Origin of the sequence: Pedobacter sp. (genome assembly GCF_965279535.1) — a bacterium.
In the GTDB taxonomy this organism is placed as follows: Bacteria; Bacteroidota; Bacteroidia; order Sphingobacteriales; family Sphingobacteriaceae; genus Pedobacter.
Map to the genome: position 1 here is coordinate 1,614,801 of NZ_OZ257244.1, position 115,343 is coordinate 1,730,143.

A 115,343-nucleotide genomic window follows, 5' to 3' on the forward strand; every position below is an offset into this window, starting at 1 on the left:
ATAGATCTTTCTGGTAACCAGTTCATGCTCTTCCAGCTCCTTCAACTGGATATTCAAAACCCGCCTTGATACATCAGGTATCTTACGCTGTAGTTCACTCGGGCGTTTGTGTCCTTCATGGATAAACCATAAAATGCGGAGCTTCCACTTCCCGTAAAGCACCTCACCTACCAGGTCGAGCCCGCAATTCAGGTATGGTATGATCTTTCTTGTATACATCAACACAAATATAGTGCGATGGTTGCCAATGCACAATAGGGATAAATTTCTCCCTATTTGAATCGTAAGCCCGTACTTGTTGGTGCCTGATGTACTACCGAGATTTGTACAAAACAAATACAAAATGGAAAAACAATTTAATTATGGTAACGAGCTGACCGGCAAGGTAGCGCTGGTGACAGGCGGCACCAGGGGGGCAGGAAAAGCCATTGCCGAACGGCTGCATGCAGCTGGAGCAAAGGTGGTGATTACGGCAAGGAATCAACCTGAGCAAAATGAGTTTAACCTTTACTTTATCGCCTCCGATCTGAGTACCCCAGCAGGCATTGAAATATTGGTTAGCCAAGTGATGGAAAAATTTGGAAAGCTGGATATTCTGATCAACAACTTTGGGGGCTCTGAAACGCCTGGTGGCGGCTTTGCTGCGCTCAGTGCGTCAGACTGGGAATCTTCCATCCACACGAACCTGCTGGTTCCGGTTAGCCTGGACAGGGGTTTCCTACCGCAAATGCTTGATAGAAAAAGCGGGGTAATCATCCATATCGCCTCCATTCAGGGCAAACTACCACTGCACGAAGCCACGTTGCCTTATGCCGCAGCAAAAGCTGGCCTGATCAACTACAGTAAGGGGCTATCGAAAGAAGTGGCTTCCCAAGGTGTACGCGTACTTACCGTATCACCAGGCTGGATAATGACCGAAGCATCTGTACGGTTGACCGAACGGATTTCTAAAAGCGCCAACATCACCATAGAGGAGGCAGAAAAAAGCGTGATGAACGCTTTGGGCGGCATACCGATTGGAAGGCCTGCACAACCGCAAGAAGTTGCAGAACTGGTTGGCTTCCTGGTCTCACCAAGGGCTGCCTATCTCACCGGAACAGAGTTTATTATCGATGGCGGAACCATTCCGACTATTTAATCACCTAATATATTGTATCATGAATTTACCTCGAGTAATCACCAGTTTAATAAAAGCGCAAAATGCTCATGACACCCTGGCTTATGCAGAATGTTTTGCAGACACCGCTATTGTTCACGATGAGGGCAAAACCCATCACGGCAAAGTGGAAATCCGGGCTTGGAACCAGCACTCGAACCACGAATATCATACCGTTATGAAGCCATTGGACTACGAACAAACCGAGAGCGGAGATTTACTTACTGCAGAAGTAGCAGGGAATTTTCCGGGTAGCCCGGCTACTTTAAAGTTCCATTTAACACTGGATAATGATTTGATCAGTTCGCTGAAAATCACAGGATAATTTTCGTGATTGTTTCCCCTGCACCATTTCCCTCATAACCATATGGAGAATAAAGAAATGGAATTAAATATCCTAAAAATGCAGGGAAACCTTCGCATTGATGTGAGTGAAACTGATAGCGATGGGTTTGTAAAGGGGCTGTTTCGCATATAGAGCGCGATCGAACTTCGATGTATAAATGATCATAAAAAACCCTGGAATGCCTTTTTCGGCGTTCCAGGGTTTCGTCAAGAAAACTGGTGTTTATTTCAAAAACACTTTTCTTACCGGCTTCTTTTTTACACTAAACACACCTTCCATCCCGCTCTTTCACATTAATTTTCTGGCTTACAAAGCACTTCCAGACTTCCGCCTTTTAATGATTTCCCAGTGACCTTTAACTGCGCTGGTCCACCTTTTTTATCTGCCTGCAGCAGCACCACAAGCTTGCCACTAAACAATTTCATGGTTGGCTTAACAAACGATTCCAGTGAGGTGGCATCGCCATTGCATACAGCTTTAAACTTTCCTGCGCCTTTTACTTCAAAATTGAGTTGGTTATTTGCTGTCGGACAAACATTTCCATTTTTATCGACTACCGATACCGTTACATAAGACAGATCCTTACCATCGGCAGTAATTTCCTTACGGTCTGCGGTTAGCACAATCTGATCAGGTTTCCCCGCAGTAAGCACCTGCTCTTCAGCCACTGGCTTTCCATTACTATCCAAAGCGACCACCTTCAAAGTTCCGGGTTCATATTTTACATCCATCCACATCAGCCTGTAACGATTCTGGGCAGATGATTGATCTTTTTTTCTGATGCCCAAACTCTTACCGTTCAAAAACAGCTCAGCACTTCCATAACTGGTGTATACAAAAACCGGAGTGGTTTGCCCTTCTCTTCCTTCCCAGTTCCAATGCGGAAGAATGTGTAGTGTAGGTTTGTCTTTATTCCAGCGGCTTCTGTACAAGTAATAGCGGTCTTTCGGTAAGCCTGCCAAATCAGAAATTCCAAAATAAGAACTCCTTGATGGCCAGCTGGTATCGTAGGGTGTTGGTTCGCCCAAATAGTCGAAGCCTGTCCAAACAAACTCCCCAATTACCCATGGTTTATCATCCTGCATCACAAAATCATCATCCGGAAGGTTAGACCAGCTGCAATACTCCAAATCATAAGAAGAAGACTGGAAATCGCTGTATTGCTTATCAAATCCCTTCACTACCGGGAATTTATAAATGCCGCGTGAACTAACCGTTGATGCGGTTTCTGAGCCCAGGATAAAGCCCTGAGGAAAGGCTTTAAAGGCATCTCCGTATAAATGTAACCGATAATTTAATCCGGGAACATCAAGCAGGGCACCAAAGCCCGATTGCATGGTTGCTTTAACCTGATCCATACCTACGGTTACCGGGCGGGTTGGATCTTCACGGTGGAAAATTTCCTGGAGCCATTTGGCTCTTTTTACACCTTCGGCCCCAAACTGATCGGGCACTTCATTCCCTGAGCTCCACATCACAATACAAGGGTGGTTTTTAGTTGCACGAACCAGGTTAACAATATCTTTTTCTGCATCGGTATTAAAGTACAAGTGATAACCATTTTCTACCTTGGCTTTTGCCCATTCATCAAAACTTTCGGCCAGGAACATAAAGCCCATTTCGTCGCACAGTTGCAGTTGTTCTGGTGAGGGCATATTGTGCGAACTTCGGATGGCATCGCAACCCATTTCCTTTAAAATAGTCAATTGTCTTTTTAGCGCTGCGATATTAATAGCCGCTCCCAATGGGCCAAGATCATGGTGTAAGCAAACGCCCTTAAATTTCCTCACCTCGCCATTAAGGCTGAAACCCTTACCTGCAAGATAGCTGATGGATCGGACTCCAAACCTGGTTTTAACGACATCCCTTAATACATTACCCTCGTACACACTGGAAACGGAAGTATAGAGGTAAGGACTTTCAGGGCTCCAGAGATTTGGATGGCTAAGCTTAATATTTTGATCGGCCTCATTGCCGAAGATGGTTTTAGCTGTATCTATGGCTACCTGTTTTCCCGATCCATCTAAAATCTGTGTGACCAAACGAACATTTTCACCACTGATTTTGGTTTTGATATTCAGCTTGGCAAATTCTTTGTTCACTACAGGTGTAGTTACCGTAATCCCCCACTGGTCGATACTGTTTTCTTCTTTTATAATGAGATGTACATTTCGGTACAAACCTGCGCCGGGATACCAACGCGAAGATTTCGCCATATTCCTGAGCTGAATAGCCAATTGATTCTGGCCGGGTTTAACCTCATGGCTTAAATCGATATAAAAATAATTATAGCCGTAGTTCCATTGTCCCACCAGTTTTCCATTCAGGTAAACCCGGGGTTCACTCATTGCGCCGTCTATTTGAAGCAAAACTTTCTGGCCCGGCTTAAGTACGGGGATGTTAAGTTTTTTCCTGTACCATCCTTCGCCAATGTAAGGCAATGCGCCAGTTCTACCTGTTTTCTCACTGGGGCGGGTTTCTCCATTTTGTGTAATGGCAGTTACCTGTTTATCTATTTCTTTATCAAATGGTCCACTAATAGCCCAATCGTGAGGAACGCTAACGTTTTCCCAACGGGCATCATTAAACCCAGTTTGGGCAGCATTTGTAAAATTCCCCTTAGAAAATTTCCAGCCTTCATCCAGGAGTACTTCGGTTCGTTGTGCAACGGCATTTAAATAGGTGCAACCGGCAATTAACAAAGTGAGGAACGTTTTTCTTGATCGAAGCATATATTTTGATAATTATTTTAGATAACCAGATTCTATAAAGGGACTGCTACGTGTTTTTTAAGCTATTGTTACGAAAAGGAAGTTCTACTTCTCGGCATGGCTTAAATTTAAATTAATTTTATTGAGCCGATTAATAATATTGATAATAATTGATAAAGCAATTACCAAACGGATTGAAGCAAACATTTTTATTGAAAATTAGCGAAAAACTCCCCTTATAAATGTACCTTTGTTGCATTGAGAAGTAAAAACAATCTATATCGCAAGCCTTTCCTCATCCAAATATGGGCGGTTTTGCTGTTGATATTGTTTTCGAGCGTCCTTCTTTTCGAAAGTTTGCACCATCACGATCAGGATTGTGCTCCTACTGCAAATGGTACGGAAAAAGTGCATTCGGCCTCACAATTAAAGGTTGCCAAAATAAAATGTAGCTTTTGCGAGCTGCTTAAATACCAGTCACATCACTATATTTTACCTTCAAACAGCACATTTATTTTAGGAAATGATGTACCTAAAACCAGCCTTTCCTTTTTTAGCATTAAACATCCGCTAGCCTACATTCTGGCTGCCACCAACAAGGGTCCGCCCATTATTTCAGCTTAAATTCCAAAAGGAAACTTCTATATAGCGATTTATTAAAACGCTGTTTATTGCATGGACATGTCCACGCTTACATCTTTTTACTTTTTATTTTTTTTATGCTTCAAGCTATTTCACTATCCAAAAATTATGGATCGTATCAGGCGTTAAAGCAGTTAAACCTTACTGTAAATGCAGGAGAAGTTTACTGTTTGCTTGGCCAAAACGGTGCCGGAAAAACGACAACAATTAATCTCTTTCTGGGTTTTATATCCCCAAGCGAAGGAAAAATCCTCATCAATAACGAAGAAGTTTCTGCAGCTGATGACTTACGCAGACAGCATCTCGCTTATATCCCGGAGGTGGTTATGCTTTATGGAAACCTTACTGCCATTGAAAACTTAAACTACTTTTCCAGGTTGGCCGGTTTTAGCTACAGCGAAGACAAGCTAATCGATTTCCTTAATGCTTGTGGATTACAATCTTCCGCACACCACAAGCCTCTTGCTGGTTTTAGTAAGGGCATGCGCCAAAAGGTTGGGATCGCCATTGCAGTGGCCAAGGATGCCAAAATTATATTGATGGATGAACCCACAAGCGGACTAGACCCTAAGGCTACTGCAGAGTTTACCGAACTGGTGAAAAAACTGGCCGAAGCAGGCAGGTCTATCCTCATGGCTACGCACGATATCTTTAATGCCGTGAGTTTAGGTACCCATATTGGTATTATGAAGCAAGGAACATTAATCCACACGGTTAAAGCAAGTGAAATTTCTGCTACAGATCTTCAGGAGCTTTACTTACAAACCATTTAACTCGAGCACTAATGTATCATCTATATATATCCCGTATCGTAATGCGGGCCGGTTTTCTGTTTTTGCTGCTCTCCTTCTTCAGTGCTGTTGCCGTAGCACAGGTAAGTGTAAAGGGAAAGGTAACCGATAAAGCGGGTAATGCGATTCAAAAAGCAACCATCAGATTCAAAAATGGAAAGGATTTGCTTCACACCAGCAGTGACACTTCGGGAAAATTCACAATATTACTTTCCAAATCCGGCACTTACCACATTACCCTATCAGCAATCGGATTCGGCACTATTTCTGAATCTCATGTCATTCGCGAAAGCGGAGATCAGGCTTTAAATACCTTTGTGATGCCCGTTTCCAGCGAAGAACTTCAAACGGTAGAGATTGTGGGTACCAACGGAAAAAAGTACTATGGAAACTATTCTTTCTCGGCCACGAAAACAGCTTCATTAAACAAGGATATACCACAGGCTATTGCTTCCATATCTAAAGAATTAATTGCCGACAGGCAGGCAGCAGTATTAGCCGACGCCATAAAAAATGTCACCAGCGTATCTCAGAGTAGCTTTTATAACCAATTTGCCATCAGGGGGATCAATCAGAATGAAGAGGGTGTGATTATTAATGGTATGCGTACCCGTCAGTATTATTTTAACCAACCCTTAACCAGTAACCTGGAGCGTATTGAAGTAATAAAAGGCCCTGCAAGTGCAACCTTCTCGAGCGTCGATCCGGGAGGAAGCATCAACCTGGTTACTAAAAAGCCCCTTGCCCAAGACCGAAAGGAAATCAGCCTGTCTGGAGGGAGTTTCAGCACTGTGCGTGGTGCACTGGATTTTACAGGCCCACTGAACGCGGATAAAACCCTCCTTTACCGACTTAACCTGGGCTATGAAGACAGCAAAAGTTTCAGAGATCTGCAGTACAGAAAAGGATACATCATTGCACCTTCCTTTTCTTATATCCCAAATGAGCGCACTAGTCTAAACGTGGAAGCGATAATAAACAACAGCAACTCCAGATTAGATAGAGGCCAGGCCATATTTGGTGCAGTTGCAGGCCAAACAGACCTAAACAGCACCCCTATTAGTTTCAATATGGGGGCCAGCAACGACAGGTTTAATTCACAAGACCTGATGTTGATGGCTAATCTGGCGCATAAAATCACTCAAAACATATCTTTCAATGTTGCTTACATGAAACAAAACTGGACTGAAGACCTTCTGGAGCATCGTACCAACAACGCCTTTGCTGTAGACGAAAATAATCAGCCCATACGGACATTGGCCGGTATGATTGCCGTTCAGCGCCAACAGAAATTCAGTACCGATAACCTCAGTACCTATTTAAGCATTAATACCCGTACAAGTGTGCTGGAACATAAGATTGTGCTGGGTTACGACCGCATTTCAACCCAGAAACTTCGGGGAGGCGGGATAAACACTGCCCAGGGGTATCGTTTAAAAGATGGAACAGTGGTTGCCAGATATGATGCGACTAAAAAAGATCTCTACCAAATGACAACCGTTAATGGGGTAAGCGCCCCTGTACCTAATGTTGAGCATTTTAACCTTTCTAACCCTGTTTATACTTTAAAAAATCTAAATGATTACGTATTTACCAAAGTGGAGATATTACCTGCTTACAATCTGGTAAATGGAATATATCTGCAAGACCAGATCAAATACGACAAGGTTACACTTACCCTGGGTATCAGACAAGAGTGGTACGAAGATTATAGTAATTATAAGCTCGCTACTCAAAAGAAAATATACCAGCATAAACTTTTGCCAAGAATTGGAGTTACCTATGAAGTAACGGGCAATATTAATGTCTACGGCACTTATCTTCAAGGATATCAGCCACAGGGAAATACTTCAAGTCTGGTGATCGTTCCTCCACCCGCAGGTACAAATTTTAAACCTTTGGAGAGTAATCTGAAAGAAATAGGTGCTAAGTCTGAATGGCTTGATGGCAGCCTCATGGTGAATCTATCTTTATTTGAAATTAACCAGAAAAACCTTTTGATGAATGCCAACGATCCTTTGGATGTGAACCGTTTGATTGAACGTGGTTCGCAGCGCAGCAGAGGAATCGAGGTGGAATCATCGGGCTTTATCAGACCAAACTGGCAGTTTAATGTGGGGTATAGTTACGTTAAAGCCATAGTTACCAATGATTTTAATCCTGCGGTAATTGGTAGCAGGGTACAGAATACCCCCGAACACAGTGCCAGCTTATGGACACGTTACAACCTCGGGTCTAAAAAACTCAACGGATTTGGTATTGGTGCAGGCGCTCAGTTTAGCGGGAACAAACTCCCTTTGTACATCAGAGACTTTCTCCTGCCGGGTTATACCATATTAGATGCGGCCCTGTACTATGCACCATCATCGTCAAAAGTTCAGCTCTCTATGAATATCAACAATATCTTAAACAAAACCTATTGGGTTGGTGCACAGAATTACCTGCGTCTTTTTCCTGGTACGCCACGAAATGTAATGTTTAATGTAACCTATCGCATATGAAATCGGGAATTATTTTTACCATAGCAAAGCATACTTACAAAACGGCATTCGGCAACCGGGCAACATTCGCGTTAACACTACTGTTAGGTACTGCACTCTGTTTGGCCACCTATATTGGCTGGCAAAATTTTAAGGAACAAAACAACCAGCGTTTGCATTATAAGGAGTTGGTTAGGAAACAATGGCTGGCTAAACCAGATAAGCATCCTCACCGAATGGCACACTATGGATACCTTGCCTTCCGTGAAAAGCACGAGCTGAGCTTTTTTGACTTTGGCATTGAAAGTTTTGCCGGGGTTTCGATCTTTCTGGAGGCACACAAACAAAACACGGTTAATTTCAGTGAAGCAGGATTTTCCAATGGAATGCTTCGCTTCGGCGAAATCAGCATAGCTATGGTATTGCAGCTACTGGTACCCCTGCTGATCATCTTTCTGGGCTACGATTGTATATCTGCCGAAAGAGAATCGGGAACACTCAAAATTCTACTGTGCCAGAACGTGAGCTGGAAGAAACTATTATGGGGGAAAACATGGGGCATCATTGGTGTTGCACTCACCATTTTTATCCCCTTAATCCTGCTCACCATTCTGTTGTGGGCACAGCTTAGCGACTGGGAAATTGGAAGCGATGCTACTTTGCGTTTAATTACCCTTATCATCAGCTATTCGATTTATTTCTTTATCGTTTCGGCCATTACTGTGCTGGTATCTGCTTTTCAGCGCAGTTCCAAGATAGCCCTGACTGCTCTATTATCGGGATGGATACTTTTTACCATTCTCATCCCTCGTGTATCACAGGCTATTGGCACTAAAATTTACCCTTCACCATCCAAAATAGAATTTGCAGATGCAATATCCGATGATGTTAAAAAACAGGGCGACAGTCATGACCCCAATGATCTGCATTATGCTGCCATTAAAGATTCACTGCTCCACAAATATGGAGTAGATGATGTTAAGAAGCTTCCATTTAATTATGGGGGGTACATTATGGCTGAGGGTGAAAAGATCACCTCTATGATTTACAGCAAGCACCAACAGGCACTAAACAAAACCTTTGAGCAACAGAATAGCGTAATGGGCATGGCAGGACTATTAAACCCCTACCTGGCGCTGAAACAGATTTCTATGGCCTTAACCGCCTCTGATTTCAACACCTACATCAATTTCCAGAAGCAGGCCGAAAATTATCGATATGGACTGGCTCAGAAGATGAACAAACTACAGATTGATAAGATCAGTAATATCGCCCCCGGGGAAGATGAAAAACCCCTAGCCATTAATCGTGCTTACTGGGCAGAACAACCCGATTTCAACTACCAATTTGATAGTCTGGGCCAGGTAATACCAAAAGAGCTCATGTCTTTGCTATCTATTTTTATCTGGTTAATGGCCAGTATACTTCTACTTCAATATTCATCAAGGTGGATTAAAACTATATAACGAGATGAAAACAAGTACTTATAATTTAGAAATCAAACTGTTTTTAAGAAGCCGATCGGCATGGATCGGAATTGCAATATTACTTTTTACAGGTATTGCGGCATTATATTTTGGAAAATCCTTTATCGCTGATCAACAGGCCGTAATTGAAAAGGCAGCCTTACTACAACAAAAGAGCACCGATGAAAACGTAGCACATTTTGGTAAGGATATCGGCCTGTTTTTCTACCATAATAAATTTTCTACGGCTAATATACCCGGGCAATGGGCTGCCTTCGCCAACGGGCAACGGGATATTAACCCCTATCTGATTTCGGTAACGATGCTGGCCCTGGAGGGGCAACTTTACGATACTGAACTGACCAACCCTGTAAGCATGCTTTTGGGAAACATGGATGTTAGCTTTGTTTTCTTGTTTCTTTTCCCACTGGTGATTATTGCTTTTAGTTATAATCTGATATCAGAACAGCGGGAAAGTGGCATTTGGCCGCTGCTTAAATCACAGTCAGACCATCTCTTTCGGGTGATTTGGCGGAAGTTTCTAATCCGAATAGGAGCGATTTACGCTGTGGCGATCTTACTAATGGGCATATCTGTCTGGTACCTAAATCTACCCCTAGATCAAACCCTGGTGCTGGCATTTGCGTTGATTGTTCTTTATCTGGCCTTCTGGTTTGCAATATCAGTTTTCATTATCTCGTTAGGTAAGTCATCCAGTTACAATGCTTCGGCACTTGTGGCATTCTGGGTAGTACTGTGTATTATTGTTCCCGCTACCTTGAACTTATGGCTAAGCCAAAGGTTTTCAGTACCCGAGGCCTTACAAAACGTGATTAATCAAAGAGAGGGCTATCATGAGAAATGGGATATGCCTAAAGAGGTAACAATGAAACCATTTTTTGAACATTATCCAGAACTGAAAAAATATCCATTTCCGCATGATAAAACCTTTAGCTGGTTTTGGTATTATGGTATGCAGCAAATGGGCGATGACCAGGCCAAAGAGAGCAGATCGGCTATAGAAAGAAAGCTTATTGCCCGGCAACACTTTACCAACATGGCTGCTCTTTTTATTCCGACCATACAAACTCAATTGGGTATTAACGAAGTGGCTGGATCAGACCTGGATTCCCACCTGGATTTCCAACAGGCTGTACGGCAGCATCATGAACAAATCAGACTACGTTTTTACCCGAACATTTTTCTGGAAAAGCCTATCTCCTCAACAGGTGTAGAGAAAATACCGCTAAAAAGATTTGAAGCAGAAAAGCGTTACCCCTATGAAAGGCTGGTGTCTATCATTCTGGCAACCGTTATTCTGTTGGCTATATCAATCAGAAACCTATCCAATAAACGGCTGGCAAAGTGGAGCTTTTAATTGGCCATTCGTTTATTGGGCATTGGTTTGTTCAAACCAGGTTTAGCAGCCCACAGCGATACCATCAAGTCTGAACACCAGCCCCTACTCCTCCTGGTTTAGCAGGGGTAAGGGCTGGTTAATTTAAGTTTTGGCAATTGAGATTTATCATACGAAGGATTTGATATAAAACCATTTCCAATAATTTGGGGTTTTGCCTTGACAGACCGTGGTATCTAAACCCGATTTAGCGTGATGCCGATTTTCTATCGGCAGAAGCGCGAGCGGGACAGAACACCGCCTACTGGCTACTGCTGTACCTTTCCAAACTATAAAATTAGAGTTATACTAATATGGGGATACCTACTGTTTAAACAACACAATAATCCAGTTTGCCAAGGTTATACCAGCAATTATCAATTATTCCGCCAAGTAGCCCGGCAACAAGTTCATTAATGGGTATGCTTAGGAGTTTTCGACTTTGAACGTTGGATTTTCAATAAAGCCAATTACATTACCAAAGGGATCAAAAATACTTCCAACCCAAATCGGTCCACCAACATTTTTAGGCTCCTGGTGTATTTCGACCCCAAGCGTCTTGAATTTTGTAAAAGCTGCTTCAATATTCTCAACACCCCAGTAAGTAATGGAATGGTTGCCATTGCTATATCCTGAATCATCTGGATCTAAACCAAGTTCGTAGCCGCCTACATTGTATCCTACGTAAAAGGGTTCATCAAAGTAGGGTTCAATTCCAAAAACATCTTTGTACCACGCTTTAGCCGCAGCTAAATCATTTACATAATAAACGATTGTTCTTAATCCTTGTAGCATTGTTTAATTGTTTATTGTTTAACTGACTAATTGCTTAACTGTTTAATTGTTGAATTGACTAATTGTTGAATTGTAAACAGTTAAACGAAATATAAACTAATGCACCATTTTAAACACCAGTTCTTTCAAAAGTTCACCATCATCTACATTGCCGCTACTATCCAGTCCCTTGCTCTTTAAATCATATTCTCTAAGCAGGCTGATTACCTGAAAAACTTTACCTGTATTATAATTTCTGGCAGCCACTTCATAATCTTTTACAAAAAACGGGGGGATTCCAAGCGCCGAGGCGGCTTCTGCCTTATTTGGCAGGTAATGGTAGCGCAGCAATTTAGTGAAATAACCGCCCAGATTGGCTAAAACCATCACTGTTGGATTGGCTTTTGGATTGCTTGCAAAGTAGTTGATGATTCGGTTGCATTTCAAAACATCGCGAATGGCTAAAGCCTTTTGCAGCTCAAAAACATTATATTCTTTGCTGATACCGATATTCTTTTGAATATGATCAGTATTGATGGTTACTTCTTTGGGCACATTCAGCATGAGCTTTTCAGTCTCATTAGAGATTTTGGAAAGATCGGTGCCTAAATATTCAGCCATGAGTGCTGAAGCCTGTGGGTCTATTTTATATCCTTTATCTTTAACGAAATCATCAATCCAGGCCGCGATTTTATAATCGCGAATGGGATCAGACTGAAAAATTAAACCACTTTTACTGATGGCTTTGTATATTTTCTTGCGTTTATCGAAATTGGCATATTTAAAAGCCAGCACGAGAATGGTGCTTGGCAAAGGTTTTTCGAAATAATTGAGTACAAATTCTGCTTCCTTACTGCCCGCATCTTCTTTACCCCATTTTAGGTCTTGTGCCTCTTTTACAATCACCACCTGATAGTCTGACATCATCGGATAACGCTTTGCCGCGCCCAACACAGTTGACATATCAGTATCTTTACCGTAGAGCACCGTTTGATTGAATCCTTTTTCGGCATCACTTAACAGCTTATCTTCTATATAATCGGTTATTTCATCAATGTAGTAAGATTCCTCTCCATGTAAAAGGTACACGGGTTTAAATTTTCGGGCTTTAATGTCTTTGATGATTTCGGCAGCAGTCATTGCCTGTAAAATTACAATTTAGCTTTTAGGATTTAAGAAATTAGATGAATTGTTTATTCACAAATATTAACTTTGGCCTTCTGGTAATTTTTAATAATGGTAAGCCTCAAATCGATACAATGATTCAGGAAAACAACGAAATTTTGGATGTCGACTTATTAAATGCTCAATTGGTTACTATTCCAAATGGTGAAATTACCTTACGTGATGATCGGTTAAAGCACATTTGGACAGTTCAAATAAGGTCTTTTTTGCTCAGTAAGTATGCCATAACCCAGGAATTGTATGGTCAGGTGATGCAGACATCGCCAAGTACCTTTTCTGGCAGCACTCTACCTGTAGAAACTATTTCATGGAGGGATGCCATCAGTTTTTGCAATCAACTCTCCAGTATTTCAGATTTAAATCCTTGCTATATTTTTAACGTTGATACCGATGATTACCAATTCGATAACCTGGCCAATGGCTATCGCTTACCTACCGAAGCCGAATGGGAGTACGCTTGTAAAGCCGGCACTCAGGGCATTAGATATGCAGAATTAGATCATATTGCCTGGTATAAGAATAATGCCAACGGTACTACACACCCAGTGGGTTTAAAAGTTCCAAATGCCTTCGGCCTTTACGATATGCTGGGAAATGTTTGGGAATGGTGCTCGGATATTTATGATGAAACGGTATATGGCTCTTACCGTATTATTCGTGGTGGTGGCTGGTGCGATGAAGAGAGAGGCTGTATGGCTACTAATCGCCGCAGGAGTCATCCTAAATCTTTTAAAATTGATGATCTTGGCTTTAGAATAGCTAAAAACCTATAATTATTTAATTGCTAAAAATAGAAATAATAAAATGTTTACCCCCACCCCGTTAAATCTTCCGCCTTATCCTTTTAAACTTACCCAAAAAGATAATGTTTATTATATTTTCGATGAACTGAGGAAGAAACACCTGGTTTTAACACCGGAGGAATGGGTTCGTCAACATTTTATTCAAGACTTAATTGCCAGCAAGAAATTCCCCAAAACATTAATCCAGATAGAAGGTGGCCTGGTTCTAAATCAGCTTCAAAAGCGTAGCGACATACTGGTTTACAACACTATAGGCGAGAAACTGGTATTGGTGGAATGCAAGGCGCCCAAAGTAAAAATTACCCAGGCGGTTTTTGAACAGGCAGCACGATACAACTCGATTCATCAGGCGAAATGGATTGTGTTAACCAACGGTTTACAGCATGTTTACGCCAAGATGGATTTAGATAAGGGAAGCTTTACCTTCAGTCCGGAAATTCCCGAATACCTGTCTTTATAGCAAAAGTTAGGCTACATGAGGGGAAATGGTTAATAGAAGCAAAACTGTTGCCCCTTAAACCTGATTGCAGCGAACACGCAGTAAAGCGAAAAGCAGGACTACCTTTAAATGGGGCTCCTGCTTTTGCTTTTCTAATGGGTTTAATCATCGGCACACTACTACCGATTATAATTTGATATTTTACACCTCGTACCCCTTTTTCCAATATTGGTTATTCCCCGAGTAAATGGCTTCGTTGCACATGGCCACGCAAATTGCGGCCTGTGTACCGGTATTGATATTAGAGGCCGGGGTTTTGCCCGTTGTAATGGAGAGATAAAACTCTTCTAAAGCATAGTTAGTGCCATCTTTGGTGGGTTTATCCAGAATCGGAATCCCCCCGTCTTTATTGACCACTATTTTAGTTGCACCGGTTACCCCATCTACAATACCCAAATCTTTCCTGGTACTTTCTTCAGGATAGAATAATCCGGTATTGGTAAGCAGTGAAACCGAGCCCTTGGTGCCTTTAATTTTGAAAAGATAGCCATCATGTGCATTTCCGCAGGTTGCACCGAAATTACCGATCATTCCTTTCTCTTTATAGCGAAGAATGGCCTGAATGTTATCGTAGGTTTCACGCCCGTCTTTAAAAATATCAATCCCGCCACTTCCCATAATTTCATCGGGTTGTGTTTCAAATGCCCAGTTGATAAAATCTATCTGATGCGACAGCAGTTCTGCGGCTAAACCTCCTGAATACTCCTTGTACATCCGCCAGTTGATTTTTCTCTCGAGGTCGGGCGCCGGAACCGCCCTTCTCCAGGTTCCATTTCTATCCCAGCGACAATCTATTTGAGACACCTTACCTAAGTATCCACTCTGAATCATATCTTTTACCTTAAAATAGAGCGGAGAGTAACGGTACTGGTAACCCACCTGAAAAACCTGATTAGGGTATTGTTTGACCAGTTTTCTTAATTCCAGTGCCTGAGGAATATCGTAAGTCATGGTTTTTTCTACATACACATGCTTTCCTGCCAGCACAGCCTCTTTGGCAATCTTAAAGTGTTCGCTCAAGGGTGTAGCGATAAAAACCGCTGCTATGCTTTTATCATCTAAAACTTTGCGATAATCGTTTATCGCTTTGGCATTTGCCGGAACGTATTTTTCAGTTTCCTTTAATCGAAAATCGAGTACGTCACAGTACGCAGCTATCCTGTATTTAGCTGGCATAGATTTGAGCACAGAGAGCACTCCCTTTCCCCGATCTCCACAACCGATCATGGCTACAGGAATAATCTGATCGCGGTAAACATCGGCTAAAACAGCATCTCCGAATAATAGCCCCGATCCCAACAATGCTGAACTTTTAACAAATGAACGACGGTGCATTATAAAGTTTTCAATTTAATGGTTCTAAAACTAACTGCGTTACCATGATCCTGAATTAAGATATGGCCTTTGGGTGCTTCGCCAAAGTTTTTCCAGTCTTTATATTTACTGATGGCAACAATCTTTTTAAATTCTTCTGATCCCCTTACATATTCTACCACTTTAACTCCATTTAAGTAATGCTCAACTTTGTTGTTAGGGTAAACCACCACACGACCGTTGTTCCACGAGCCAATCGGGCGAAGGAATCTTGCTTCTTTTTTTGCCGTAATGAGGTCGTAAAGTGAGGCTAAGGTACGGTTTCCATCTCTTCCCAGTTTCGCATCCGGGTGAAGTACATCATCCAATACCTGATATTCTAAGCCAATTGCAGAGCCTGAATTATTTTCGCTCAGGGTTACAAAATATTTTATACCACTGTTTGCCCCTGGGGTAAGCTTAAATTCGAATGAGAGATCGAAAGCAGCATATTGTTCTTTAGTTACAATGTCGCCACCATTAGTAGACTCGGCACCGTTAGCAGGTTGTACGCTTAATACGCCATCGGCAATTTGCCAGCCCTTTGCAGGAAAAGCATTTTTATAAGCGCCTACCCAACCATTATTGCTCTTCCCATCGAACAGCAATTTGTAGCCATTAGATTTCTCATAATCTGAAAGGGTGTTGGGGGTAAGATTAACGGTATATATTCCTTTAGGGAATGCTTTAGATTTTAAACCTTCCGTTTGGATGGTAATATTTTTAAAGTAAACTTTTTTCCCATCATTTTCGAGGTTCGAACCAATTCCATGAACTTGTAAACCGATAAATCCAGATTGATCCAAAGTATCAATTACATAGGCTACAGGGCTTCCATTAACCCAGGTTTTGGTTTCATTGCCAATACACTCTATACGATAATGGTTAAATTCTTCTTTTTTGTATAATGGTTTGGCTGCTGTATTTAACTCCAAAGGATAAAGCCATAGTCTTCTCGCTTCATCGTAAATTCCGCCAGTCCAGGCTCTTGGCGTAGGGTCAATTTCCATCTGGCGGCCATACACCAAACCTCTTCCATTGTTGGCTTCAGGCTTGATGTGACTACGCGTTTGAACGCCTGTATTCGTAGTTGAACCTTCCAGTTTTACATCCAGTTCCAGTACAAAATCGCCATATTCTTTTTCGGTGATTAAGAAAGAGTTGGGTGTACCTTTTACCATGGTGCCCACAATCATTCCATCCTCTACTTTGTAAGAGGCGGCACCGGCAACAGATTTCCAGCCGGTTAGCGTTTTACCATCAAAAAGTGGTTTTGCCTTTTGAGCAGCGGCAGATAAACTAATTAAGCAGAGGGATAAAAGGGTGTATTTTTTGATATTGATTGACATTTGAATTTTGTTAACTGGTTCTAATTAATATTTAAAGATTTTGCCATTGGCCATTACTTCCTGCTTTCCTTCATCGAATACAGCTTTTGCGCCTGTGCGTACGGCTGCGTTGGTCATGATATTGGCTATAGAGTGTGAGTAACCGGCTTCTACTGGTGCGTTTGGTGTTTTTCTGCTGCGCACGCACTCCATCCAGTTACGCATGTGACCGGATGTTAATGAGTCGCCGCCCATACTGGCTCCGGTAGCGGTTTTAATTTCCGTTTTCGATAAATCAAAAGTTGGAAGCAGGTTAGCTTTCATACCCATTGCCGCAGCTTCTTTTTCTTTTAACCCGCCTTTTGGCGAAACCTTATTGGTGATGAGGTTTAGTTCACCTCCATTTGAATAGTATACCTCTCCTACATCTCCTACACTATTTTGCATGCGTGAGGTAAAAGTTACCTGGAATCCATCTTGCGAATCGGGCTGCCCGTAATCAAAAACGGCGACCATCGAATCCCAGTTTTTACGTCCATCTTTCCAGGTGTAGATGCCACCATTGGCGACCACACTGCGCGGGTATTTTAAATGGGTAAACCAGTGAACAGTATCAATCTGGTGCGACATCCATTGACCTGGCATTCCTGATGAGTAAGGCCAGAATAAGCGGTATTCTAAATATTTACGGGGGTCGAAACTATCGTTAGGGCGATTAAGTAAAAAACGTTTCCAATCAATATCTTCTTCTTTAAGTTTGGCAACCAGATCGGGCCTGCGCCACCTGCCGGGTTGGTTTACATTCCAAACCAGATCTACCGCGGTGATGGGGCCAAATTTACCGCTTTGAATAAATTCAGCAGCATTGGCATAATTCTCTCCACTCCTTCTCTGAGAGCCTATTTGCACGATCTTATTGCTCGCTTTTACAGCCTTTAAGGCTGCTTTAGCGTCGTCCATGGTTTCGGCAAAAGGTTTCTCTACATAGGCATCGCAATTGGCCTTAACGGCCTCTATGGTATGTAATGCATGCTGAAAATCGGCTGTACTGATAATCACTGCATCCAGATCCTTCATGGCATACAGCTCATCATTATTTCTACAAGCTTTGATATCATGTCCAAATTTCTCTTTCAAATGGGCAATCCCTAAATCTCTTCTGTATGTCCAAAGATCAGACAGCCCTACCATATCAAAATTGAGTTCCTTGTTGTGGTTCAGGAAACAAGGGAGTAAAGTTTCTCTGAAACGATCTGAAAAGCCGACTACGCCAACTCTTACCCGATCGTTTGCGCCCAAAATCCGGCCATAGCTTTTTGCACTCATACCCATGGTACCCGCATAGGTAGCTGCAGCAAAAATGGCAGATTGCTTAATAAATTTTCTTCTGGAATTCTCCATAGAATGATTGGTTTAAATGAGGTTAGATAATGTTTCGATTAATTATCATGATGACAGTTAATCGATTCCAAAATAGGATTTTAGTTTGAAGATTAAGAGGGGGTTGAGTAACAATTTCGTGCTTAGAAAGCATAGGCCTGCTAAGAGCATATCAGGTTTGCACCCCTGAAAGCATAACCCAAAAAAAGCCCTTTAGAAAAATTTTCTAAAGGGCTTAATATTTTAATCGAACTGGTGATTAACCTAACATGGCTAAGCTTTCTTCAATAATTTTGATTTTTGCTTCGGCATCTGCCTTTTTATTGCGTTCATTATCTACAATTTCAGGTTTGGCATTCTGCACAAAACGCTCATTATTCAACTTAGCATCAACAGATTTCAGGAAACCTTGCAGATAGACCAAATCGGCATTTAAACGTTCACGCTCTGCGTCAACATCTATGTTATCTGCTAAAGGAATGAAAAACTCATCCTTACCCGCCATAAACGCGGCTGCGCCAGCAATTTTATCATTAACCAATTCTGCTTCGCTGATATTAGCCAGTTTGAAAACAATGTTTAACCATTTTTCGTAGTCTAAATCAGAGTTTACTTTAATATTTAATGGCAATGCCTCTTTTGGAGAAATTTGCTTCTGATTACGAACATTTCTAATTTCGGCAACCACTGTTTTGATAATCTCTGCATCTTTAAGCAGGTTGGCATCAAAACTTCCGATTTTTGGATATTCTGCAACGATACAACAATCCATCTCTGTACGCTCACCAAACAATTCATCGTGCCACAACTCTTCTGTTAAGAAAGGCATATATGGATGCAGTAAGGTTAATATTTTCTGGAAATAGTTAACTGTAGCCTGGTAGCTTTCAGCATCAATTGGCTGTAGATAAACAGGCTTAACCATTTCTAAATACCAGGCACAGAAATCATCCCAAACCAGCTTATAAGTGGCCATTAAGGCTTCTGACAAGCGGTATTGTTTAAAGTTATCTTCAATTTCAACTAAAGCCTCATTGAAACGATTTTCAAACCAGGCAATCGCCTGTGTATTCGGGTTTTCTAGATTATGATCTACTTCCCAGCCTTTTACCAAACGGAAGGCATTCCAAACCTTGTTGGCAAAGTTTCGCCCTTGTTCGCAATAGCTTTCATCAAACATTAAGTCGTTACCGGCAGGTGAGCAAAGCAGCATCCCTACCCTAACACCATCCGCACCGTATTTCTCGATTAAACCAATCGGATCGGGTGAGTTACCTAATGATTTAGACATTTTTCTACCCAATTTATCGCGCACAATACCGGTAAGATAAACATTGGTGAATGGTTTTTTACCCATAAACTCATGTCCGGCCATAATCATACGGGCTACCCAGAAGAATAAAATTTCAGGAGCTGTTACCAGATCGTTGGTAGGATAATAGTAGTTGATGTCTTTATTATCAGGATTTTTGAAACCGTCGAAAACAGAAATCGGCCACAACCATGAAGAGAACCAGGTATCCATTACATCTTCATCTTGTCTTAAAAATGGTTCGAGTTGATGCTTAAACCCTGCCTTTTCTGTATCTGAACAGGTTTCATCCAAATGTTTTTTCTTCCAGAATTCTTCTAGTGCTTCTTCCTTAGTTTTCGCTACTACCCAATTTCCTTTATCATCGTACCAGGCTGGAATTCTCTGTCCCCACCATAACTGACGGCTGATGTTCCAATCGCGAACGTTCTCCATCCAGTGGCGGTAAGTATTTTCAAATTTATTCGGAATCAGGTTTACATCGCCATTTAAAACATCTGCTAATGCTGGCGCTGCCATTTCCTTCATCTTCACAAACCACTGCATAGAGAGCTTAGGCTCAATCGCAGCATCTGTCCGTTCAGAAAAGCCTACCTGAGATTTGTAATCTTCTACTTTCTCTAAATGACCTGCCTCTTCGAGCATTTTGGCGATTTTTTTACGGGCAACGAAACGATCTTCGCCTACAAGAATAACTGCCAGCTCATTCAAAGTTCCATCGTCATTTAAGATGTCTGTTACTGGCAAGTGGTGTTTTACACCTAACTCATAGTCGTTCAGGTCATGCGCCGGTGTTACCTTCAAACAACCTGTACCAAATTCCATATCTACATATTCATCCTGGATAACCGGAATTTCGTGATTTACCAAAGGCACAAAAACCTTTTTACCTTTGAGGTGTGTAAAACGCTCATCGTTAGGATTGATACAGATGGCTGCATCGGCCATAATCGTTTCCGGACGTGTGGTTGCAATGGTTATAAACTGATCTTCAGTGCCTGAGATCAGGTATTTGATGTAATAAAGTTTCTGGTTTACTTCTTTACGGATTACTTCTTCATCCGAAACAGCAGTTTTTCCAGCCGGATCCCAGTTTACCATTCGGATGCCACGATAAATCCATCCCTTTTTATACAAATGGATAAAAGAATCGATAACGGCCTCAGAAAGATCTTCTTCCATGGTGAAACGGGTACGGTCCCAATCGCAGCTTGCCCCCAATTTCTTCAATTGCTCAAGGATGATCCCGCCATACTTTTCTTTCCATTCCCAGGCATATTTCAAAAATTCTTCTCTTGAAAGATCTTTTTTGTTTATGCCTTGCTCTTTCAGCATCGCTACCACCTTAGCTTCTGTAGCAATAGAAGCATGATCGGTACCCGGTACCCAGCAAGCATTTTTGCCCTGCATCCGCGCTTTACGGATCAATACATCCTGAATGGTATTATTAAGCATATGCCCCATGTGCAGCACTCCTGTAACATTTGGTGGAGGAATGACGATAGTATAAGGCTCGCGCTCATCAGGTTCTGAATGAAAAAACTTCTTTGATAGCCAGTAGCTATACCATTTATCTTCTGTTTCTGCAGGATTGTACTTGGTGGATATACTCATGAAAAATTATTCAATATCAATTTGAGTGGCAAAAATACGTTTTTAAGGGCAAAATTTAAAGTGAAACTGTGTAGCGGAATTATTCAATAATTAATGATTGAATGACAAAATGAGAGAAGGAGTGGATGAGTGAATGAAAGAATGAGTGAATGATACTATCGCCAATCACATTCTATCATTCAAAATTCAATCATTCAATAATTAATGAGAGAAGGAGTGAATGAAAGAATGAGTGAATGATACTATCGCCAATCACATTCAATCATTCAAAATTCAATCATTCAATAATTAATGATAGACACCTAAAACTTCATCTTCTGAATCCTGACCGCATTTAATATGGCTAAAAGGGCAACACCAACATCTGCGAAAACTGCTTCCCACATGGTGGCAAGCCCTCCGGCACCTAAAATTAAAACCAATGCTTTAACAGCAAAAGCCAGTACAATATTCTGAATCACTACCTGCTTTGTGGCTTTACCAATTTTAATGGCTGTCGCAATTTTAGAAGGCTGGTCCGTTTGAATAACCACATCGGCAGTTTCGATGGCCGCATCACTTCCCATTGCCCCCATTGCAATGCCGATATCGCTAATGGCCAATACTGGTGTGTCATTTATACCATCGCCAACAAAGGCTACAACTTTTGACTGATCTTTCTTTATCGCTTCAAGTTTGGCCACTTTATCTTCCGGAAGCAAATCGCCATAATAAGTATCAATTCCCAGTTGCTGAGCTACTTTTTTAACAATAGAGGTCTTATCTCCACTGAGCATAACCACTTGTGTTACACCATTTTCATGAAGCGCTTTAATGGCCTGTGCGGAATCTTCTTTAACTTCATCTGCTATCAGCACATAACCTGCATATTGCTGATTTACAGCAACAACCACAATGCTTTCCGCTATGTCTTTCAAGCTTAGGTCGAACCCGATGTTAAATTTCTCCAAAAGCCTGATATTTCCGGCCAATACTTCCTTATGGTTTACAGCGCCTTTCAAGCCCATGCCAGCAACTTCGCTTATATTTTCGGCGGGCTGAATAGTTGTTTGATTTGCATACTCCACAATTGCTCTGGCAATAGGATGGGTTGATTTGTGTTCAAGGGCGACTAAATAATTTAAAAAATCCTTCTCATCAATACTACTGACTATCTTTTGAACTTTAAAAACGCCTTTGGTTAAGGTCCCCGTTTTATCCATTACAACGGTATTCAGTTTGGTTATCAGGTCTAAAAAATTAGAGCCTTTAAATAAAATACCATTGGCAGATGCAGCTCCGATTCCGCCAAAATATCCCAGGGGGATAGAAATAACCAATGCACAAGGGCAAGAAATAACCAAAAAAACCAGCGCCCGGTATAACCAGGTTTGAAAATCATAGCTCTCTCTTAAAATGAGGAATGGAATAATGATCAACGCCAGGGCCAAAAAGAATACAAGAGGCGTGTATACCTTAGCAAATTTCCGGATAAAGAGCTCTGTTTTAGCCTTTCGGGCAGTTGCATTTTGAACCATTTCCAAAATCCTGGAAAGGGCGCTGTCTGCAAACAATTTATTCACCTTTATTTCAATTACCTGATCGAGATTAAGCATTCCGGCCAATACAGCAGCTCCCTTTTTAATTGTTTTAGGCCTACTTTCACCAGTTAAAGCAGCGGTATTAAAGCTCCCCTTTTCAGATAACATTTCGCCATCTAAAGGCACCTTCTCACCTACTTTCACCTGAATCATTTCTCCGATCTCCACTTGCTCAGGATTTAAAGGTTCGTACTTTCCATTCCGAAATACATGCGCGATATCCGTTCTAACATCGAGCAGGGCCTTAATATTTCGTTTTGCCCTATTTACCGCGGCCATTTGAAATAATTCTCCGATGGTGTAAAACAGCATCACCGTTACCCCTTCAGGATACTCCCCTATGCAGAATGCCCCAATTGTAGCGATGGACATTAAAGAAAATTCAGTAAAAAAATCTCGTGCTTTAAATGTTTCCCAAACTTCCCGCAGCACCGGAATACCTACAGGAAGATAGGCTACTATATACCAATAAGGTCTAATCACCTGAAAAGCGGGTACTTTGAACCAATTATCGAAACCGATTCCCAATAACAGCATTACTAATGTAACCAATGCTGGTATATAGGCACTGAAAACCCCGGGATCTCCTCCATGATCATGGTCATGATCGCCATCATCATCATGACTGTGCACATGGGATTTGTGATTGGCTTGTACTTTACTGCTGCAGCAACTATCTTCGGAATGGTGGGAATGACTCATACTGTTTCTATTCAAAATATCGCCTCTTAACCTGATTATTAGGCATTTTATCAAAAATAAAGAAAATAAAATGCTTTATCCCGAATCATTCTTAATACTAAAAATTTTTACAGCAACACAATAAATTTTGTTAAAAAATGTTAATAGTGTATAAGATTTGAAAAATAATGAAATCGATCAAGACCCTATTTTCACCCGCTGAGTTCATCCGAAGGATCGGCCTCGCTAAAATCTATTATTGGTTCTACAAGTAATATTTCTAATATATTACCCAACTATTAACGAGTATTTCATAAATTTCGCTAAAACTAACTTATTAAGCGAATGAAATACCCAAATTTGAAAAGATATTTTGCTGCACTTGGCATTGTTGCAGCTGGCTTTTCTGCGAATGCGCAAGCACCCAAAAAATTTATCGACCCTGCTAACATGGATTTATCTGTTAAGCCCGGAGATGATTTTTATCAATATGCAAGTGGAAACTGGATCAAGAACAATCCTGTTCCGGCTAAAGAAACCCGCTGGGGAAGTTTCAACGAACTTCGTGATTTTAATATTAACGCGGTAAAAACACTCGTAGAAGATGCAGCAGCAGATAAATCGGCCCCTGCCGGATCAGTAAAGCGAAGAGTAGGTGATTTTTACACCGCCGCTATGGATAGCGCAACCATCGAAAAGTTAGGTTACACCCCTATTAAAGCTGATTTAGAGAAGATTAAACAAATTAAAGATCTTCAAGGTGTTTTAGATGAGGTGGCTCATTTGAGAACCAATGGTATCGCGAGCGCTATGTTTGGTGTCAGCGTAGGCCAGGATCGTAAAAATGTAACCAAATATATGGTTAATCTGAGCCAGGGCGGAACAACATTACCCGACCGTGATTATTATTTAAAAGATGACGACCGCAGCAAGAAGATCAGAGAAGCCTATAACACCTATATGGTAACGCTCTTTACGCTTACCGGGAATACAACAGAAGTAGCAAAACAAAAGGCTGCAGCCATCTTAAAGATCGAAACTGCCTTAGCCGAAGCACAAATGTCGCGCGTTGAAATGCGTAACCCACAGGCTACCTACAATAAATTTACGGTTGCAGACTTTAACAAATCTACTCCTAACATCAACTGGAGCGGATATTTACCTAAATTCAAAATTAACGGTCAAGATACCGTATTGGTTTCTTCACCTAAGTTTTTCACAAGCTTAGATGGTTTACTTAAATCAGTTTCTGTAAACGATTGGAAAACCTATCTGGAATGGAATGTTTTAAAAGGCTCTGCTTCTAGTTTAAGTTCTCCATTTGTAAAAGCGAGTTTCGCTTTTACGCAAGCACAAACTGGTCAAAAAGTACAAACACCACGTTGGCAACGCATGTCGCAATTAACTGATGGAACTATTGGCGAATTACTTGGGCAGTTATATGTAGCTAAATATTTCAAACCTGAAGCTATGGCACGTATGAATGAGCTTATTGCGAACCTTCGTAAAGCATTCGAAATCAGAATTAATGGCCTGGAGTGGATGAGTGCAGAAACCAAGCAAAAAGCGTTGGCCAAACTTCATGCCTTTACACCAAAAGTAGGCTATCCGGCAAAATGGAAAACTTACGATGGTTTAGTAATTAATAAAGGAACTTATTTCCAAAATCTTCGCAATGCTGGCGTTTGGGGATACAATGAAATGATAGATCAGCTTGGTAAACCATTGGATCGTACGCGTTTTGGCATGACTCCGCCTACAGTAAATGCGTACTACAGTCCAACACTTAACGAGATCGTTTTCCCGGCAGGTATATTACAATTCCCGTTCTTTGATCCGAATGCTGATGATGCTGTAAATTATGGCGGTATTGGTGCAGTAATTGGCCACGAAATGAGCCATGGTTTCGATGACAGTGGAAGCCAGTATGATGCTGCCGGAAACTTAAAAAACTGGTGGACCGCAGAAGACCGCAAAAAGTTTGAAGAAAAAACAAAAGCACTAGGTGAGCAGTTCGATGCTTATACGGTTGTTGACACCATTCATGTTATTGGTAAATTAACCATGGGTGAAAACATTGGTGATTTAGGCGGCTTAAATGCAGCATATACAGCTTTTAAAATGACTAAACAAGGACAGGGCAATGAGAAAATCGATGGTTTTACACCTGATCAAAGGTTCTTCTTAGCCTGGGCGCAGGTATGGAGAGGTAACATCCTTCCAGAAACTGCCGCACAGTTAATTAAAACAGATCCACACTCACCTGGGCCATACCGTACCATTGGTGCACCAGTGAACATGGATGCATGGTACCAGGCTTTTGATGTTAAACCTGGCGATAAACTGTACAAAAAACCAGAAGACAGGATCAGAATGTGGTAACACAAATTTCAAGATAATCATCCGAAGAGGAAAATCACTCCAGTACCTAAACGCCCCGAAAATTTCGGGGCGTTTTGTATTTAACAACCGTCATTGGTTTGAAATTAATTGGATTCCACTCCACAATTATTAATTATCATTCTATATTTGAAAAAATAAGCAGTTCTTCCATGAGAATCATCACTAAAACACTCGCCCTTATTGGCCTTGGCCTATTATCTGCAACCGGTTATGCACAGAACCAGATGCAGCCTGTAGAAGAGCTCATTAACAAAACAGATCCGGCCTGGCCACTGGTTAAGAAATGGATCGATTCTGCCAAAAATAAAGTTGAAGTTTTAGAATTAGATTCTGCTAAGGCGAAAGAGGCTTTATATAATGCACAGGTATCTACTTATTCTACATTAGGTTCTATCATTTACAATACGGGTGGAATTATGGTAGATAACGGATGGATCAGGATATTAGGATCAGGAAGCACTAAGCTTAATCGTTCTGTACCTGAATGGAACAAAGGAAAAACAATAAAAGAATACGGTGATAAGCCAGATTACCTTTTAATAGCAGACGATGCCGCTGGTGGCTTTTTTGCTATAAATTATGGGGCTTTTGGCGCTGATCTGAAGAATGTTTATTACCTCGCGCCCAATAGCTTAAACTGGGAGCCGCTCGGTGCAGGATACAGTGAGTTCATTTTGTTTTGCTTTGACAGCGATTTATCTAAATTCTACAAAGGTTTAAGATGGAGCTCCTGGGATCAGTTTATAGCCAATTTAGACGGCAACAAATCTTACAGTTTCAGACCTTATCTATGGGCCAAAGAAGGAACAGATATTGAAAAATGTACCCGGAAACTGGTTACTACAGAAGAATTATTCAAATTCAATATCAGCAAACAAAAAGAATTGCAAGCAGCTGCATCAGATAAAAAAAGTGAAAAACAATAAAGCCTTGCAACATAAAAAAACATGCAAAATATATCGTCTACCATAGAACAAATCAAAACCACCAGAACCTATCTGTTAGAACTCATTAAAGACCTCAGTATAGATCAACTAAACAAAGTTCCAACGGGTTTTAACAATAATATCATCTGGAATATTGCCCACCTTACTGCTGCGCAACAAGGTTTATGTTATTTCAGATCAGGTTTGGATTTTCCTGTTGACATTCAATACATTAAACCCTATAGCGTGGGCACCAAACCAGAAACTTTTGTAACTGCTGCAACATTTGCAACGATTAAAGAATTGATGTTTAGCAGCTTGGACCAACTTTTAGCTGATTACAATAAGCGAATTTTTAAAACTTATACGCCGGTAACCACACGGTATAATGTAGAAATTTCTAACATAGATGAAGCCATAAACTTTTTACCCTTTCATGAAGGTTTGCATCAGGGATACATTTTGGCACTTAAACGCCTGGTATAGCATCTAAATCAGGCAACTATGCGTATTTGGCCTGTGTTTTCTTAGATAATTTGCTTAAAACCATTGCCCTCGAATCAGCTACGCGCTGCCTGAGCTCTGTGTCATTAAAAACCTCTAAATTATCCACCAATATCCACTGACGTTTAGCCATGTGCCTGGCTTGCTGAATGCCATCACGGGCAGCCAGTTGATCGAATTCTTCAGGATTACACTTGATAGAAAAACTATTCCCTTCCTCTATCGCAATGATCACGTATATTTTTTCTTCAATCATAAAACACAAATGTTCCCACTTCATTCCTTCGGTTGTTCCTGGTAAACTGAGGCAGTATTCTCTAAATGATTCTATATCCATGATGAAATTATGATTAGACGAAGGTAAGGAAAAATAGTGTGGAGTTCATAGTTTGGAGCCTGGAGTCGGTTTTTGAAAAGTCGGAAGTCGGAAAGTCGGAGGTCCGAGGATATTGAGTCTAAACCGAAACTATTCAATCATCTGGAGAGGGTTTATAAAAAATAATCAGCGAACAAGTCAGGGGTCGGAAAGTCGGAGGTCCGAGGATATTGAGTTTGAACTTGTCCATTCACTCAAATGGAAGGCATTGTTAAAAAAGATTAATGAAAAACCTCGGAGGTCAGAAGACATCCAACCTAAATCCTCAAATGCTAAGCCCCAACCTATGAATGTCTTTAAAGTCTCAGTAAAAAAATGATCAAGCTCTAAAATTAATAGTAATTTCGCAAGCATATGAACATCATTACCCAAACTGCAGACGGCTCTAATACACTTTATAATGAAAGCATTGGAGAGCACTATCACAGTAAACACGGTGCTTTACAAGAAAGTAAACATGTTTTTATCGAGGCGGGTTTAAAGTTTGCCAGTGCAGATTGTTCAGAAATATCAGTTCTTGAAGTGGGATTTGGTACAGGGCTGAACTTTATATTAAGTTTAGAATATTGCGAAAATAACAACGTACAACTCAATTACACCAGTATAGAAGCTTTCCCTTTAGCTATTGACATCATTGAGCAAACCGGATACTCAGCCTATGTTCCGGCTAACATTTGGGGCAACTTCATCGATCATTATGAACAGGCCTTAACAATACCTCAAAACATTGGCAACCATTGCAAATTGGGAATCCCACATACTACGTTGGCCGCTTTTTCAAGCGATCAAAAATTTGATGTACTGTATTATGATGCCTTTTCCGTTCAACACCAGCCTGAAATGTGGAGCGATGAAATGATTGGTCATGCTTGTAGCTTTATAAAACCAGGTGGCACCTTTGTAACTTATGCCATTACCGGAAAGCTAAAGCGAGCAGTTAAGGCAAACGGATTTACCATAGAAAAACTCCCTGGCGCACCCGGTAAAAGAGAAATGCTTCGTGCAATAAAAGGTTAACTCTATTGTGCCTTCTAAGTGATACAACTGATATGTTCCTGAATATCTGATGTGGATTAATATTTGAATGAGACTTCAACTCTCGTAATCCAGCTTTCGCACTAAGAAGTTTTAAAGAATCTAAGCTTCGGTTTTAATAAAAACTAATAACAAACTGACAAAAATTCGACAGCTCCGGCAAACTGCTTTCCCCAAGTTTTGTTTGGTTAGTATTAATCATTCATATCATGGAAAAAAGAATTTTAGGCAAGTCAGACCTTAATATAGTACCTATTGTTTTCGGAGGCAATGTTTTTGGCTGGACGATAGATGAGCAAAAATCATTTGAAATATTAGATCATTTTGTAGCTAGTGGTTTTAATTGTATAGATACTGCAGATGTTTATTCGAGATGGAAACCAGGTAACCAGGGTGGTGAATCTGAAACCATCATTGGAAGCTGGTTGAAAAAACAGAGCAAAAGACATGATGTGATTATTGCAACCAAGGTGGGTTCAGATATGGGAAAAGGCAAATCACTCAGAAAAGATTACATCATTAATGAAGTAGAACACTCCTTATCCCGACTACAAACTGATTATATCGACCTGTATTTTTCCCATTATGATGATGAAAGTACACCTGTTGAAGAAGCCTTAAGTGCATACGATGAATTAATTAAAGCTGGAAAAGTACGCTGGATTGGGGCTTCCAATTTCTCTCCTGAACGTTTGAAAGAGTCTTTAATCTCCTCCAATGAGAATAATCTGCCGCGTTACCAGGTTTATCAACCGGGTTATAATTTATACGACAGGGCAGGTTTTGAAACCGATCATGAAAAAATTTGCCTCGAACATGATTTAGGCGTGGTTTCATATTATTCTTTGGCCAGTGGTTTTTTAACAGGAAAGTACAGAACTGAAGATGATTTGAATAAGAGCCAACGTGGTGCTGGTGTAAAAAAATACCTTAACGAAAGAGGTTTTAGAATTTTAGATGCACTGGACCAAATTGCAGATCAGCATCATACCGAACCTGCTGCAGTTGCCTTGGCCTGGTTAATCTATCATCCATCAATTACAGCACCTATTGCCAGTGTAACTGATTTAGCACAACTGAAGTCTTTTACTGATGCCCTAAACTTGCAGCTAAGCGCTCATGATATCTCGCTATTGGATAAAGCCAGTATCTATTAAAAATATGTAAATACCTCAAATCCTGTTATCTGTATAGCGATAACAGGATTTGCTAAAAAAATAATAAACAGGCTTCACTGATCATGAGCAATACGGCTCAACTACGATATTACTACAGTATTACTATGACGTATGCACGACTAGCATACGGCTCATCTATGGCTGATCCATGATTCAGCAACGAGATTACTGGAAATAAGGCTGATCTTTAAAAGCCCTAAGCTCTCAGTACAAGTTTTTCGAAATCCTGCTTGTCCTCGTGCTTTAAGAAAAGTGTCATGGGTTCATTGAGGTTCTGAAATCTGCGTTCAAACTCCCTTGATAATTTTTGAATATCAACATCCTTATTGAGGATAACTGTTAATGCTTCTGCATTGCCCCTAACCTCGATGATTTTATCAGGATAAAGTTCTTTAAGTTCATGTGGGAATTCCATATGTATCAAACGTTTAAAACAGTAGAAAGTTTTCAGACTTAAGATAATAAAAAAAGGTTACAACACTCGCTGTCGTAACCTTTTTATCTAAATTAACGCTCTCAATCTTATAGATTGTTGCAAGGCTCTCACCCCTTGCTTAGATCAAATATAGAATTAATATTTATTTAAAATATATTTAAAAAATAATAATTGATATAAATCATGCTTTTTTGTTAATCCTTAAATAAAGGATACATTTTTACTGAGCCAATATCTATTTAAAATATTCTGCTATATTTAGGTGCCGGTGAAACATTTAGCCAGGCATTTTGTATTTAACAGGATTAAAAATATATGAAAGAAAAACTCTCATTTCTCCCAAAATTGGCGCTTGTATTATTCTGTTTAATCAGCCTTACCTACATTGCTATTTTAGGTCAGTCGTTACTGGCCCCTTTACTTTTCTCTTTCCTAATGGCCTTGTTGCTATTACCGGTGGCCAATTTTTTAGAACAGCGGCTTAAATTTAAACGAAGCCTTTCAACCCTGGTATCTGTAATTTTAATGATTTTAGTAGTAGGTGGCATTATCTACTTCTTCGGCAACCAACTTAGCGACTTATGGGCCGATTGGCCTTTACTAAAAGAGAAAGCAAATGTTTCCTATCATGAGCTCCAGCATTGGATTTCGAGTACCTTTGGTGTGAACTCTCAAAAACAATTAGACTACCTGAATGACAGTACCGAGAAAGCCCTTGCAACAAGTGCAGCTATCGTAGCAACCACATTGGCTACTTTATCTTCTACATTGTTGTTTTTGGGTTTTACGCTTTTATTCACCTTCTTCCTCATCAATTACCGCCGCATTCTGTTTACTTTTTTAACCTCGGTATTTAGAGAAGAACATAAAGAGAAAGTGGCGGAGATTGTGAGCCAGATTCAGGTAATAATTAAAAAATATATCATTGGTCTTTTTCTGCAGATGTTGATTGTAACCATTCTCATGATTACTGTGTTGAGCATTGCTGGTGTGAAATATGCCGTGTTGCTAGGACTGGTGGCCGGAATTTTCAATGTTGTACCTTACTTAGGCATCTTCTTCGCCTTGTTGGTAAGCTGCTTAATAACATTTGCTACAGCAGGTGCAGCTAAAGTATTATTGGTACTGGTAATCTTTGTAGGCGTACATGCTGTTGACGGTAATGTACTCATGCCGCTGGTAGTGGGTTCTAAGGTTAAAATTAATGCTTTGGTTGCCTTTATTGGAATAGTTGTGGGTGAAATGATCTGGGGCATATCGGGCATGTTTTTATGTATCCCCTACTTAGCCATGCTTAAAATTATTTTCGACAGAATTGAAAACCTTAAGCCCTGGGGCATACTAATGGGAGAAGAACATAAGCCCGAAAAGAAAAAAAGGGTTTATCGGATTACCAAGAAAATCAAACTCGAAGAAAAGGATTAGCATGTCTGAAAAAAGAGCCCCCCATATTTTAAGTACTTCTGCCAATTTACTGGGGATATGTTTTATCGTACTCACCTCTTTAAAAAAATTTAACCTTGCTGATGGTTCATTGATTGATGAATTTGCAGTACTGGCCGTGATTATTTTTATGACAAGTTGTATTTTATCCTTTATTTCGATGAGACAGACTACGAAAACCAGCCAGCGACTGGAACAGGCAGCAGATTTTATTTTCCTGTCGGGATTAATTGTGTTGTTCCTGGCAACGCTGTTAATTGCCTTTAATTTGATAAAATAATTTATTGCATTTGATCCTATGAAACCGCTGTTTGTATTACTGATCACATTTGTATTGCTTGTTGGCTTTAACCGCTATCTTGAAGCAGAAGAGAATCACATCTTCGCAGGAAATATTGCAATGGGTGTTATGCTACTGTTTACTGCAATGGGGCATTTTAAGTTTAAAACTTCGATGGCGGCAATGGTTCCGTTGTTTATCCCCAAAAAAGTAGAAATTATTGTATTTACTGGTATTTTAGAAATCCTTTTAGCCATTGGCCTGGGTATTCCGGCTATCCGTTATCCGGTTGGAATTGTATTAATTCTATTTCTGCTGGCCATTTTACCTGCTAATATTTATGCGGCAAAACACCGCATCAATTATGAAGATTTATATAAACCGGGACCGGGATTAAAATATTTGTGGTTCAGGGTTCCCTTTCAATTTTTTTTAATAGCATGGGTTTGGTATTTTAGCCTCCGATAATTATTCACAAAAGAAGATTAAGCGATGCCTAACAATCCAATCCCAGCTACTGCCCACAATCCTGCCGATGCCTTTTTACGTCTGCTTAATGTTTTAGATACGCTTAGAACACAGTGCCCATGGGATAAAAAACAGACGATGGAAACCCTTCGTCACCTAACCATAGAAGAAACTTATGAGCTTTCTGACGCCATTTTAGATGGAGACATCCAGGAAGTAAAAAAGGAATTGGGTGATTTAATGATGCACCTGGTTTTTTATACAAAAATTGCCTCAGAGACCAATCAATTCAACATTGTAGATGTTTTAAACGGCGTATGTGATAAACTCGTTAATCGCCATCCACATATTTACGGTGATGTTGAAGTTCAGAATGAAGAGGATGTAAAGCGCAATTGGGAGCAGATTAAACTTAAAGAAGGCAATAAATCGGTATTAGCAGGCGTTCCTTCATCCCTTCCTGCACTGGTTAAGGCATCCAGGATACAGGAAAAAGCACGTGGTGTAGGTTTCGATTGGGAAGATAAAAAACAAGTATGGGAAAAAGTTGAAGAAGAACTACAGGAATTTAAAACCGAATTTAATGTTTCAGATAATACGGCAATCGATGTAGAAAAAGCAGAATCTGAATTTGGCGATGTACTGTTCTCACTTATTAACTACGCCCGCTTCATCAATATCAATCCGGAAAATGCTTTAGAAAAAACGAACAAAAAATTTATTAAACGCTTTCAGTACCTGGAAAGTAAAGCGCAAGAGAATGGGAAGGCCTTAGCCGATATGACTTTAGCCGAAATGGACATTTATTGGAACGAAGCGAAAAAACTTTAAATTCACACCATCACCTTTGGCCCCTACCCAGGTACCAAACTACAACGTACTATTTAATAAAACTTACCATCCACATAAAACCATTTCCCTTCTTCCTTTTTAAAATTCGATCTTTCATGCAATACTTCTGTATCTAAGGATCTACCCAGGTAATACGCTTTAAATTCAACCACATCTACGGCGGCAAAAATGATTTCTAATTTAAGCCAGGTTGTGTTTTGGGCACTGCTGAGGTATCCTTCTTTGGTTACATTTTTTCGGGTACTCTTATGGGTTGTTTCATACAGGTAATCGGCATCCTGAACCACAAAAGCTGCGTATCTCGAACGCATTAAAGCTTCTGCTGTTGGTGCTGGTTGCGCATTTTGATGATAAGGCTGGCAGCAGTTTAGGTAAACCAATCCGCTTCCGCAAGGACAAATAGTTCTATTCATATTATTCACAGGAAAGCAAAAATAGTATTTAATATTTCCTATGCTAAAATTTCCGTAAAATTGCAGTCCAAAATAATGAGATATTTCTTCCACATTGCCTATCAGGGCCAGCATTACAACGGCTGGCAAAAACAACCCGGAGCCATAAGCGTTCAAGCAGCCATTGAAAATGCCCTTTTCAAAATTTTTAAGTTTCCTGTTCCGATTATTGGTTGTGGAAGAACAGACGCGCATGTACATGCCAGTCAGTTTTTTTTTCATGCTGATTTAGAAACAGACTTTGATTTTGATCTGCGTTACAGACTGAACAAAGCCCTCCCACAAAACATTGCCATATTCGACATTATCAAAATGGAAGGTCTACCACATGCACGTTTTGATGCTGTCCAAAGAAAATACGATTACTTTATCCATACGTACAAAGATCCTTTTCTCAATCATCAAAGTTCCTTTTACCTGGAGCCTAAGCTCGATTTTGATAAAATGAAGGCTGCAGTTAACCTTCTACCCCAGTACAAAGATTACAGGGCTTTCTGTACGCAACCCAATAAATATGAACATACCATCTGCAATGTAATGGAGGCCGATTTGTTTGTTAATGCCGCCGGCGATCGCATAAGATTCCACATTGCCAGTAATCGTTTTTTAAGCAAAATGATTAGGATCTTAATGGGGAAAATTTTAAAAGTCGGAAAATCTGAGCTGAGTCTGGATGAATTTGAAAGTTATTTCATGAGTTTGGAAACTCCCGCAAGCCTAGATCCTGCCTATCCAACAGGCTTGTATTTATCTAAAGTAACCTACCCTTACCTTAACCTTCAGCCCCGAACAGAATTTTTATCTGCCATGCAGGGTACAGCATGGCAATCCATCTAAATTAAAATTAATAATCTTAATAGGTTAATTATACTTAATTTTGTAGCGTTTCTAAATTATCTCACGTTTAATTAGTATGAAAACAACTATTTTAACACTCTTAATCGCCATTACATTGTTTTTTGGCTGCGAAAAATCAAGTACGGTTACTATCATTGAGGATGGATCCTACTCAGGTACATTAACCATCAAGAATGACATCAACACTTATTCTGAAACCATTCCGGTAACACTTTCTTTAGAACAGGGTAAATTTCTGATTAGCCTCAGTTCAAATGCAAAGCCAACCGGAGGAAATGGGACATTCGCCATTAAAGATGGTGTTGCCACGTTCGACGATCGAAATGTGTGGACAGCAGATTTTGACTGGAGCAGGATATTAAACGGAGATTATGATTTGGAGTTTGGTACTGGCAAACTGGTTTTAACCAAACGCCTTACACCTACTCATGATGCTGGTCCGGCTACACACTACACGCAAATTTCTTATCAGTACGTACTAACAAGGGATAAATAGGTTTTGGTACTTATTTAAACCTGATTGCCCGTAATGGGGAAACCTTACTGATGAGTAAAGAAGGAATAATGAGTACCAATAAACAAACCACCGCTGTAATTACGTTAAGCAACAACACATCTATAAAGTGAAACTCAATTGGCGCGTATGCTAAAAAATACGATGACTGGTTAAGCTTGAAGATGTGTGTTGCCTGCTGAAGGAAGCCCAATCCCAAACCCAGAATATTGCCTAAAAGGAGCCCAATGCCTATTAAGTAAGCAGCATTGAAGAGAAATACCTTCATTATACTCCAGTTGCTCGCGCCGAAAGCTTTGAGCATCCCAATCATATTGGTTCTTTCCAAAATCATGATGAGGAGGGCCGTTACCATATTGATTACGCCAACAATTAGCATTAAAATCAGGATCACCTTAGTATTTACATCTAAGAGCCCCAGCCAGGTAAAAATATTGGGAAAGTTTTCTCTTATAGAAAAAGACCTTAAATTTCGGGGTAGCTGATCATAAATTTCATCTGCAACAGGTTTTAGCTGATTAAAATTCTTTATTCTGATCTCTATTCCACCAATTTCGTTCGGTTTCCAGTTATTTAAACGCTTAATGATATTCAGGTTTCCTAATACGAAGCCTTTGTCTATATCTTCAACCCCAATATCGTAAATCCCTACAATTTTAAACTTACGCGGGCGCAATTGATTCTGAACAAAATACATGATAAAATCATCGCCGGTTTTAAGCTTTAAACGCTTCGCAGTATAATTAGAAATCAATAGCTCTTGCATGGCCGCAGCACTATCTGCAAAATTGATAATCGTTCCGCTAATGATGTGTTTTTCAATATAATCCCATCGGTAGGTTTTATCGATCCCCTTAAAGTTAATGCCCTCAATCTCATTATTTGCTGATATGATGGCCGGTTTTGTTGCAAAAGGATAGAAAAAATCGATATGCTGATTTTTCTTGAGCTGGTTAATGGTTTCAGTATCCAGCGAAAATGGCGAATGTTCGAACGAGTTATTCAAGTCAAAACGAGTGATCTGAACATCGCCCAGGTAGCCGCGTACTTTATCCTGAATTTCGGTTTTAAATCCCTTAATGATAGCAATAGAGAGAATCATCACTGCAAGGCTTAACATTACACCTGCTATAGCAATGCGTACGATCAACTTGGAAAAGGTTCGTTCAGATTTAATGGCTATACGCCCGGCTATGAAATATTCGAAATTCAATTTGATAATTTTACTAACTTAGCAAAAATGCTTATTTCCTTTTATATTAAGGCATTTTTTGAAAATAATCCCAGCTGTTTACCAAATATAAAATATGGCGAAATTGTTTTCATCATAAATTGCAAAACATCAGTTAACTACAACAAAACTATGAAAAAGTACATCAGCCTTGCTTTAACCTGCTTAATTGCTGTGTCGGCTTGCGGACAGGGGCCAAAATCTTCAACAGACGAAACTGGAATAGTAAAAGCTACTGAAAGCAAAACAATTGATCAGGGAGAAAAACCATATGTTTATCAAAATGCTATTAAAACAGGTGCAGAACAAACCGAAAAGTACCTTCCACTTTTAAAAGGCAAACGCGTTGGCATGGTGGTTAACCCCACTTCAATTATTGGAAAAGAAACTACTGTAGATAGCCTGTTAAAGGTTGGTGTTAAAATTCAGAAAATATTTGGCCCGGAACATGGATTTAGAGGAAATGCAAGTGCAGGCGTACATGTTAACGATGATGTGGATGCCAAAACAGGAATAAAAGCAGTGTCGTTGTATGGTAAACACAGTACACCTACAGCGGAAGATCTGGCAGACATTGATATCATGATTTTTGATATTCAAGATGTAGGTGTTCGTTTCTACACCTATATCAATACGCTTCAACATGTTATGGAGGCTTGTGCTGTAAATAATAAAGAAGTTTTAATATTAGACCGTCCTAATCCGAACGGCTATTTAATTGATGGGCCTATCCTTGATCCACAATTTAAGTCGGGTATCGGCATTCAGCCCATTCCCATTGCACATGGCTTAACCGTAGGTGAATATGCACAAATGTTAAATGGTGAAGGTTGGTTAAAGGATAAAGTGAAGTGCAAAATCAATATCATCAAAGTGGCTAATTACAACCACGATATGGAGTATACGCTTCCTGTAAAGCCCTCTCCAAACTTGAATACACAACAATCCATCATGCTTTATCCGGCAACCTGTTTGTTTGAAGGAACCTACTTAAATCATGGTAGGGGTACCATGTTTCCTTTTACGGTTGTGGGTGCGCCTTACTTAAAGGGAAAGTTTGATTTTAGCTTCACCCCTAAAAGCATCAAAGGTATGTCGGAAACTCCCCTCTTCCAGGATCAGGTATGCTATGGTTTAGATTTAAGAAATTACGACATTGCAAAGCTCAGAAAAGCAAAGGCCATTAATCTAAGCTGGATAATTGAACTGTATAAAGCCTCGCCCAAAAAAGCCGACTTTTTCAACAGTAAACTGAGCAAAGAAATGGGTACTATCGAAAGACTGGTTGGTGTTGCAGATTTCAGACAACAAATTATTGAAGGGAAATCAGAAGCTGAAATCAGAGCAAGCTGGCAACCCGGTTTGAATGCATACAAAACGATGCGCAAGAAGTACTTACTTTATAAATAATGAGAGAATGAGTGAATGAGTGAATTATAGAATGAGAGAATGAGAGAAGGGTTGAATGATTGAATAATCAGGCATTTTAAACATTCTCTCATTCAAAACCCACTTATTCAATAATTAATGATAATCGTGCTCAGAAAACAAAACCCTGATTTCTGATGTTCTAATTGCGAATGGGCTTCAAATCAGTCATTCAAAATTCATTCATTTAATCATTCAGATATGAGCGGACCAAAAGTTAAGAGCGATAAACCAGGGAGTAATTACGAGAAGGAAATACCGGAAGGCAGGGAACCTGTTGATCATAAAACAGTAAGAAAGCCTAACGACAGCCTCCCGAATAAACCACCTAAAGCCAAAAATCCTGCCCAGCAAAGGGAGCAGGAAGAACAACCGGTGCATCCCATTAAAAAAGCGCCGAAAGAATAGCATTACAGCTTAAGTGCGAAGAAGAAAGTAGCGCCCTCTCCTTCTTCGCTTTCTACCCATATTCTACCGCCTTCATTTTTAATAATTTCTGCAGAAATATAAAGACCTAAGCCCAGGCCGGGATAAGTGTGTTGCAGTTTCCCGCTTACACGATAAAACTGATCAAACACCAGGTGCTGCAGGTGTTTGGAAATCCCTATCCCATAGTCTTTCACACTTAGGATCACTTCATTATCCGCTAAAACAGACTTGACTTCTATGTGTTCAGAGTCGGTAGAATACTTGATGGCATTGGTAAGAAAATTAACTATTACCTGCCCAATCCGCTCACGATCAGCAAATACTTTGGTATTTGCATTCAAATCCATCAAAATCTGATGTTTGGAGGTTGTATGCTGTATCTCTTCAACCATCTCTAAAACCAGGCCATCAAATTCAAAGTCGGAAGGATTAAAGGTCATTTTACCAGATTGGATTTTGGTTACATCTAATAAATCTCCTATTAACCCCGTAAGGCGGTTAATTTGAATATCCATACGTTTTACCATTTCGGCTTTGCGTTGGTCGCCTTCATTTCTGATCATCTTTTCGAGCACCTGCGCATAGGCTTTGATGCTGGTAACAGGTGTTTTAAGTTCATGACTGGCAATCCCCAGGAACTCATCCTTTTGCTGCTGTAGCTGCACTTGTTTAGTTACATCTATAGCGGCATGCAGCACCCCGTAGGTTTCGCCATGTACATTACGCAGTGGCTTATAGGTAAAACTGAACCAGCTTTTTTTCCATTCACCATCAACCATTAATACGGCTTCCTCCTGATCGGCATGATAGGCTGTTCCGGTTTTGATAACCCCCTGTAATAAAGGAATAAAGGGCTGACCCAGCAACTCTGGGATGGCTTCAGCAATGGGCTTTCCAATCACCGACTCGTCTTTCCCCCATAGCTTAAGCATTTCCTGATTGGCGAGTTTAATCACAATATCTTCTGTCTCGTAAAGTGCAGTTGGCATCGGATTATCTAAAACCAATCTTCTAAACCGTTCCTCGCTTTGTGTCACTTCATTCCGGTACCTTACCTGGTTCGTAACTTCATTGGCAACAACCATTATACCGCTTACCTGATGATTGTTGTCTCTTATAGGATCATAAACATAGTTAAAATAGCAATCTTCCAAAATACCTTTACGTTCCAGCCTGGCTAATGCTTCGTAGCCATAATGGGCAACTCCGGTTTCATAAACCCCTTTTAATAAATCTGGAAAAGGTTGGTCTTTGATCTCAGGCAAGCCTTCCAGCAGTTCTAGCCCGATAACGTCTTCTGTCTTCCCCCAAATCTTCAATATGGCAGCATTGGCCTGTTCAATGATAAAATTCGGGCCTCTTAAAACCCCAATGGCCACTGGTGCCTCTTTAATCATCTTCCTGAAAAGCGCCTCACTTTCTTTCACTTTCAGCCTTGCGTTAACCAGTTCAGTTACATCTGTTGCATTATTCAGGATAGCCCAAACTTTCCCATTGCTATCTTTTAGGGGTTTATAAATAAAATCAAAATAGTAAGTCTGCAAAACTCCCTTATTGGTTAAATGAACCTTATCTTCTTTAGCGATGTACGGAACACCAGTTTGGTAAACTTCATTTAGTAGCTGGAGAAAAGGTTGCTCCTTTAGTTCAGGGAGCGCATCTGCCAGTTTTTTTCCGATTACAGATTCATCTCTACCCCAGGCATTAAGTATGGCTTTATTAGCCACTCGGATTAACATTTCCGCTCCAACATATAATGCTATTGGCATTGGAGACTCTTCAATTAGTGTAGCAAATATGGTAGAATTCTCTTCTATGATTTGTGACATAAGGAATTAAAGGACAAATATAATTTAGCTTTGCGTTGATTTCAGAAAGGATAATAAAATTTTTTCTTCGTCCTGAAGACCAGCACCCGCACGGGAATTGGTTTTATTCATTTTCTTCAAGAATTTATCCAACTTATTTTCCTCATATGCATTCAACAATAAAGGATATACGTAAGAACTCTTACATACAGCTCTCGTATTGCCTAATTTTTTTGCTACACAATCTAAAACGTTTACAATCATCTTCTTTGTGTTTAATTCCTGGCCATCATCTGCCTGGCAAAGGGCAAATTGGCGGAGTGCTTCCAGCGTCCCACCCCAGGTTCTAAAATCTTTGGCCGTAAAATCATCGCCGGTAATCTCTTTGATATAATTATTGATTTTCCCAGAATCAATGCTTCGGTGATCGTTATCTTTGGTGTAGAATTGAAAGAGGTCCTGACCCGGAATATCACGGCATTTCTTTACCAATTTTGCAAGGCTACGATCATTTAGCTCTACTTTTTGTTTCACGCCTTTTTTACCCACAAAATCCATTTCAATTTTGCTGCCGTTTATTTTAACATGTTTATCCCGCAAAGTAGTAAGGCCAAAAGAGCCATACAGCTGTTTATAGTTTTCATTTCCTACACGAATCAGGGTTTTCTGTAATACATCTACACAAATGGCCAATACCTTTCGTTCATCAAAATCTTTTCGTCTGAGATCTTTTGCCAGTTGCTTTCTGGCTTCCGGGAGTGCTTTTCCAAACTCCAGCAATCTAAAATATTTATGATCTGACCGTCTGCTGGTCCATTTAGCATGATATTTATATTGTTTCCTGCCAGCGGCATCATTTCCGGTTACCTGCAGGTAAGCATTGGGTTTATTTGCAATCCACACGTTCTGCCAGGCTGGGGGGATAACCAGGGCTTTTATCCGCTCAAGGTGTTTTTCATCAGTAACCCGGTTACCGTTGCTATCTTCATAATAGAATTTCCCCGGTTTACCTTTACGATAAATTCCAGGCATGGAATCGGTTACATAAACCAATCCACTTGCTTTAACCACATCTTTACCTTGTACCATTTTTATCTATAAAGGATGACTTTATTTTTAGTTATTTTGCAAAACTATAGGGCTGCTATAACGTTAATTTACAGGCGTTGTCTCGAACAGAAATTAATTGTAGCCTATAATAACGATTAAAACAAAAACACACTTTTATGAAAATAGTTTTCATGGGTACGCCCGATTTTGCCGTTGCCAGTTTAGATGCCATTGTTAAAGCCAATTACGATGTTGTTGCAGTGGTAACTGCGCCTGATAAACCCGCAGGACGCGGTCAGAAATTAGCCGAAAGTGCCGTTAAAAAATATGCCCTTGCAAATCAGATCCCCGTACTTCAGCCCGAAAAACTAAAAAGTCCTGAATTTATTGAAGCCCTAAAATCTTATCAAGCCGACTTACAGGTAGTTGTAGCGTTCAGGATGCTACCAGAAGTGGTATGGAACATGCCACCAAAAGGCACCATTAATTTACATGGCTCTTTACTACCGCATTACAGAGGCGCTGCTCCTATCAATCATGCCATCATTAACGGCGAAAAAGAAAGTGGTGTTACTACCTTTTTTTTAAAGCACGAAATTGACACAGGTGATGTAATCATGGCAGAAAAAACAGCCATTGAGCACGATGATACTGCAGGAGATCTTCACGACAAGTTGATGAATATAGGCGCTGGGCTTATTGTTAAAACCTTAGATGCAATTGCCAGCGGAAGCGTAACCGAACAGCCACAACCCATGAGTGATGATTTAAAACACGCACCAAAGATTTTTAAAGAAGATTGCAAAATAGACTGGAACAAACCGGCAGAACAGATTTACAATTTAATCAGGGGTTTAAGTCCCTATCCTACCGCATTTACTTTTTTAAATGATAAAACACTAAAACTTTTTAAAGCAGAGGTTGAAGAGAAAGAACCGGGCATAGCAGCAGGAGGATTTTTAACAGATGGCAAAACTTATTTAAAGTTTGCGGCTAAAGATGGCTTCATAAAACTGCTGGATATCCAGTACGAAGGTAAAAAGAGAATGCTGATTGAAGATTTTTTAAGGGGAATGCGCTTATAAATTATAAGTGAGTTGAATAGTCGTTACAGACTATTCAACTTATCTGATAAATACTTAGAAACCTCATTAAAATATCGTTTACGACCATATCCCATTACCCACTGAATACCTTGCGTGGCGTTTGTGATAAATACCTCTTCTGCTTCTTTTAATATCTCGGGACTAATTTGTGCTTCAATTAACGGAATATCGTTCATCTTCGCCAGTTGCATTACCGCTGTACGCATCACTCCGCTAACACAACCTTCAGTTAAAGCGGGTGTATATACCTGTTTGTTATAAACTACAAAAACATTTGCACTGATGCTTTCACACAAAAAACCGTTTTGATTTAAAATCATGGCTTCATCCAGACGATTATGACTTTTAAACAAGCCGGCCATTACATACAGTAAGGCATTGGAAGTTTTATAATTAGATAACTTGTTAACAGGCTTGGTCATCTCATCAAAAACATCGATGATTAAACCTTTGCTGTTCAGTTCGTACTGGGTACTTTTTAATGGAATTCCTTCTAAAACATAGCCAGCCTTATTAATTTCGGGTGTGTAAACACCAGCGCCCTGGCGGTAAACAGATAGGCGGAAACGGACATGACCATTCCAGCGGTTACGCTTAACCAAATCAGCTGTTTTTTGGCGGATGAAATAATCATCCATCAAAGCATGGCCATCAATCTTAAGCGCCTTCATTCCGGCAACAAGCCTGTCTGCATGTAAATCGGCAAACTGAAGCTTGTGGTTAATCATCCGCATACTTTCAAAAAGACCATCGCCAAATTTGAAGCTACGGTTCGAAGCAGATAGTATCGGTGTATCTACCGCATGAAATTCATCATTAAATAAGAGGTAATGTTGAGACATATTTTATGATGTAGCGGTATAATTTTCCCATTTAGTTAATGCTGCTTTAAAATCTTCGGGCAAGGCAGCTTCGAAATGCATATATTGTTTAGTTGTGGGATGTATAAAACCTAATGTTTGCGCATGCAATGCTTGTCTTGGCAACAGGTCAAAGCAATTATCAACAAACTGTTTGTATTTGTTAAACGTTGTTCCTTTCAAAATCTTATCTCCACCATACATGGCATCATTAAAAAGCGGGTGACCAATGTGTTGCATATGCGCCCTGATTTGATGTGTACGGCCGGTTTCCAATTGACAGCTAATCAAAGTTACGTAGCCCAACCTTTTCAAAACAGTATAATGTGTTACTGACCATTTGCCTTTTTCTTCATCATCATAAATATCCATTACTCTTCGGTCTTTAACACTTCTACCGATATAACCAGTAACCGTGCCATCATTTTCCAGATCTCCCCAAACCAGGGCAATATATTTACGGGTAATGCTGTGATCGAAAAACTGCTTCGCTAAATGCGTAATGGATCTTTCATTTTTACTGATTAAAAGTAACCCCGAAGTATCTTTATCTATCCGGTGTACCAATCCTGGTCTGCCATCATTACCTGGAAGTTGCGGCAGTTGTTCAAAATGAAAAGCTAAAGCATTTACCAAAGTTCCGGTGTAATTGTTAAAGCCAGGATGCACAACCATTCCAGCAGCTTTATTTACCACTAAAAGATCATCGTCTTCATAGATAATATCAATAGGGATGTCTTCCGGATAAACTTCAGTATCTCTCGGTGGATGAGGCAAAACGATAGAAATCTCGTCATAAGGTTTTACTTTATAACTCGATTTAACTGTTTTCTGATTAACCAGTACATTGCCGGCGTCAATGGCATTTTGAATGCGGTTACGGGAGGCATTCTCTACACGGTGCATCAAGAATTTATCAATGCGAAGCAACGATTGCCCCTTATCAACAATGATCTTTAAATGTTCATATAAATCCTGCTCTTCTGATTCCTGTAATTCGACCGCATTTTCCATGCTGCAAAAATAAACTTTTACCAATAAGATTTGTTTAATTGATAAGCGAATTAAAAAAACAGCATTATCTTTATTTAATTTAATATCCCCTAAAATTAAAATATGAAGAAATTTTACGCTGCAAGGCCTTTATTAGGCTTATTATTTGTCTTTTCGGTTGGAACTGTAAAGGCACAACAAGATGTTGGTGACCTCTTTGTGTCGGGCCCTGCCGATGCCACCAAATTGGTAAATGCTTACTTCGATCCACTTTACAAAGGTTTAGGCGTTGGTTTATCTGACGGCTGGAATAATACAGCCAGATCCAAAGGCTTATTTAAATTTGATGTACGTGTTTCAGCTTCAGCCGCTTTTGTACCCCAATCGGCCAGGAGCTATGATGTAAATGCACTAGGGCTTAGCAATATCAAACCTGCTGCAGGTTCATCTTCTATTGGCCCTACCGCTTTCGGAGCCGACGAAGAAGGAGGAAGAATGCAGGTATATACGAGTTCAGGTGTGCCTACCGGTAAGTTTTTTAATCTGCCTCAGGGAGTTGGGTTCCATGTGGTGCCATCTGCACAAATACAGGCCACTTTGGGCCTGCCCAAAAATATCGACGTTTCCTTAAGGGCCATGCCTAAAATTAAACTGGGCAGCGATTTAGGAAGCTTATCCATGATTGGTTTTGGTGCCAAAGTAGAATTACTACCGCTTTTTATGGGCAATTCAGAGCGCCTGGTTCCGGTAGATATTGCTATTGCAGGTGGTTATACGCAGTACAAATACAACCTTCCTTTAAATATCGATAATACTGCAAACTCTGATCAGCGCATTGATGCCAAATTTAGCGGTGTAAACTTCGATGCAATTGTTTCCAAGAAGATTATGTTTTTCACACCATTTGCAAGTGTTGGTTATCAAACCAGCAAAACCGATTTAAAGGCTTTAGGAACCTACAGTTTTGCAACCAGCGCCACCACTTCTGCAACCTATACGGATCCGATTGCGGTAAAACAAACCGATGTTGATGGTTTGAGGGGAAGTATTGGCTTTCAACTTAAATTTGGATTCTTTAAATTTTATGGCTCGTATACCGCGGCCAAATACAGCATGGTTAATGCTGGTATTGGTTTAGGTATAGGCCAATAATAAAATCATTGATAAAAAACACCTGTATATTCCAGGTGTTTTTTATTTTTACAGGTGTTCGAAACCTTAAACAGCCCTGTTCAAAAAATAAACTTCGCCCCGTTTTCCAATCTTTGGGTAAAACGTGATGACCTGATAGACCCTTATATTTCTGGTAATAAATGGCGGAAACTTAAATATATATTGGCAGATGCCTCTTCTAAAGGTAAAACACACTTAGTAACCTTTGGCGGGGCCTTTTCTAACCACCTGGTTGCAACCGCAGCAGCAGCGGCGAGGATTAACCTTCAGTCAACTGCCTTTGTTCGAGGTGAAGAGGTAAAAAATGAAATGCTTATGCTCTGCCGTTTATTTGGCATGCGGCTCATTTTCACCGATAGGGAAAGCTATCGAAATAAACCTGCATTGTTTCAACAATATTTTGCCCATGATTTAAGTGCTTTCTTTATTGATGAAGGCGGAGCCTCTGAAGAAGCTACACTTGGCTGTGCCGAAATAATAACGGAGTTAACAAGTCAGTACGATCACATATTCTGCGCAGCTGGCACAGGAACCACTGCAGCGGGCTTATTAAAGGGAATTCAACAAAATGATCTGAACACCCGACTACACATAATTCCAGTATTAAAGGCTGGTGGTTTTATTCATGATGAAATAACCAAATACGTTCCGAACTCGTCCCATTTAACAATACATACCGACTATCACTTTGGCGGTTATGCCAAAACAACACCAGAGTTGATTCAGTTTATCCAAACTTTTACAGCGGGTACAGGGTTGTTAATCGATCCGGTTTATACCGCTAAGATGTTCTACGCAATAGCTGATCTTCAAAAGCAAAACCTAATCGATAAAACAGCTAAAATATTGGCCATACATACTGGTGGTTTATTGGGTATTTTAGGGATGAAGGAAAAATTCTCTTCACTCAACCATTAATGGTTTCTTGAATAAAACATATCGCAATTATGTTAATTTTGGTCCCATTATCATCCTCCAGTTATGCAACGCGATTACAGTTCTATTAGCCCATCGGCAAAAATGCTGCTCTTAACAAAGGGCCTGACCACCATTCCTTTTGTTGCTGATGCTGCAAAATTGATATGGGGTAACGATGCCTTGCTCAAAGCTGCCGAGAATTTAACCGATGAACTCTTCTTAAAAAGATTAATCCACTTTGAAAGCAGGTATTTATCCGTAGACAGCTTACTTTCTGCTTCTGGCTGTTTAAACATCCTCGAAATCTCTTCGGGTTTTTCGTTCAGGGGATTAAATATGTCCACCCATCACGCTAATATCTGCTATAAAGACACGGATTTATCAGAAATAATATCCATCAAAAAAGATTTAACCAATCAACTGATCCGCCAGGAACACTTAAATCTGAGGGGAAGGTTGCATACTGAAAGCCTGAATGCTTTAGATGAACATGCTTTTGCAGCCATGATCGAAAGCATGCCCGCAGGTAGACTGAGTATTGTTAATGAGGGCTTGCTCATGTATCTTAACCAGGATGAAAAAGCCCGGCTTTGCCAATCCATAAGAAAAGCATTACTCCTGAGAGGAGGCTATTGGATTACGGCAGATGTGTATATCAAGAAAGACCTCGAAGAAACCGCTGTCCCTGACGCCTTTAACCAATTTTTAAGTGCCCACCATGTTGAAGAGAATAAGTTCGATAGCTTCGAACAGGCAGAAGCATTCTTTAAAACACAAGGTTTAGCGCTTTCTACAAAGGCCACTTCTGTATGGCATCAGCTATCGGCTGTTAAATATGCGGAGCCTGCCCTATTGAGCAAATGGGTACAACAATCTGCCACGGTAGGCAAAATCAGAGAAACCTGGGCATTGAAGGCAATTTAGAATCAGTTTTGCGGTTTAAGCGGAAGCGTTAAAGGAATACTGACATTGAAAGTATTATATCCCCTTTCAACAAGGTTACCGCCCATTTTGGCGGGATCTAGCTCCGCCGCCGCTGCAAATAACGCTGTCGGTATACTCTTTTCATTTGTAACGATAAACGGGCGCTCTAAATTGTGGAGTAAAAGTTCTCGCCCCTTAGAAAATTTCAGGTTTCTCAAGGAGATTAACGGGTTTCTGGCTGGTTTCCAATCCAATCCATTTTCAGAGGTAATCAAGGCCAGTGCACCAAACTGGGGTACTAATTTCTTACTGTTAGAATAGTATTTCACGGCAGCATAAAATCTTTTACAATCGTGGTCATACCAGATGCAGGGATCTTCGCATGCCATCTCAGCAGTAGTAAAAACCTGCGACCTCATTCTAAATGGCCCCTCCGGCTTTTCGGCTGTAGCTATCCAATGGGTCATGTTGCCGACATTCTGCTTTCTCGATTTAAAAATCATATAATAACTTCCATCGGGGCCTTCGGTAACTGAGGGGTTCACGGCCACTTCAAAGGTTTGCTGGTGATCAGGCTCCATAATGGGGCTATCCGACCGGATGTATCTTTCATTTAAAAGATCATCAATTGAATTGGCTACCAGCACTCCTATCCTTTGACCGCTGTTGTATTTCATCCAATGCAGCCATTGTGGACTTGCCCCCTGCAACTGATAATCTTTATTGAAGGAATTGCTGATATAATAGAGATAGTATTTAGATCCAAACTTTCTAATCTGCGGGTTATGCATGGTAAATTGATCCCACCGGACGGAGCTCGAATCTCCTTTTAAAACATCTTTAAAATGTTTATAAGGACCATTCAGCTGATCGGATACCGCACATCCAATCTCCGAGTATTTAAGCCAGCCCTTAAAGCCATCAAAAATATATTCCATAGAATCCTTTTGCAAGGAGCGTTTACCGTGTGGCCATTTGGAGTAAAACAAATAATATTTACCATCCTCTCCTTTTATGGCGCTTCCACACCACACATAAGCATCTTCAAGCTGAAAAATATTCGTTGAATCTACTGTCCCCAGCATTTTATTAATGTTCAGGTTATCTGAGTTGTTTTGTGCCTTTACGTTCAATTGCGATATCATCATCACGCAAAAGGCGGGAATAATCAATTTATAGTTCATGCTTTAATATAAAATAAACAATACCCAGCTTACCATAAGGTAACAGGGCTATAGCTCGGGATGAAATATAAAAGGAATGATTTTTAGGGAAACAATTAAAAACTCACAATACTACTCGTGAGCAATTGCTTTACATAAATAGCAATAATCCAAGTTTTATTACCCATTTTCTAACATACACAGCTGCCCTTGAATTTTTTCTACTAGCCCTTGCCTGATGTTCTTTCAAAATTTTGTATATTGGTTACATTAAACAATGTCTTTACAAGCAGGCCACATTTCCTTGCTTTTGTGTATCAAACATATACTTTCATCTCCGGCAAGTCAAGGCCAAATCAAAGGTAAGTCAAGGCTAAGTCAAGGTCAAGTCAAGGGCTTATTGCTTTACACTCCATCACTAATGGCTACCTAACCCCATCAGGCGTAACCCTGTTAAGCACTATAAGTTGTACAACACGGCTTCTTAACATTGCTGTTGTATTTAATGGATGAATCGCTAAATTTGCCGTCCAAATCAATTCCCATACACATATGCCAAGTCAAGCAGAGAAGATAATAGCAGACAACGATTTTGTATCCATCTGGTTAGAAGAAAGTGGAAATCCTGCAATTGAGGAATTAACCCAATTAAACTTCGAATTGGCCAGAAAAACAATCACTGACTTAGCCGAGAAAGGTATTACTGAGCATGACCTGGCTCTAATATTGGATATTAACCCGGAAGAAATTAAACGCTGGTTAATAGGCAAGCACCCTTTTAGCATTAAAACCCTTAAGCAAATTTCGACTACCCTGGCTGATTATAAGGTTTAACAAAATTGCACTGGCAGTAAGTTAATACAAGGTTTTGAGGAGGAAATAAAAAGCATTAAGGCAAATTAAAATTCATACATCTTATTTGCCCTTAAATTGTCAATTATTTCCAGTACCGTCTCCTCTAAGGGGTGATTCTTACGCATTTCCCTTTCCTTTTCTTTTACCTTTTCAAACCCATCTTGCTCGAGAATTGAAGTCATATGGGCATAAAATTCGGTTAAAAATTGGTAAAGAGACAGGACATCTGCATCAAATCCCTCATTTTTAAAGTTAAACTGACAGGAATAATTGTAAGCTAAAATAACTTTTCCATCTCCAAATTCACTTTGCACTTCAACGGTGAACTCGTTTCGGCTGTCCAGGGGCGAGATGGTATCCTTGAAATTGTTTTCAGCAATATACCTGAGATCGAATATGATAATAAATGTGTCTGTTAAATCAATACTAAATTCATAATCAAAAGAAGACTGATAAAGGCTTCCGCTCTCTCCATCAGAAAGATATTCCTGATTAAATACATATTCATTTACTTCGATCGGTTTTATATTAAATATTTTCATCGTCTTTTGTCCTACCTGAAAACCAAGTTATCGTATTTTAGCTTATAAACTTAATGTACTGCCTTTTCTTGAGCTATTCTGAGAAATAGTAAGCACAGCTTTGAAGTTTATCCTTTCATAAAAGCTATCTTCTAATGAGGGTTGAGCAAATAATCTATTTCTATGGAATTTTGGATTTAACATTAACCGTAAATGCTTATCAGAACTAATGACTAGCTATTTAGGGACAAGAAAGTATGTATCATTCAAGTAAATGACAAAGCCTCAATCCTGATAAATGATCGAGGCTCTGTCGGGAGATATTATTTTCTTTGAACTAAAAAGTGGCTAGTTTTGACCTCATCACACTCTAACTCAAACATCTAGCAAAATAAAAGAAAGTCCCATCTATTTTCGCTGAAGCCTTATGATACCGATAATGGTCTGCTTACCGTAAATCGCTGGCTGCTCATCAAAAGAAATAGTGATCTTTTTGAAGTCCTTAAAGTCGTATTTATACAAGCTATCCATATTTACAGTTTTTTCATCAATAAGCACAAAGTCATTGTAGGTGTTGAAGTTAATTTTATATCTGGCTTTTAAGGTTTGGTTAATACCTTTGACCAATTTGATCAAAGTACTATCAGGAGTAGTGAGCACTTTGCCACTTTGAGGCATTACAGTAGGCGTTTTTTGCGCTACAGCCAAACTAAGATAAAAACACAAGCCTATTGTTAAGAATAATTTATTCATAAAATTGGTTTTAATAAGACATTAACCATGCACGGCACACTTTCCACCGCTAACTGGTAAACTAGCATAACTTGAGTCTTTGGCGAGCACTACCTCGGCAGTAGCTTGCTGAGGGGTATTGCCTGCCACTCCAGTTTTTTCAATACGGAAACTTCTGTCGGATTTCTCCATTTGAGAAGATTTGTATTTGCTTTTTCCAGCCATTGTAAATCTCCTTTAGAATCATTTCTGGCTCACGTTGTACAAAAAGTTTACAGCCCTCAAATTTTCGGGGTAAAGGTTTTGCACCAGTAAAAGCTTGGAAAAAAGTGTCAGAACAATGATTAGAGGTGTTTTTTACGGCATGTTTTGTTGATTGGTTTAATGATGGTAAAACGATTCGTTTAATTCGTTTTTTCAAAGCTCTTATTTTAAGGAATTGAATATTTCTGGTTTATTGGCTAGCTTATCGGGCATTCAGTGCTGCAATGATAGCTTGGTTGATCGCCGAATACAGTACAGATGACAAGTATTGATATTCCTGGCCCAACTGTCCATCATCAAGTGCCATATCATTCCAGGACCCCATGCCTCCGAATACCCATGAGCGGCAGGCGGCAAAAAGCAGTTGCCTTTCTTCCAGGCTGTATACCTGCTCTGGAAGGAGGTCGGGATGATAAAAGCCGGTTTCCGGATTTTGATTATCCAGTGTTTCCAATGCCTTAAGAAAAACCCGCGCATAGTTTTCCTGACAGATACGACTTGCAAAATCCCTAATGGCAACTAGTGTTTTGGAAAGTAGCTGCCGCTGTTTGTCCAGGTCAAGTTGTAGGTTTCTGGTTTGAATCTCCTCCTCAACTTTCCGATATTCTACAGACCAGATGCGCTTATCACTGGCCAGTTCTTTGGTCACCTTCCAACCGCCGTACCACAAATCTGAAAATTTGGGATAAATCGTTTCGATGACCCACGTCCTTCCTCCTCCGATCATTCCTGCCATTCGGTGGTCAGCGCTATTCGAAACGCTTCCTGAGCCTTCATAATATAACCGCAATGCCTGGCACCCTTCGCCACTCAGGTAAGCAAACCATTCCAGAGGGTTTTCGGCAATGGTGGTTAGTTTGCTTGAAGAAAAGATGTTCTTTCGCTTTTCGGCGGTAAAAAAGACTTGGTGGCAATACTTAAAAGAGCTGTTCTGCTGAAAAAATTCGGGATGACTTCTAGGGTTAGCAATGCACTGATTTCCATATCCAACCATTGCGATGAGCTGAGCCAAGGTTCCTACCATAATGTTGAGCGTAACTGATGAAAAAAAATAATTTGAGGAAAGATAAATCTTTAGGCGCTTTGCTCAAAATTAATTTGATGCAGATTTTAGAAATTTTTAATCAAGAAAGTTCCAGTATCCTCCTGCTTTAGCTTGTCGTTATAAATTTTAACGACTAAAAAAGCTACAATTGATTAACTTAAAAAAATGAAGCTTAGTATGTCAACAAACGTATCAGGGAGATACTGGTATAAAAAATATTTAGAAAATACGGTATCCCCTTAGCGATACCGTAAGATTGGAGCTCAGTGGCGGTGCGTAAATTCGAACCATTTTGTGGATGAATGGATCGAAATAGGCGGTTTTCAAAATTTTAGATCAATAATAGTATATTGCTAAAACATAACCCCAACAAAAACATTAAATTTCAACTTCAAATTATTTGAATATCAGCAGCGACAGTATGAAATAAAATCTTCTGATCTGTTATAAAAAAAGTATCCGTTCCAAAGTTGATGATCGCCTTTTCCGACGAGCTTTTCCATATAATATGCGCCACATTGTTGAACACAGATAACTGTATCATCTCAAATGAAGACCTCACAGGAATGAGCTTAAAAAGCCCTGCAAAGAAATCCTTTATTTTTGATAAGCCTCTTATAGTACGGTCACTTGTTAAAATTACTGATTCTTCTGTATAGTCTTTTAGGATTTCATCTAAATCATTATTACCAAATGCCTTAAGATGATGCGTCAATGTGTCTTTGGTGTTATTTTCTGTTCCCATTATTAATCAATCTTTGTAATTTTTAAATCTTTAAAGAAGCCTTCTGTTCCTACATCTACCCATAAGCCAATTCCTCCTGCTTTAGTCACCACATCTTTTGGAGTATTTAAATATAAGCACGGTTGCTCTTTGTTGTCCAAGAACAATTTGGCTACCTTGTCTTTTATTTCTATTCTTATGGTTATCCACTTATCAAGTTGCATATCGGCATAGGTCTCATATTGCTCTGGCTTTTCTTGCCGTAACCTGTCAAACTTCCAATCTGGATAGGCGTAATATTGAATAGTATGGTTGCGTCTTACTTGGTCTTCAGCCCTGCCATTTGTTGGCCTGATATAGATACTCTCGTAAGCGGAATTGTCTCTATTTATGCGATATGCAACACCAATAAATCCTCTGGCATATTCAGGTGCACTGTTCAGTAATCTACTTAATACTTTAACCTCAATCATTCCGTTTTTAAAATTAACGCCCATTAGTTTGGCAAAAGTGGGTTCATCTACTTTTTTAATAGTTTCATCCTTAATAATTCTTAGCGCAGCTTTGCCGTTAATTTTAACTGCCGTTAAGGATACTTGATTAGCAGAAAATTCATATTTACCTAGCTTAACCGTCTGGGCATACAGGAATGAACTAAAGAACAAAAGCAGAGACATAACGATTAGCTTATTCATATAAATCAGCATTATTTTAGAATAATTTTTCTTGAGGTGGCTTAACTCCAGCTAATCTAAGATATACAGTTGCCTGCCCACGATGATGTGTCTGGTGCTCAAAAACCTTAGCCAAAGCAATTCTTTTGGTCATATCCAAATTCCCAAATAACTTTATATGTTCATCCAATTGCGCATCAGTCATGGTCTTAACATTGTTGATAATAAAATCATAGCTATCTAACACCAATTTGGTAACGTACGCCTTAGTTTTGTTATCTGTTTTTTCTAACGCTCCTTGCCCGAATGGGCTTTTTACAGCTATAGCAACCGAAGCAAATCCATAGTTTGCATCTGCGAGATGTAATAGCTGTTCAGCGAAAGAACGCATTTCTGGTGTAGGTTTCTGTGAAAAGCCATTTTCAGACATCGCATCTAAATATTCTTGGGTATAAGCCCTTGCCCTTTCCCAATCCTTTACAATAGTTGCTGACTCCTGCCCATTAACGATTTTCCCCGCTGCCACCAGCAATAGCATTACCGCCAGATTTTTCAATTTCATGATACTGTGTCTTAGATGTTGAATTAAATTTTTGTTTTTCCCTCTGCAACATTTACCGTTTTACCGATAGCACCAAACTCGTGCAAATCTCCAAATACTTCCAGACGAATAGATTGATCTATTCCACCAACTTTTAAAGGAGCAAAGCCACTTGCCAAGATTAATTTTTCAACCGTAATATCTATGGCATTATCATCTGAAGCATAAAATAGAACTGACTTTTCATCTGTACCTGAACTTGCATTTTCTAATGAGGCTGCGCCCAAAGTACCAAATGCTTTTACCAATTTTGCATCTTGTGGAAGAATGGCTGCATTCAATTGTCCAGCGGATTGGTTTTCTGCAATGATTTTTTTGAAACCACCTTTTTCGTCGGGAGCGATTGGATTAGAGGGGTCGATTATGATTTTACCTCTGAGTTCGGTAGCATAAGTTTTGAAAAACTCCTGAATGGTATTGTACCAAACCGACAATACTACTACATCTGCTTCTTTGATTGCTTCTACAGTTTCTTTAGCTGTGACAAGGCTTCCCAATGCATTTGCAAATACTTGTGCATCCTCTAGTTTTCTACCGGCGACGATTACCGGCTGATTACCGGTTACCAAATTTTTGGCGACCACTTTACCAATGTTTCCCAAGCCTATAATAGCTACTTTTAATGCTGTTTCCATGTTATTTTAATTTATCGTTAATGATTAATTTGAATAACACAAAGTTGCGGGTTATGTAAGTCTCACGCCAATGAACTGCATCAAGAAATAATCTTGATCCAGATTAAGATTTTGCTCTTACTTGCTTACTGCGAAGTCGGCTCAAGAACTCTGGTGATATACCAATAAACGCAGCAATCTGTACCTGTGGCAAACGATTGGTCAAATGAGAATAATTTTGAATGAAAGAAAGATAGCGTTCTTCAGCGGTAGAGCTGATGTTTTGCAACAATCGTTTCTGAAGCGAAACAAAACTGTTTTCTATCAGCACACGGAATATGAGATTGAATTTGGGTGCTTTTGTGTAAAGTTCAATCAAATTCTCATAGCTGACCTGGAAAACCATAGTATCTTCCAATGCATCAATATTAAGTTCGGATGGGGCCTTTCCATGGAAACTTCCAATATCCATCAGCCACCAGTTTTCGGAAGTAAATTGTATGATGTGGGTATTGCCCTTCTCGTCAATCTTATACATCCTTAGACATCCACGAACCACAAAATTGAACTGCGTACAGATATCCCCTTCTTGCAGTACGTATTGTCTTTTTCTATACAAGCGTGGCTTGAACAAATCCATGACAAATTGTTTTTCCCCTGCATTAAGAGGAATGAAGTGATTGAAATAGTCCAGAAGCGGCTCTACAGAAGTTTGAAAGAGATTTTGTTTCATTGAATAGCAAAGATAGCTATTCCGATTTAACTGGTCCGAATACAAACATCTACATAAATTTCAACCCATACAGTTCACTAAACAAGGACAAGCTAGAAACCTCTTGATGGCGTTTTAGTAAAAAAGTTTTCCACATCATCAAAGTCTAAACTGATATTCTGTCTAAAAACATACTTTAAACAGTTTAAACCTATTTTTTCACAATTCGGTACAAAAAGTGCTTAAATTTTAAAATTAGGCACATTTCAGTAAATTTGGTTTATACCAAATCCTAGCTTATGTATCAATTAACAGTAACAGCCGACCGCGTTAACGAATCCTTAAGTAAACATATTTTAGCAGATGGTTTCGACCTTACCTACGACATAGAAAGAAGTCAGGGCGCTTACATTTACGATGCAAAATACAATCGGAATCTGCTCGATTTCTTTACCTGCTTTGCTTCTGTCCCCTTGGGTTACAATCATCCAAAAATGATTAATGATGAGGCCTTCAAAAAAAATCTGCTTGCTGCAGCAATGGCCAACCCATCAAATTCTGATGTTTATACCCAGCAATATGCCCAGTTTGTTGAAACCTTCGGTAAAATTGGTATCCCTGATTACCTACCCCATGCATTTTTCATCGCAGGTGGTGCCCTGGCAGTTGAAAATGCGATTAAAGTAGCCATGGACTGGAAGGTACAAAAGAACTTTAAAAAAGGTTACACGGAAGAAAAGGGTTTTAAAGTACTGCATTTTGAAAAAGCCTTTCATGGTAGGACGGGTTACACCTTGAGCCTTACCAATACGCTACCGGATAAAACCAAATGGTATGCAAAGTTCGACTGGCCGAGAGTGAGTGTTCCCGAAGTTAAATTTCCGTTACAGGGTGATAACCTTGAGCGAGCTGAAACTACAGAAGCAGCTTCTATTGAACAAATTAAGCGTGCTTTCGCAGATAATAAAGATGATATTTGTGCCATTATTATCGAACCAGTTCAATCTGAAGGTGGAGACAATCACTTGCGTGAAGAATTTTTAATTCAGTTGAAAACACTTGCCGATGAAAATGAGGCATTCTTAATTTACGATGAGGTTCAAACCGGAGTGGGCTTAACAGGCAAATTCTGGTGCCATCAGCATTTTTCCGAGCGTGCCCGCCCCGATATTATCGCTTTTGGCAAAAAAATGCAGGTTTGCGGTATTCTGGTGGGTAAAAAAGTAGAGGAAATTGAAACCAATGTATTTACAGTACCCAGTCGGATTAATTCTACCTGGGGTGGAAACCTGGTTGATATGGTTCGCTCCACACAGATTCTGCAAATTATAGAAGAAGATCAACTCTGCAACCAGGCAGCAAAAACCGGTGAATATTTAAAACAAAATCTGGCTACCCTGGCACAAAAATTTAACCTGATGAGCAATGTACGTGGAAGAGGTTTACTATGTGCGTTCGACTTCCCAAATAAGGATTTGAGAAATAAATTTATTGCTAAGGGACTAGAGCACAATGTGATGTTCCTGGGCTGTGGCAACCAGACTATCCGTTTCCGCCCGGCACTCTGCATTGAAGAAAAACATATTGACGAGGGCTTGACTGTTATGGAAAAAATATTGCCTTTATTGTAGGCATGAATAAAAAGCCATTATTTTATGTAATTACAGCGGGTATTTTAGTATTGATATTCCTGATGTTGAAGAGCAGTTTCAACCAGCCCGGAATTGAAGACATGAAAGCAGGTTTTAAAGAAATATTAAAGTACCGGAATGCCAATAATACTGGCCCCGTTCAGCGTATATATATAGTTACCATTAAAGATTCGGTATGGAAGGAGCTGGAAGACTACGGAAACCTGATGCCGCATACCAAATATGGGAATACCAAGGTTTATTTCTTTATGGAAAACACGGCTCTGCCCAATGCTTTGCAACCGGGTGAGGTAAATTTCGATCCCCAATTCAATAAATCCTGCATTGCACTATATGAAAAAAGTGCCATGAGCCAGGTTGCGTTTAATAAACACCCTTTTTAGTGGAGGAGGGAGTTGAAAGTATAAAGTGAAAGTTGAAAGTTGAAGAACTACCGCCAAAACCCTCTAAGGGGTCTTAGGTGTCTTAGGTGGTAAAAAGTACGGAAGTTGAAAGTAAAGTTGAAAGCATTACACGAAAGCCGAAAAACCTGTAATTGCCCGGCCTACGATCAAGGTATTAATCTCCTTTGTTCCTTCATACGAGTAAATGGCCTCAGCATCTGCCACAAATCTGGCTACGTTGTATTCTAACAAAATGCCATTGCCGCCCATTACCTCACGCGCTTTGCTTACTACATCGCGGGTGCGCAAAGAACAGAAAACCTTGGCCAAAGAAGCATGCTCATCCTTTAGCAAGCCCTGATCCTGCAGTTGCGAAAGGCGGTAGCATAGGGTTTGCATGGCTGTTAAATTAGAGAGCATTTCTACCAGATGATTTTGAATGAGCTGAAAAGAAGCAATGGGCTTACCAAACTGCTTGCGGGTACGTGTATAATCTAAAGCATTTTCATAAGCTCCCCTGGCACAACCCACAGCCTGCCAGGCTACCCCTGCCCTGGTCATCTGTAAAACTTTAGCCGTATCTTTAAAAGAATTGGCATTTTGCAAGCGGTCACTTTCTGCTACCTCGCAATTGGTTAGGGTAATCAGACCATTCTGCACAATTCTGAGCGCCATTTTGTTCTGCATTTTTTCTACTGCAAACCCTGGATTATCTTTTTTCACGATAAATCCTTTAACCTCATTGCTCGCTTCATCCCTCGCCCAAATGATTAAAATATCGGCAAAAGTGGCATTACCTATCCATTTTTTCTGCCCATTTAAAACCCACTTATCTCCTACTTTTTTACAGGTAGTGGTTAAGCCTCCCGCGGCAGCTGAGCCTACCTCAGGTTCAGTTAGTCCAAATGCCCCAATAATTTTAAACTGCTGCATAAGGGGTAACCATTGTTGTTTTTGTTCCTCCGAGCCACATAAATAGATAGCGCCCATGGCCAGTCCGCTCTGTACACCAAAAAATGTAGATATGGAGGTATCTATTCGTGCCATTTCCATCGCCAAAATACCCTCCATTAAATTGGATTTGCCGGGGCAGCCATAACCTTGATAGGTTAATCCGCAAATATTAAGCTCTGCCAGTTTCGGAATAATTTCAAAAGGGAACTCGGCCTTATTCCAGTATTGATTTACAATCGGTTTTACTTCTTTCTCTAAAAAAGCACGTACTTTTAGCTGTAATTCTCGGTCTTCATCTCGCAATGCTTCATCTCCTAAATGATAAAAATCGCCTTCAATAGGTGGTAGTTCTTTCTTTTTACCTGATCCACCCATCATTTTCATCATGCCCTGAATCTGTTTATCATCTAAATTGGAAATGGTTTCTACCATTTTTGGTAAATCTACCTTTTTCGATAAAGCCTCTAATTTACCAAAATCAACATGCTTAAAAAGTTGGTATGCATTTTTGAGTGAAGAGAATATATTCGCCATTATTATTCGTTTTTAGGGTAACAAATAACTGGCAATTTTGTTGGGAATGATCGCTACTTAACCACAGCACAAGCGTCCAGTCAAGCCCAATGAACCAATAACTAATGACCAATGAATAATGAATAATGAATAATGCCCAATGACTAATGCCCAATGCCCAATGGCTAACGGCTAATGCCCAATGAACCAACCCTCCCCAACTCACCTAAGATCAAACAAACTATCCACCCCTAAAAGCTTCCTTGAGGTAAAGCCCTCACCAAAGGTGGCACCAATGCTTTTGCCAAACTCTCTGGCTCTTCCAATTACACTTTCAAAAAATTCGGGTGATGAAATGTAGGTTTGTTGTCCGTCTACATCAGGATTGAAGAATTGTGTTTTATAGGCCTGGATAGATTTAATTTTGGTATCGATATGATCCGTAATATCGACAATAATATCGGGTTGAATATAGCTATCCTGGATAAACTGCAGCAACAATCTGGGTCTGTGTGCTTGCTGATCTACACCTTCCAGCAGGGTTTTTATTTTCGGCAAGCCAGATAAAAATACAGCATCATTCACCAAATCTCCCGCTCTGCCATGATCAGGGTGGCGGTCATGAAGTGCATTACTTAAAATAATCTCAGGCTGGTATTTACGAATGGCTTTGATTACAGCTAAACGGCTTTCTTCATCGTTTTGAAAAAATCCATCCCTCAGGCGAAGGTTTTCCCTTACATGCAAACCCAATATTTTTGCCGCATCGGCGGCTTCTTCATCACGGGTTTCAGCCGTTCCCCTTGTACCCAACTCACCACGGGTCAGATCCACAATACCAACTTTTTTACCCAGGGCAATGTGCTTTAAAATAGTTCCCGAACAGCAAAGTTCCGCATCATCGGGATGTACGGCTAAAACTAAAATATCTAATTTCATTCTTAATTATTATGCTTTTTCTTCCAGCAAGCGCTGAATTTTCTTTCTGATTTTTCCGCTGAGTGGTTTCGTAAACGGAAAGAAAAAATCCTGTATTTCACCTTTTCTATTCAACAGATATTTATGGAAGTTCCACCTTGGCTTAGAACTGAGCTTGCCATTAAGCTTTTTATCGCTCAGAAATTGATATAGCGGATGAATATGATTTCCCCTAACCATAATTTTATCAAATACAGGAAATTTCACCCCATGATTGATTTCACAAAACTGTTGGATATCTTCACCATTCAATGGCTCCTGCCGACCGAAATCATCGCTTGGAAATCCCAGTATTTCAAAATCAGGGTCTCCAATTTCATCTTTCAACTGTTGTAGTTCTTTGAGCTGTGGAGTAAAGCCGCATGCTGAGGCGGTGTTTACAATGAGGATAACTTTATTTCTGTAAGCAGATAATGGTTGCGCCTCACCATTGATCTTTCTTACTTTAAAGGAATAAACGTTAGGAATACTTCCCTGCATGATTTATTGATAAAACCCCGAACTGCGTATAATTGATTCAATATCTCTATCTTCAGTTGGGCTGTATGTACTTTTTAAGTTATGTCCTACTACACGGGCTACAATCTGGTAGGAGAATGCTGCAAAACCACCTTTGGTCTGCTTAACAATATCATAAGTTGTTCTGCCAACTTCCCTGTCAATCAGTTTAGTTAAAATTTGCCCTTGTGTAATGGTTAATTCTTTAATCTCTCTGTTAAACATGTCTTTAATTTCTTTATCACATGCTTTAACTAAAGCTTTTTGTTCTTTTTTCTCTGTGGTTACGGCTAAATCACGCTCCAGCTGCTCATATCTTCTTTTAGCAAACAAGGCATAAGGCATTACCTTCAACACGTTATATCTTAAGCGATTATATGCCGCCCGCTCTGCCGGAGACTTAAAAAGCCGGGCCGCATTGATGGTAACATCCTGCAATTGCATCCATGGAATCATTACACCGTTATCATTTGTAGAAGCCACCCTAATGGTATCATTTTGCCCTTTTGGTGGGAAAACAGGTGCTGTAGCCTCCTGCGCTTTTAACACAATGCTAAAAATCATTACAAAACACAGAAGAAAGAGCCCTTTAAATTTCATAAATTTATTCTTTTACAAAGTTAGGTGTTATTTCATATATTAGTTGTTCAACAGAACTAATATAAGTTTTATTCATAAATAAGACACAAATTTTTACGCAAAAAATACAAATGAAAACAGAGTTAGTGATTGATTTAGAGGCGGAAAAACAAGAAATATTAAAGCGATATCGTGCATTATTACGGGCCAGTAAATCTACTTTGCAAAAGGGAGATAAGAAAGAAATCCGCAAGGCATTTGATATGGCACTCGAAAGCCATAAGGATATGCGCCGCAAATCAGGCGAACCTTATATCTATCATCCCATTGCCGTAGCCCAAATTGCAGCAGAAGAAATTGGACTGGGAACTACCTCCATCGTTTGTGCGCTATTGCATGATGTAGTTGAGGATACGACTATCACATTAGAAGATATTGAACGTGAGTTTGGCAAGAAAACCGCCAAAATTATCGATGGTTTAACAAAAATTTCAGGTGTTTTTGATACCAACAGCTCTTTACAGGCAGAGAATTTTCGTAAAATGCTGCTTACCCTGGCCGATGATGTAAGGGTAATCTTAATCAAGCTGGCCGATCGCTTACACAATATGCGAACAATGGATTTCATGCCGCGACACAAACAGCTGAAAATTGCATCTGAAACCATTTACCTCTATGCCCCCCTGGCCCACCGTTTGGGTTTATACGCCATAAAATCAGAGCTCGAAGATCTTTCCATGAAATATCTGGAGCCTGATACTTATAAATTCATTGCTAAAAAGCTCAATGAAAAAAAGGCTGAAAGGGCATTATTTATTAAGAAGTTCGTAGAACCTATTGATGAAATTGTACATGAACAGGGTTTAGTTGCAGATGTATACGGCCGGCCAAAATCCATCCATTCCATTTGGAACAAGATGAAAAAGAAAAATATCCCTTTTGAAGAGGTGTACGATCTTTTTGCCATTCGGATTATTCTGGATAGCCCGCCGGAAAATGAAAAAGCAGATTGCTGGAAGGCTTATTCTATTGTAACCGATCTTTACAGGCCAAACCCCGACCGTTTGCGCGACTGGGTATCTTCTCCCAAAGGTAATGGATATGAAAGTTTGCATACTACGGTAATGGGGCCGCGCGGGCAATGGGTAGAAGTACAAATTCGAACCCAAAGGATGAATGAGATTGCCGAAAAAGGTTTTGCAGCACACTGGAAGTATAAAGAATCGAGCAATGATAATGGTTTGGATCAATGGATTCAGAAGGTACGTGAGATGCTAAACAATCCTGAAGCCAATGCCCTTGATTTCCTTGACGATTTTAAAATGAACCTTTTCTCTGACGAGATCTTCATTTTCACCCCAAAAGGCGCCCTGATTCAACTGCCCTTAGGCGCCACAGCGCTCGATTTCGCATTCGAAATTCACACCGATGTGGGTGCAACCTGCATAGGAGCCAAAGTGAACCACAAACTGGTCCCTATTTCATATAAATTACAGAATGGCGATCAGGTAGAAATCATTACTTCGAGTAAGCAAACACCAAAAGAGGATTGGTTAAATGTGGTAGTTACCGCTAAAGCCAAATCCAAAATCAAATCTTCATTAAAAGAAGAAAAACGCAAAATTGCTGAAGAGGGCAAGGAGATTCTGGAGCGCAAGTTAAAATCATTAAAAATCACCTACAATACAGATAATCTAAATAAAATCAGCTATTTCTTTAAGCTTCCTTCTACCCAGGAGCTTTTTGTAAATGTTGCCCTGGGTAAAATTGAGCTTAAGGACATCAAAGAATACCTTTCCAGTGAGAAAGAGATTGAACACCGCAGTCCGGAACGCCCTGAAAACCTCAGTGTTGATGGCATAAAGAGCAAAATGAAGGGTTCTGAATCCGATATTCTACTTATCGGAGAGGATATGCAACGCATTGATTATACACTGGCTGCCTGTTGTAATCCGATACCGGGTGATGATGTTTTCGGCTTTATCACCGTAAGCGATGGTATTAAAATACACCGCACAAACTGTCCGAATGCGGCTCAGTTAATGGCTAATTACGGCTACCGTGTGGTAAAAGCTAAGTGGAATAAACAAAAAGAACTTACTTTCCTTACGGGATTAAAAATAGTGGGGATTGATGATGTGGGATTGATTAATAACATCACCAAAGTAATTTCGGGCGATTTTAAAGTAAACATGCGCTCTATTACCGTTGATACCAATGAAGGTATTTTTGAAGGTTCAATTATGATCTTTGTAAATGACACCGAACACCTGGAAAACCTGATTAAAAATTTATTAAAAGTTAGAGGGGTAACCGGAGTAACGCGTTTCGACGCCTAAACAGCAGAAAGTCTTGAAGGCCAAATCTTAAATCACATACGCTTAGGAGAATTACTGCTAAGCGTATGTTGTTTAGGAAAGCAACTTTCTTACAACATTTCAACAAACTAACGCTACAACAATCAAACAATTTACCTACCTTTGATGGGAGTTTAAATACTATGTCTGAACAAAAAACAAATGAGCTCGTTCGTAAGATTTTTGAAGCTTATTTAGAAAACAAAAATCTGAGAAAAACGCCTGAGCGTTTCGCCATTTTAGAGGAAATCTATTCAAGAAACGATCACTTTGATGTGGAAACCCTCTATATTCACATGAAAAACCAAAAATATCGTGTTAGCCGTGCAACGGTTTATAACACTTTAGAGCTATTGGTTTCTTGTGATCTGGTTACCAAACACCAGTTTGGTAAAAACATGGCGCAATTCGAAAAATCTTATGGTTATCGCCAGCACGACCATGTAATCTGCATAGAATGTGGTAAAGTGGTAGAATTCTGTGATCCACGTATTCACCAAATCCAATCCATGGTTGGAGATTTACTTAAGTTCGATATTAAACACCATTCTTTAAATCTTTATGGCTTCTGCTCTGATTGCAGTGTAGCCAGAAAAGTAAATGAAAATGCCGCTGAAAAGCTAGAAGCAAATTAAATCAATAAAAAAATAAAACCAGCTTAATTTTTTAATAATGACGCAAGTAGATGTACTTCTCGGCCTGCAATGGGGCGACGAAGGAAAGGGAAAAATCGTTGATGTTCTAAGTCCAAAATATGATCTGATCGCCCGTTTTCAAGGTGGACCAAACGCAGGCCATACCTTAGAATTTGATGGAAAAAAATTCGTTCTCAACACTATCCCATCAGGAATTTTTAACGAAAAAACCATGAACCTTATCGGTAATGGTGTAGTTATCGATCCTATCATTTTAAAAAGAGAGCTTGACAATCTAAAAAAAGCAGGCCATGATCCTGTTGCCGATGGCAAATTAGTTATTGCCCGTAAAGCACACTTAATCCTGCCTACCCACCAGTTATTAGATGCCGCAAACGAGGCCAGAATGGGTAAAAATAAAATTGGCTCAACCTTAAAAGGTATTGGTCCAACATATATGGATAAAACCGGCCGTAATGGTCTTCGTGTGGGTGATACTACACTTCCGGACTTTAAAGAGCGTTATGCTAAATTAGTAGAAAAACATACTGAAATTCTTTCTCACTATGAGTTTGAATATGAATTAGCAGAAAAAGAAGCAGCCTTCTTCGAAGCGATTGAATTCTTGAAAAGCATCCCTCACGTAGACAGTGAGCATTTCGTTAACGGGTATTTGAAAGAAGGAAAAGCTGTATTAGCAGAAGGTGCACAAGGCACATTATTAGATGTAGACTTCGGTTCTTATCCATTTGTAACCTCAAGCAACACTACAACTGCGGGTGCTTGTACTGGCTTAGGTATTGCGCCTAACAAAGTTGGTGCAGTGTACGGGATCTTTAAAGCCTATTGTACACGTGTTGGTGGTGGCCCCTTCCCAACTGAATTAGAAAACGAAGTTGGCGAAAACCTGCGTGCTTTAGGTCACGAATTCGGTGCTACAACTGGTCGTGCACGCCGTTGCGGTTGGATTGATCTACCTGCATTAAAATATGCCATCATGCTCAACGGTGTTACCGAATTAATCATGATGAAAGCGGATGTGTTGGATACTTTCGAAACGATCTATGCCTGCACACACTATGAGTATAACGGAGAAACGATCGACTACATGCCTTACGATATCATTTCTATCGAACCAAAACCGGTATTAAAAGCCATCGAAGGCTGGGCAACGGATGTAACTAAAATTACTTCGGTTGATCAGATTCCTTCAAAATTAACTGATTACATTGCCTTTTTAGAAAAAGAACTGGAAGTTCCGATCAAATTCCTTTCGGTAGGACCAGACAGGGCACAAACTTTACAGTTACACTAGAAGTTAGTTCAAATCATAATAGGAAAGCAATCCAGAAATGGGTTGCTTTTTTCATGAAATAGCGGTCTGCCGAATTCATTTCAGCATCTTTAATAAAATTTACCTCGCGTTTAGCTACCTTTGCCGCAGCTTGAAAAACCCACAGAACATATTAGAATTTAAACAAAAAGCTTTGCATTGGGCAAATCAATTTGAGGTTTGTTGTTTTCTGGATTCCAATCAATATAAAGATGTTTATTCAGGATATGATTTTTTGCTTGCCGCAGGATGTAAACAAGAATTAAAGGTAACTAATGGAAATGCCTTTAATCAACTGAAAACCTTTTATGAGCAGCACAAACAGTGGGTGTTTGGTTTTTTCAGCTACGACCTTAAGAACGATACAGAAAACCTGAGATCTGCTAACCCGGACTATCTCAATTTCCCGGAGCTTTATTTCTTCATTCCGCAGTCGCTCATCGTTTCTAAAAATGGAATGGTAGAGGTGATTATCGGTGAAGATGACCTGCTTGATCAGATAAGGGATTTTAAGCCATTAAATGAGGCGATCAGGGAAGAATTGCACATTAACTCCAGAATTACCAGATCAGATTATATCAATAGTGTAAATGCGTTAAAATCGCATATCCTGCGTGGCGATACATACGAAGTAAATTTTTGCCAGGAGTTTTTTGCTGAAAACGCGCAGATTGATCCCGTTCAGACCTTTGAACTACTCAACCAACTATCTCCTACCCCATTTGCAGGCTATTTTAAACTTTACAATCAATATATCCTCTCTGCAACACCCGAAAGGTTTATGTGTAAAAGGGGAAATAAATTAATCTCTCAACCCATTAAAGGCACAGCTAAAAGAAGTGCTGATCTGGAAGAAGACAATGCAATTAAAGCCGCCCTGCGTAATGACAGTAAAGAGCAGGCAGAAAATGTAATGATTGTTGACCTGGTTCGGCATGATTTAACCAAATCTGCTGTAAAAGGGTCTGTAAAAGTAGAGGAGCTTTTTGGAATCTATAGCTTCCCGCAGGTGCATCAAATGATTTCAACCATCAGTTGTGAGCTAAACCCGGCAATACATTTTGTCGATGCGATTAGAAATGCCTTTCCCATGGGTTCTATGACTGGTGCTCCAAAAGTTAAAGCCATGCAATTGATAGAGCGGTATGAAACCACAAAAAGAGGTCTCTATTCCGGATCTTTCGGCTGCATCAGTCCCGATGGCGAATTTGATTTTAATGTGGTGATCAGGAGTATCCTCTACAACGCCAAAAATCAATACTTATCATTTCAGGTAGGCGGAGCCATTACTTATCAATGCGAAGCAGAAAAAGAATATGAAGAGTGTTTGCTAAAGGCAAGCGCTATTTTGAAGGTGCTGGGTAATTAACCTGTGTTTGTAACACATGATTCGTGACTCAGGAATCATCAGCAAGAAAAAGTTGATATTTGGAAGTTTTATGTTGATCCGTGTGTCACGGACCAGGGAATACCATATTAATTGATGGTTTGCGTGTTTAACGAACCATTACAAATGGTTTTAGAACTGGTCCGTGCGTAACGGACCAGTGGGGGGCTTATTTTTTATAATATTGTTGTGCTTCAGGTAAATATTTCTGAATTTGTGAAATACGTGTAGCATCGCTCGGGTGGGTACTTAAAAATTCTGCAGGCTTTTGAGCATTTGCAGAAGCTGAAGACATTCTGTTCCAGAAATTAACAGAAGACTGCGGATTATATCCGGCCATAGCCATAAAAATTAAACCCAGCCTATCGGCTTCCAACTCCTGGTTTCTTGAGTATTTCAACATTGCGATAGGTGCACCTACTCCATAAAGGGTATTAAATGCAGATTGCGCCTTTGGATTTTTAGACAGTGCTACTCCCCCTGCGGCTCCAATACCTTGTGCAACCATCTCCTGCGACATTCTTTCTGCAGAGTGCCCTGCGATGGCATGGGCAATTTCGTGCCCCATTACTGTAGCTAAACCTGCATCATCCTGCGTAACAGGTAAAATACCGGTATACACAACAATTTTTCCACCAGGCATACACCAGGCATTTTTTTCATTGTTTTGAACCACATTTACTTCCCACTTATAATCTTTAATCAGGTTGCCGTAATTGTTGTTATTCATATACGTTTGCACAGCAGAAATCAATCTGCTTCCAATCGTTTTAACTTTTAAGGCCTGAGCGTTTGAAGCAGGCAAAACCGTTGTCTTATTCTCGGTTAAGAATTCGCTATAGGCTTGAAAAGCCATTGGCAAAACTTGATCGTTGCTCACTAAATCCAATCTGCTACGTCCTGTTAAAGGGACAGTAGAGCAAGAATTCATCAATAGTGCTGCAGCAACGCAAGCTGTTAATAATACCCTTTTCATATAGTTCTTTTGTTAGTAATTCAGTTCACCTATCCTAAACAGCAGGATTTACAATAAGTTTCAGCAGGATAGTGATTTGTTAAATTAATTCGTTTTCTTCTTAAACAAATACACTTTAGATTCTTTGCCTTTCAGCAATCTTTCGAGATTTTTTTGGTGGGTGACTAAGATTAAAATGCAAACGCACATCCCATATAACACTTCCGACTTAATAGATACCTGGAATAAAAATACCACACTTAGTGGAAAAGTAAACCCGGCACAAATTGAGCTTAAGGAAACATATTTGGTTATCAATAGTATCACAACAAAAACCAGAACACAAAGCATAGATGCCGGGAAGTTAACTGCTAAAACCATTCCAAAAAGTGTAGCCACACCTTTACCACCCCTGAAACCTGCAAAAATGGGAAATAAATGTCCCATTACCGCTGTAACACCAAGTGCTAACTGATAATTAACAAAAACGACTGAATTTTGAGGGCCTGTAACCGAAAGGCCAATGAAATAGGCCAGATTAGTAGCTGTATAGCCTTTAGCAATGTCGATAAGCATAACAGCAATACCAGCTTTTTTACCCAATACCCTGAAGGTATTGGTAGCTCCTGCATTACCGCTGCCGTACTCTCTAACATCAACACCATAAAAGGCCTGACCCAGCCATACTGCTGTTGGTATAGAACCAAAAAGGTAGGCCGCTAATAGAGCAGTAAGAGAATAAACCGTAACCATACCCTACAATGATACAAAAAATAAGCTTCTAATTTTATAGCAAATCACCATTAGTAAGCTTTTAAACTCATATCCAAACTTTTAACTGAATGGGTTAACGCACCCATAGAAATATAATCTACACCACAGGCAGCATATTCTGCAACATTTTCGGCTGTTATACCTCCAGAGGCTTCGGTGATAAACTTTTTGTCGACCATTTTAACAGCTTCCCGTAGCTGATCAAAGCCAAAATTATCAAGCATAATCCGATCTACACCACCAATTTCCAATACCTGTGCAAGCTCTTCCAGGTTACGTACTTCAATTTCAATCTGAAGTGATTTGTTTTGGTCTTTAAGATATTGTTGTGCCGCTTTAATTGCATTTGCTATACCGCCGGCATAATCTACATGATTATCCTTGATCAGAATCATATCATACAAGCCAATCCTGTGGTTTACACCACCGCCAATCCTAACCGCCCACTTTTCTAAATAACGAAGTCCAGGAGTAGTTTTACGGGTATCTAAAATCTGAGTATTTGAACCTTTAAGTTTATTAACAATAAGCTGGGTTTGTGTAGCGATTCCGCTCATGCGCTGCATGCAATTCAAAACCAAACGTTCTGCTATTAAAATAGCATGGGTGCTACCTGATACCGTTAAAACAATATCTCCTACTTTAACTGTAGCGCCATCCTGAATCAATATCTCAACATGGAGTGCCGGGTCTACAACTTTAAAAATCTCTAATGCAAGTTCAACCCCTGCCAAAACACCATTTTCTTTGATAATGAGTTTAGCTTTCCCCTGGGTTGCTGCCGGAATTGTAGAAAGTGAAGTATGATCGCCATCACCAACATCTTCGGCAAGGGCATTTTTTATGAATTGATGTATCAGTTGAGTATCCAAAATATCGGTTTTATGCCGCAAAAATAACAATTATTTGCGAGCGGGCAATCACTTACAAAATTGATGTATGGGTAAGTTGATTATTCTTTGGCAGGTTCTATCCTCAATTCGGTAACCAAAAAGCTGGCATTAAACTTTTTCATCGTAATGGATACCCTAAAAGTTTCTTTGGCTGTATTATAAACAAGTACACCGAATCTATAATTTGGATTGGTATTGATTTTATGGAAAATACTGGTTTTAACGGGAGGATGTTTGGCAAAAAAATCTTTCAGTATTTGTTCACCTTGTGCTTTAGAGTATACATCTTCTTCATCTATTATAATCAATTCTATAGTTGAAGAAAAACTTTTAGCAATTTCTTTGGAATTACTCGATCGGAAATACGAGGACAAATCGTCAATAATATCGGCCTGGTAGCCTATAGAACGATATATTGGGGCCAAACTAATAAACAATAAAAATATGCTCCGGATCATTTCTGTATTTTATACAGAATGATTCAGCTAAAATTATGCCATTAGCTTATCAAAAAAAGGAAATCTTAATTTATATAAGTTTCAAGAAAGCTATATTTGCCTAGCAATAACTAAAACACCTGAATTCATAAAATGTTTTAGTGAATTAATACTTGAACATTCATGGCAAGAAATCATTGGAGATTGTGGAGTGCTGAGCATTTTCTTGCCCAAAAATAAAAAATAATGAAAAATAAAAAACTTGCACTTATCATTTTAGACGGCTGGGGTTACGGAAAACAAGATAATTCTGATGCGGCTTATGCTGCCAATACTCCTTTTTTTGACGCTTTATTAAAAAATTACCCAAACTCAAAACTGGAAGCATCTGGAGAAGCCGTTGGCTTACCTGCCGGACAAATGGGAAATTCTGAAGTGGGCCATATGAATTTAGGTGCTGGTAGAACAGTTTATCAGGAATTAGGGCGCATTAATAAATCCATTACCGATCACGAACTTCATCAAAATCCTGTTTTACTTGCGGCATTTGACTATGCCAAGCAAAACAATAAGGCGGTTCATTTCATTGGCTTGGTTTCTAACGGAGGTGTTCATGCACATATCGAACACCTAAAAGCACTTTGCGATGCTGCTGATGAAGCCAATGTAGCGCGTACTTTTATCCACGCATTCTTAGACGGCCGTGATACGGATCCAAATTCTGGCTTAGGCTTTATTAGCGATTTGCAAAGCCATTTACAGCATTCGTCTGCGCAGCTGGCTTCTATGGTAGGCCGCTATTATGCAATGGACAGAGATAACCGTTGGGAAAGGGTAAAACAGGCTTATGATGTAATGGTAAATGCTGTTGGGGAGAGAACCCAGGATGCAATTGCTGCAATCCAGAAATCTTATAATGAAGGGGTTACAGACGAGTTCTTAAAGCCAATTGTTTTAACCCATGAGAATGGAACCCCGGTGGCTACTATTCAAAATGATGATGTTGTGATCTGTTTCAATTTCCGTACAGATAGAGGCCGGGAAATTACCACAGCTTTAACGCAAAAAGATTTCCCTGAACAGCAAATGCACAAGCTTCCATTGTATTATGTAACCATGACTACCTATGATGAAAGCTTTGAAGGCGTAAATGTGATTTTTACCAAAGATGATCTTACCCAAACTTTAGGCGAGGTGCTTGCAGCTAACCATAAAAACCAGATCAGAATTGCTGAAACTGAAAAATATCCACATGTAACCTTCTTTTTCTCTGGTGGAAGAGAGACTGAATTTCAAAACGAAAAAAGAATTTTAATCCCTTCACCTAAAGTAGCTACTTACGACCTGCAACCAGAAATGAGCGCCCAGGGCATTACAGATGCAATTACTAAAGAAATGGAAAGTGGTTGGGCAGATTTTATCTGTTTAAACTTTGCTAATCCGGATATGGTGGGTCATACCGGCGTTTTTCCTGCTGTAATTAAGGCGGTAGAAACTGCTGACAGGTGTGCACAGGAAGTAGTAAACAAGGGATTGGAAAATGGATATTCGTTCATCATTCTGGCAGATCATGGCAATTCAGAGTTTATGGTTAATCAGGATGGCTCACCCAATACCGCCCATACCACTAACCTGGTTCCCTGCATTTTAATTGATAACGATTACCACCAGATTGCTGATGGAAAATTAGGTGATATTGCACCAACAGTGCTTAAAATCCTGGGTGTTGATATCCCTGCAGCAATGACTGGCAACGTATTGGTATAATGATAAAAAAACATTGGTTACTTCTACTTATACCGGCCTTTGCAGCCTGCAACTTAGATAATCCATCTGACAAGAAAGATCATAAGGCTTATTTTGACCTGGAGGGCTATTTCAAAAAAGAAATAGCCCGTTTACAAAAAGCAAATTTAGTGGTTAATAAAACAGTTATTACCAATGGGCAGGCTGAACGTAAAAGTTTAAAAATTAAAAACTGGAAACAGGAACTGGGAATCTTCGTTGATGCCGACATTAATAAAACATCCTGGAACGGGAGTTTTAATGTAACCAAAACAGATTCTGTTCAGCGTTTTATTTCGGATAATAAAAAAATCAAGGTAAAACAGGTAGAGATTGCCAGCGCAGGATCGAAAATTAAACGCATAGAGATTTGGATTGCGGTTAAAAATATTCTTTACACTTCTACTGATACCTTAGTTTATTTCCCCGATAGCCTTTATGAAATAAGAAAACAGCAAAAAATCAGATTATTATCGCAAAAAAACTATACCGTACTTGGAAAGTTAAAATAAAAAAGGGTCCTGAAAATTTCAGTACCCTTTGTGTATACTTTTTCTTAAATCTTATTTCAAAGTAGCAATTTGTGCCTTATCGTAAGTAATCCAGTCAATAATATCTTTCCTCAGTGGCTGTAAGGTTAATACCTTTTGAAAATCGGCAATTGAATTATTGAACAAGGCAACACAAGCCGTTTTCTCGGCAGCTTTTTTTGCTTTATATGATTTGAATATGGCATAATCTTTATAAGCCAAAGCCCTGTTCTGAAGCATTTGAGTATCCTCTTCACTGCTCAACTCGATAGCTTTGGTAAAATCTCTGATTGAAGAAGTATAAAAATTATCGCGCATCTGATTTAAAGATTCCTTCGGATCGTTTGCAATGTTCAATCTCGCCTTACCGCGGTAGTAATAGGCAGAAACTTCATTCGGCGTAACTAAAATAAGTCGGCTATATGTGGCAATACATTTTTCAAACTCACCATTTTGGTAATAAGAATAGCCAAGCATTTTCAATACTTTTGCATTATCAGGATCTTTTGCATCGGCTTTCTCCAATTGGGTAACTGCGGCTTTAAAATCACCTTTCATCATCGCCTGCATGCTTTTATCGTAGTTATTTTGGGCAAAACTGCTACTCGACGAAAAGATAATTAGTCCTAAAATGGCTTTTTTAAAATAGTTCATGTATGATTAATAAGTTAACAAATCTAAACACATCAGTGGGATTTGCAAGAATATTTATGTGCAATATAATCCTATTCTGATAATATAAAAGTTTTTTTAATTTTGTATTGTCGCACCTTGCCTTTAAACATTAGCTTTAACGCTAAAATTAGACTTATATGATAATGGCTTAAAGATTTAGTTTTACCTGCCTTTTTAACATAACATTAATATTATTTTCACTTTGGCACAAGAGTTGAATTTAATACCATAATAACAAAATTAAACAAAGCGACTACGATCAACCTGTCAGTTTGTCGTAAGTGAAGTGATACATGTGATAATGAGTAAACAAGATATATTTGATTTCCATTCAGCAATGCCAATAATAAACGAGGATACCGAATTTTTCCCATTAATGTCTCAACAAGATGAGGATGAGATGAATAACGAGGAAACGCCCGAAACTCTGGCAATTTTACCGCTGCGAAATACCGTTTTATTCCCTGGAGTAGTGATTCCAATAACTGTTGGCAGGGATAAATCGATAAAACTGATTAAAGAGGCCTACAAAGGGAATAAAATCATTGGTGTTGTTTCTCAAAAAGATGTTTCGATAGAAGATCCTACTTTTGAACAACTTAACACTGTTGGTACGGTTGCCAACATCATCAAGTTGCTACAGATGCCCGATGGTAATACTACTGTAATTATCCAGGGTAAGCAGCGTTTTTCTTTAATTGAAGAGGTTCAGAATGAACCTTACATCAAAGCAGTAGTTAAGAAATTTGAGGAGCAAAAACACAAGGCAGATAAAGAGTTTAAAACTTTAATTGCCAGTATCCGTGAAATGTCTGCTCAGATTATTCAACTTTCTCCAAATATACCTACTGAAGCAGGAATAGCCTTAAAAAACATAGAAAGCAATTCATTTTTGATTAATTTCATTTCTTCAAATATGAATGCCGAAATGGCCGATAAGCAGAAAATCTTAGAGATGAATAAACTGCAGGATCGCGCACAAAAGGTAATGGAATTGCTAATGGTAGAACTTCAGATGCTGGAGTTGAGAAATCAAATCCAATCTAAGGTTCGTACAGATTTAGACAAACAACAGCGTGACTATTTCTTAAATCAGCAACTCAAAACCATTCAGGAAGAGCTTGGTGGCAGCTCTGCAGATTTAGAATTTGATGCACTGCAGGAAAAGGCAAAGCAAAAAAAATGGTCAAAAGCGGTAGCTTCTCACTTCGATAAAGAACTGGATAAGCTTGGCAGAATGAACCCTGCTGCGCCTGATTATTCTGTTCAGCTTAATTATTTGGAACTCTTGTTAGATTTACCCTGGAGTGAATTTACCAAAGATAATTTTGACCTTAAACGTGCTCAACGCATTTTAGATAAAGATCACTTCGGACTTGAAAAGGTAAAGCAACGCATTATAGAGTATTTGGCTGTTCTTAAGTTAAAAAGGGATATGAAAGCCCCGATTTTATGCCTTGTAGGTCCTCCGGGGGTTGGTAAAACCTCTCTGGGTAAATCTATAGCAAAAGCTTTAGGCCGTAAGTATGTTAGAATGGCATTGGGCGGAATCCGTGATGAAGCCGAAATCCGCGGCCACCGTAAAACTTATATCGGTGCTATGCCTGGCCGTATCATATCTTCGATTAAAAAAGCAGGTGCAGATAATCCGGTATTTGTTTTGGACGAAATTGATAAAGTGGGAACAGATCATCGTGGTGATCCTTCATCTGCACTTCTCGAAGTTTTAGACCCTGAACAAAACAGTGCGTTCTATGATCATTATGTGGAGATGGATTATGACCTGTCGAACATTTTGTTCATTGCTACCGCCAACTCCTTAAGCACCATACAACCCGCTTTATTGGATCGTATGGAAATTATTGAGGTGAATGGATACACCATTGAAGAGAAAATTGAGATTGCTAAAAAATACCTGCTACCAAAACAGAAAGAAAACCACGGTCTGCAGAACAAAGACATTAATTTAAAACCGGCTTTAATTGAGAAGGTGATAGAAGATTACACCAGAGAATCTGGCGTGCGTGGACTGGAGAAAAAAATCGGTTCTATTGTACGTGGTGTAGCTACTAAAATTGCAATGGAGGAAACCTATCAACCAACATTGACTCCTGAAGATATCGAACGCATTTTAGGTGCCCCTATTTATGATAAGGATTTGTATGAAGGAAATGAAGTTGCGGGTGTGGTAACAGGTTTAGCCTGGACAAGTGTTGGAGGAGACATTTTATTTATAGAAGCAAGTTTAAGCCCTGGGAAAGGAAAGCTAACCTTAACCGGTAACCTGGGTGATGTAATGAAAGAATCGGCTGTGATTGCATTGGCATACCTAAGGGCACATGCAGCTGAGTTTGGAATTGACTATTCGTTGTTTGATAGTTGGGATGTACACGTACACGTTCCAGCGGGTGCAACGCCTAAAGACGGGCCTTCGGCAGGGATCACCATGTTAACCGCACTTACTTCTGCTTTTACCCAGCGCAAGGTAAAACAACATTTAGCCATGACTGGTGAAATTACTTTAAGGGGTAAAGTACTCCCTGTTGGTGGCATTAAAGAAAAAATCTTAGCCGCCAAAAGGGCAAACATCAAAGAGATCATTTTATGCAAAAGCAACAGAAAAGATATCTTAGAGATTAAAGAAAGTTATATTAAGGATCTGAAGTTCCATTACGTAACCGAAATGAGCGAAGTAATTGACATGGCTTTAACTAAAAACAAGGTAAAAAAGCCGCTCGATTTAAGCGTTAAAATTCCAACAATCGTTAACTAAATTGTAAACTTTCGATTTCTATACTGAAATCTCAAATAGTATAAATACTTTTATAGCCCAGGCAAAATGTCTGGGCTTTTTTATGAGATCAATTTTATCTACTATACTCTTTTGTTTAATTGCTATTGCTGGTTTCGGGCAATCCTTTAAAAATGAATTTGGTTTTAAAACCGAAAACGATGCTTACCTGGCTACCTTAAACGATCGTTATTATACCAACGGTTTGATGATTTATTTTAGAAGGGCTTTAAATCCTGATAAATTTTCAGACCAGGTAGAAAAGAAAACCTACGAAATATCGGCAGGGCAAAAAATGTATACACCATTTTGGGGAAATGTACCGAAAAAAGAGGATCAGGACAGACCTTTTGCCGGTTATTTATACGCCGGTGGTGCATATTCAGTTTTTTATAAGAAGGAAAAAGTACTAAAGCTCAGTACAGAAATAGGTATAGTTGGACCAGGGTCGCTGGCAGAAGGTGCACAGGAGTTTTTACATAAAACAGTAGGGTTCTATAGCCCATCGGGCTGGGAATATCAGATTAAAAATGATTTTGCAGTTAACCTCGCAGCCAACTACAGCCAGCTCCTGCTGCGAACCAACGACAACATCGTCGATTTAAGCGGCCAGGGTTATGCCAATCTGGGCACTACATTTTCTGGCCTGGGTGCTTCTTTGCTGTTCAGGGCGGGCAGATTAAACCAATTATTTAATTCTGCCTATCACAATGCTGTAATTGGAAACGCCAAAACAGCAAAACTAAACAAGTCAGAATTTTATTTCTATTTAAAACCTCAGCTTAATGTGGTAGCATATGATGCAACTATACAGGGCAGTTTGTTCAATAACAATAGTCCTTTAACGTTTGGTGTTAAACCGATAGTTTTTGAACAACAGTTTGGAATAAACTACAGCGCTAATCGCTTTACTGCAGATTTTAATATTATTTTCAAAACTAAAGAGGTTAAAAGCACTGCAGATGCCCAAAATTACGGGGCTTTGAGTTTGTATTACAGGTTTGGTAAGTAAAACTTATCCGCTCCTTAATTTCAATTATTAAAAATCAGGTAGCTTCCTGTTCCTTTTGCGTTCTGCATTGGAAGATTTATCTTTTAATCTCTTTTCAATAACTGACCTGGGAACCTTAGTTGCTTTTCTTTTTTTCTGAATAATTAAGCTCTTTTTAATCAAATCGATCAGTTTAACAATTGCTTTTTCTTTATTTAAAAGCTGACTCCTATCCTCTTGCGAAACAATATGCAGAAGACCGTCAGTATCGAGCCGGTTTTCCAGTCTGGATCTTAAAAGCTGTTTTTGTTCTTCATTAAAATATGCTGCGGTTTCCAGATTGAAGATCAATTCGACTTTGCTGGACACCTTATTAACATTTTGCCCACCCTTGCCTCCACTTCGGGAAGTTTTGAATATAACTGACCTTAAAATTTCTGCTCTTGTAGGTAACATCTTACAAAAGTAACATAATGTTAAAATAAAAATTTAGCAAGTATACCCTGTTTTTTTACCTTTGTGGCAGCATGAAAAAGAATCTGGTTATAGCCATTGATGGCTATTCGTCTTGTGGAAAGAGTACTTTAGCAAAAGCTTTGGCTAAGAAGTTGGGTTTTATTTATATCGACAGCGGAGCAATGTACAGGGCTGTTACCTTATTCTTCATCAGAAATCACGTGGATATGAGCAGTGATGCAGCTGTTGAGGATGCACTTCAACACATCGAACTGAATTTTCATTCGCGTGATTACGAATCTCACATCACCCTGAATGGAGAAGAGGTTTCTGATGAGATTCGTTTAATGCCTGTTTCTGAAAATGTGAGTGAGGTTTCTGCACACAAGCTGGTTCGCCATGAAATGGTGAAACAACAGCAACGAATGGGCAGATCGAAAAATATTGTAATGGATGGACGCGATATCGGCACTACAGTTTTCCCTCATGCACCAGTGAAATTCTTCATGACAGCCGATCCCAAAATCAGGGCTGAACGCAGGTTTAAGGAATTGGAAAGTAAGGGCAATAACACCACTACTTTAGAAGAGGTATTTGAAAACCTGGCTCATCGGGATTATGCCGATACAACCCGGAAGGAAAGTCCACTGATAAGAGCTGAAGATGCGATTATTTTAGACAATACCGATTTGACACAAGCAGAACAGCTGGATTTTGCACTTGAACATGCAGCACCCTTTTTACCGCATTCATAAAATTTAATGATTTGGGGTTTAATTTAATTTCATATTTTTAGCTACTATGAAATTAAAACAGACCGCTACCTTACTCTTCTTTATCGCAATTTCTTTTGCTAAAGTGCATGCCCAAAAAGGCTGGATCAATCTTTTCAACGGAAAAGACCTTAAAGATTGGAATATCAAGATTGCCAAGCACGATTATAAAGAAAACTACGCCAACACCTTTCGGGTAGAAAATGGGCTGATGAAAGTGGGTTATGAAGGTTATACCGATTTTAACCAGCAATACGGACATATTTTCTTCAAAAAGCCATTCTCTGCCTACCTGTTAAAAGTAACTTATCGCTTTGTTGGCGAGCAGGCAAAAGGTGGTGAAGGCTGGGCCCATAGAAATAGCGGCGCAATGCTCCACTGCCAGGCTCCTGAAACCATGCTAAAAGACCAGGATTTCCCCATTTCTATTGAAGGCCAGATTTTGGGTGGCGATGGGGAACACGAACGCCATACCAGCAACGTTTGTACCCCGGGAACCGAGATTGTTTACCAGGGTAAATTATTTACACCGCACTGCCTGGATTCAAGATCAAAAACCTATCATGGCGATCAATGGGTTACAGCCGAGTTTTTAGTACTTCAGGATTCTATTGTTAAACATATAATAGATGGAGAAGTGGTATTGGAATATACTAAACCACGCATTGGCGGAGGAAATGTTTCTAATTTCGATCCTAAAGTTAAAACTGACGGTAAAGCACTGACTTCCGGATATATCGCCCTTCAAAGTGAGAGCCATCCAATTGAATTCAAGAGCGTTCAATTGTTTGACCTGGCACCTTATTTTAAAAATAAAGCAAAATTAGCACAAGTGTTATCTAAAATATTGAAGCAATAAACATATTGCTTCAATATTTGTTAATGATGGATGTTAAAACACAACAATCCTTAAATAAATCAGATGCTTAAAAAACGCTCCTTATTTTTTCTTTTCGCTTTATTTTTTTCCGCACTCCCCTACCTTGGCCTTGCCCAAAAGAGTTACAAAGTTCAAGACATTCCCGATCCTAAGAAAACCGATGGTGGCTATGTAAGTAATCCGGATGGAATTTTAAACGCTGCTGATGTTGCCAGCCTGAACGATACCATTGCCAGTTTTGAACGAAAAACCAATGTTCAGGTTGCAGTTGTAATTGTAAATGATTTCGATTCAGAACAAGAGGATTTTGATTTCGCTTATAACCTCTTCAACACCTGGGGAATTGGTCAAAAAACCAGCAACAATGGCTTATTGCTTTTTATTGCAAAAGATCGAAGAAAATACCGTTTCATTACCGGTACGGGTGTAGAAGGCGTATTGCCAGATACAAAACTCAAACACATTGCCCAAAATCTGCTTGTACCAGCTTTTAGAGAAAATGATTTTGGTACCGGAATCATCAACACCCTCAATGCTATCGGTATTATTATACTCAATCCCGACAACAAATCAGAACTTAATCAGTTTTTCACTCAAAAAAGCGAGCCCAGCTGGTGGGATAAAATTGGCATACAATCAGCAACCATTATTGGTGTTTATATTTTGTGCCTGTTCATCATCAAGCGAAAAAAGCCAAAATTGTCGTCAACGGTTAACCAGCAGATTTCTGCTTACGACAAGGGGATTGCTTCTGGCTGTATAACCGTATTTTTTTTGTTGTTTATTGTAGTGTTCTTGATCGGCTTTTTCGGCTCATTCGAAGGGTTATTAACAGTAGAAGATATTCCTACATACCTCATTATTATCTGTTCAATTTTATTGCTGATACATTATGTCAGTGCAATCAGTGCCATAAGAAAAAAATACTTCGACCCCGAAAATTTTTCTAATGCGGTTGCAGATTTCAATAAATCGATGTGGTGGTTGGTTTTACTATCCCCACTGGTCTTTATCGTTTTAATTTTGGAATGGACTAAACGAGCTGCAATTAAAAAAAGGTTTACACCAGCATTAGATGCTAATAACCTACCCATGGTAAGAATAGACCGTGATGAAAATCCTACAGGTAGTCCTTACCTTAATGAAGCACAACAAAAAGAAGAGCAGCTAAAATCTATATTGTACGACATCTGGATCGGAACAGATGGCGAAAAAAAACTAATCCCTAATGATGGGGATGAACATCGCAAATATGAAACCTGCCCGAGTTGCGGCGCAAAAACCTATACCGTTCCTTTTGTTAAAACATTGCTCAGTGCAACCTACTCCAGACAAGGATCGGGCAAGGAAATGCAGGAATGTAAAAATTGTTCTTTCGAAACCTTTATCAGAAATGTAACCATCCCGATGCTGGTAAAAGAACGTTCAAGTTCCTCCTCCTCATCATCAGGCAGCAGCAGTTCATCTTCATCCAGCTGGGGAGGAGGACGAAGTAGTGGTGGAGGTACCGGAGGAAGCTGGTAGCGATAAATTACCAGTATTAGCCACTATCGGAGTCTTTTTTAATCAATTTTGCAGCTTTGTTTAATTTTTAAGGATGTGTTTCCTATTTTTGCCACACAATGTTTCATCTGGCACGTTCACCAAAATGCCTTTGATGCAATTAAATCTTTCTTATCGCATCAACAAAACAAAACCTATGATTAGAATCTTCTTATTGTCGTTTGCGCTCTTCCTGTTTTCTATCAGTTTACATGCCCAGGATATTTATCGTGTAAAAGCCGATAAACTTAATGTCAGGGCTTCTGCCGAAGCGAAAAGTAAAATTATAGGCTTTATCCCTCAGGGTGAAAATGTAGTTGTTTTAGACTCAACCAATGCCAAGTTCTTTAAAGTTAAGGTAACAAATGCCGAAGGTTGGGTAGCCAGTGAATTCTTAACTAAAATTTCTTCGGCACCGAAGCCGGCACAAACGAAATCGCCCACCGTTATCGCCGCCCCTAAAGTGGTAAAAGATTATTCAGGCTATATCTTTTTGGGTATCGTGGTAATCATTTTTGCCATTATTCTTTTCTTCATCTTTAAATATGCCAAAGAAAACAAAGTACTGATTGGATTCGCTACAGTAATTATTTTGATTACGGGTTATTTCTGCTACATTACTTTTTTTGAAGAAAAAATTGTATCAGGCACATTTGCCAGTGATAGCGATACACAATATCAGTCTTTCGATTTCAAAAACAATGATTCTGTAGTAGTAAAGGATATTTATGCCGATTCTACTTTTACAGCTAAATACATTATTGAAGGGGATATGATTAAATTGTACGATCAGCAAAATATGATTTTGTTATTGATCAGAGATGATCAGACTTTGATAGGCGAAGGTTTTACAAGGGGTACTTTTAAAAAGAAGTAAGACGCAAAGATAAGGGCAAGGTAGGTTTTTAGCTGCTGATGAGTGGGGCAAGAACCTGGAAATAAAACCCTAACCCAACATTAATTGGTAGCTGCTGTTCCCTGCGCCACGGAACAGGGAGTAAGTTATACGCCCAACCTGTTTCTCATTCCCCCACCTACATTCCTGGTCAGGGTACGCTAGTATATCCCTAATGCTGGCCTCCGTTGCCTCAATGGTTAAAATATGGTAATCTGATGGTTAAAACCTGATGTGGTTTGCGGAAAACTTGCTTCCATTGCGGTTATTGCATGCATAATCTATCCCGTTTCAGCTAAAACCGGCACGAAGCAAATCTTAATCAGCTAAAAATCAGCAACATTTATTAAAAAAATCTTTTCTATAAATAAAAAAAGTTTTACCTTTGCAGTCCCTAAATAGGGAAAAAAGGAGATAATTTATTAATGGCTAAAAAACAAGTAGCAGAAAAAGAACTAGCGGCTAAAAAAGCTGAACTTCAAGATGCAGACGGACGTCTGACTGAAAAAGAAACCATTGAATCAGAAGCTGATTCAGTGTCGATCGAAGCGATCAAATCATCATTAGCAACCCCAACAGAAGATTTCGATTGGGATGCTGACGAAAAAGTTTTCGGTAATTACAATGATGCAGACCGTAAAAAGTTTGAAGATATGTATGCCGGTACATTCAACCAGATCACTAAAGGTGAAATCATTAGCGGTACTGTTGTTTCTATCAACAACAAAGACGTAGTATTAAACGTTGGTTTTAAATCAGACGGTTTAGTTTCTACTTCAGAATTCCGTGATACACCTGATCTTAAAGTTGGCGATTCAGTTGATGTATTCGTTGAAGCACCAGAAGATGCAAACGGTCAGTTGATTCTTTCTCGCAAAAGAGCTAAAACTCAAAGATCTTGGGAAGCGATTAACGAAGCTCTTGAAAATGATCAAATCATCAACGGTTTTGTTAAGAGCCGTACTAAAGGTGGTTTAATCGTTGATATCATGGGTGTTGAGGCTTTCTTGCCAGGTTCACAAATCGATATCAAACCTATCCGCGATTACGATGTTTACGTGGGTAAAACAATGGAATTCAAAGTTGTTAAAATTAACCACGAGTTTAAAAACGTAGTTGTTTCTCATAAAGTGTTAATTGAAGACGATTTAGAATCACAAAAAGTTGAAATCGTTTCTAAATTAGAAAAAGGACAAGTATTAGAAGGTACTGTTAAAAATATCACTGATTTCGGTGTGTTCATCGATTTAGGTGGTGTTGATGGTTTACTTCACATTACTGATATCTCATGGGGCCGCATAGAGCATCCGAAAGAAGTATTAGCATTGGATCAAAAAATCAACGTGGTTGTTTTAGATTTCGATGATGAGAAAAAACGTATTGCTTTAGGTTTAAAACAATTAACTCCACACCCTTGGGAGAACTTAAGCACTGACATCCAGGTTGGTTCTAAAGTAAAAGGAAAAATCGTAACTGTTGCAGATTACGGTGCTTTCTTAGAAATCATCCCTGGTGTTGAAGGTTTAATCCACGTTTCTGAAATGAGCTGGTCACAAAACTTAAGAAATCCTCAAGAATTCTTAAAAGTTGGTGATGAGATCGAAGCTGAAGTTTTAACTTTAGACAGAGACGAACGCAAAATGAGCTTAGGTATTAAACAATTATCTAACGATCCTTGGCAAGAAGTTGCTGCGAAATTCCCAGTGGGAAGCAAACACAAAGCTGCTGTTAAAAACATGACTAACTTTGGTGTTTTCGTAGAAATTGAAGAAGGTATCGATGGTTTAATCCACATCTCTGACCTTTCTTGGTCTAAAAAAATCAACCACCCTAACGAATTCACTAAAGTTGGTGATGTATTAGACGTAGTTGTTTTAGAACTTGATGTTGACAACCGTAAATTAAGCTTAGGTCACAAACAATTAGAAGAAAACCCTTGGGATACTTTTGAAACTATCTTCACTTTAGATTCAATCCACCAGGGAACTGTTGTTAAAGTAACTGATAAAGGTGCTGTTATTGCTTTACCTTATGGTGTAGAAGGTTTCGTACCTACTAAACATATGGTTAAAGAAGATGGTACTTCTGTTAAAGCTGAAGAAACCAATGATTTCAAAATCATTGAGTTCAACAAAGAAGCAAAACGCATTGTAGTATCTCACGCCCGTATCTGGGAAGAGGCTAAAGCTGAAGTAGCTGCTGAAGAAAGAGCATCTAAGAAAAAAGAAGCTAAAGCTGCTGTAACTGCGGTTAAGAAAGTTAAAGATTCTGTAGAGAAATCTACTTTAGGAGATTTAGACGTATTGGCTCAATTGAAATCGCAATTAGAAGGCGAAGAGAGCAAAGCTAAAAAAGGCTAATCTTTTTAACTTATAAAGTTTTGGAAACGTCCCTGAGCAATCGGGGGCGTTTTTTTTTGCACCTTGCGATTAGGGTACAATCCATAACCCCTTATCTCCTATCCGTATTGGATATTTTCTATGCTTAAATGCAACCCATATAATACTGAGGTGTGGTAAAAAACCCATTACCTACCATCAGCAGGCGCTCTTTTTTAGTACTTTTGGGTAAATCCAAATCTACCCACATGAAGAAGCTTGTTTTATTACTGCTGTGTTTTCTTACCGCTAACCTAACAGCCCAGGAAATTAACATTATTCCACAACCGGTTTCCGTTAAGTCAAATCTTAAAGAAGCACCTTTTAAAATAGACATTACTACAAGTTTTTATACCGATTTTGGTGGCAATAGCGCTATCAGCTTTTTAGACGAATACCTGAGCCAATATTACAACTTAAAACTAAAGTGGTTTAAAAATCCGGATGTAAAAAGGAAGAACATGATCAATGTGATCATTGATAAGGGCTTAAAAAATATCAATCAATACCAGCTAAAAGCAGATCAAAATACAATAACCATCACTGCAAGTTCAGATACTGCAGCATTTTACGGTATACAAACGCTTATTCAATTATTACCCACGGCTAAATCCGCACAGCTAATCATTCCAACGGTAGAAGTTACCGATTATCCTCGTTTCGATTATCGTGGAATGCACCTGGATGTGAGCCGTCATTTTTTCGATGTAACGTTTATCAAGCAATACATAGATTATCTGGCCCTTCATAAAATGAATTATTTTCATTGGCATTTAACTGATGATCATGGCTGGAGGATAGAGATTAAGAAATATCCGAAATTAACGGAAATTGGCGCATGGCGTAAAGGCAGTATTGTTGGTTTATGGCCTGGCAAAGGGAATGAAAATATAAAATACCAGGTATTGCCTAATGATGTGAAAATTAGCCCAAAAGATGCTGTAATTAAAACCGATGGGATAAGACATGGCGGGTATTACACACAGGAACAAATTAAGGATGTAATTGACTATGCTGCCAAACGTTACATTACCATTATCCCCGAAATAGAAATGCCGGCCCATAGCATGGCCTTACTGGCTGCCTACTCCGAATTGGGAACTGAACCAGCTTCTAAATATGAAGTTGCACAAACCTGGGGTATGATGAATAAATATAATAATGTGCTTCAGGCATCCGATACCACCTTTAAGTTTCTTGAAAATGTTTTAACAGAAGTTATGGATTTATTTCCGGCGCCATACATCCACATTGGTGGCGATGAGGCTTCCAAGATCTGGTGGAGAAAATCTCCGCTTTCCCAACAAATCATGAAGGCAAACGGACTAAAAACGGAAAGTGAGTTGCAAAGCTATTTTATTCGCAGGGTAGAAAAATTTGTAAACAGCAAAGGCAAAACCATTATTGGCTGGAATGAAATCTTACAGGGTGGTTTAGCTCCAAATGCTATAGTGATGAGCTGGCAGGGTGAAAAAGGTGGAATTGAGGCGGCAAGACAACAACACAAAGCTATATTGACGCCCGAAGACAAAATGTATTTTAACCATGCACAATTTGTAAAGGAAGATAGTTTAACAGCCAATAAATTATCTGCTTTAATTGATGTATATAACTATGAACCTATACCTGCAGAACTCAATGCCGAACAAGCTAAATACATTTGGGGTGGCCAGGGCTGCTTATGGAGCGAATACATTACTAACCCTACTAAAGTGCAATATTTGCTATTTCCCAGGTTAGATGCCTTAAGTGAAATACTCTGGAGCCCGAAAGAGAAACGAAACTTTACTGATTTCCAAAAAAGGTTAAAAACGCAATTCCTTCGGTACGATTTAATGGGAATTACCTATAGTAAGAGATATCTAAACAATAATAATTAAAAACTTTGTAACGTTTTGTTGTGCTTCCATACTTATTGTAAAATCCAATACGCATGAGTGAGTTAAAAAACAAAAAAAAATTGAGCGGAGCGGCATTACTGATTACTGTTGTAATGGTAAATGATGCACCCGGTTTTATCCGGTATCCCTTATTATTTATTAGTATAATTTTAATGCTTTGGAACTTGTACAATTATTACAAAATTTCAGAAAAACAAATCGGGCAAAAGGCCGGTCTATAAAAAACCGGCCTTTTGCCTAATGTATTAAACTCATTTGGGCTTGTTGCTGAAAAACTCCCGGGGTAATGCCAACCAGCTTTTTAAATGTTCTGATAAAATAATTTGCATCACTAAAGCCTAATTCGTAGCTAATGGATGCCACCTTTGATCCAGGCTGTGAAAGTAACATCTTCGCCTTGTTTATTTTTTCTGTAAGGATGAAATCATTCGGACTAATCCCCAATTCTCTCTTAAACAGCCGATAAAATGTGGCCTTGCTCATACATGCTTTATCACTTAGACTGTTAATACTTATTTTTTCGTTCAGATTAGTTTTAATGTAGTTTAACACGTAGGCCAGTGGGTTGTTATTAAGATTGTTTGCATCATCAGAAATCGTTTTAAGGTTTTGAGTCTGCATAATCCTTACCAGCAACTCTTTCAAAGTTAAATCTGCCAACACATCCTTTTCTTTAGATCGTTCTGAGCAAATCCTGATAACTTTATTAATCAGGTAGGCAATCTCTTCATTATTGTAGAAATGGTACTGATCATAGTTCAGCAACCACTTTTCATTGCTCCCCTCCTTGGGGAAAAATTCATTGAGATAGGTAATGGTTTTCTTAATCTGTTCCTGGTCAATGGCCAATGCTATGCACTGTGTCGGATTTGAATCTGAGGCTTCAGGAAAATCGATTTTCATCGTCACCGCAGGAGGCACAATTACCGTTTGACCAGGAAAATAATCAAACCCTTTTTTATCCAGTAAATGCATCACCTTTTTTCCCCTCAACATGCTGGTGATCACAAAATCGTTAAAAGTGAGTGGAACTTTATAAGACTCAGTGTAAGTTTCAAAAACATTCAGCTCACACCTTTCAAGCGTGTAGGAAGTTCTGTTCTCTACCAGAGTTTGAAGCGTTTCAGATGCACTTAGGTTTACCTGATCTAGTATATGTGGCATAATCTGAAAGATTTGGTTAGACATATTTACTGGTAATCAAATATAAAGTTTATTTCAGTAAGGTTACAAAGCCTGAAACAATAATGCTATCATTTGAGCCGATTATACTATCTGTTGGTTTGTTTTTGCTATTAGGTTTGTATTAACCAAATCTGAGATCGTTACATCATGATGAGCCAATTTTTCCACTCGGAAGGAGTTGTTCCTGAAGATGCATCGATGAAATAATCATAATTATGGAAAACTTAATTGAGAGACCAAGCTTTAAATCCCATTACGACAATTACATTGGCGGAGCATTTGTTGCCCCAGTTAAAGGCAATTATTTCGATAACATATCACCAATTGACGGCAAAGTATTTACCAAAGCCGCACATTCTACCAAAGAGGATTTGGAGCTTGCGGTTAATGCCGCTCATGAAGCTTTTAAAACCTGGAGTAAAACTTCCGCAACCGAGCGAAGCATTATCTTAAATAAGATTGCACAGCGGATGGAAGATAACCTGGAGTACCTGGCTACAGTTGAAACCATCGATAACGGAAAAGCTGTTAGGGAAACCCTGGCTGCTGATTTACCCCTTGGCATTGACCACTTCAGGTATTTTGCAGGGGTAATTCGTGCTGAAGAAGGTTCTCTTTCGGAATTAGATCAGCACACGGTTTCACTGATTGTTCATGAACCCATTGGTGTGGTAGCGCAGATTATCCCCTGGAACTTCCCCTTGCTAATGGGCATATGGAAACTGGCACCGGCACTAGCCGCAGGCAACTGTGTGGTATTAAAACCAGCAGAAAGCACGCCAATATCCATCATGGTATTGATGGAATTAATCGGAGACCTTCTCCCTCCAGGTGTAGTAAACGTTGTTAATGGATTCGGATCAGAGTTGGGCAGGGCCCTGGTTACCAATCCGAAAGTTTCTAAAGCCGCCTTTACAGGTTCAACACCTACTGGCAGACTGGTTATGCAATACGCAACAGAAAACATCATTCCGGTAACCTTAGAATTGGGTGGAAAATCTCCGAACATATTTTTCAGCTCGGTAATGGATGAAGATGATGCTTTCCTGGATAAAGCTGTAGAAGGCGCCGTAATGTTTGCGCTTAACCAGGGAGAAATTTGTACCTGTCCTTCCCGCCTGTTAATTCAGGAAGATATATATGATCGGTTTATTGCCAAAGTAATTGAGCGGACAAAGGCCATTAAAATTGGAAGCCCTTTAGACAAAACGGTTATGATGGGTGCCCAGGCTTCCAAAATCCAATTTGAAAAAATAGCAGCTTATATAAAACTCGGGCAAGAAGAAGGTGCTGAGGTTTTAACTGGTGGCGAAATCAATCAGCTGCCCGGTGATCTGGGAGGTGGTTATTATATTAAGCCCACCATTTTCAAAGGACATAATAAAATGAGGATTTTCCAGGAGGAGATTTTTGGCCCGGTGCTCGCTGTTACTACTTTCAAAAATGTTGAAGAAGCCATTGAAATTGCAAATGATACCCTGTATGGATTAGGCGCAGGTGTATGGACGAGAGATGCTCATGAACTCTATCAGGTTCCGAGGGCTATACAAGCTGGGCGCGTATGGGTAAATCAGTATCATGCCTATCCCGCAGGAGCACCGTTTGGTGGTTACAAGCAGTCGGGTGTAGGAAGGGAAAACCATAAAATGATGCTTGGACATTACCGCCAAACTAAAAATATGTTAATTTCTTATGATAAGAACAAACTGGGGTTCTTTTAATAAAAAAAATAATCGCCCGTTAACTAATGAGTACCGCAGGTGATCTGGTATCGATCTGCGGTATTTATTTTAGAAGAATTGACATGATCAACAGAATTGACAGTACAGATGCAGCGAAAGCCTTAATTGCCACGTTAAAAGAAAAATATGGAGAATTGATGTTCTATCAGGCAGGTGGCTGTTGTGAAGGCACGCAACCCCAGTGTTTTGAAAAGGGAGGTTATTATTTAAGGATGAGAGATGTATGCCTGGGCGAAGTAGAAGGCTGTGAATTTTGGGTAGACAGAGATCTTTACGAATACTGGAAGTTTTCTCATTTTACCCTTGACGTACTGGATGGCTTTGGCGTGGGTGGATTCTCATTAGAAACTCCCCTTCAAAAAACCTTTAAGATTCATTATCGCCTTTTTACATCAGATGAACTGGAAAATTTAGTACCTGTTAAAACAGCAGAGTAAACTTGTTTCGGTTAGGTTTAAGTCAGTCAGGGAAAATCCTGGCTGGCTTTTTTAATTTAAGCCCACGTCTGTAGACTAAAATTTAAAAAAATATCCAATCTTTGAAGGAAATTCAGAACAATGCGAAGATTCCTTGCTGTTATTTGCAGCCTACTTACCTTATTTGCGATCAGAGAAACCGTTTATATCTTCACTACAATGGATAAGGATGTGGTGAGCCAAAGAAGTATGCTTATTTTAACTGCGCTCAGCATCACCATTCCCCTGTTTATCCTCTCTTTTTGGTTGTGGATTCCGAGACCTAAGCAGGCAGAAAAGGCTGATTAAGGAATAAACTTATTTTTTAGTGCTGGCATAGGCAGCCAACAGCTTTCTTGTTTACCCCACCATTTGTAACGGTTTTTAGCAATAATATCATAAAACCAATCGCGGATAACTTTAGGAATAACAATAAGACCATAAAGTAATGGCCATAATCCTGAAAGTTTTTTGGTAATGCGCAAAGCTGCCGATGATTTAGTATACAACCTGCCTTCATCCAACAAAAGAATTGAATTTAACTTATAGGGTATAATATCAAATTCTGGTAAAATGGCTGAGGCAAATTCACCTTGCAGCGGGCTGAAGCTAAAGTGATCTTTTTGGTCATGTCTAATCACAAATTGTACGGCTGAATTACACAGATTACAAACACCATCGAAGAAAATTACTGCATTTTGCGACATCTCCAAAACTAACCATTATACACTTAAAAACATGTTTGTGTATTAATCCTGTTCAAAATTAGGAAATACTAGCATTAAAATAATTTATGCTGTAAATTAGCTAAGCTAATCTATCAAAAGATGTACGTTTCAATTAACAACCAACTTTTCAATCAGGAAGAGGCCAGTCTCTCTGTTTCTGATTTATCCATTCAAAGAGGATATGGTATTTTTGATTTTTTAAAGACAATCAATAATAAACCGATCTTTTTAGCTGATTATTTGAATAGATTCTTTAATTCTGCCAAAGAAATGCATTTGCCGGTTCCTTTTTCGAGAACAGAACTGCAGGAATCAATTGAAAAACTGATTGAAAAGAATGCAATAGCCAATTCGGGGATTAAAATTATCCTTACAGGAGGTTATTCCGAAGATGGTTATACCATGTCTAAACCAAATTTAGTCATTGTGCAATCGCCTCTGGAAATTAATGAGCACTATGCAGGCAATGGGGTATCCCTGGTTACCTATAATCACCAACGGCAGATCCCGCATGTTAAAACGATAGATTACCTTCAGGCCATCAGGCTTCAAAATTTTGTAAAAGAACGTGGAGCTGAAGACCTGCTTTATCATCAAAATGGCTTCATTAGAGAATGTCCAAGAGCGAACTTCTTTATCGTTACCGAAAATGAAATTATCACCCCTAAAAGTGAAATTTTAAAGGGAATTACGCGGAGTAAGATCCTGGGGTTAAACCTTGAAGATTACACGTTTGTTGAGCGAGATTTTAAACTGGAAGATGTTTACAAGGCAAAGGAAGCCTTTATCAGCAGCTCAACCAAAAATGCATTCCCGGTTTACCGGGTAGATGGGAAGCAGATTGGTGATGGCCAAAACAGGATTGTTAAGTTAATTAATACACAATTACTGCAACTGATTAAGCAGGACCAGGAGGAAGTTGCAGAGTTAAAAGTTTAGTTTTTTAATAATTGTTACTGAATCGTTTAGCCCATTTATGCATGCATAACGAACATTCAACTTTCCAAGCTTAAAACATTTTTATATATTTGCCCAATCCTTCTTCCATGCAAAAGAAAACACTTCTTGACGGACAAAAAATTCAGATTACAATTAAGAGGCTTTGCCATCAATTAATTGAAAACCACGACGATTTCTCGAATACTGTTTTAGTTGGCATACAACCAAGGGGTATTTTTTTTGCCGATCGCATCCATCAGGAGCTTCAATCTATTTTAAAGAATAAGAAAATCCTTAAAGGAAACCTTGACATTACTTTTTTCAGAGATGATTTCCGAAGAAAAGATGGCATTGTTACAGCAAGCAGTAATTCTATCGATTTCATTATCGAAGGCAAGAAAGTAATCTTAATTGATGATGTACTTTGGACAGGCAGAACAATCAGGGCAGCACTTGATGCACTTTTGGCTTATGGTCGACCAGAAAAAGTAGAACTCATGGTTTTAATCGACCGTAGATTCAGCAGGCATCTTCCTATTGAGCCCGATTATATTGGCCATCAAGTAGATAGCTTAAATTCGCAACAGGTAAAAGTAACCTGGACGAGCGAAGGAGGAGAAGATAAAGTAACCTTATTATCAGAAAAGCAATAATATAAAATGGCAGCAGAAAAACTATCAACCCGACATCTTTTAGGCATTAAAGACATTAATCGGAATGATATTGAATTAATTTTCGAAACTGCAGATAATTTCAAAGAAGTGATTAACAGGCCGATTAAAAAAGTGCCTTCACTACGCGATATTACTATTGCCAATATATTCTTTGAAAATTCTACGAGAACCAAACTCTCATTCGAACTTGCAGAAAAAAGACTTTCGGCAGATGTGGTAAACTTTGCAGCATCCTCTTCTTCGGTAAGCAAGGGAGAAACCCTGATTGATACGGTTAATAATATTTTATCAATGAAGGTGGATATGGTGGTTATGCGCCATCCATATGCAGGAGCGGGCCAGTTTCTAAGCAAACACGTTAAAGCTCAGATTGTAAATGCAGGTGATGGTGCACACGAGCATCCTACACAGGCCTTACTGGATGCTTTTTCAATCCGCCAAAAACTAGGTGACGTAGCAGGTAAAAAAGTGGTCATTGTGGGCGATATCCTGCATTCACGTGTGGCTATTTCCAACATCCTTTGCCTGCAACGCTTAGGTGCAGAAGTAATGGTTTGCGGGCCTACAACTTTGATTCCTAAACACATTCACCAATTGGGTGTAAAAGTAGAACATAATCTCATTAAAGCACTTAACTGGTGTGATGTAGCCAACATGCTACGCATTCAGTTAGAACGCCAGGACATTAAATATTTCCCATCATTAAGGGAATACGCCTTAATGTATGGCTTAAATAAACAGATTCTGGATAACCTCGACAAAGAAATTATCGTGATGCACCCGGGTCCGATAAACCGTGGCGTAGAGATTACCAGCGATGTAGCAGATAGCAAACAATCTATCATTTTAGACCAGGTAGAAAATGGTGTCGCAGTAAGAATGGCGGTGCTGTATTTATTGGCAAGTCAGGGGTAAGGAATGGTTTGGGGCTGAGTTGGTTAACTGCGTAATTGCTTTATTGGTGACTTGCTGAGTTGTTGAGTTGGTTAATCGGCTAACTGTTTAATCGACTAACTGTGTAAGCAGTTTAACAATACCCCACCCCAATCAATTCAACAATATATACTTTTTGCCAGGCAACAATTAAACACCCTTCCCTTTTTTCCACATTCGCAAAAGCCCGATACCAATTCTAAAATCCTTTCGTTAAAACTGTGTTATTAACAGATGTTAATTATTTCTGTTGATAAGCATTGATACTATTTCTAATTTAGTACCAACCATATTTGAAACCGATGCAAAGAAAATACTTACTAGTTCCGCTATTAGTAGCAGGAAGCATAAGCACGCATGCGCAGGTTAGCGCTGTTCAAACCCTGAATAAAAACTACCAAACGGGCTTAGAGTTACTAGATAAAGAAAAATATACGGCGGCATCTCAGCAATTTAAACTTGTTGAGCAACAACGATATAAGCCTTCTACCCAGACAGAAAGCAATGCCGAATTATCTACCTTAAAAGAAAATGCCAAGTTCTACGCCGCAGTTTGTGCGCTGGAGCTGAATAACAGTGATGCTGAAAGTTTATTTCAATCTTTCATTCGCGACTATCCTTTGAATCCCAATACCAAGCTGGCTTATTTCCATGTTGGCAAATCGTATTTCAATCAGAAAAACTACAAGAAAGCATTAGAATGGTTTGAAAAAACAGATCCTTCCATGCTATCTGGCAAACAACGCACGGAGTACCAGTTTAAGCAGGCATATGCTTATTTCATGCAGCAGGATTATGAAAAAGCAGAGCCTTTATTTGAAGCGGTTAAAAAGGAAAAAGGCGATTTTCAGGAAAGTGCCACTTATTACTTTGCTTACATCAATTACTTAAACAAGGAATATAAAACAGCCCTGGCTAATTTCGAAAAGCTGAAAGGCTCCCCTACTTATGAAGCAAGCTACCCATATTACATTACTTCAATGTATTATCTGGATGAACGCTATGACGATGTGATCGAGTATGCTTTGCCTGTTATGCAAAAAACTAAACAACAGTATGAACCGGAGATGTTAAGTTTAGTTGCAGCCTCTTATTTCGCTAAATCTGAGTTCAAAAACGCGGAAAAGTATTTTGCCGAGTATTACGCTAAAGATAAAAGTGAGACGAAAAACAATCTTTTTATTTACCAATACGGATACTCTTTATTCCAGAATAAAAAGTATAAGGAATCGGTAGCTGTTTTAGAAAAACTAAATACAGACGATGTGTACCTTCAGAATGGTATGCATACTTTAGGTAAAGCCTTCATCCAGCTTGGAGAAAAACCGAAAGCTCAGAGTGCATTTTTCAGGGCTTCCCGTTTAGAATTTGATAAAGGGATTCAGGAAGAAGCCTGGTTAAACTATGCTAAATTAAGTTATGAACTGGAGTTTCACCAACAGGCTTTAGAGGCTACACAAGGTTTCTTAAAGCAATTTCCACGTTCAAGAAAAATTAATGAAGCTAAAACCCTTTTAGGAGAAGTTTTATTAACAACGAAAAATTATCAGGCCGCTGTTGATATCCTTGAACCCATTCCGGATAAAAACCTGGAGGCAAAAGAAGCGTACCAAAAAGTAACTTATTTCCGTGGGTTAGAATTTTATAACGAGCGGGCCTTCCCAAATGCTTTATCGATGTTCTTACGTTCGGAGAAATTCACTGAAGATAACGAGATCCATGCATTGAGTACTTACTGGAAAGCTGAATCGATGTACGAACTACGCAAGTTTGGTGAAGCCGTTAGTACCTTTGAAAAATTCTTAAAAATGCCTGATGCCGATAAAACCGGTGTCTATAATTTCGCAAACTATGCTTTAGCCTATGCGGCTTTTGAAGACGAAAAATACAGTAAGGCAGCAAACTACTTTGAGAAGTTTTTAGCAGGGAACGACAAAGACCAGAAGACCATTGATGATGCGACCATCCGTTTAGCCGATTCTTACTTTGTAAATAAGAGTTATGGAGATGCAATGGCCAACTACAATAAAATCATAAGCCGAAAAAATAGTGCCGAAGATTATGCCTTATTCCAAAAGGGAATGATCCAGGGATTAGAGAATCAATACGATACTAAAATTTCGACGATGCAGGCCTTATTAAAGCAATTTCCAAACTCTAATTACGCAGATGACGCAGGTTTTGAAACGGCTTATACCTATTTTACCAAAGGCGATTTCGATAGATCAAAATCTGATTTGGTTGAATTAGTAGCCAAATATCCGCACAGCAGTTACGTGCCGAAAGCATTGGTGACTATCGGTTTAGTACAATACAATCAGGATCAGGACGAAGCTGCTTTAGAATCGTTTAAAAAAGTTATCCGCGATTATCCTAGCGCCGACGAGGCTAAGCAGGCACTTGAATCCATCAAAAACATCTATGTTGATAAAGGAGATGCCAATGGATTTATCGCTTATGCAGGAACAACCCCATTGGGTAATTACTCCAATGCAGAACAAGATAATATTGTTTTTGCCGCTGCCAATAACCTGTATTTAAAAGGTGATGCCAATGGCGCTTTTTCTGCCATTAATGCCTACTTCGATAAATTCCCGAAAGCAATACACGAGAAGGAAGCCAAATTTATCAGAGCTGAATCATTGGTTAAATTGGGAAGAGCAGATGAGGCCATTGCCGACTACGAATTCATCCTTAATGACTGGACAAGTGATTATACCGAACGTTCATTGTTAAGCATCTCTAAAGTATTCTTAGATCAGAAAAAATACAATGAGGCCATCGTTTATTTAAAACGTTTAGAAACTACAACAGATTACAAGGCGCATTATGGCTATGCCATTAACAACCTGTTAAAAGCTTATACGGCTTTAAATATGCCTGATGACATGATCAAATATGCCCAGTTAACTAAAGAGTCTGAAAAAGCATCTGAAGAAGAAAAAAACAGTTCTGGTTTATATTCTGGTAAGGCTTATTTATTAAAAGGAGATACCACTACCGCAGTTAAAGAATTCAAGAATGTGGTTGCCAAAACTAAAACTGTTGCGGCTGCAGAGGCTAAGTATAACCTGGCCTTCTTAGAATATATGAAAGGTGATTATAAAACCTCTTCTAAAACCTGCTTTGATCTCATTAACAATATGGCATCTTATGATTATTGGGTAGCTAAAGCATTTATTCTTTTATCTGATAATTATGTTGCCTTAAAAGATAATTTACAGGCAAAAAGTACGCTTCTGAGTATCATTGATAATTATGAGGGCAAGGATGATATCATCCCTACAGCCAAAGAAAAACTTGAAAAACTAAACAAGAAGAAGTAGAAATTATGAAGTCGATTAAATATATATATAGTTCACTGTTTTTTTTAGCTGTTGGATTAATGTCTGCACAGGCGCAGGATAAAAAAACTGAGGAAAAGGAAAAAGAAAAATCTACCGTAAGTGAAGAAATTGAAGTAGTTCGTCCGTACAAACCTATCCTTGCAGAAGCGGTAAAACTGAGAAGAAGTCCGAATTTGGATGATGTTAAAACCTATAAAGCCCGTTTAAATTATAGTGTTACGGACCGGAAATTAGAATTGAACAGCGATATCCAGAAATTACAGGCGCAGGCCCTTGTTGATGAAAAGCAATATGAGCTGATTAATAACTATGTAAAAGGAGGTTTTGGTTCTTTAGCCACCTTATTAGGAGAGGTTTACATCAATAATGGAAGAGACGAGGGACTTCAGTTTGGCGGCTACTTTAAGCACTTTTCTCAGGAAGGAAAATTAAACAAACAGAATAGCAGCACCCAACAGTTTAGCTTATTTGGCAGGAGTATTTTAGAGGAAAACACCGTAAGTGGCAGAATTAACTTCGAACGCAATGGAACGTATTTCTATGGAATAGATAATGACAAACCAGCTTTAAATCCTAATCCTGAAAAGCAGGCTTTAACTTTTTTTGAAGCTGAGGGAGAATTGGTTAAAAATTATGTAGAAGACCCTGATGCTTTCAGCTATGCGCTTAAGGCGAATGCATACATTTGGAATGATAAATTTGATGCAAAGGAAAATTATTTAACCCTGAATGGATATTTGAATAAAAGAATCAGTTCATTCAACTTAGGCTTGGCTGCTTCTACCGAATTTGGAAGCACAAAAGACGCCTTAACAAGTGTTGGCAATAACCTGCTCCGTTTAAATCCTTATATCCGTTTGCAGGTTAAAGGTGCTAAAGTTACTGCCGGAATCAACTTTGTTCAGGAATTTGGTGCCTTCAGCAGTACAAAACTATTCCCTGCGGTTACAGCAGACTTCACATTAATTCCTGATTACTTACAAATTTTCGGAGAAGTTAAAGGTGATGTAAACAGAAACTCATTGAAAAGTTTTACCGATGAAAATCCTTGGTTAAACAACAACATCCTTGTTAAAAATACTGTTGAGAAGTTAAGTATCAGCGCGGGTATTAAAGGTACAGGCGGACCAGGTTTTGGTTACAAAGCACGCCTTTATATCAAACAGTTTGATGATATGCCTTTGTTCGTTAACAACTTCGACAACTTTAATAAGTTTGATGTGATTTACGATTTTGGTAAAACCAAACTTACCGGCTTAGAGGGTGAGATTTCTGTTCAGGTAAGTGATGCCTTAAAATGGACAGGAAAACTTAATATCGACGATTGGAAACCTGCCTCTGAAACTTATAGCTGGTTTAAACCCGGTTTAAAAGTGAGTTCAAATCTTAGCTATACCTACAACAAAAAATTAAGTTTTACTGCTGGTGTAGTAATTCAGGATGATGTAAAAGCTAAAGTAAATGTAGCACAGCCCGTAAATCCTTTACTTTACGTAGTACCAAATCCATCGATCGAATCCATTGTAACTGTTAAGGGTTTTGTTGATTTAGGCTTAGGTGCAGATTACAGAATCAATAATAAATTCTCGGTGTTTGCAAAAGCGAACAATATCTTAAATACCAATTACAGCAAATACTTGTACTACCAAGTGAACGGGTTTAATATCTTCGGCGGATTAACTTATTCGTTCTAAAAGATAAGTTTATACGGTCTGAATTTTCGATAATTCCTAAAGCGTCTTTAAGCAATTAAAGACGCTTTTTCTTTTTGCTGCAATACTATGCATAAATTGCATTAATGACTATTCATTTTTTTACCCTAAACAGAAAAAAACAAATACCTGACTAGCTATTCACGTTAAATTCTTGATTAGAATTTTTAGCTCTTCGGGAAATTATTTGGCTTAAAACAACCCATCTATTACATAAGATTGAGTAATACCAACCTGCAGATTCTTCTAATTTATCACGCGGATATACTCAAAATATTTAATTTGATCTGAATATTGATTTTCCTTTAAGACGCTCCACCACAACTCACAACAAGCTGAAAATCAAATCATTTAATTTAAAATTAGATTAAAAAATACTTTAATCTTAATTGAGGAGGATTCCATTTCAATTAAGATTAATACTTTTTCTAATCCTGATGATGAAGTTTATACTATTCTGCTGCATCCCCTAGCAAGAATAATGTTCATCTCTAATCTAAATTTTATGAAGAAACAGCATTTACTCTTAATGCCGTTTTTAACTTTAGTTATGCTATTTGGTATAACTGTAAAAACGGATGCGCAGGTACCACAGCAGTTCAACTATCAGGGAGCTGCCAGAAATGCAAGTGGAACACCGCTTGTCAACAAAAACCTTTCCTTAAGGTTAAGTATTGTTGACGGTTCTCCAAATGGTGAAGTTCAATACACGGAGACACGAACGGTCACAACAAATACACTGGGGCTTTACAGTGTGGTTATCGGATCGCCAGGCGCCAGCAGTAAAACCGGAACCATATCGGGAGTAAGCTGGGCAAGTGGTTTAAAATATATACGGGTAGAGGTAGATCCAAATAATGGATCAAACTTTAGTATAGCTGGTACTGCACAACTACTAAGTGTACCTTATGCACTTTATGCTGCAAATGGACCAACTTCTGCACCCGAAACCATTACTACCCTAGTAGATAACAAGGATGGTACATACAGCTATAAAAGTGAGAACAATACCGTAACATTAATCAATGTTCCAGCAGCCGTAAAAGCCAATTTTCAGGATATCCTTAACGATAATGCTGTTAAAACAGCAATTACACAGCTGGTAAATCAAAATGCTGGCAATGTAAGTTACGATGTGACCAACCAGCGTTTTACATATAAGGATAATAACGGTGCCGTCCAAACCGTAAACCTCACACAACTGATTAAAAGTAATGAAACCATTACCACATTAACAGATAACCAGGATGGCACATACAGCTATAAAAGTGAGAACAATACAATCACACTAATCAATGTTCCCGCAGCGGTAAAAGCCAATTTTCAGAATATCCTCAATGACAATAATGTAAAAACGGCGATTACACAACTTGTTAATCAGAATGCCGGTAATTTAAGTTACGATGTAACGAATCAAAGTTTTACTTATAAGGATGCAAATGGAAATATTCAAGCTGTAAACCTAAGCCAGTTGGTAAAAGCAGCCGAAACTACAACTACATTAATAGATAATGGTAACGGAACATATACTTATAACAATGAAAAAGGAGCCGCAACAATAATAAACGTTGGAGCCAGCGTAAAAAATAATTTTCAAGACATCTTAAATGATCAAACAGTTCGGAACTTACTCACGCAATTGATTAACCAAAATGCAGGAAATGTAACTTATGATCTGGCTTCAAAATCGTTCAGGTTTAAAGATATTAATGGAAACCCACAGGTAATTGACCTTGCAGCATTGGTAAAATCAAGCGAAACCCTCACTACCCTAACCAAAGATGCCACAACTTCCATCTATACCTATAAAAACGAAGCCGGGACAGATGTAAACATCGATGTAATTGGCGATGTGAAGAACAATTTTTCCGATATCATCAATAACCCTGCAGTGAAAACATTACTGGAAACCATGGTAACCAACACTAAAGGAACAGTAACTTTCAATGCAACCAATAACCAGTTCAGCTATACCGATGCCACCGGAAACCAGCAGGTAATTGACCTTGCAACTTTGGTAAAATCCAGCGAAACCCTCACTACCCTCATCAAAGATGCCACAACTTCGGTTTATACCTATAAAAATGAAGCCGGGACAGATGTAAACATCGATGTAATTGGCGATGTGAAGAACAATTTTTCCGATATCATCAATAACCCTGCAGTGAAAACATTACTGGAAACCATGGTAACCAACACTAAAGGAACAGTAACTTTCAATGCAACCAATAACCAGTTCAGCTATACCGATGCCACCGGAAACCCACAGGTAATTGACCTTGCTGCATTGGTAAAATCTAGCGAAACCCTCACTACCCTCACCAAAGATGCCACCACTTCGGTTTATACTTATAAAAACGAAGCCGGGACAGATGTAAACATCGATGTAATTGGCGATGTGAAGAACAATTTTTCCGATATCATCAATAACCCTGCAGTGAAAACATTATTGGAAACCATGGTAACCAACACCAAGGGAACAGTAACTTTCAATGCAACCAATAACCAGTTCAGTTATACCGATGCCACCGGAAACCCGCAGGTAATTGACCTTGCTGCATTGGTAAAATCTAGCGAAACACTCACTACCCTCACCAAAGATGCCACCACTTCGGTTTATACCTATAAGAACGAAGCCGGGACAGATGTAAACATCGATGTAATTGGCGATGTGAAGAACAATTTTTCCGATATCATCAATAACCCTGCAGTGAAAACATTACTGGAAACCATGGTAACCAACACCAAAGGAACAGTAACTTTCAATGCAACCAATAACCAGTTCAGCTATACCGATGCCACCGGAAACCCGCAGGTAATTGACCTTGCAACTTTGGTAAAATCAAGTGAAACACTCACTACCCTCACCAAAGATGCCACCACTTCGGTTTATACCTATAAAAACGAAGCCGGGACAGATGTGAACATCGATGTAATTGGTGATGTGAAGAACAATTTCTCCGATATCATCAATAACCCTGCAGTGAAAACATTACTGGAAACCATGGTAACCAACACCAAGGGAACAGTAACTTTCAATGCAACCAATAACCAGTTCAGCTATACCGACGCCACCGGAAACCCGCAGGTAATTGACCTTGCAGCACTGGTAAAATCAAGTGAAACCCTCACTACCCTCACCAAAGATGCCACCACTTCGGTTTATACTTATAAAAACGAAGCCGGGACAGATGTAAACATCGATGTAATTGGCGATGTGAAGAACAATTTTTCCGATATCATCAATAACCCTGCAGTGAAAATATTACTGGAAACCATGGTAACCAACACTAAAGGAACAGTAACTTTCAATGCAACCAATAACCAGTTCAGCTATACCGATGCCACCGGAAACCCGCAGGTAATTGACCTTGCAACTTTGGTAAAATCAAGTGAAACACTCACTACCCTCACCAAAGATGCCACCACTTCGGTTTATACCTATAAAAACGAAGCCGGGACAGATGTGAACATCGATGTAATTGGTGATGTGAAGAACAATTTCTCCGATATCATCAATAACCCTGCAGTGAAAACATTACTGGAAACCATGGTAACCAACACCAAGGGAACAGTAACTTTCAATGCAACCAATAACCAGTTCAGCTATACCGACGCCACCGGGAACCAGCAGGTAATTGACCTTGCAGCACTGGTAAAATCAAGTGAAACCCTCACTACCCTCACCAAAGATGCCACAACTTCGGTTTATACCTATAAAAATGAAGCCGGGACAGATGTAAACATCGATGTAATTGGCGATGTGAAGAACAATTTTTCAGATATCATCAATAACCCTGCAGTGAAAACATTACTGGAAACCATGGTAACCAACACTAAAGGAACAGTAACTTTCAATGCAACCAATAACCAGTTCAGCTATACCGATGCCACCGGAAACCCGCAGGTAATTGACCTTGCTGCATTGGTAAAATCCAGCGAAACCCTCACTACCCTCACCAAAGATGCCACCACTTCGGTTTATACTTATAAAAACGAAGCCGGGACAGATGTAAACATCGATGTAATTGGCGATGTGAAGAACAATTTTTCCGATATCATCAATAACCCTGCAGTGAAAACATTATTGGAAACCATGGTAACCAACACCAAGGGAACAGTAACTTTCAATGCAACCAATAACCAGTTCAGTTATACCGATGCCACCGGAAACCCGCAGGTAATTGACCTTGCTGCATTGGTAAAATCTAGCGAAACCCTCACTACCCTCACCAAAGATGCCACCACTTCGGTTTATACTTATAAAAACGAAGCCGGGACAGATGTAAACATCGATGTAATTGGTGATGTGAAGAACAATTTCTCCGATATCATCAATAACCCTGCAGTGAAAACATTACTGGAAACCATGGTAACCAACACCAAGGGAACAGTAACTTTCAATGCAACCAATAACCAGTTCAGCTATACCGACGCCACCGGAAACCCGCAGGTAATTGACCTTACAGCACTGGTAAAATCAAGTGAAACACTCACTACCCTCACCAAAGATGCCACAACTTCGGTTTATACTTATAAAAACGAAGCCGGGACAGATGTGAACATCGATGTAATTGGTGATGTGAAGAACAATTTTTCAGATATCATCAATAACCCTGCAGTGAAAACATTACTGGAAACCATGGTAACCAACACCAAAGGAACAGTAACTTTCAATGCAACCAATAACCAGTTCAGCTATACCGACGCCACCGGAAACCCGCAGGTAATTGACCTTGCAGCACTGGTAAAATCAAGTGAAACCCTCACTACCATTTCTTATGATAACTTAACCAATAATCTGTCATTTACAGGTGAGAATGGGACGCCGACCTTAATTAATTTGAACGAGGGAAGTATGTCTTATGACAGCGGAACAAACACCCTCACCTATAAAGACGCAAGTGGTGCTACAACCCCAATCGCACTGAACAACACTGATTTAAGCTATGATGCAACTGCAAAAGTTCTTACTTACAAAAACACTTTAGGAGCAGATCAGACTATAAATTTTGCAACATTGATTAAAGACAATGAAACCCAAACCAGCCTTACCGATGTGGTAACACAAGGTACGGATGGAATCGGCCAAACCTTTGATATCCACACATTAACCTATACGGACGAAAAAGGAATAGCCCACCCCATCAATCTTGCAACCCTGATTAAAGGCGTAGAAACTTTAACCACCTTAAATTATGACGGCGCCACGCATTCGTTGAACTATAAGGATGAAAAAGGTGCCATCACAACGTTTAACATGATCGATTTGATAGGAGAAACACAGACCTTAACCAAACTGGCCGTAAACACATCAACAGGAACTTTAGATTACACGGATGAAAATAAAGTGCTCAACAGCCTGGATATTTCTCAGGCTGTAAGAGAGCCCTGGTACAATAATTCGACCAATACAGGAGCAACGGCCAACACAGATGACATTTATACCAAAGGCTGGGTTGGAATAGGCTATACGTTGCCTTCAACGGATAATCCTAATGAAAAACTGAGGGTTAATGGGTCGATATCTTCGGTAAACGGCTCTTATGCAGATTATGTTTTTGAAGACTATTTCAAAGGTAAATCAACCATAAAAAATGATTACAAGTTTAAGAGTCTCGCTGAGGTAGACAATTTTATCAGGACATATAAACACCTTCCGGGCATAACTCCGATAACCAAACTGGAGAAAACAGATAAGGGTTACGCATTTAACCTTTCAGCTTTATCAATCCAATTATTAGAGAAAACTGAAGAGTTATATCTCCATGTGATTGAGCAGCAAAAACAGCTCGATAAAAAGAATAAGGAAATCGATGATTTAAAATTACGGTTAGAAAAACTGGAATCCCTATTAATTAAAAAATAATAAAGGGCATAAACCAGTGCTTTACGCCTGACTCCTCATCAACTATTCAATTTAAAAATTCTTTATACCCAGGATATGAAATTACATCATAAATTATTACTGATTATGGCCGTAGTGCTATTTGGATCGGTAAGTCAGTTCTCTGCCCTAGCCCAATTGAATATGACCAAAATCAAGGATGCCTCAATCACAGGTACGCAAAGGGTCCCCATTCCGGGAGCAATTTTAGAGCTGGAAAGTAATAACAAGGGTTTTTTAGTGCCCCGAATGACCATTACCGAAAGAAATGCTATCCCTCTAGCCAATAGGGTTGATGGATTAATGATTTTCAATACCACAACTGGTTGTTTCAACTACTGGAATTCGATTTACAATAACTGGCTAAGTATCTGTGGCTCACTCCCACCTGCCGTAATGAAAATAGCGGATTGTGCAGCATTTACCATATCCGGCACATATAAAGGAGGCGTAGAAGTAGGTGCAAACAATTATATACGCATCCCCATTACGGTAACACAACCGGGTACATACACCATCATGGCCAGTGCCTACAATGCCGGGGTAAGTAACGGGTATTATTTTGGTGAAACGGGTACTTTTCCAAATGTGGGAACTTATACGGTTACCATGACGGCTAAGGGTAGACCACTTAAAGGTTATGAAGCCACTGAAGCAGGAGATGTATTGGCATTCTCCATCAATGGCTTACCTGTAAGCGGTTGTAGTCCAAATGTTTTTGTAGAGAAGGCCGATATTGCCTATGCAGTAGATTGTGGAAGCATCAACGCTGTTGGTAGCTATCAGGTAGGTAATGCACTATCAGCAAATGAAAAATTAAATGTAACCGTAAATGTAACCAGTCCCGGTTTTTGGAGTATGCAAACCAATACTGTTAATGGCTATTCCTTCAACGGCGTAGGAACTTTTAGTTCAGCTGGTCTTCAAACGGTACAACTTACCGGAGCAGGCACCCCTATATCTTCAGGTACAAACAACTTTACCCTATCTTCGAACTCGGGAGCACCTTGTGCCAATATCCCGATAGTGGTACAATCAACAGCCTATAGTGTAGATTGTGCAAGTGCGACAGTAGCAGGCACCTACTTACAGGATGTAGCCTTAAACTCTACCCACACCATTACCATTCCTGTTAATGTAACTGCTACCGGCCCTTATACCATAACCACAAATGCTGTAAATGGGTATTCATACGCTGCTTCAGGAACGTTTAATACACTGGGGGCACAAACTGTAGTACTCCAGGGTTCGGGTATACCGGCAGCAGGCGGGAACAACACTTTTGTGATCAGTTCAAATGGTGGAGCACCCAATTGCAATGTTAATGTAAGCGTTACCCCTCAGCCAGTAAGTTACACCATGAACTGTGCAAGCGTAACAGCTAATGGAAACTATATAGCTTATTCCGCACTGAATAGCACGAATACCATCACCTTAAGTATCAATGCTACATATGGAGGTAATTATGATATCATTACCAACGCTGTAGATGGTATTTCCTTTTCTGGTTCGGGTACCCTCACTGTGGGCAACAATTCAGTTACCCTTTATGGAGCAGGAACCCCAACTTCAACCGGTATCAAGAATTTTATCATTAGCTCTAACAGTTCTACCAATGGAGCAAATTGTACAGCCTCGCTAAAAGTTTCCTACAGAAGCATGAAAGTATTGGCTATGGGATTAACCGTGTATGCTGCAACTGCAGGTTCAATGGCTAACAAAATGTTAACAACTGCTTCAAATTTCGGAAATACTGCAACAAGTAAAGTACCCATGCTTGCCAATCTTACCGTGGTGGATGGCGGAACCTATGCGCTACCGGCAGATTATGCAAGTTATGATATCATTATACTGGGATATAATTACGACGGCGCTTTGCCCTATTACCCTGGAGATATTACTAAGTTGAACGATTTTGTAAAGACCACAAAGGGTGTAGTCATCAATTTTGCACAGAATGCAGAGGGCACAAAAATTCTGGGTGATGCCATATTTGGCAGTTCCCTAACCAGAACAGCGAATGTGCTTACTACTGCAACTTCACATTTTACTAATGTAGACGATCCGGTTCTGAATGGTGTTTTTGGAGATATCAGAAATAAAGATTGGGGCGAAGAACTTGGGTCTACTGACGGATTATCAGGGTATCCGGGAAGTACGATTGTCTATTCTAACGGACAAGGAGCCAACGCCTCTACTGCTACCGCCTTAAGGCACGCTACATTAGGTTATATATGGGTAGGCGACAATGGTTTTATGTGGGGAGATGCAGCTTATGCAGTTTATTATAATCGTGCGCCTCTTAATATTTCAGGAACGTCTGCACCAGCTACCAAACAACATGGCGCTCCGCTCATTCCAACATACAACAGCCATTTCCTGGCAAATGCTGTAGCCTGGGCTATAGATTATGTTCAAAAAAACAAGCCTTAATATTAAACTAACGGATTATGAAAGCAAATGCGCCTATCTTACTGGTATTCCTGGCCTTCTTCTTCCCTGCTCTTGCAAAAGGACAAGTTACCCCAGGTTTACCCTTCACTTTCAATTCTGCAGGTGGGTATGGAACAGTAAATGGTTTCCTCATCGATTTTAACCTTGGTGAACTGGTTCTTGTAGAAACATTTGATCAATCGCCTGGCTTACTATTCAGCCAAGGCTTTCTTCAGCCCTACCTTCTGGCACCTGCTCCGGTAAACGATGTTTTTGTTACCAACAATATTCTTACACCAAATAACGACGGAAAAAATGACCTGCTGGAAATTAAAGGACTCGAAAACTACCCCAATAATACACTAAGTATTTATGACCGGGCTGGAAGAAAGGTTTTTAGTACCACTGATTATAAAAGCAATTGGAACGGTATGGTCGATGGAAAAGCACTTCATGAAGACACTTATTATTATATTCTTGATTTAGGAAAATCAAGAGCAAAGATTACCGGTTTCGTGTCAATAGTTAGGGATGGCTATTGATAACGAACATATTCCAGTAAAACCAGGTAGGCCACTACCAAAATGATGAGGCAGGTTGGTCAATTCAGGGATAAATTGATCCAGCTACAACCGGGTACCTATCGAGGGGGTGCCCGGGCCCATCTAAATTAAGTCGTTAGTAAACCCTCCAAACAATCTAATTCAAGCCCCATGAAAACACTAAGCCATTTCATATTAATAATCGGCATGATGATGCCGTCTATATGTACATATGCTCAATTAAATCCGATGGGAAGCATGTATTTCCAAAACCCTTATTTAATGAACCCGGCAAACGCCGGATTAGATGGTGGATGGAATATGGCCGCAGCATATAAAGCACAATGGACATCTATTGAGGGCGCTCCTTCTATACAAGCTATAACGGGCGATTATGGTGATATGGATAAACATATCGGAGTGGGAATAAATTTCTATAATGAGCGTGCTGGAGTAATTAATCGTACCAATCTCAAAGCTACTTTTGCTTATCATCTCTTTCTAAATAAGGATCAAACCAGTGCTTTAGACTTCGGTCTTTCCGGAGGAATACTCAATGAATGGATAGATCTGAACCGTATAAAAGGGAATTTGGAAGATCAGTCTCTGCTTAATTTTAACAACCGGAAATTATATTTAGATACCGATTTTGGTATTGCATTACGAAGTTCAGCATTTACGATTCAAGGTACCCTTCCAAACCTCAAACATCTGTTTAACCGAGATCTGAACAGAACCATTATAGACCGCATTTTATTTATATCTGCAATAGGTTATAAGCTGAAATTCAACACGGCAATTCTGGATGAAATAGAACCTAAAGTAGTTTACAGGGGAGTTACCAACTTCAAAGATATACTGGACCTGGGCGCCAGGGCATCCTTCTATGAAAACAAACTCGATTTCAATGTGATGTACCATAGTACAGGAAGTTTAACCTTTGGAGTAGGTACATTATTTAAGGAAAGATTATCGCTCTTGGCGCTCTATACCAGTAATACAAATGACCTTCAAAGTTACAGTAATGGTGAGTTCGAAATTGCATTACGGTACCATTTCAAATAATTAAATCCCGTAAATCTAATCATATGAATTTTAAGAAAAACACCAAAACTATCGTACTGATGACAGGATTATGCCTGCTTGTTGGTATCAGCTGTAAGAAAGCAATCAAAGAAGAGGACAATTTACAAAGCTTTCAAAAACCGAGTTCGTTGATGATTAACTCTAATGCCGATATAACCAATACGATCGGCGCCAACATTCAAGAGTTTAACGAGCTTAAAAGTTCAGAACAGGAAAGAAAAAGGCTGCTGTTAAATTACAATGGAACTGATTTTGATCCAACAGGTTTTCATATTCCCGCCAATACGGAACTTTCTGTAACCGTTGAAAAACTGGCTGGAAACAGGCTGCCTAAGCTATTGATTGGTACCTACTACCGGTATTTTGACGCTCAGGGCTATGAACCGCTTATTGTACAATTAAATGAAGGTATAAATACCATATCATCCGGACAGTATGGTGGAGCAATGTGGATCAGGTATACCACTACAGAAACTCCTAACAGCAAAGTTAAAATCACCTTTAACAATGGTCACCAAAAGATGCCGGTATTCGTTAAAAATAAAACTACTGCTGCTGATTGGAGCTACCAACTTGAAAATTACACCTCCTCCCCCGATGTTTTGCTAATGGGAAACAGGGTTTACCAGTTTTTCAGCAGAGAAAGGGCGCTTAGATATCAAACAGAGGGTAAAGATAATAATGCAAATCTGGACGTAGCCGATCGGATATGGGATTACATGAATGAGTTTAGCGGACTAGACGGGTCGGCCCCCGAGCATCAGCTACCCGTACACAACAAAATTTTAGCAACAGAAACCGATCATGTAGGTACAGGAATTGGTTGGGCCTGGACTTATGGTATATATCATATACCATCTTACTGTGATAAAGCCTTTACGCTGATGAATACAACCTCAGGATCAAATTTCTGGCATGAAACCGGGCACCAGCATCAACAAAAAACCTGGACCTGGAGCACGCTAACTGAAGTTACAAATCAAATTTATGCCATTCTTGTACAAAGAAAGCTAGGCATAACTCCTGCCCGGCTAAAAAAAGACAATAGATGGCCGGCAATAAAAAGTTACTTAGCAGATGCATCAGCTACAAAGGATTATAACCTTAATACAGGCAGTGAATGGGTAAGGGTTGGTTTATTCCAGCAGCTATGGCTTGCTTATGGAGATAATTTTTTCATATCATTGCATAAAAAAGCGAGAACCGATAAACCTGCTTTAAGCACAGATGCAGATGAAATGCGTTGGTTTATGCTCTCCGCATGTAGCATCTCCGGACGGAATCTCACAGATTTCTTTAAGAAATGGGGATTTAAGGTAAATGAAAGTGTTTATACCGAAATTAATAATTTAGGTTTGCCCAACCCTGCGCAGGATCTCTGTGCCTTAGATGATGATGTCAACGGAATACCCACCGGAATAAATTACGAGATTGCTTCTGCTTTGCCATCCACCTATTCTATGTTATTCAATGTTTACCAAGGTGTACAATACAATGGTACCCTGGTTAATGTTTATCCAGACCAAAATCAAATCAGTAGCCGCTGGAAGCTTACTTATGCCGGGGATGGTTACTACCAAATTGAATCTCTTGTGGCAAATAAAGGTAGAGTTCTTAGCGTAGTAGAAGGATCCAGCGCAGACGGAACAAAACTGGAAATTCGCGACAATACCCAAAGCCCGGCTCAACGATTTAAAATCGTAAGTACAGGTAACGGCTATTATACCCTATCGCCAGCATGTGCGCCAACAAAAATGGTACAGGTTTCCGGAGGAACGGCCAAGAATAATACTCCACTGGTACTTGGAACAGCAAATGGTGGTGCAAGTCAACAATTCAAATTTGCCACTTACTAAACCTAACCAGAGGTTTTATCCAGTAATAGATTGCCCTCAAGACATATTTAAAGGGCAATCTATTCATAGCGTAGCCTATTTATTCAATAAGAACTACTTCCGCTCCTCTTCGGTATCTTGCTTCACCAGTTTCATGTAGGCTGATGGCTGCATACTCATTACTTCCTTAAAATAGCGGTTAAAAGAAACACGGTTATTAAACCCCGATTCATTCATTACCTGCTCCAGGTTTAACTTACTATCTCGCTGAATCAGGTCGACAGCATATTTTATTCTAAGTTTATTGATATAACTGTAAAAAGTATCCCCTATTGCTATGCTCAACACCTGACTCAAATGATATTCGGATATTTTCAACATACTGGCCAACAATGAAAGCGTTAAATCGCTATTTAAGAAACTTTTTTTCTGTTGCATCAGGTTATGAAGATCTTCGCTATATTTTTGAAGCATTGCTTCTGATAATTTCCCCATTTTATATCGCTCAGTATTTACCAGATCATCCACTTTAAAATAAGGATTATCCAAATGAATTTCTGGTTCCCGATCCTGAGGAGTTTTCCTTAATATACTTGCGGGTAGTAAATATTTGTATTTTGTTAAAATCAAAATACAAGACACCGCATAACTAATTCCCATCAGCATCCAGATCGCAAAATAGGGTAAGTTCAAATAAGCTACATTTCCATTAACAAATGGATTTTTAATTAATGCCGAATGCACATTTAAAAGTGTAAAAATACCACAAACCATAAAGGTGATTCCACAAGCTGTAAAAGCCTTGTTAAATACATTAAACTGCAAGTCGAGCCTGGTAAAAAAACCGTATAACCCATAGGCGAGTATCGATACCCCTTCTAATGCAAGTATGTAATAAAAAATCAATATATCTGCATTCAACCAGATGCATACAAGTTTAGCGAGCGTTATTAAGACAACAGGCGAAAATTGCAAAAACAACATATTTCGCGACACTGAATGTTCGCATATCTGTTTAACATGTAAGTAGAATAGCGGTCCGTAAATTGAAAAAATTGGCGTGAAGCAATAAATATAATGTCCGTTGCTATAATAAATCAAACCATTGCACGCCAGGTGAATTATAATAAAAATATGAGTTATGTTCAGCAACCTAATCCTTAAAGTAACCGCATTTATTAACATGGTTACAAGCATAAAAACGGTTGAAATAACAAGCGTTATTAAAGCGATGGTTTCATCCTCTAATAGAGATAACTTAAAATTCATACTATCCGATTAAAGTTCCTACATCGATACATTATTACTTTCTTCCTGTTGATGAGCGTCTTCAATCTTAATGATATATTCTGCGGGTGTTGTTCCGGATACTTCCTTAAAATACTTATAGAAAGAACTTACAGAATTAAATCCACAGCTATAAGCCAGGGATTCAATCTTGATATTTTTATTGTTTTTAAAGATCTCTTTGGCATGTTTAATCCGGCATTCAGCTAATAATCTATAGAAACTCTTTCCTATATAAATATTTAACACTTGCGAGATATGGTGTTTAGGAATACCACTTTTGACCGATATTTTTTTCAGATCCAGGTCGGCATCCAGATAGATCTGATTTTCCTCAATTAATATTAAAAGTCTTTCAGCAATCTGCTCCATTTGATCATGGCATAAGCCCGATGAACGGTAAGGGCTTAGAAAACCGTCGTTATGACTTTCCTTAGATACCAGACTATCGTCATGATACCAGAACCAATACAGCCGAAAAACAGCAAAGAGCATAATCAGGTTGTTTGAACAAAAGAAAAAACTTTGTTCAAAGCCAAAGTGGATGGGGTAGCCAGCGCGTACCAACAATAAGAAAAATAGCGTTACTATGTTCAGCCCTGAGATAAACATCAGTTCCTCGGCCCGGTGCAAAAGATTACCTGTATTCAATTTACGCATATGTTTATAAGCCGCGATAAAACAATATACCTGCAGCAATGCACCAGATATACAAACTACCGCTATAAGCCCACTACCGGCTTTAACAATAAGGATCATTAAATTAATTATCAACCCTGCAAAATAGGGTGCTAAAAATAAAATAGTTGGATACCAGGCCTGATGCTTATCAGAACAAAGCAAACAAACATTTCTGAAGATTACTGATAGTAACAATCCGGCTAAGAAGCTCAGGTAAATTAAATGGTCAACGGATTCCTGAAAAGCAAAAAGGTTAACACCAATACTTATCAATAAAACCAATACCAGAAACAGTAATGGAAGTTCTTTTCCCCTATATAAAATAATCATAACGATAAATTTTAATCGTTAATAAAATAGTAAATTATCAAGCCCAGACAGAAGACAAAACCTGAATTCAAAGCAAAACGACTCATAAGGCATAAGAAGTTACACTTCACCTTAAATCTAAATGCCGAATGAATTTGACTTCTTTTTTACCGCTAGTAATGACTGGAAACCACCTGGGATTTTCTTCTTTTCCGCATATTAATTCTGGGGAAGTTAGTTTGGACAATAAATGTTAAGGAGTTGCGTTTTTGAAGAATTTCTAAATGGCGGCAGGGCATGTGTTTATTCACATCAGGGCCTGATTTTAGCGTGCCAGTTGTTAAGGTTAATAATGTACTATTCATATTTTGGACGGTATGATTCCAAATGATCCTCTCGAACCAATTGGTTGGTTAGTTTGATTATGGGTAAAACTCATCATGAATCAGGAAACAGCAGTTGACAAAAGTTATTTTTTAAAATAAAAATCTGTCAACATTACTTCTTACCAGCCTTTAAAGCCTTACCTTTTGCTAATATAAATTTTTAAATTAATTAATTATAGCTTTTATGTGTAAATAAATTGGCTTACAGCTTAAGTAAGATACGCTGTTTACTAATAAAGGTATCCCAGTATCTGGTGTAATAGTAAAATCCAATAAAAGAATAGGCTCCAAAAGCGGAGCCTATCTGTCTGATCCAATCGTCCCGTAGATTTAATCTAACACCAATATAACAACCTAATTATTGAGATTGTGCCGAATCTTTTTAAAATACCGAGGAGAGGGTAAGGAAATATTGTATTTCTTGTACACCTCAAAATACAGCTGTTATAGGGTTTTACCTGAATAACTTGCCTGATGAAAACTATTAATGAATTAAATCACATCATTCAAAAATCATTACTAACTTATAATCAACCGCTTGTGCGCAACAAAGAATCAGAACTGATTGCTCATTTCCGTCCCAACATACCAATTCTATCTTTGTAACCGTTATCTTTGGAAGGATAAAGAAATGGCTCCTTTTAAACTATGAACTTTTCAGTGATAAATACATACCGGTTGTTTCTTCTTTCAAACTTAACGCGCGGCAATAGTCATTTCCATTATTTAGAGGTAGAATTTAATTTTTAATTTTAAAACGCTTAATTTTACCCGAATGGACATATTATTATACCTTTCAGAACTTCTGCAACAACATAAAGAAGTTGGTATTACTGGCTTAGGTACTTTTTACAAAAAGAAATTCCCGGGCAGGTACGATAAGGAAAAACAATCGTTTTTACCTCCGGGGTATACTTTGGAATTTTCTCCAGAAGTAAAGGAAGAAAATATTCTACCAGAATTTATTACGGAGAAAAGAAACATTTCTGCTGAAAGCGCCAACTACTATGTTGCCCAGTTTGTAGAAGATACCAATAAAAAACTAGAATTAGAACATGAAGCCGTTCTTGAAAACATTGGCCGGTTGTTTTTTACAGAGCATGAAGGCTTAAGCTTTGAGCCTGCTAAAGATATTAATTACGGGTCTGAATTTTACGGTCTGCCTACGCTCTCAGAAAGTGAAACCATTGCACCAGAACCTACTCAAACCACTAATGAGGAGGAAGAAGTTTATGAAGAAATTGCTGAGGCTCCCGCTGCTACGCCTCCGTTAGAAAAGCAGGAACAAGTGCTTCCTGTAATAGAAAACATTGAACTGGACGAAGTTCGGGATGATTTAAAAAACACTTTGAAACATACCGAACACCCTGTTGAGGTACCAGAATCTGTTAAGGAACAACATCAGGAACATCCAAACCAATTTGGTCATCAACCAGAATCAGAGCAGGCACATCAGGAAAAAGAAGTTCCTGAGTTCATCAAAGAGCAACATGAAGAACATCCTAATCGTTTCGGCCATCAGCCTGAATCTGAAGTACCAAAAACATATATAAATCTTCATGATGAGGTAAAAGAGGAACCTGTTATTGAGGCTCCAGAATTTATAAAGGAACAACATGCCGAACACCCTAATCGTTTCGGCCATGATCCTATTGCAGACTATCCGCAAAGCGAAGAAAGTAACGGCATGTCTTTATGGCTCAAAATTGCTATTGCGGTATTGGCTGTAATTATCCTCGTGGCCATTGCCTACCTGGTTAAACCTGAACTTTTCCAGGGAAATCAACCGGTTGAAGCACCGCAAACAGCTGTGGCAGACAGCAGTATTGTACCTGTTGACAGTGCCAAAATTAAACAAGATTCTATAGCTAAAACTGACAGTATCTTAAAAGCTAATCAGGTTCAGAAACAAGCAGCCGTTGATACTGTAAAGAAACCTGTTGTAACTAAACCTGCTCCTGTTCAGCAAAAAGAAGAAAAAGCAATTGAAAATACGAAGAATTCAACATTTGATGTAATTGCCGCCTCGTTTCAATCGGAGAAAAAGGCAAACGAATTCATCAGGCAAATGAAGAAATATGGTATAGAGGCAAAAATTGCCAAATTACCCGGCAGGATGAAAAAAATAAGCATTGCATCATTTCCTACTGAGCAAGAAGCACGTAAACAACGCCCGGAATTGGCTAAAAAAATCAATATTAAAGAACTAGACATCATTCAGATAAACAACAACACACCATAATGATCAATTTATTATTAACTATTCAGGATACTGCACAAGCACTACAAGATACGACAGCGGCAAATCCAAACTTAACTCAACCTACTCCAGAACTACATTTTATCGACTTGCTTTTTAAAGGTGGATGGGTAATGATTCCTTTAGCTTTTTTAGCATTTCTAGCTTTAATCATTTTCGTTGAGCGTTACTTAACCATTAAAAAAGCGACTAAAGATGAGTCAAATTTAATGGTTCAAATCAGATCTTATATCCAAACCGGAAACCTCGATGGTGCGATGTCATTATTGAGAAATAACAACTCACCTTTATCGCGCATGCTGCAAAAAGGGTTAAAACGCATTGGCCGTCCGATTAAAGACATTGAAGGTGCCATAGAAAACGTAGGAAAGTTAGAAGTTTCTAAATTAGAAAAGAACATCAGTATTTTAGGTATAGTTGCTGGTATTGCACCCATGTTGGGTTTCGTAGGTACTATCGTGGGGGTTATTACCATCTTCCATCAGGTATCTATTAAAGGCGCTATTGAAATTGGTACCATTTCTGGTGGTTTATATACAAAAATGATTACCTCAGCAACAGGATTAATTATTGGTATTATCGCCTATGTTTTATACCATATCTTAAACATTATGGTAGAAAAAATCATTTTGAAGATGGAAACCGATGCAATAGATTTTATTGACTTACTAGAAGAACCAGGCAAATAATGAATTTACGCAAAAGAACAAAAGGTGGCGTAGAAGTACATACATCGGCATTGAACGATATTATGTTCTTTCTGATGCTGTTTTTCTTATTGGCATCTGCTGTGGTAAATCCTCAGGTAGTAAAGCTATTGTTACCTCAATCCTCCAGCGGGCAGCAATCTACCGCTAAGAAAGCTGTAACGGTAAGTATAGACGAAAACTTAAAATATTTCGTTGATAAAAAACTAACAGCACCAGAGGCTTTGCAGCCGGCCATAGAAGCTTATCAAAAGCTGGCACCAGATATGACTATCATTTTATATGTAGCCAAAAATGTACCGGCAGAAAACATTATGGTAGCGTATGATGTAGCAAACAAATTAAAGTTGAAACTTGTTTTAGCTGTAGAGCCTAAAAAATAATGACACATAAAGAAGAAAATAACTACCCAAAAGCAATTGCCATTTCCTCCGGAATCATGGCCTTCCTGCTTGCGATTAGCTTTTTTATAGTGATTGGTTCTTTTCAACCCCCTGAAGATTTAGGAATGGGTGGCATGGTGGTAAATTATGGTACAGCCGAAACCGGCATGGGCGATGATTACACAAGTATAGAAGAACCTTCGGCCGATCCAAATGCCAACAATAAGGCGCCTGAAAAGGTTACTCCAGAGCAAGAGGTTACACAAAAAACCAATGCAGAGTCGAGTGAAAAGGAAATACAAACACAAAATACAGAAGAAGCATTAAGCGTTAATACCAAACCACAAAAAGCTACAACAACTACCCCTACAACTTCTACGGAAGAAAAGCCGGCTAAACCGGTGATTAATCAAAATGCCTTGTATAAAGGCAAGAAAAGTACTGGTCAGGGTGGTGGCGATGGCACCGGAAACACACCAGGGAATCAAGGTTCTGTTAACGGAGACCCTTTAGCAAACAACTATGGCCCGGGTGGTTCTGGATTTGGCAACAAACCGATTGAATTGCGCCGTTTTTCTAACCTGGTCATCCCGAAAGATGATGGACAAAAAACCGGAAAGATTGCCATTCGAATTTACTTCAATAAAGCAGGAGACATTACCAGAGCCAATCAGGAATTGAAAGGCTCAACCATTACAGATACAGAATTGGTTAACAAATGTATTCAGGCTGTTTTGAATTCTTCTTTGAGTAAATCCGATGTTGGTGGCGATAATCAAACCGGCGTTGTGGTATTTAATTTTAAAGTGAAGTAAAAGCAAAATAAATAAAGCATTTATCAAGGCATAGGTATCAAACTT

Annotated in this window: 102 protein-coding genes (1 of these 102 only partly in view); 61 read left to right on the forward strand and 41 right to left on the reverse strand. The window is 39.2% G+C overall.

Going from position 1 to position 115,343, the window contains the following annotated elements; genetic code table 11:
* On the reverse strand, positions 1–219 hold the 5' portion of the coding sequence (locus tag ACQY77_RS06365) for a winged helix-turn-helix transcriptional regulator (RefSeq protein ID WP_421938819.1). 174 nt of this gene lie to the left of the window's left edge; only the first 219 of its 393 coding nucleotides appear in the window; it begins with the start codon at positions 217–219; its stop codon lies beyond the left edge, outside the window.
* Positions 220–343: 124 nt separating this feature from the next.
* On the opposite strand from ACQY77_RS06365, the gene ACQY77_RS06370 reads away from it, so the two are divergent.
* Both ACQY77_RS06370 and ACQY77_RS06375 read left to right on the forward strand, forming a co-directional pair.
* The gene (locus ACQY77_RS06370; protein WP_421938818.1) at positions 344–1,138 is read left to right on the forward strand and encodes an SDR family oxidoreductase; all 795 of its coding nucleotides are present in this window, start codon (positions 344–346) and stop codon (positions 1,136–1,138) included.
* Between the two features lie 19 nt (positions 1,139–1,157).
* Positions 1,158–1,481 carry a nuclear transport factor 2 family protein gene (locus tag ACQY77_RS06375; RefSeq protein ID WP_421938817.1) on the forward strand — a complete coding sequence of 108 codons (324 nt, stop codon included), beginning with the start codon at positions 1,158–1,160 and terminating at the stop codon, positions 1,479–1,481.
* A gap of 314 nt (positions 1,482–1,795) precedes the next feature.
* Here ACQY77_RS06375 and ACQY77_RS06380 read toward each other — a convergent pair whose 3' ends face one another.
* Positions 1,796–4,234: a DUF4982 domain-containing protein gene (locus ACQY77_RS06380; protein ID WP_421938816.1), complete on the reverse strand. Its 2,439-nt coding sequence runs from the start codon at positions 4,232–4,234 to the stop codon at positions 1,796–1,798.
* 294 nt (positions 4,235–4,528) lie between these two features.
* Here ACQY77_RS06380 and ACQY77_RS06385 point away from each other — a divergent pair, with 294 nt between their 5' ends.
* The 5 genes from ACQY77_RS06385 (at position 4,529) to ACQY77_RS06405 (ending at position 10,970) form a co-directional block, all read left to right on the forward strand.
* On the forward strand, positions 4,529–4,837 hold the full coding sequence (locus tag ACQY77_RS06385) for a hypothetical protein (protein WP_421938815.1): 309 nt from the start codon (positions 4,529–4,531) through the stop codon (positions 4,835–4,837).
* Between the two features lie 95 nt (positions 4,838–4,932).
* Positions 4,933–5,628 carry an ABC transporter ATP-binding protein gene (locus tag ACQY77_RS06390; RefSeq protein ID WP_421938814.1) on the forward strand — a complete coding sequence of 232 codons (696 nt, stop codon included), beginning with the start codon at positions 4,933–4,935 and terminating at the stop codon, positions 5,626–5,628.
* Between the two features lie 11 nt (positions 5,629–5,639).
* Positions 5,640–8,147, forward strand: coding sequence for a TonB-dependent siderophore receptor (locus ACQY77_RS06395; protein ID WP_421938813.1), 2,508 nt, complete (start codon positions 5,640–5,642; stop codon positions 8,145–8,147).
* Positions 8,144–9,592, forward strand: a complete 1,449-nt coding sequence (locus tag ACQY77_RS06400) for an ABC transporter permease (RefSeq protein ID WP_421938812.1) — start codon at positions 8,144–8,146, stop codon at positions 9,590–9,592. Before ACQY77_RS06395 ends, ACQY77_RS06400 begins: the two co-directional genes overlap by 4 nt.
* A gap of 4 nt (positions 9,593–9,596) precedes the next feature.
* A complete protein-coding gene (locus ACQY77_RS06405) occupies positions 9,597–10,970 on the forward strand; it encodes a DUF3526 domain-containing protein (RefSeq protein ID WP_421938811.1) in 1,374 nt (457 codons plus the stop codon).
* Between the two features lie 444 nt (positions 10,971–11,414).
* Here ACQY77_RS06405 and ACQY77_RS06410 read toward each other — a convergent pair whose 3' ends face one another.
* Positions 11,415–11,783, reverse strand: coding sequence for a VOC family protein (locus ACQY77_RS06410; RefSeq protein WP_421938810.1), 369 nt, complete (start codon positions 11,781–11,783; stop codon positions 11,415–11,417).
* Positions 11,784–11,879: 96 nt separating this feature from the next.
* Positions 11,880–12,902 carry a DNA polymerase III subunit delta gene (gene holA, locus ACQY77_RS06415; RefSeq protein WP_421938809.1) on the reverse strand — a complete coding sequence of 341 codons (1,023 nt, stop codon included), beginning with the start codon at positions 12,900–12,902 and terminating at the stop codon, positions 11,880–11,882.
* 119 nt (positions 12,903–13,021) lie between these two features.
* Between holA and ACQY77_RS06420 the strand changes: the two genes are divergently transcribed.
* Both ACQY77_RS06420 and ACQY77_RS06425 read left to right on the forward strand, forming a co-directional pair.
* The gene (locus tag ACQY77_RS06420) at positions 13,022–13,720 is read left to right on the forward strand and encodes a formylglycine-generating enzyme family protein (RefSeq protein WP_421938808.1); all 699 of its coding nucleotides are present in this window, start codon (positions 13,022–13,024) and stop codon (positions 13,718–13,720) included.
* A gap of 31 nt (positions 13,721–13,751) precedes the next feature.
* Positions 13,752–14,210, forward strand: a complete 459-nt coding sequence (locus ACQY77_RS06425) for a type I restriction enzyme HsdR N-terminal domain-containing protein (RefSeq protein WP_421938807.1) — start codon at positions 13,752–13,754, stop codon at positions 14,208–14,210.
* 180 nt (positions 14,211–14,390) lie between these two features.
* Here the strand turns inward: ACQY77_RS06425 and ACQY77_RS06430 are convergent, their stop codons facing one another.
* The 5 genes from ACQY77_RS06430 to ACQY77_RS06450 form a co-directional block, all read right to left on the reverse strand.
* Positions 14,391–15,584 (reverse strand): Gfo/Idh/MocA family protein, encoded by a 1,194-nt coding sequence (locus ACQY77_RS06430; RefSeq protein ID WP_421938806.1) that lies wholly within the window; start codon positions 15,582–15,584, stop codon positions 14,391–14,393.
* Complete coding sequence (locus ACQY77_RS06435) at positions 15,584–16,951, reverse strand: 3-keto-disaccharide hydrolase (protein WP_421938805.1); 1,368 nt, start codon at positions 16,949–16,951, stop codon at positions 15,584–15,586. The genes ACQY77_RS06430 and ACQY77_RS06435 overlap by 1 nt, the downstream gene beginning before the upstream one ends.
* A 24-nt stretch (positions 16,952–16,975) precedes the next feature.
* A complete protein-coding gene (locus tag ACQY77_RS06440) occupies positions 16,976–18,331 on the reverse strand; it encodes a Gfo/Idh/MocA family protein (protein WP_421938804.1) in 1,356 nt (451 codons plus the stop codon).
* A 238-nt stretch (positions 18,332–18,569) separates the two neighbouring features.
* Positions 18,570–21,236: a valine--tRNA ligase gene (locus ACQY77_RS06445; RefSeq protein WP_421938803.1), complete on the reverse strand. Its 2,667-nt coding sequence runs from the start codon at positions 21,234–21,236 to the stop codon at positions 18,570–18,572.
* Between the two features lie 302 nt (positions 21,237–21,538).
* Positions 21,539–23,518, reverse strand: a complete 1,980-nt coding sequence (locus ACQY77_RS06450; RefSeq protein ID WP_421938802.1) for a heavy metal translocating P-type ATPase — start codon at positions 23,516–23,518, stop codon at positions 21,539–21,541.
* 324 nt (positions 23,519–23,842) lie between these two features.
* Between ACQY77_RS06450 and ACQY77_RS06455 the strand changes: the two genes are divergently transcribed.
* The 3 genes from ACQY77_RS06455 to ACQY77_RS06465 all read left to right on the forward strand — a co-directional run bounded on the left by ACQY77_RS06455 (position 23,843) and on the right by ACQY77_RS06465 (position 27,312).
* Complete coding sequence (locus tag ACQY77_RS06455; RefSeq protein WP_421938801.1) at positions 23,843–25,879, forward strand: M13 family metallopeptidase; 2,037 nt, start codon at positions 23,843–23,845, stop codon at positions 25,877–25,879.
* Between the two features lie 170 nt (positions 25,880–26,049).
* Positions 26,050–26,826 (forward strand): DUF2625 domain-containing protein, encoded by a 777-nt coding sequence (locus ACQY77_RS06460; RefSeq protein WP_421938800.1) that lies wholly within the window; start codon positions 26,050–26,052, stop codon positions 26,824–26,826.
* A gap of 21 nt (positions 26,827–26,847) precedes the next feature.
* Positions 26,848–27,312: a DinB family protein gene (locus tag ACQY77_RS06465; RefSeq protein ID WP_421938799.1), complete on the forward strand. Its 465-nt coding sequence runs from the start codon at positions 26,848–26,850 to the stop codon at positions 27,310–27,312.
* Between the two features lie 16 nt (positions 27,313–27,328).
* On the opposite strand, the gene ACQY77_RS06470 is transcribed toward ACQY77_RS06465, so the two are convergent.
* The gene (locus ACQY77_RS06470; protein WP_421938798.1) at positions 27,329–27,667 is read right to left on the reverse strand and encodes an MmcQ/YjbR family DNA-binding protein; all 339 of its coding nucleotides are present in this window, start codon (positions 27,665–27,667) and stop codon (positions 27,329–27,331) included.
* A gap of 393 nt (positions 27,668–28,060) precedes the next feature.
* Between ACQY77_RS06470 and mnmD the strand changes: the two genes are divergently transcribed.
* Complete coding sequence (mnmD, locus tag ACQY77_RS06475; RefSeq protein ID WP_421938797.1) at positions 28,061–28,723, forward strand: tRNA (5-methylaminomethyl-2-thiouridine)(34)-methyltransferase MnmD; 663 nt, start codon at positions 28,061–28,063, stop codon at positions 28,721–28,723.
* Positions 28,724–28,950: 227 nt separating this feature from the next.
* Entirely contained in the window at positions 28,951–29,898 is a 948-nt protein-coding gene (locus ACQY77_RS06480) for an aldo/keto reductase (protein WP_421938796.1), read from the forward strand.
* Positions 29,899–30,115: 217 nt separating this feature from the next.
* On the opposite strand, the gene ACQY77_RS06485 is transcribed toward ACQY77_RS06480, so the two are convergent.
* On the reverse strand, positions 30,116–30,334 hold the full coding sequence (locus ACQY77_RS06485; protein WP_421938795.1) for a hypothetical protein: 219 nt from the start codon (positions 30,332–30,334) through the stop codon (positions 30,116–30,118).
* Positions 30,335–30,670: 336 nt separating this feature from the next.
* Here ACQY77_RS06485 and ACQY77_RS06490 point away from each other — a divergent pair, with 336 nt between their 5' ends.
* The 4 genes from ACQY77_RS06490 to mazG are packed head-to-tail and all read left to right on the forward strand — an operon-like array spanning position 30,671 to position 33,377.
* Positions 30,671–31,780: an AI-2E family transporter gene (locus ACQY77_RS06490; RefSeq protein ID WP_421938794.1), complete on the forward strand. Its 1,110-nt coding sequence runs from the start codon at positions 30,671–30,673 to the stop codon at positions 31,778–31,780.
* A gap of 1 nt (position 31,781) precedes the next feature.
* Complete coding sequence (locus ACQY77_RS06495) at positions 31,782–32,078, forward strand: hypothetical protein (protein WP_421938793.1); 297 nt, start codon at positions 31,782–31,784, stop codon at positions 32,076–32,078.
* Between the two features lie 18 nt (positions 32,079–32,096).
* The gene (locus tag ACQY77_RS06500; RefSeq protein WP_421938792.1) at positions 32,097–32,546 is read left to right on the forward strand and encodes a hypothetical protein; all 450 of its coding nucleotides are present in this window, start codon (positions 32,097–32,099) and stop codon (positions 32,544–32,546) included.
* 24 nt (positions 32,547–32,570) lie between these two features.
* Entirely contained in the window at positions 32,571–33,377 is an 807-nt protein-coding gene (gene mazG / locus ACQY77_RS06505; protein ID WP_421938791.1) for a nucleoside triphosphate pyrophosphohydrolase, read from the forward strand.
* A gap of 53 nt (positions 33,378–33,430) precedes the next feature.
* Here the strand turns inward: mazG and ACQY77_RS06510 are convergent, their stop codons facing one another.
* Positions 33,431–33,811, reverse strand: coding sequence for a YchJ family protein (locus ACQY77_RS06510; RefSeq protein ID WP_421938790.1), 381 nt, complete (start codon positions 33,809–33,811; stop codon positions 33,431–33,433).
* A 75-nt stretch (positions 33,812–33,886) separates the two neighbouring features.
* Between ACQY77_RS06510 and ACQY77_RS06515 the strand changes: the two genes are divergently transcribed.
* Both ACQY77_RS06515 and ACQY77_RS06520 read left to right on the forward strand, forming a co-directional pair.
* Positions 33,887–34,687 carry a tRNA pseudouridine synthase A gene (locus ACQY77_RS06515; protein WP_421938789.1) on the forward strand — a complete coding sequence of 267 codons (801 nt, stop codon included), beginning with the start codon at positions 33,887–33,889 and terminating at the stop codon, positions 34,685–34,687.
* A 76-nt stretch (positions 34,688–34,763) separates the two neighbouring features.
* Positions 34,764–35,204, forward strand: coding sequence for a hypothetical protein (locus ACQY77_RS06520; RefSeq protein WP_421938788.1), 441 nt, complete (start codon positions 34,764–34,766; stop codon positions 35,202–35,204).
* A 10-nt stretch (positions 35,205–35,214) separates the two neighbouring features.
* Here ACQY77_RS06520 and ACQY77_RS06525 read toward each other — a convergent pair whose 3' ends face one another.
* Positions 35,215–36,435: an ABC transporter permease gene (locus ACQY77_RS06525; protein WP_421938787.1), complete on the reverse strand. Its 1,221-nt coding sequence runs from the start codon at positions 36,433–36,435 to the stop codon at positions 35,215–35,217.
* Positions 36,436–36,585: 150 nt separating this feature from the next.
* Between ACQY77_RS06525 and ACQY77_RS06530 the strand changes: the two genes are divergently transcribed.
* Both ACQY77_RS06530 and ACQY77_RS06535 read left to right on the forward strand, forming a co-directional pair.
* On the forward strand, positions 36,586–37,863 hold the full coding sequence (locus ACQY77_RS06530) for an exo-beta-N-acetylmuramidase NamZ family protein (RefSeq protein WP_421938786.1): 1,278 nt from the start codon (positions 36,586–36,588) through the stop codon (positions 37,861–37,863).
* A gap of 219 nt (positions 37,864–38,082) precedes the next feature.
* Positions 38,083–38,289, forward strand: a complete 207-nt coding sequence (locus ACQY77_RS06535) for a hypothetical protein (protein WP_421938785.1) — start codon at positions 38,083–38,085, stop codon at positions 38,287–38,289.
* A 2-nt stretch (positions 38,290–38,291) separates the two neighbouring features.
* Here the strand turns inward: ACQY77_RS06535 and ACQY77_RS06540 are convergent, their stop codons facing one another.
* Together ACQY77_RS06540 and ACQY77_RS06545 are read right to left on the reverse strand one after the other, a co-directional pair.
* The gene (locus ACQY77_RS06540) at positions 38,292–40,139 is read right to left on the reverse strand and encodes a PAS domain-containing sensor histidine kinase (RefSeq protein WP_421938784.1); all 1,848 of its coding nucleotides are present in this window, start codon (positions 40,137–40,139) and stop codon (positions 38,292–38,294) included.
* A 24-nt stretch (positions 40,140–40,163) separates the two neighbouring features.
* Entirely contained in the window at positions 40,164–41,207 is a 1,044-nt protein-coding gene (locus tag ACQY77_RS06545; RefSeq protein ID WP_421938783.1) for a DNA topoisomerase IB, read from the reverse strand.
* A 137-nt stretch (positions 41,208–41,344) separates the two neighbouring features.
* On the opposite strand from ACQY77_RS06545, the gene fmt reads away from it, so the two are divergent.
* Entirely contained in the window at positions 41,345–42,253 is a 909-nt protein-coding gene (gene fmt / locus ACQY77_RS06550; RefSeq protein ID WP_421938782.1) for a methionyl-tRNA formyltransferase, read from the forward strand.
* A 23-nt stretch (positions 42,254–42,276) separates the two neighbouring features.
* Here fmt and ACQY77_RS06555 read toward each other — a convergent pair whose 3' ends face one another.
* On the reverse strand, positions 42,277–43,116 hold the full coding sequence (locus tag ACQY77_RS06555) for an aminotransferase class IV (protein WP_421938781.1): 840 nt from the start codon (positions 43,114–43,116) through the stop codon (positions 42,277–42,279).
* A gap of 3 nt (positions 43,117–43,119) precedes the next feature.
* Positions 43,120–44,148, reverse strand: a complete 1,029-nt coding sequence (locus tag ACQY77_RS06560; protein WP_421938780.1) for an RluA family pseudouridine synthase — start codon at positions 44,146–44,148, stop codon at positions 43,120–43,122.
* Positions 44,149–44,250: 102 nt separating this feature from the next.
* Here ACQY77_RS06560 and ACQY77_RS06565 point away from each other — a divergent pair, with 102 nt between their 5' ends.
* The 3 genes from ACQY77_RS06565 (at position 44,251) to ACQY77_RS06575 (ending at position 47,142) form a co-directional block, all read left to right on the forward strand.
* Positions 44,251–45,279: a DUF6588 family protein gene (locus tag ACQY77_RS06565; protein ID WP_421938779.1), complete on the forward strand. Its 1,029-nt coding sequence runs from the start codon at positions 44,251–44,253 to the stop codon at positions 45,277–45,279.
* Between the two features lie 54 nt (positions 45,280–45,333).
* Positions 45,334–46,218: a 1-aminocyclopropane-1-carboxylate deaminase/D-cysteine desulfhydrase gene (locus ACQY77_RS06570; protein WP_421938778.1), complete on the forward strand. Its 885-nt coding sequence runs from the start codon at positions 45,334–45,336 to the stop codon at positions 46,216–46,218.
* Positions 46,219–46,281: 63 nt separating this feature from the next.
* Positions 46,282–47,142: a hypothetical protein gene (locus ACQY77_RS06575; protein WP_421938777.1), complete on the forward strand. Its 861-nt coding sequence runs from the start codon at positions 46,282–46,284 to the stop codon at positions 47,140–47,142.
* Between the two features lie 2 nt (positions 47,143–47,144).
* On the opposite strand, the gene ACQY77_RS06580 is transcribed toward ACQY77_RS06575, so the two are convergent.
* On the reverse strand, positions 47,145–48,326 hold the full coding sequence (locus ACQY77_RS06580) for a glycoside hydrolase family protein (RefSeq protein WP_421938776.1): 1,182 nt from the start codon (positions 48,324–48,326) through the stop codon (positions 47,145–47,147).
* Between the two features lie 531 nt (positions 48,327–48,857).
* Here ACQY77_RS06580 and ACQY77_RS06585 point away from each other — a divergent pair.
* Positions 48,858–49,139 (forward strand): helix-turn-helix domain-containing protein, encoded by a 282-nt coding sequence (locus ACQY77_RS06585; protein WP_421938775.1) that lies wholly within the window; start codon positions 48,858–48,860, stop codon positions 49,137–49,139.
* A gap of 65 nt (positions 49,140–49,204) precedes the next feature.
* Here ACQY77_RS06585 and ACQY77_RS06590 read toward each other — a convergent pair whose 3' ends face one another.
* The 9 genes from ACQY77_RS06590 to ACQY77_RS06630 form a co-directional block, all read right to left on the reverse strand.
* Entirely contained in the window at positions 49,205–49,702 is a 498-nt protein-coding gene (locus ACQY77_RS06590) for a hypothetical protein (protein WP_421938774.1), read from the reverse strand.
* 387 nt (positions 49,703–50,089) lie between these two features.
* Positions 50,090–50,434, reverse strand: coding sequence for a hypothetical protein (locus tag ACQY77_RS06595; RefSeq protein WP_421938773.1), 345 nt, complete (start codon positions 50,432–50,434; stop codon positions 50,090–50,092).
* A gap of 21 nt (positions 50,435–50,455) precedes the next feature.
* Positions 50,456–50,638, reverse strand: coding sequence for a hypothetical protein (locus ACQY77_RS06600; RefSeq protein ID WP_421938772.1), 183 nt, complete (start codon positions 50,636–50,638; stop codon positions 50,456–50,458).
* Positions 50,639–50,879: 241 nt separating this feature from the next.
* On the reverse strand, positions 50,880–51,701 hold the full coding sequence (locus ACQY77_RS06605) for a hypothetical protein (protein ID WP_421938771.1): 822 nt from the start codon (positions 51,699–51,701) through the stop codon (positions 50,880–50,882).
* Between the two features lie 412 nt (positions 51,702–52,113).
* Positions 52,114–52,467 (reverse strand): hypothetical protein, encoded by a 354-nt coding sequence (locus ACQY77_RS06610; protein ID WP_421938770.1) that lies wholly within the window; start codon positions 52,465–52,467, stop codon positions 52,114–52,116.
* 2 nt (positions 52,468–52,469) lie between these two features.
* Positions 52,470–53,141 carry a hypothetical protein gene (locus ACQY77_RS06615; protein WP_421938769.1) on the reverse strand — a complete coding sequence of 224 codons (672 nt, stop codon included), beginning with the start codon at positions 53,139–53,141 and terminating at the stop codon, positions 52,470–52,472.
* Between the two features lie 16 nt (positions 53,142–53,157).
* Entirely contained in the window at positions 53,158–53,682 is a 525-nt protein-coding gene (locus tag ACQY77_RS06620; protein WP_421938768.1) for a DinB family protein, read from the reverse strand.
* A gap of 23 nt (positions 53,683–53,705) precedes the next feature.
* Positions 53,706–54,356: an NADPH-dependent F420 reductase gene (locus tag ACQY77_RS06625; protein WP_421938767.1), complete on the reverse strand. Its 651-nt coding sequence runs from the start codon at positions 54,354–54,356 to the stop codon at positions 53,706–53,708.
* 103 nt (positions 54,357–54,459) lie between these two features.
* Positions 54,460–55,068 carry a Crp/Fnr family transcriptional regulator gene (locus ACQY77_RS06630; protein WP_421938766.1) on the reverse strand — a complete coding sequence of 203 codons (609 nt, stop codon included), beginning with the start codon at positions 55,066–55,068 and terminating at the stop codon, positions 54,460–54,462.
* 278 nt (positions 55,069–55,346) lie between these two features.
* Between ACQY77_RS06630 and lat the strand changes: the two genes are divergently transcribed.
* Together lat and ACQY77_RS06640 are read left to right on the forward strand one after the other, a co-directional pair.
* Positions 55,347–56,678 carry an L-lysine 6-transaminase gene (gene lat / locus ACQY77_RS06635; RefSeq protein ID WP_421938765.1) on the forward strand — a complete coding sequence of 444 codons (1,332 nt, stop codon included), beginning with the start codon at positions 55,347–55,349 and terminating at the stop codon, positions 56,676–56,678.
* A gap of 2 nt (positions 56,679–56,680) precedes the next feature.
* On the forward strand, positions 56,681–57,082 hold the full coding sequence (locus tag ACQY77_RS06640) for a hypothetical protein (RefSeq protein ID WP_421938764.1): 402 nt from the start codon (positions 56,681–56,683) through the stop codon (positions 57,080–57,082).
* A gap of 126 nt (positions 57,083–57,208) precedes the next feature.
* Here ACQY77_RS06640 and ACQY77_RS06645 read toward each other — a convergent pair whose 3' ends face one another.
* The 4 genes from ACQY77_RS06645 to ACQY77_RS06660 all read right to left on the reverse strand — a co-directional run bounded on the left by ACQY77_RS06645 (position 57,209) and on the right by ACQY77_RS06660 (position 60,625).
* Positions 57,209–58,570 (reverse strand): acyl-CoA dehydrogenase family protein, encoded by a 1,362-nt coding sequence (locus ACQY77_RS06645; RefSeq protein ID WP_421938763.1) that lies wholly within the window; start codon positions 58,568–58,570, stop codon positions 57,209–57,211.
* A 201-nt stretch (positions 58,571–58,771) separates the two neighbouring features.
* A complete protein-coding gene (gene bshB1 / locus ACQY77_RS06650) occupies positions 58,772–59,488 on the reverse strand; it encodes a bacillithiol biosynthesis deacetylase BshB1 (RefSeq protein ID WP_421938762.1) in 717 nt (238 codons plus the stop codon).
* 9 nt (positions 59,489–59,497) lie between these two features.
* Positions 59,498–60,007, reverse strand: a complete 510-nt coding sequence (locus tag ACQY77_RS06655; RefSeq protein ID WP_421938761.1) for a glutathione peroxidase — start codon at positions 60,005–60,007, stop codon at positions 59,498–59,500.
* 3 nt (positions 60,008–60,010) lie between these two features.
* On the reverse strand, positions 60,011–60,625 hold the full coding sequence (locus tag ACQY77_RS06660; RefSeq protein WP_421938760.1) for a DUF4294 domain-containing protein: 615 nt from the start codon (positions 60,623–60,625) through the stop codon (positions 60,011–60,013).
* Positions 60,626–60,735: 110 nt separating this feature from the next.
* Between ACQY77_RS06660 and ACQY77_RS06665 the strand changes: the two genes are divergently transcribed.
* From ACQY77_RS06665 to ACQY77_RS06680, 4 genes are all read left to right on the forward strand, one after another.
* Positions 60,736–62,943, forward strand: coding sequence for a RelA/SpoT family protein (locus ACQY77_RS06665; protein ID WP_421938759.1), 2,208 nt, complete (start codon positions 60,736–60,738; stop codon positions 62,941–62,943).
* 161 nt (positions 62,944–63,104) lie between these two features.
* Positions 63,105–63,596, forward strand: coding sequence for a Fur family transcriptional regulator (locus ACQY77_RS06670; RefSeq protein ID WP_421938758.1), 492 nt, complete (start codon positions 63,105–63,107; stop codon positions 63,594–63,596).
* 37 nt (positions 63,597–63,633) lie between these two features.
* Positions 63,634–64,911, forward strand: a complete 1,278-nt coding sequence (locus tag ACQY77_RS06675; RefSeq protein ID WP_421938757.1) for an adenylosuccinate synthase — start codon at positions 63,634–63,636, stop codon at positions 64,909–64,911.
* A gap of 172 nt (positions 64,912–65,083) precedes the next feature.
* A complete protein-coding gene (locus ACQY77_RS06680) occupies positions 65,084–66,298 on the forward strand; it encodes an anthranilate synthase component I family protein (RefSeq protein ID WP_428430125.1) in 1,215 nt (404 codons plus the stop codon).
* Positions 66,299–66,485: 187 nt separating this feature from the next.
* On the opposite strand, the gene ACQY77_RS06685 is transcribed toward ACQY77_RS06680, so the two are convergent.
* The 4 genes from ACQY77_RS06685 to ACQY77_RS06700 form a co-directional block, all read right to left on the reverse strand.
* Positions 66,486–67,292, reverse strand: a complete 807-nt coding sequence (locus ACQY77_RS06685; RefSeq protein WP_421938755.1) for a M48 family metallopeptidase — start codon at positions 67,290–67,292, stop codon at positions 66,486–66,488.
* Between the two features lie 84 nt (positions 67,293–67,376).
* On the reverse strand, positions 67,377–68,024 hold the full coding sequence (gene plsY / locus ACQY77_RS06690; protein WP_421938754.1) for a glycerol-3-phosphate 1-O-acyltransferase PlsY: 648 nt from the start codon (positions 68,022–68,024) through the stop codon (positions 67,377–67,379).
* A gap of 50 nt (positions 68,025–68,074) precedes the next feature.
* Positions 68,075–68,917: a carboxylating nicotinate-nucleotide diphosphorylase gene (gene nadC, locus ACQY77_RS06695; protein WP_421938753.1), complete on the reverse strand. Its 843-nt coding sequence runs from the start codon at positions 68,915–68,917 to the stop codon at positions 68,075–68,077.
* 80 nt (positions 68,918–68,997) lie between these two features.
* Positions 68,998–69,363: a DUF4783 domain-containing protein gene (locus ACQY77_RS06700; protein WP_421938752.1), complete on the reverse strand. Its 366-nt coding sequence runs from the start codon at positions 69,361–69,363 to the stop codon at positions 68,998–69,000.
* A gap of 258 nt (positions 69,364–69,621) precedes the next feature.
* Between ACQY77_RS06700 and gpmI the strand changes: the two genes are divergently transcribed.
* Entirely contained in the window at positions 69,622–71,142 is a 1,521-nt protein-coding gene (gene gpmI / locus ACQY77_RS06705; protein ID WP_421938751.1) for a 2,3-bisphosphoglycerate-independent phosphoglycerate mutase, read from the forward strand.
* The gene (locus tag ACQY77_RS06710) at positions 71,142–71,672 is read left to right on the forward strand and encodes a hypothetical protein (RefSeq protein ID WP_421938750.1); all 531 of its coding nucleotides are present in this window, start codon (positions 71,142–71,144) and stop codon (positions 71,670–71,672) included. Before gpmI ends, ACQY77_RS06710 begins: the two co-directional genes overlap by 1 nt.
* A 51-nt stretch (positions 71,673–71,723) precedes the next feature.
* Here the strand turns inward: ACQY77_RS06710 and ACQY77_RS06715 are convergent, their stop codons facing one another.
* A complete protein-coding gene (locus ACQY77_RS06715) occupies positions 71,724–72,344 on the reverse strand; it encodes a tetratricopeptide repeat protein (protein ID WP_421938749.1) in 621 nt (206 codons plus the stop codon).
* Positions 72,345–72,666: 322 nt separating this feature from the next.
* On the opposite strand from ACQY77_RS06715, the gene lon reads away from it, so the two are divergent.
* Together lon and ACQY77_RS06725 are read left to right on the forward strand one after the other, a co-directional pair.
* Entirely contained in the window at positions 72,667–75,138 is a 2,472-nt protein-coding gene (lon, locus tag ACQY77_RS06720; RefSeq protein WP_421938748.1) for an endopeptidase La, read from the forward strand.
* Between the two features lie 82 nt (positions 75,139–75,220).
* Positions 75,221–76,168, forward strand: a complete 948-nt coding sequence (locus ACQY77_RS06725) for a lipid A deacylase LpxR family protein (RefSeq protein WP_421938747.1) — start codon at positions 75,221–75,223, stop codon at positions 76,166–76,168.
* Between the two features lie 27 nt (positions 76,169–76,195).
* On the opposite strand, the gene arfB is transcribed toward ACQY77_RS06725, so the two are convergent.
* On the reverse strand, positions 76,196–76,603 hold the full coding sequence (gene arfB / locus ACQY77_RS06730; protein WP_421938746.1) for an alternative ribosome rescue aminoacyl-tRNA hydrolase ArfB: 408 nt from the start codon (positions 76,601–76,603) through the stop codon (positions 76,196–76,198).
* 71 nt (positions 76,604–76,674) lie between these two features.
* On the opposite strand from arfB, the gene cmk reads away from it, so the two are divergent.
* From cmk to ACQY77_RS06765, 7 genes are all read left to right on the forward strand, one after another.
* The gene (cmk, locus tag ACQY77_RS06735) at positions 76,675–77,358 is read left to right on the forward strand and encodes a (d)CMP kinase (protein ID WP_421938745.1); all 684 of its coding nucleotides are present in this window, start codon (positions 76,675–76,677) and stop codon (positions 77,356–77,358) included.
* A 46-nt stretch (positions 77,359–77,404) separates the two neighbouring features.
* A complete protein-coding gene (locus ACQY77_RS06740; protein WP_421938744.1) occupies positions 77,405–78,235 on the forward strand; it encodes a 3-keto-disaccharide hydrolase in 831 nt (276 codons plus the stop codon).
* 63 nt (positions 78,236–78,298) lie between these two features.
* A complete protein-coding gene (locus ACQY77_RS06745) occupies positions 78,299–79,780 on the forward strand; it encodes a TPM domain-containing protein (RefSeq protein WP_421938743.1) in 1,482 nt (493 codons plus the stop codon).
* Between the two features lie 175 nt (positions 79,781–79,955).
* The gene (locus ACQY77_RS06750) at positions 79,956–80,675 is read left to right on the forward strand and encodes an SH3 domain-containing protein (protein WP_421938742.1); all 720 of its coding nucleotides are present in this window, start codon (positions 79,956–79,958) and stop codon (positions 80,673–80,675) included.
* A 443-nt stretch (positions 80,676–81,118) separates the two neighbouring features.
* Positions 81,119–83,053 carry a 30S ribosomal protein S1 gene (gene rpsA / locus ACQY77_RS06755; RefSeq protein WP_421938741.1) on the forward strand — a complete coding sequence of 645 codons (1,935 nt, stop codon included), beginning with the start codon at positions 81,119–81,121 and terminating at the stop codon, positions 83,051–83,053.
* A 227-nt stretch (positions 83,054–83,280) separates the two neighbouring features.
* Positions 83,281–84,951: a beta-N-acetylhexosaminidase gene (locus ACQY77_RS06760; protein WP_421938740.1), complete on the forward strand. Its 1,671-nt coding sequence runs from the start codon at positions 83,281–83,283 to the stop codon at positions 84,949–84,951.
* A gap of 53 nt (positions 84,952–85,004) precedes the next feature.
* Positions 85,005–85,193, forward strand: coding sequence for a hypothetical protein (locus ACQY77_RS06765; RefSeq protein WP_421938739.1), 189 nt, complete (start codon positions 85,005–85,007; stop codon positions 85,191–85,193).
* 16 nt (positions 85,194–85,209) lie between these two features.
* On the opposite strand, the gene ACQY77_RS06770 is transcribed toward ACQY77_RS06765, so the two are convergent.
* Complete coding sequence (locus ACQY77_RS06770; protein WP_421938738.1) at positions 85,210–86,136, reverse strand: AraC family transcriptional regulator; 927 nt, start codon at positions 86,134–86,136, stop codon at positions 85,210–85,212.
* A gap of 236 nt (positions 86,137–86,372) precedes the next feature.
* Here ACQY77_RS06770 and ACQY77_RS06775 point away from each other — a divergent pair, with 236 nt between their 5' ends.
* From ACQY77_RS06775 to ACQY77_RS06785, 3 genes are all read left to right on the forward strand, one after another.
* Positions 86,373–87,878: an aldehyde dehydrogenase family protein gene (locus tag ACQY77_RS06775; RefSeq protein WP_421938737.1), complete on the forward strand. Its 1,506-nt coding sequence runs from the start codon at positions 86,373–86,375 to the stop codon at positions 87,876–87,878.
* A 26-nt stretch (positions 87,879–87,904) separates the two neighbouring features.
* Positions 87,905–88,336 (forward strand): DUF779 domain-containing protein, encoded by a 432-nt coding sequence (locus ACQY77_RS06780; RefSeq protein ID WP_421938736.1) that lies wholly within the window; start codon positions 87,905–87,907, stop codon positions 88,334–88,336.
* Positions 88,337–88,456: 120 nt separating this feature from the next.
* Positions 88,457–88,663, forward strand: a complete 207-nt coding sequence (locus ACQY77_RS06785; protein WP_421938735.1) for a hypothetical protein — start codon at positions 88,457–88,459, stop codon at positions 88,661–88,663.
* Here ACQY77_RS06785 and ACQY77_RS06790 read toward each other — a convergent pair.
* Complete coding sequence (locus tag ACQY77_RS06790) at positions 88,660–89,061, reverse strand: thiol-disulfide oxidoreductase DCC family protein (RefSeq protein ID WP_421938734.1); 402 nt, start codon at positions 89,059–89,061, stop codon at positions 88,660–88,662. The two genes, ACQY77_RS06785 and ACQY77_RS06790, sit on opposite strands and share 4 nt — an antisense overlap.
* A gap of 120 nt (positions 89,062–89,181) precedes the next feature.
* Here ACQY77_RS06790 and ACQY77_RS06795 point away from each other — a divergent pair, with 120 nt between their 5' ends.
* From ACQY77_RS06795 to ACQY77_RS06840, 10 genes are all read left to right on the forward strand, one after another.
* Positions 89,182–90,021: an aminotransferase class IV gene (locus ACQY77_RS06795; RefSeq protein ID WP_421938733.1), complete on the forward strand. Its 840-nt coding sequence runs from the start codon at positions 89,182–89,184 to the stop codon at positions 90,019–90,021.
* A 107-nt stretch (positions 90,022–90,128) separates the two neighbouring features.
* A complete protein-coding gene (gene pyrR, locus ACQY77_RS06800) occupies positions 90,129–90,674 on the forward strand; it encodes a bifunctional pyr operon transcriptional regulator/uracil phosphoribosyltransferase PyrR (RefSeq protein ID WP_421938732.1) in 546 nt (181 codons plus the stop codon).
* A gap of 6 nt (positions 90,675–90,680) precedes the next feature.
* The gene (locus ACQY77_RS06805) at positions 90,681–91,610 is read left to right on the forward strand and encodes an aspartate carbamoyltransferase catalytic subunit (protein ID WP_090881130.1); all 930 of its coding nucleotides are present in this window, start codon (positions 90,681–90,683) and stop codon (positions 91,608–91,610) included.
* Positions 91,611–91,930: 320 nt separating this feature from the next.
* Positions 91,931–94,954 carry a tetratricopeptide repeat protein gene (locus tag ACQY77_RS06810; RefSeq protein ID WP_421938731.1) on the forward strand — a complete coding sequence of 1,008 codons (3,024 nt, stop codon included), beginning with the start codon at positions 91,931–91,933 and terminating at the stop codon, positions 94,952–94,954.
* 5 nt (positions 94,955–94,959) lie between these two features.
* Positions 94,960–96,669, forward strand: coding sequence for a hypothetical protein (locus tag ACQY77_RS06815; RefSeq protein ID WP_421938730.1), 1,710 nt, complete (start codon positions 94,960–94,962; stop codon positions 96,667–96,669).
* Positions 96,670–97,192: 523 nt separating this feature from the next.
* Complete coding sequence (locus tag ACQY77_RS06820; RefSeq protein ID WP_421938729.1) at positions 97,193–102,556, forward strand: beta strand repeat-containing protein; 5,364 nt, start codon at positions 97,193–97,195, stop codon at positions 102,554–102,556.
* Between the two features lie 75 nt (positions 102,557–102,631).
* Positions 102,632–105,007 carry a hypothetical protein gene (locus tag ACQY77_RS06825; protein WP_421938728.1) on the forward strand — a complete coding sequence of 792 codons (2,376 nt, stop codon included), beginning with the start codon at positions 102,632–102,634 and terminating at the stop codon, positions 105,005–105,007.
* A 17-nt stretch (positions 105,008–105,024) separates the two neighbouring features.
* Positions 105,025–105,549: a gliding motility-associated C-terminal domain-containing protein gene (locus ACQY77_RS06830; RefSeq protein ID WP_421938727.1), complete on the forward strand. Its 525-nt coding sequence runs from the start codon at positions 105,025–105,027 to the stop codon at positions 105,547–105,549.
* A gap of 171 nt (positions 105,550–105,720) precedes the next feature.
* Positions 105,721–106,614 carry a PorP/SprF family type IX secretion system membrane protein gene (locus ACQY77_RS06835; protein ID WP_421938726.1) on the forward strand — a complete coding sequence of 298 codons (894 nt, stop codon included), beginning with the start codon at positions 105,721–105,723 and terminating at the stop codon, positions 106,612–106,614.
* 23 nt (positions 106,615–106,637) lie between these two features.
* Positions 106,638–108,491, forward strand: a complete 1,854-nt coding sequence (locus ACQY77_RS06840) for a M60 family metallopeptidase (RefSeq protein WP_421938725.1) — start codon at positions 106,638–106,640, stop codon at positions 108,489–108,491.
* 93 nt (positions 108,492–108,584) lie between these two features.
* On the opposite strand, the gene ACQY77_RS06845 is transcribed toward ACQY77_RS06840, so the two are convergent.
* Both ACQY77_RS06845 and ACQY77_RS06850 read right to left on the reverse strand, forming a co-directional pair.
* Positions 108,585–109,391, reverse strand: a complete 807-nt coding sequence (locus ACQY77_RS06845) for a helix-turn-helix domain-containing protein (RefSeq protein ID WP_421938724.1) — start codon at positions 109,389–109,391, stop codon at positions 108,585–108,587.
* Between the two features lie 366 nt (positions 109,392–109,757).
* A complete protein-coding gene (locus tag ACQY77_RS06850) occupies positions 109,758–110,768 on the reverse strand; it encodes a helix-turn-helix domain-containing protein (RefSeq protein ID WP_421938723.1) in 1,011 nt (336 codons plus the stop codon).
* A 1,140-nt stretch (positions 110,769–111,908) separates the two neighbouring features.
* Here ACQY77_RS06850 and ACQY77_RS06855 point away from each other — a divergent pair.
* The 4 genes from ACQY77_RS06855 to ACQY77_RS06870 are packed head-to-tail and all read left to right on the forward strand — an operon-like array spanning position 111,909 to position 115,298.
* Positions 111,909–113,375 (forward strand): SPOR domain-containing protein, encoded by a 1,467-nt coding sequence (locus ACQY77_RS06855; protein WP_421938722.1) that lies wholly within the window; start codon positions 111,909–111,911, stop codon positions 113,373–113,375.
* Positions 113,375–114,082 carry a MotA/TolQ/ExbB proton channel family protein gene (locus tag ACQY77_RS06860; RefSeq protein WP_421938721.1) on the forward strand — a complete coding sequence of 236 codons (708 nt, stop codon included), beginning with the start codon at positions 113,375–113,377 and terminating at the stop codon, positions 114,080–114,082. Before ACQY77_RS06855 ends, ACQY77_RS06860 begins: the two co-directional genes overlap by 1 nt.
* Positions 114,082–114,483, forward strand: a complete 402-nt coding sequence (locus ACQY77_RS06865) for an ExbD/TolR family protein (RefSeq protein ID WP_421938720.1) — start codon at positions 114,082–114,084, stop codon at positions 114,481–114,483. The genes ACQY77_RS06860 and ACQY77_RS06865 overlap by 1 nt, the downstream gene beginning before the upstream one ends.
* Positions 114,483–115,298, forward strand: a complete 816-nt coding sequence (locus ACQY77_RS06870) for an energy transducer TonB (RefSeq protein WP_421938719.1) — start codon at positions 114,483–114,485, stop codon at positions 115,296–115,298. The genes ACQY77_RS06865 and ACQY77_RS06870 overlap by 1 nt, the downstream gene beginning before the upstream one ends.
* The last annotated feature ends 45 nt before the right edge of the window (positions 115,299–115,343 follow it).

Coding starts and splice junctions, on each gene's coding strand:
- ACQY77_RS06370 (WP_421938818.1), top strand. CDS start 344: ATGGAAAAACAATTTAATTATGGTAACGAGCTGACCGGCAAGGTAGCG.
- ACQY77_RS06375 (WP_421938817.1), top strand. CDS start 1,158: ATGAATTTACCTCGAGTAATCACCAGTTTAATAAAAGCGCAAAATGCT.
- ACQY77_RS06380 (WP_421938816.1), bottom strand. CDS start 4,234: ATGCTTCGATCAAGAAAAACGTTCCTCACTTTGTTAATTGCCGGTTGC.
- ACQY77_RS06390 (WP_421938814.1), top strand. CDS start 4,933: ATGCTTCAAGCTATTTCACTATCCAAAAATTATGGATCGTATCAGGCG.
- ACQY77_RS06395 (WP_421938813.1), top strand. CDS start 5,640: ATGTATCATCTATATATATCCCGTATCGTAATGCGGGCCGGTTTTCTG.
- ACQY77_RS06400 (WP_421938812.1), top strand. CDS start 8,144: ATGAAATCGGGAATTATTTTTACCATAGCAAAGCATACTTACAAAACG.
- ACQY77_RS06405 (WP_421938811.1), top strand. CDS start 9,597: ATGAAAACAAGTACTTATAATTTAGAAATCAAACTGTTTTTAAGAAGC.
- ACQY77_RS06410 (WP_421938810.1), bottom strand. CDS start 11,783: ATGCTACAAGGATTAAGAACAATCGTTTATTATGTAAATGATTTAGCT.
- holA (WP_421938809.1), bottom strand. CDS start 12,902: ATGACTGCTGCCGAAATCATCAAAGACATTAAAGCCCGAAAATTTAAA.
- ACQY77_RS06420 (WP_421938808.1), top strand. CDS start 13,022: ATGATTCAGGAAAACAACGAAATTTTGGATGTCGACTTATTAAATGCT.
- ACQY77_RS06425 (WP_421938807.1), top strand. CDS start 13,752: ATGTTTACCCCCACCCCGTTAAATCTTCCGCCTTATCCTTTTAAACTT.
- ACQY77_RS06430 (WP_421938806.1), bottom strand. CDS start 15,584: ATGCACCGTCGTTCATTTGTTAAAAGTTCAGCATTGTTGGGATCGGGG.
- ACQY77_RS06435 (WP_421938805.1), bottom strand. CDS start 16,951: ATGTCAATCAATATCAAAAAATACACCCTTTTATCCCTCTGCTTAATT.
- ACQY77_RS06440 (WP_421938804.1), bottom strand. CDS start 18,331: ATGGAGAATTCCAGAAGAAAATTTATTAAGCAATCTGCCATTTTTGCT.
- ACQY77_RS06445 (WP_421938803.1), bottom strand. CDS start 21,236: ATGAGTATATCCACCAAGTACAATCCTGCAGAAACAGAAGATAAATGG.
- ACQY77_RS06450 (WP_421938802.1), bottom strand. CDS start 23,518: ATGAGTCATTCCCACCATTCCGAAGATAGTTGCTGCAGCAGTAAAGTA.
- ACQY77_RS06455 (WP_421938801.1), top strand. CDS start 23,843: ATGAAATACCCAAATTTGAAAAGATATTTTGCTGCACTTGGCATTGTT.
- ACQY77_RS06460 (WP_421938800.1), top strand. CDS start 26,050: ATGAGAATCATCACTAAAACACTCGCCCTTATTGGCCTTGGCCTATTA.
- ACQY77_RS06465 (WP_421938799.1), top strand. CDS start 26,848: ATGCAAAATATATCGTCTACCATAGAACAAATCAAAACCACCAGAACC.
- ACQY77_RS06470 (WP_421938798.1), bottom strand. CDS start 27,667: ATGGATATAGAATCATTTAGAGAATACTGCCTCAGTTTACCAGGAACA.
- mnmD (WP_421938797.1), top strand. CDS start 28,061: ATGAACATCATTACCCAAACTGCAGACGGCTCTAATACACTTTATAAT.
- ACQY77_RS06480 (WP_421938796.1), top strand. CDS start 28,951: ATGGAAAAAAGAATTTTAGGCAAGTCAGACCTTAATATAGTACCTATT.
- ACQY77_RS06485 (WP_421938795.1), bottom strand. CDS start 30,334: ATGGAATTCCCACATGAACTTAAAGAACTTTATCCTGATAAAATCATC.
- ACQY77_RS06490 (WP_421938794.1), top strand. CDS start 30,671: ATGAAAGAAAAACTCTCATTTCTCCCAAAATTGGCGCTTGTATTATTC.
- ACQY77_RS06495 (WP_421938793.1), top strand. CDS start 31,782: ATGTCTGAAAAAAGAGCCCCCCATATTTTAAGTACTTCTGCCAATTTA.
- ACQY77_RS06500 (WP_421938792.1), top strand. CDS start 32,097: ATGAAACCGCTGTTTGTATTACTGATCACATTTGTATTGCTTGTTGGC.
- mazG (WP_421938791.1), top strand. CDS start 32,571: ATGCCTAACAATCCAATCCCAGCTACTGCCCACAATCCTGCCGATGCC.
- ACQY77_RS06510 (WP_421938790.1), bottom strand. CDS start 33,811: ATGAATAGAACTATTTGTCCTTGCGGAAGCGGATTGGTTTACCTAAAC.
- ACQY77_RS06515 (WP_421938789.1), top strand. CDS start 33,887: ATGAGATATTTCTTCCACATTGCCTATCAGGGCCAGCATTACAACGGC.
- ACQY77_RS06520 (WP_421938788.1), top strand. CDS start 34,764: ATGAAAACAACTATTTTAACACTCTTAATCGCCATTACATTGTTTTTT.
- ACQY77_RS06530 (WP_421938786.1), top strand. CDS start 36,586: ATGAAAAAGTACATCAGCCTTGCTTTAACCTGCTTAATTGCTGTGTCG.
- ACQY77_RS06535 (WP_421938785.1), top strand. CDS start 38,083: ATGAGCGGACCAAAAGTTAAGAGCGATAAACCAGGGAGTAATTACGAG.
- ACQY77_RS06540 (WP_421938784.1), bottom strand. CDS start 40,139: ATGTCACAAATCATAGAAGAGAATTCTACCATATTTGCTACACTAATT.
- ACQY77_RS06545 (WP_421938783.1), bottom strand. CDS start 41,207: ATGGTACAAGGTAAAGATGTGGTTAAAGCAAGTGGATTGGTTTATGTA.
- fmt (WP_421938782.1), top strand. CDS start 41,345: ATGAAAATAGTTTTCATGGGTACGCCCGATTTTGCCGTTGCCAGTTTA.
- ACQY77_RS06555 (WP_421938781.1), bottom strand. CDS start 43,116: ATGTCTCAACATTACCTCTTATTTAATGATGAATTTCATGCGGTAGAT.
- ACQY77_RS06560 (WP_421938780.1), bottom strand. CDS start 44,148: ATGGAAAATGCGGTCGAATTACAGGAATCAGAAGAGCAGGATTTATAT.
- ACQY77_RS06565 (WP_421938779.1), top strand. CDS start 44,251: ATGAAGAAATTTTACGCTGCAAGGCCTTTATTAGGCTTATTATTTGTC.
- ACQY77_RS06575 (WP_421938777.1), top strand. CDS start 46,282: ATGCAACGCGATTACAGTTCTATTAGCCCATCGGCAAAAATGCTGCTC.
- ACQY77_RS06580 (WP_421938776.1), bottom strand. CDS start 48,326: ATGAACTATAAATTGATTATTCCCGCCTTTTGCGTGATGATGATATCG.
- ACQY77_RS06585 (WP_421938775.1), top strand. CDS start 48,858: ATGCCAAGTCAAGCAGAGAAGATAATAGCAGACAACGATTTTGTATCC.
- ACQY77_RS06590 (WP_421938774.1), bottom strand. CDS start 49,702: ATGAAAATATTTAATATAAAACCGATCGAAGTAAATGAATATGTATTT.
- ACQY77_RS06595 (WP_421938773.1), bottom strand. CDS start 50,434: ATGAATAAATTATTCTTAACAATAGGCTTGTGTTTTTATCTTAGTTTG.
- ACQY77_RS06600 (WP_421938772.1), bottom strand. CDS start 50,638: ATGGCTGGAAAAAGCAAATACAAATCTTCTCAAATGGAGAAATCCGAC.
- ACQY77_RS06605 (WP_421938771.1), bottom strand. CDS start 51,701: ATGGTAGGAACCTTGGCTCAGCTCATCGCAATGGTTGGATATGGAAAT.
- ACQY77_RS06610 (WP_421938770.1), bottom strand. CDS start 52,467: ATGGGAACAGAAAATAACACCAAAGACACATTGACGCATCATCTTAAG.
- ACQY77_RS06615 (WP_421938769.1), bottom strand. CDS start 53,141: ATGAATAAGCTAATCGTTATGTCTCTGCTTTTGTTCTTTAGTTCATTC.
- ACQY77_RS06620 (WP_421938768.1), bottom strand. CDS start 53,682: ATGAAATTGAAAAATCTGGCGGTAATGCTATTGCTGGTGGCAGCGGGG.
- ACQY77_RS06625 (WP_421938767.1), bottom strand. CDS start 54,356: ATGGAAACAGCATTAAAAGTAGCTATTATAGGCTTGGGAAACATTGGT.
- ACQY77_RS06630 (WP_421938766.1), bottom strand. CDS start 55,068: ATGAAACAAAATCTCTTTCAAACTTCTGTAGAGCCGCTTCTGGACTAT.
- lat (WP_421938765.1), top strand. CDS start 55,347: ATGTATCAATTAACAGTAACAGCCGACCGCGTTAACGAATCCTTAAGT.
- ACQY77_RS06640 (WP_421938764.1), top strand. CDS start 56,681: ATGAATAAAAAGCCATTATTTTATGTAATTACAGCGGGTATTTTAGTA.
- ACQY77_RS06645 (WP_421938763.1), bottom strand. CDS start 58,570: ATGGCGAATATATTCTCTTCACTCAAAAATGCATACCAACTTTTTAAG.
- bshB1 (WP_421938762.1), bottom strand. CDS start 59,488: ATGAAATTAGATATTTTAGTTTTAGCCGTACATCCCGATGATGCGGAA.
- ACQY77_RS06655 (WP_421938761.1), bottom strand. CDS start 60,007: ATGCAGGGAAGTATTCCTAACGTTTATTCCTTTAAAGTAAGAAAGATC.
- ACQY77_RS06660 (WP_421938760.1), bottom strand. CDS start 60,625: ATGAAATTTAAAGGGCTCTTTCTTCTGTGTTTTGTAATGATTTTTAGC.
- ACQY77_RS06665 (WP_421938759.1), top strand. CDS start 60,736: ATGAAAACAGAGTTAGTGATTGATTTAGAGGCGGAAAAACAAGAAATA.
- ACQY77_RS06670 (WP_421938758.1), top strand. CDS start 63,105: ATGTCTGAACAAAAAACAAATGAGCTCGTTCGTAAGATTTTTGAAGCT.
- ACQY77_RS06675 (WP_421938757.1), top strand. CDS start 63,634: ATGACGCAAGTAGATGTACTTCTCGGCCTGCAATGGGGCGACGAAGGA.
- ACQY77_RS06685 (WP_421938755.1), bottom strand. CDS start 67,292: ATGAAAAGGGTATTATTAACAGCTTGCGTTGCTGCAGCACTATTGATG.
- plsY (WP_421938754.1), bottom strand. CDS start 68,024: ATGGTTACGGTTTATTCTCTTACTGCTCTATTAGCGGCCTACCTTTTT.
- gpmI (WP_421938751.1), top strand. CDS start 69,622: ATGAAAAATAAAAAACTTGCACTTATCATTTTAGACGGCTGGGGTTAC.
- ACQY77_RS06710 (WP_421938750.1), top strand. CDS start 71,142: ATGATAAAAAAACATTGGTTACTTCTACTTATACCGGCCTTTGCAGCC.
- ACQY77_RS06715 (WP_421938749.1), bottom strand. CDS start 72,344: ATGAACTATTTTAAAAAAGCCATTTTAGGACTAATTATCTTTTCGTCG.
- lon (WP_421938748.1), top strand. CDS start 72,667: ATGAGTAAACAAGATATATTTGATTTCCATTCAGCAATGCCAATAATA.
- ACQY77_RS06725 (WP_421938747.1), top strand. CDS start 75,221: ATGAGATCAATTTTATCTACTATACTCTTTTGTTTAATTGCTATTGCT.
- arfB (WP_421938746.1), bottom strand. CDS start 76,603: ATGTTACCTACAAGAGCAGAAATTTTAAGGTCAGTTATATTCAAAACT.
- cmk (WP_421938745.1), top strand. CDS start 76,675: ATGAAAAAGAATCTGGTTATAGCCATTGATGGCTATTCGTCTTGTGGA.
- ACQY77_RS06740 (WP_421938744.1), top strand. CDS start 77,405: ATGAAATTAAAACAGACCGCTACCTTACTCTTCTTTATCGCAATTTCT.
- ACQY77_RS06745 (WP_421938743.1), top strand. CDS start 78,299: ATGCTTAAAAAACGCTCCTTATTTTTTCTTTTCGCTTTATTTTTTTCC.
- ACQY77_RS06750 (WP_421938742.1), top strand. CDS start 79,956: ATGATTAGAATCTTCTTATTGTCGTTTGCGCTCTTCCTGTTTTCTATC.
- rpsA (WP_421938741.1), top strand. CDS start 81,119: ATGGCTAAAAAACAAGTAGCAGAAAAAGAACTAGCGGCTAAAAAAGCT.
- ACQY77_RS06760 (WP_421938740.1), top strand. CDS start 83,281: ATGAAGAAGCTTGTTTTATTACTGCTGTGTTTTCTTACCGCTAACCTA.
- ACQY77_RS06765 (WP_421938739.1), top strand. CDS start 85,005: ATGAGTGAGTTAAAAAACAAAAAAAAATTGAGCGGAGCGGCATTACTG.
- ACQY77_RS06770 (WP_421938738.1), bottom strand. CDS start 86,136: ATGCCACATATACTAGATCAGGTAAACCTAAGTGCATCTGAAACGCTT.
- ACQY77_RS06775 (WP_421938737.1), top strand. CDS start 86,373: ATGGAAAACTTAATTGAGAGACCAAGCTTTAAATCCCATTACGACAAT.
- ACQY77_RS06780 (WP_421938736.1), top strand. CDS start 87,905: ATGAGTACCGCAGGTGATCTGGTATCGATCTGCGGTATTTATTTTAGA.
- ACQY77_RS06785 (WP_421938735.1), top strand. CDS start 88,457: ATGCGAAGATTCCTTGCTGTTATTTGCAGCCTACTTACCTTATTTGCG.
- ACQY77_RS06790 (WP_421938734.1), bottom strand. CDS start 89,061: ATGTCGCAAAATGCAGTAATTTTCTTCGATGGTGTTTGTAATCTGTGT.
- ACQY77_RS06795 (WP_421938733.1), top strand. CDS start 89,182: ATGTACGTTTCAATTAACAACCAACTTTTCAATCAGGAAGAGGCCAGT.
- pyrR (WP_421938732.1), top strand. CDS start 90,129: ATGCAAAAGAAAACACTTCTTGACGGACAAAAAATTCAGATTACAATT.
- ACQY77_RS06805 (WP_090881130.1), top strand. CDS start 90,681: ATGGCAGCAGAAAAACTATCAACCCGACATCTTTTAGGCATTAAAGAC.
- ACQY77_RS06810 (WP_421938731.1), top strand. CDS start 91,931: ATGCAAAGAAAATACTTACTAGTTCCGCTATTAGTAGCAGGAAGCATA.
- ACQY77_RS06815 (WP_421938730.1), top strand. CDS start 94,960: ATGAAGTCGATTAAATATATATATAGTTCACTGTTTTTTTTAGCTGTT.
- ACQY77_RS06820 (WP_421938729.1), top strand. CDS start 97,193: ATGAAGAAACAGCATTTACTCTTAATGCCGTTTTTAACTTTAGTTATG.
- ACQY77_RS06825 (WP_421938728.1), top strand. CDS start 102,632: ATGAAATTACATCATAAATTATTACTGATTATGGCCGTAGTGCTATTT.
- ACQY77_RS06830 (WP_421938727.1), top strand. CDS start 105,025: ATGAAAGCAAATGCGCCTATCTTACTGGTATTCCTGGCCTTCTTCTTC.
- ACQY77_RS06835 (WP_421938726.1), top strand. CDS start 105,721: ATGAAAACACTAAGCCATTTCATATTAATAATCGGCATGATGATGCCG.
- ACQY77_RS06840 (WP_421938725.1), top strand. CDS start 106,638: ATGAATTTTAAGAAAAACACCAAAACTATCGTACTGATGACAGGATTA.
- ACQY77_RS06850 (WP_421938723.1), bottom strand. CDS start 110,768: ATGATTATTTTATATAGGGGAAAAGAACTTCCATTACTGTTTCTGGTA.
- ACQY77_RS06855 (WP_421938722.1), top strand. CDS start 111,909: ATGGACATATTATTATACCTTTCAGAACTTCTGCAACAACATAAAGAA.
- ACQY77_RS06860 (WP_421938721.1), top strand. CDS start 113,375: ATGATCAATTTATTATTAACTATTCAGGATACTGCACAAGCACTACAA.
- ACQY77_RS06865 (WP_421938720.1), top strand. CDS start 114,082: ATGAATTTACGCAAAAGAACAAAAGGTGGCGTAGAAGTACATACATCG.
- ACQY77_RS06870 (WP_421938719.1), top strand. CDS start 114,483: ATGACACATAAAGAAGAAAATAACTACCCAAAAGCAATTGCCATTTCC.